Genomic DNA, 112,285 nt, shown 5'->3' with positions numbered 1-112,285 from the left:
ACGTGGCATCGGCGACATCCCTGCCGTCATCAAATGGACCGCAGGCATGATCGCCCAGTGGTCAACCGACGAACAGCTCCGCAAGGACCTCCGCCGGCTCATTCTCGACAAGATCGACGGCAAGACCTACGACATGGTCCTGGCGCACAGCCTCGGCTCGCTGATCTGCTACGACACCTTCCTGCACGACGGCGACGCGATCAAGGACGCGATCTTCGTCAGCTTCGGCTCGCAAATCGGCAACCCCGCGGTGCGCGACGTCTTTGCCGGCCGCATTCAGCCCCTAACCTGCCGAAAATGGTACCACCTCTATAACCCCGGCGATCACGTGCTGACCTATCCGCTCGACATTCGTGCGGATAATTATCAGCAGGTCATCGTGTCCTTCGACGTTCCCAACGACGCGCTCAATCACGATGCGACATGGTACCTGTCGCACACCAGCACAGTTGCGACGGTCTGGCATGAGGGCGCTCCGGCGCCTGCCTCGCGCGCGATCGTGAGCGCTGCGCGCGAGATGGCGAGCCTTGCTGTCAAACCCGGCCGCCGCGCGCTGCTGATCGGCATCAACGACTATCCGGACCCGGCCAGCAGGCTCGAAGGCTGCGTCAACGATGTGTTCCTGATGAGCTCGGTGCTCCAGGAGAGCGGTTTCGAGCCGGAAGATATCCGCATCGTTCTCAACGATCGCGCGACGACGCAAGGGATCATGGACCGGTTGCATTGGTTGCTCGACGGCGTTCGTGGCGGTGACGAGCGCATGCTGTTCTATTCGGGGCACGGCGCCCAAATTCCCCGCTACAACATCCAGGGCGAGCCTGATCACGTCGACGAATGTCTCGTTCCCTATGATTTCGACTGGTCCCCGGCCCACGCCATTCTGGACCGCCAGTTCGCCGAGCTGTATTCGCAACTGCCCTATGACAGCTATTTCGTGGCGATGTTCGATTGCTGCCACTCGGGCGGGATGACGCGCGATGGCGGTCCTCGTGTCCGGGGTTTGAGCCCGCCGGACGACATCCGCCACCGTGCGCTGAAATGGGATGCCGCCGAGCGAATGTGGGTGCCGCGCGACTTCACGCCGCTGAACAGGAGCTTGAAGGACAGAAAGAATGGAGCCGACTTCCTCGGGCAGAACGGGGCAACACAACGGCTGGGGCGAGCGATGATGCTGCGAACCAAGCCGGACAAGGATTACGACAAGACGCGCAAGGAGCTCGACCATCTCGGGCCGTACATGCCGATCCTGCTCGAGGCCTGTCAGGAGCAGCAGCTCTCCTATGAATACCGGGATGGCGTGACGTCTTATGGCATCTACACCTACTCCATGGCCAGCACTCTGCGCGAGCTGAGGGCCAAGGGCGAAAATCCCTCGTTCAAGACGCTCAACGAGCTGGTCACGGAGAAACTGAGGCGGATGCGATACAGCCAGACGCCGAATCTGGTCGGCGCCAAGGTTCGCTGTGCGGCTCCTGTGCCGTGGGGCAAATCGCAAGGCGCGGCGTCCGCCAGGCCTGCTACGAAAACACCGTCCAGGCGGCCGCGTAAGACGGGGCGCAAGCAGGCGCCGGCGACAAAGAAGGCGACGAAAAAGAAGAGATAGCAAAGCACACGCGATCAGGCTTTGGAGAAGTAATCATGGCAACAGGCATGTCGCTGCACATCGGATTGAACGCGGTCGATCCGCAGCATTACGAAGGCTGGAGCGGTCCTCTCAACGCCTGCGAAGCAGACGCCAACGACATGGCGGATCTCGTCCACACAAGCGGCTTCGCGCCGACCAGGCTCGTCACCCGCAAGGCGACACGCGCGGCCGTCCTGGGCGGCATCGCGCACGCGGCCAAGTCCCTCAAATCCGGCGACATGTTCTTCCTGACCTATTCGGGCCACGGCGGTCAGTTGCCAGACCTCAACGGCGACGAGCCTGACGGCAAGGACGAGACTTGGTGCCTCTACGACGGCGAGTTGGTCGATGACGAGCTGTATTCCTCATGGGGCGCATTTGCAGCCGGCGTGCGCATTCTGCTGCTCTCGGATAGCTGTCATAGCGGCAGCGTGAGCAAAGCCTGCACTATCAGGCTAGGGCACGCACCGTCCCCGGCACCATCTATCGTGCGATGCCGGACGAGATGGCGCTGCGCGTCTACCAGGCCAACAGGAAGACCTATGATCCGATCCTGAAGCGGCGCGATCTTTCCGAGGCCTTCTCCAACGTCAAGGCGTCGGTGCTGCTGATCTCCGGCTGCCCGGACAACCAGCTCTCGCAGGACGGCACATTCAACGGCCTGTTCACGGGAGCGCTGAAGGCGGTCTGGAACGGCGGGACATTCAAGGGATCTTACCGGCGCTTCCACACCGCCATCGGCGCCAAGATGCCCCCGGATCAGTCACCCAAACTGTCGCTGGTGGGCGCCAGCAATCCGGCCTTCATGGCCGCCCGCCCCTTCACCCTGGCCAAGACGAAGAAGGCCGTAGCGAAGAAAAAGAAATCAGCAGCGAAAAAAGGAAAGAATCCGGCGCGCAGAAATTCGAGGTAACGCCGGGACGGCGCAGCGGGCGAAACAGAAATGCGCCGGAATTGGCTGGGGAACTAGGATTCGAACCTAGACAAACAGAGTCAGAGTCTGTTGTGCTACCGTTACACCATTCCCCAACGGAATAGCCGAACAAATTCAATGGCTTATTGAATAGCCCGGCTGGGGCCGGAAGCGCATTCAGCGCAAATCACGGCTCAGGCGTGGCAGCGTTCTACCCGCTCGGCCGTGGGCTGGCAAGCGCTGCAGTGGATGGGCTGCGTGCCTCCCCCGGAGATCCCGCGGACAGCTACTCCAGCTTGATGTTCGCGGCTTCGATCACCTTCTTCCAGCGCGCCGTTTCCGCGGCGATGTAGGCCGCGAACGGTTCGGAATCCACCACAACCGCGGCTGCGCCAAGCTCGGCCATCTTCTGCACCGTCTCCGGCTGCTGCATGAAGGCGCGAATCTCGGCCGAGAGCTTTTCGACGATCGGCTTCGGCGTCGCCGCGGGGACGAAGAAGCCGTGCCAGGCCACGGCCTCGAAGCCGGGCAGGAATTCGGCGACGGCAGGCATTTCCGGATCGAAGGCGGCGCGCTTGGGCGTTGCGGTCGCAAGCATCGCGAGCTGGCCGGTCTTCACCTGCGGCAGCAGCAGCGGGACGTTATCGAAGGCGAGATCAATCTGGCCACTCAGCAGATCCGTCAGCATCTGGCTCGAGCCTTTGTAGGGCACGTGCACCATCTTGGTGCCGGTCATCTGCTGAAACAACTCGCCGGCAAGATGCTGCGAAGTGCCGACGCCGGCCGAGCCGAACGAGACCTTGTCCGGATTCGCCTTGAGATAGGCGATCAGTTCCGGCACGGTGCGCGCCTTGATCTTGTCGGGGTTGACGACGAGAACGTTGGGGACAACGCTGATCTGGGCAACCGGCGCCAGATCCTTGTCCGGTTGGTAACTGAGCTTCGGTCCGTAGAGAGTGGGGTTGATTGCGAGCGCGGACGTGCTGGCAAGCCCGAGCGTGATGCCGTCGGGCGCCGACTTCGCCAGCCGCGTCACGCCGAGGATCGAACCGGCGCCGCCGACATTCTCGACCACGAACGGCTTGCCGAACTTCATCTGAAGATGGTTCGAGACCATACGCGCGAAGATATCCGCGGTGCCGCCGGCGGCGAAGGGAACGATCACCGTCACCTGCTTGGACGGATAGCCGTCCTGGGCCTTCGCCGGCGACGTCGCCAGCAGCACGACCGAGGCAAGAACAAGCCATATCGATCTCATCGAAGTTTCCTCTGCATTTCCTGTTATTGATTGGCTGCCGCGCGCGTGCGCGGAGAGGGCTAGAACGCGACCTCGTACATGTTCAGGATCGCATCCCGGCCGAGGTCGCGCGGATTGTTGTCGAGCAGGCGGCGAATGGCGTGCGCCTCGTCAGCCATCACGCCGAGGTCGTCGCGGGGCACGCCGAGCGCGGACAGCCGCATCTCGATTCCGAGATTCCTGCAGAACCCATACGTCGCCTCGAATGCAAGCTTCGCATCACCCTGCGCCGGCAGTCCGAGTGCCGCCAGCACCGCCAACGTCTTGGCCTCGGCTGCCGGCATGTTGAACGCCAGCGTATGCGGGAAGATCACCGCGCAGGCGAGCCCGTGCGCCACATGATGGCGCGTGCCGAGCGGATAGGCCACCGCATGGCCGGCGGTCGTGTTCACCGGCCCGAGGCAATAGCCGCCGTACAGCGAGGCCAGCGCCAGACCCGCGCGCGCCTCGCGATCGCCGCCGTCGGCGACCGCGCGCTTGAGATAATGACCGACCAGCCGGGCGCCTTCGAGCGCGTAGAGGTCGATCGCCGGATGCGCCTTGCGGCTGGTATAGGCCTCGACGCAATGCGCCAGAGCATCGACGCCGGTGGCGGCAGTGACCTCCTTCGGCACGGTCATCGTCAGGTCCGGATCGACGATGGCGATATCAGCCAGCATGAAGCGGCTCTGCACCGCCTGCTTGTTCTGGCTGACGGGATCGGTGACGAGCGCGCGGGTGCCGGCCTCGCTGCCGGTGCCCGACGTGGTCGGAATCTGCATCAGCGCCACGCTGCGGCCGGCCACCTTCTCGGGACCGACGATATCGGCAAAGGCCACCTCGGAGGTACACAGCACCGCCACCAGCTTGGCGACATCCATCGCACTGCCGCCACCGAAGCCGATGACGAGATCGGGTTTGACGTCGCGCGCCATCGCCACGGCCTTGTCGAGATTTGGCAGGTCCGGCTCGGGCTTTACCTCGCCGAACACCTTCACCGCACCCGGCAGCGCCAGTGTGTCGACACGGCGCGCGTTGAACGGGTCGGAAATCACGAGCGGTCGTTTGGCGCCGATGCGCTCGGCGAAGCGCGCCGCTGCGGCGATCGTGCCGCAGCCGAACTCGAGGACGGTCGGACGAAGGATTTCGATGGGGGTGAAAGCGTTGGTCATCGTCGCGCTCGATCTCATGATTTGGATGCAGAGGCGCCAGCAGCCAGCCGTTCGGCACAGTCGATGGCCTCGATCAGGCTGTGCTCGTTGGCGATGCCTTTGCCGGCGATGTCGAAGGCGGTGCCGTGATCGACGGAGGTGCGGATGATCGGCAGGCCCAGCGTGATGTTGACGCCGGAGAGCTCCTGCCAGCGGCCGGTCGCAGGATCGACCTGGAAGCCGAGCAGTTTGACGGGGATGTGCCCCTGGTCGTGATACATCGCCACCACGGCATCGTACTGGCCGGCGCGCAGCTTGACGAAGACGGTGTCGCCGGGCACGGGACCGACGACATCGAGGCCGTCGGCGACCGCCTTTGCAATCGTCGGCGTGGACACGTCGATGTCCTGCCGGCCGAACAGGCCGCCCTCGCCGGCATGCGGATTGAGCGCGGCGATGGCGATCTTCGGCTTGGCGATGCCGAGCCTGAGCAGCGCATCGTTGGTGAGGTCGATGACCATGCGCAGGCGCTCCGGCGTCAGACGCTTCGGCACGTCCTCGAGCGCCACGTGGGTCGAGACATGGCTGACGCGCATGTTGCCGTGGGCGAGCAGCATCACCGAGCCGCGCACACCGGTGAGATGCGCCAGCATCTCGGTATGACCGGGGAAACGATAGCCAGCCTTGTTGAGCGCTTCCTTGTTGAGCGGTGCCGTGACGATGGCGGCGGTCCGTCCCGCCTGCGTCAGGCGGACGCCTCGCTCGATCGCCTTGTAGGCAAAACGGCCGCCATCGGCCGAGAGCACGCCGGGCTTGATCGGGCCGCCTTCGACGTCGGCCTGGAGGAAGCACAAGTTTGGCCAATCGCGATCGTCGGGTGTAACCTCAGGGATCGCAATGCCCACACCGAGCGCGGCTTTCGCACCATTGAGCGCCGCGCCGCTGCCGATGATCAACAGACGCAGATCGCCCGTCGCGATCCGGTCCTTCAGGCCGACGCAGGCCTTGACGATGATCTCTGGCCCGATTCCGGCCGGATCGCCCATAGTGATGGCAAGATGGCGAGAGGTCATGTCGGACTCTCCATGTTGAGCAAGTGATTGGTCCGGAGCAGATCGCGCCACAGCTCGCTGGGGCCGAACGCGCCGGATTTCGAGATCACATCGACGCCGGCCCAGCGGCCGCCCTGCACGATCGAGCGCGGCAATCCCGGCACGATACGTCCTGTCACCTGCAGCGCATGCGCGCCGAGGACAACGCATGCGGCCTTCAAAGTCTCTCCGCCGGCAACGATCAGCGTGCCCGGCCGCTCAAGCGTCGCAATCACCGCCGTCATCTCGCGCGCGATCCGTCGCGCCGCATCGGCACGGGTCAGACCGTCGGCGAGGGAGAACCTGACGAGCGCAACGCTGTCGGCCGCCAGTTTGCGCTGGACGCGCGGCGCGCCCTCGGCTTCCGCAAGCGTGATGGTTGCCTCACCGCATGCTGCAAGTTGGGAAGCGGTGGCAACCTGGTCGGAGCCGAACAGCCCCAGCACCGGCAGCTTCAACTGGTCCGACGCATCGGCGCGATGACTGCGGGCGAGTGCGCCGGCCAGCCCACCGCTTCCGCACCAGAGCACGGGCCCCGGCATGCGCCGTCCCATCTCGACCGCACGATCGAGTTCGATATCGCTCTCGGCATCGAAGACCTGAACGCCGCCTTGCGAGAGCGTATCGGCCCGGCCCTGCCGCGCTTCGATGCCCTCCACCTGCAATTGGGTCAGGAGATTCTCTCCGACGCGATGCCAGTCGCCTTGCACCGTACGCGCAAATTGCTGGCCACCCACGGTGCGGCGGCCCTGATAGTCGAAGGCAGGCGCGACAACGCACGATGCCCAATGGCCGCTGCGCAGGCAGGCCCCGAGCTCAGCGGCCCATGCGCCACGCAGCAGGCTGTCGACCTTCTTGTAGGCGATCGTCCCACCCTGAAGCCGCGGCGCCAGCCGTCCGACGATCTCGGTGCTCTCCGCCTTCGACCGCTCGCGGCTGCCGCTGTCGATCGCGAGGCTTCCGGATACCTGCGACGCAGATGCTTCCGGCCAGGTGACGTTGAACGGTCCGCACAGGCCGACAAACTCCGCGGCGGTGTCGAGCGCACCGGTGAGATCATCGGCAAGCAGACGAACGCTCGTCATCCTCGCGCGCCTCCAACATTGAAGATTTTGCCCGGGTTCATCAGGCCCTTGGGATCGAGCAATTGCTTGATATCCCGCATCAACTCGATATCGAGGGGATTGGCGACGCGGGCGAGCCGGCTGCGATTGGTGATCCCGATGCCATGTTCGGCGCTGATCGCCCCGCCCTGCGCCGCGGTCTCGTCGTCAACGATCTCGTTGATTTGCGCGACAAGCGCGGCCGTGGCGTCCGGATCCCGGCAATGCGCGCGGTCGATCAGGGCGATCACATGGATGTTGCCGTCGCCGATATGGCCGTGCATCACGACGCGCGCATGCGGCACGGCGGCGTTGATCCGGGCCTCGACATTGGTGACGAAGGCGGCCTGACGCTCCAGCGGCACCACGCTGTCGTGCGACACGACATAGCCGCTGCGCTTGTTGCCTTCGGACACGCTGTGCCTGACGGCCCAGATTGCCTTCGCCTGCGCCAGGTTGGACGCCAGGATGGCGTCCTCGGCGAGCCCCGCCTCCATCGCATCCACCAGCACCGTGCCGAGCGGCTCATCGAGGTCGACGCCCGCGAGCGTGTCGGTCAGCTCGACGATCAGATACCACGGCGTCGTCAGCTCGAACGGGATCGTGACATGCGGCACGGTCTCCGATATCGCTTCGACCTGTGATCGCGACATGATCTCGAGACTGCCGAGCCGGTCGCCGACGGCACCGCGCAGGCGCTGCATGATCTCCAGCGCCTGCTCGACGCCCTGCAATTTGAGCAGCGCCAGCGCCGAGCTGCGCGGCGGCGAAAACAATTTCAACACGGCAGCGGTGACAATGCCGAGCGTCCCCTCTGCACCGATGAAGAGCTGCTTGAGCGCGTAACCTGTGTTGTCCTTGCGAAGCGCACGCAGGCCGTTGAAGATTCTCCCGTCGGGCAGCACGACCTCCAGCCCGAGCACGAAATCGCGCGTCGGCCCATAGCGTAGCACAGCCGTGCCGCCCGCATTGGTTGAGATATTGCCGCCGATCTGGCAGGAGCCCTCGGCACCCAGGCTCAGGGGGAAATAGCGATCGACGTCCCGGGCTGCATTCTGCACCTCGGCGAGAATGCATCCGGCCTCGACCGTGATGGTGTTGGCAAGCGGGCTGACGTCGCGCACGGCCCGCATCCGGTCGAGCCGGATCACGACATTGCCCGCACGATCATCCGGGGTCGCGGCGCCGCACATCCCGGTGTTGCCACCTTGCGGTACGATCGCGAGCTGCCTTGCCGCACAGTACTCGACGACGGAGGCGACCTCCGCGGTCGAGCCGGGCTTCACCACGGCGGCGGCGTGACCGTGATAACGCCCGCGCCAGTCCACGACGTACGGCTCCTGGTCGGCCCCGGACGCGATGACGTGCTTGTCGCCGATGATGGCGGAAAGCCCGGTCAACGCATCACGGAAAGGGTCGGACATCGGATGGCCTCGTCGCGCGCCGCGCTAGGCAGCGATTGCCGTCGCGTTCGCGAGCAGCTCTTTGACCTGCTCCGGCGGCAAGGATTCCAGCGGCGGCCGCAGGCGCTGCCATCCGGCGTGGCCGGTGCGCTCGGCCACCAGCGCCTTCAGGGAAGCCATCTGCGGGAAACGCGACACCAATTCGCGCGCTTTCACGATGCGCGCCTGCGCAGCCTTGAGTGCCGCGTCGTCGTCGCTGTCGCGGAAATGCTTGTAGACATAGGCAAGATCGCGCGCGACGAGATTGGAAGTCGCGGTGATGCAACCGGCGCCACCCTTGCGCAGCAGCGGCAACAGCAGCGGATCGGCCCCGACCAGGACCGAAAAGCCCGGGAAGCGCTCGACCATCGCGGTCATGTTGGCGAAGTCACCGGAGGAATCCTTGATGCCGGTGAAGGTGGACGGATAAGCCGCGCGCAGCCGCTCGATCAGGGCATGCGAGATCGGCTGCGCCGACATCTGCGGGATGTGATAGAGCACGAGCTTGAGCCTGGCATCGCCGATGCGCTGCACGACTTCGCTGTAGGAGGCGAAGATGCCGTCGTCGGTGACGGCCTTGTAGTAGAACGGCGGCAACATCACGACGGTATCGACGCCGACCGAGAGCGCGTGGCGCGTCAGCGCAATGGTCTCACTGAGCGCGGCAACGCCCGTGCCGGGCAGCAGCCGCTGCGGTGCGATGCCGGCGGCGACAACGGCCTCAAGCAGTGCGATGCGCTCGGCGGCCGAAAAAGAGTTCGCCTCGCCTGTCGTGCCCAGCAACGCGATGCCGTCGCAGCCTTCTTCCAGAAGATGGCGGCAATGCGCGACGAAGCGCACATGATCGGGGGCGAACTCGGCGTCGAGCGGCGTCAGCGCGGCGGAGAACACCCCATGAGGGTGCAGCGATGATGTCGACAAACTTCCTCCGATCGTCAATCGATGTTGTTTCGGAATGCGAACATTTGTTATTAGCTTGACCTGTCGTAAAATCAGCTTGCCGCCACGTCAAGGGCGACATGTCATGGCGAGACATTACAGCATGGCCAAGATCGAAAAGAAGGCCACGAAGCGCGCACCGGCAACGATCCCGAAGAATCCCAAGAATTATGTCGCTTCCGTCGGCAAGGCCTTCGCTGTGCTCGAGGGCTTCACCAGCGAAGCCTTCGAGTTGACCCTGAGTGAGATTGCCGCACGCGCCGATCTCGATCGCGGGACGGCGTTCCGGCTGATCCAGACCCTGGTCGAGCTCGGCTATGTCCAGGCGGTTCCGCAAAGCCGCCGGTTCCGCCTCGGGGTTGCCTGTCTCGACCTTGGCTACACCGTGCTGTCGCACGGATCGTTGCGGCCGATCGTCGAACCGCTGCTGCGCGATCTCGTGCCTGATGTCGGCGATGCGGCCTCGCTGGGGATCCTCGACGGCGGCGACGTGGTTTATCTCGCGCGCATCGGCGCGGGCCTCGACCGCCACAAGATGGATCGCCGGCCGGGCACGCGCATTCCCGCCTACAGCGCCGCGCTCGGTCATGCCATGCTGGCGCATCTGGCGCGGGACGAGCAGATCGAGCGACTGGAAGCGCGCCCTCGCGTCAAATTGTCGGAGCGAACGCTGACCGATCTCGATGCCCTGCTCGCCCGGCTCGATCAGGTGAAGAAGAAGGGCCATGCCGTCTCCGACGGCGAGAACGCCTATGGCCTGCGCACGCTGGCAACGCCGATCTTCGATGCCCGGGGTCTCGTGATCGGGGGATTGAGCGTCACTGTCGATGCGATGCGCATGGACATGCAGACCTTCCGCGACCAGGCACTGCCAAGGCTGATGCAGGCGACGCGCGAGGTGCAGGACCTCGCGATCAAGTCGGGATTGACGAGCTGAGGGCGGCGTTCAAATCACGATGTGATCGAAGTCGGCAGCGATCCGGGTACTTGGAAAAATCCTTGTCGCTTCGGCCAGAATTTCTTCGTCCCGATAACGCCCCGACATGTGATTCAGCACGAGTTGCCCGACGTTGTTCGCTGCGGCAAATGCAGCCGCCTCGCGGGCGGTGAGGTGGCCATAGTCCCGTCCGGTCGCGGCGTCGCGATCGAGGAAGGTCGCCTCGACCACCAGCAGATCGGCGTCGCCGACATGTTTGGATAGCCCGTCGGTGGTTTCGGTGTCGCCGATTACCACGAGCTTCCTGCCGCCGCTCGCCGGCCCTAGAACGTCTTCCGGATCGATCGTACGGCCGGCGATCACGACCGGTCGTCCCGCCGCCAGTTCTCCGCGCATCGGCCCATCGGGAACACCGAGCTCGGCGAGTCGCTCCCGCTCCAGATGGCGACGTGCGGGGCTCCGGAAGGAAAAACCAAAGCTGTCGGTGTCCCGGTGGCGGACCGGAAAGCAGTCGATGGTGAAGTCACCAGCGTCGATAACCTGTCCTTCAATCAGCGGCGCGAACTCCACAGGGATCGGCGCTCTGCCTGTGCCCCACAGGCCGGCAAGCATGCGGATGACGATGTCGAGTGTCCCCTGCCCTCCATGGACGGTCATCACGTCCGATTGCTGGCGCAACCCCAGCGTCGAGAAGAGACCGGGGATGCCGAGCACGTGATCGAGATGGGCATGCGTCAGCAGAATGCGGTCAAGCCGCCGAAACCCCGCGCCGCTGCGCAGCAACTGGCGCTGCGTACCCTCGCCGCAATCGATGAGGACGCGCTTGCCCGCAGCCTCCACGAGGAGAGCCGGATGGTTGCGCTCCGTCGACGGAACGCTTGCCGAGGTCCCAAGGAATGTCAGGGCGAACATGCTCGTCAGTATCCAGGCTTCACCGCCCCCAATGCCACGCGAGCAGCAGCGCGTACAGAGCCCATCGATCCGCATCAAGCGCGGGTCCCGCAGGACGCTCGATAAAAAAACGCGAAAACAACCCCATGCACAGTGCAAATCATTGAAGAATTTCGCACCGCGTGGCGGGTATCCTGCCCGCAAAGACGGTTTGACTCGTCGGGCAAAACAGGCGCAGAATTGCATGATCCCAGATTTTGAATCCGCAAGTCGCGCCGACGCCGTTAGCGGTTCGGATGGCATGGCCGACCGCACCTTTTCCCGCCGCATGTTCGATACAAGAATCGACTCGCGGCTTGCAGCCGAACGACATCGACACGGCGAGGCGAGACAATGGAGATCGTGATGCAACGGGGACTGCCGCAGATGCCCACTGACTGGGACTACGGTTCGATCAGCACACTGCTGAGCGCCCTGCACGCGCGCAAGGTTTCTGCGTCGGAGTTGATCGAGCACACGATCGCGCGCATCGAGGCGCTGGACGGGCGGATCAATGCCGTCGTCGTTCGCGATTTCGATCGCGCAAGAGACGCCGCACGCGCCGCCGATGCCGCGCTTGGCCGCGGCGAGCGGCAACCATTGCTCGGCATCCCCGTGACGTTGAAAGAACCGTTCAACGTCGCCGGCCTGCCGACGACATGGGGCTTTCCGCATTTCAGGGATTTCCAGCCGGCGGAGGACGCCCTTGTCGTCTCGCGGTTGAAGGCGGCGGGCGCTGTCATCATCGGCAAGACCAACATCCCGATCGGTCTGCGGGATTTTCAGAGCTACAATGAGATCTACGGGACGACGAACAATCCATGGGATCTCGGCCGATCGCCCGGCGGCTCCTCAGGCGGATCGGGCGCGGCGCTGGCCGCGGGGTTCGGACCGCTCTCGATCGGCTCGGACATCGGCGGCTCGATCCGGGTACCTGCGCATTTCTGCGGTGTGTTCGGACACAAGCCGAGCCTCGGCCTGGTCCCGCTGCGCGGATACAGCCTGCCGCCGGCGCCGCCCGTGCCTGGCCAGGGCGATCTGGCCGTCGTCGGGCCGATGACGCGTACCGCCTCGGATCTTGCGCTCGCCCTCGACGTGATCGCCGGCCCCGACGAGACGCGCGACGGCATCGGCTATCGTCTTGCGTTGCCGGCCCCCCGACACGACCAGCTCAGGGATTTCAGGATTCTCGTGATCGATACGCATCCGTTGATGCCGACAGGCGATGCCGTGCGTTCCGCCATCGGACGGTTGTCGGAACGGCTCGAACGATCAGGCGCACGGGTTTCGCGGTCGAGCGCATCGCTGCCTGATCTCGCCGAGTCCGCGCGGCTCTACATGAAGCTGCTCAACGCCGCGCGCAGCCCGCGCCTGACACCGGCCGCCCTCGCGGAGGCGCAAGGCGTTGCCGCGGCACTCTCGCTCGAGGACCGCAGCCTGCAGGCCGAGCGCGCGCGCGGCTGGGCGATGGTCCATCGCGAATGGCTGGAGACCGATGCGGCGCGCTTGCGGCTGCAACAACGGTGGCAGGAGCTGTTCCGAGATTTCGACGCAGTGATTTACCCCGCCGCCGCCGTGCCGGCCTTTCCCCAGAACCAGTCCGAGCCGTTCGACGCGCGGCAACTGGATATCGATGGACAGCTCTATCCCTATGCCGATGCGTGCTTCATCTGGGCAGACCCCGCTTCGACCTGCGGACTGCCTGCGACCGCCGTTCCGATCGAGCGCACGCCATCGGGCCTGCCGATCGGCGTCCAGACCATCGGGCCTTATCTCGAGGACCGCACCACGATTGCGCTCGCCGGACTGATGGAACGCGAGTTCGGCGGCTTCGTCCCGCCGCCGTCGCTGTCTGCCAAGTAATGACGAGCTGATCGGGGGCGATTAAGTTCTGTTGGCCGACTGCGCTTCGACCGCCTGCACGGCGACACTCGCGACCTGCTGCAACGCTTCGCGGTCCGAGCCCGAAGATGCCATCACGCCCATACCGACGGATACCGCTGAGACATAGCGTGCGAGTGCCGCGGGATCGGCGCTCTCCTTGAGATCGCCTTCGGCCTTTGCGCGAATGAAGCGATCGCGGAGCTGATCTTCGTTCTCGGCGCGGCGGGCGGCGAGTTCAAAAGGGACGCTCTCTGATCCGGTGCCGCACGCAATGCCGCCCTGCACGAGCAGGCAGCCCGGCGGGTTGGCCGGATCAGTTTGCTTGTCGGCGATGCCCATCAGCATCCGCTCGGCGACGTCGCGGGCGGTAGGTGCCGCCACCACCTCGTCCATCCAGACGTTGCGCAGTTTGGTATAGCGGTCGAGTGCGGCCTTCAGCAGCCCTTCCTTGTTGCCGAAACAGGCATAGAGGCTGGGCGGATTTATCCCCATGGCCTCGGTCAACTGAGCGATCGTGGCACCCTCGTAGCCATGGCGCCAAAACACTTCCATCGCCTGGTCCAACGCCGTTTCGGCGTCGAATTCGCGGGGGCGTCCCATGCCCATGTGGCTGTTCTCCTCGAAATCGGCGTCGTCCCTGAGCCTAACGCCCGATCCTATCTCTTTGTTCTCGCTTTATTTTCTCTTCCACTTGCTAACTCTTGCGGTAAGCGGCTACAATTTTCTTAGCGGACGGTACATAAGTATCTTGCGCTGCGGTATCCAGCTCCACATCTGTAGTGAACACTACATATCTGGAGCGCGCAAATGCCCCCCTCCCAAAATACCTCTCGCCCTGGCAGTGTCCGCCGCCTTCTCGGCGGCGTCGCCATCATGGGCGCTCTCGTCGTAGCCGGCTCGATCGCGACCGGCCATTACTTTCGTGCCGCGCAGGCGACCGCGACCGCCGCGGCCGAGCAAGCCGTCCCCGTCACTGTCGCGCTGATCGAACCAAAGCAGACGGTGCTGTGGGACGATTTTTCCGGCCGGCTCGAGGCCATCCAACGCGTCGAGCTTCGCCCGCGCGTGGCCGGTGCGATCCTGTCGACCAACTTCACCGAAGGCGCGCTGGTGAAGGCAGGCGACGTCCTGTTCAAGATCGACCCAGCGCCCTACGCGGCCGAGGTCGACAAGGCCGCGGCCCAACTCGAAGCTGCGAAAGCGCGCGTCGTGTTCACGCAGAATGAGCTCGAGCGCGGCGCGCAACTGGTGGGCAACGCGGTGGTTACGCGGCGCGACTACGACCAGCGCGACAACGCCAACCGCGAGGCCATCGCCAACGTGAAGGCGGCCGAGGCGACGCTCCAGACCGCAAAACTCAATCTCGATTACACCGAGGTACGTGCGCCCGTGGACGGCCGCGTCGGCAAGATCGAAATCACCGTCGGCAATCTCGTCGCCGCCGGCACCGCCTCTCCGGTGCTGACCTCGCTGGTCTCAGTCAATCCGATCTATGCGTCATTCGATGCGGATGAAGAGCTGGTGGTGCGGGCGTTGAACTCGATTTCCGAGGACTCCGGCAAGCGCGGCAATCTCGACCAGATCCCGGTCGCGATGGCGACCTCCGGCGGTCTCTCGGCGAAGGGGCACATCCAGCTCATCGACAACCAGGTCAACGGCCAAAGCGGCACCATCCGTGTCCGCGCGGTGTTCGACAACGAGGACGGGCGTCTCATCCCCGGTCAGTTCGCCCGCGTGCGCATGGGCCAACCCAAGCAGCAATCGCTGGTCATGATCGACGAGCGCGCGATCGGCACCGATCAGAACAAGAAGTTCGTAATGGCCGTCGGCGACGATAGCCGCGCGGTCTACCGGTCGATCACGCTCGGCGGCTCGGTGGACGGGTTGCGTATCGTGACGGCGGGGCTGAAGACCGGCGACCGCATCATCGTCAACGGCCTCCAGCGCGTGCGCCCGGGTGCCCTGCTCAAGACGGAGATCGCGGCAATGGGCGCGCGCGGGCCGCAGCAGGCATCCAACCACAGCAATCAGGACGTCGTGCAGCGTTAGCGTCTCCGCCATGCCGGAGCGCGGGGGCAGCGCGAACCGGAATGTCGAAATCGTTGAACTACCTAGACATACTTCTGGATTCCGGGTTCGCGGCTTTGTCCGCGCCCCGGAATGACGGGAGAGTCATCTCTCGCGCAGGGGCAAGGCCATGAATCTCTCGAAATTCTTCATCGATCGTCCTATTTTCGCCGGCGTGCTGTCAGTCCTGATCTTTCTCGCGGGCCTGATCTCGCTGTTCGCAATGCCGATCTCGGAATATCCCGACGTCGTGCCGCCCTCGGTGGTGGTGCGCGCGACCTATCCCGGCGCCAATCCGAAGGTGATCGCGGAAACGGTGGCGACGCCGATCGAGGAGCAGATCAACGGCGTCGAGAACATGCTCTACATGTCGAGCCAGGCGACCACCGACGGCGCGATGACGCTGACGGTGACGTTCCGGCTCGGCACCGATCCTGACAAGGCGACGCAGCTGGTGCAGAACCGCGTGCAGCAGGCCGAGCCGCGCCTGCCCGCCGTGGTGCGGCAGCTCGGCATCATCACCAAGAAGTCCTCGCCCGACCTCACCATGGTCGTGCATCTGCTGTCGCCGAACAATCGCTACGACATGACGTATTTGCGCAACTACGCCGTGCTCAACGTCAAGGACCGGCTGGCGCGGATCGACGGCGTCGGCGACGTTCAACTCTATGGCGCCGGCGACTATTCGATGCGGGTGTGGGTCGATCCGCAGAAGGCAGCCGAGCACGGCCTCACCGCAAGCGACATCGTCAAGTCGATCCAGGCGCAGAACGTCGAGGCCGCCGCCGGCGTGGTCGGCTCCTCGCCGAACGTCAAGGGCATCGACCTGCAACTGTCCGTCAACGCCGAGGGACGGCTTGCGAACGAGGAGCAGTTCGGCGACATCGTAGTCAAGACCGGCACGCGTGGCGAGGTGGTGCGGCTGCGCGACGTCGCACGCATCGAGCTCGGCGCATCGCAATACGGCCTGCGTTCGCTGCTCGACAACAAGCAGGCGGTTGCGATCCCGATCTTCCAGGCGCCCGGCTCCAACGCGCTCGAGATTTCCGACCACGTTCGCGCCACCATGGCCGAGATCAAGAAGAACATGCCGGAAGGCGTGTCCTACCAGATCGTCTACGACCCGACCCAATTCGTCCGCTCGTCGATCGAGGCCGTGATCCACACGCTGCTGGAGGCGATCGCGCTGGTGGTGCTGGTGGTGATCCTGTTCCTCCAGACCTGGCGCGCCTCGATCATTCCGCTGCTGGCGGTGCCCGTGTCGATCGTCGGCACCTTCGCGGTGATGCACGTCTTCGGCTTCTCCATCAACGCGCTCAGCCTGTTCGGCCTGGTGCTTGCGATCGGCATCGTGGTCGACGACGCCATCGTGGTGGTCGAGAACGTCGAGCGCAACATCGAGGGCGGGCTATCGCCGCGCGATGCGACCTACCAGGCGATGCGCGAGGTGTCGGGGCCGATCATCGCGATCGCCATGGTTCTGATCGCCGTGTTCGTGCCGCTCGCCTTCATCTCCGGCCTCACCGGGCAATTCTACAAGCAGTTCGCGCTGACGATCGCGATTTCGACCGTGATCTCGGCCGTCAACTCGCTGACGCTGTCGCCGGCGTTGTCGGCCCTGCTGCTCAAGGGACACAACGAGCCGAAAGACCGGCTGACCATCATCATGGAAAAGGGCCTCGGCTGGTTCTTCCGCGGCTTCAACAAGGTGTTCACACGCTCGTCGGAGAATTACAGCGGCACCGTCACCAAGGTGATCTCGGGCAAGGCGGCCGTCATGGGCCTCTATGTGCTCCTGGTCGGCCTCACCGCCTTCCTGTTCCAGCAGGTCCCGAGCGGCTTCGTGCCGGGTCAGGACAAGCAGTATCTGGTAGGGTTCTCACGACTGCCTGATGGCGCAACGCTGGACCGCACCGAAGACGTCATCCGCAAGATGAGCGACATCGCGCTGACCCAGCCCGGTGTCGAGAGCTCGGTTGCATTCCCGGGCCTGTCGATCTCGGGCTTCACCAACTCCTCCAACGCCGGCATCGTGTTCTCAACGCTGAAGCCGTTCGACGAGCGCAAGGGCCCCGCGCTGAGCGGCAATGCAATCGCGGCCGACCTCAACAAGAAATACGCGGGGATTCAGGAGGCCTTCATCGCCATGTTCCCGCCGCCGCCGGTCAACGGTCTCGGCACCATCGGCGGCTTCAAGCTGCAGATCGAGGATCGCGCCGGCCTCGGCTATGAGGCGCTGAACCAGGCGACGAATGCGTTCATGGCGGCGATGCAGAAGGCACCGGAGATCGCGGGCGTGTTCTCGAGCTTCCAGGTCAACGTGCCCCAGCTCTTTGCCGACATCGACCGCACCAAGGCGCTCCAGCTCGGCGTCCCCGTGACGGAGGTGTTCAACACGCTCCAGATCTATCTCGGTTCCTACTACGTCAACGACTTCAACAAGTTTGGTCGCACCTATTCCGTTTACGTGCAGGCCGACGCGCCGTTCCGCGCGCGTGCCGACGACATCAGGCAGTTGAAGGTGCGCTCGTCCTCCGGCGACATGGTGCCGCTGTCGGCGTTGCTCACGATCCGCCAGAGCGCGGGCCCCGAGCGCGCGATCCGCTACAACGGCTTCCTGTCCTCCGACATCAACGCGGCGGCTGCGCCCGGCTTTTCCTCCGGCCAGGCACAGGAGGTAGCGACGCGGATTGCGGCGGAGACATTGCCGCCCGGCTTCGCCTTCGAATGGACCGACCTGACCTATCAGGAGTTCATCGCCGGCAATTCCGGCCTCTGGGTGTTCCCGCTGGCGATCCTGCTGGTGTTCCTGGTGCTGGCCGCACTCTATGAAAGCCTGACCTTGCCGCTCTCGATCCTCATGATCGTGCCGATGGGCCTGTTGGCTGCGATGTTCGGCGTCTGGATCTCCAAGGGCGACAACAACGTCTTCACCCAGATCGGCTTGATCGTGCTGGTGGGACTCTCGGCCAAGAACGCGATCCTGATCGTGGAATTCGCGCGCGAGCTCGAGTTCGCAGGCCGCACGCCGATCCGGGCGGCGATCGAGGCGAGCCGGCTGCGGTTGCGCCCGATCCTGATGACGTCGATGGCATTCATCATGGGCGTCTTGCCGCTGGTGTTGTCCACCGGCGCAGGCTCGGAGATGCGGCGCGCCATGGGCGTCGCCGTGTTCTCCGGCATGATCGGCGTCACCGTGTTCGGCCTGTTCCTGACGCCGGTGTTTTATGTGCTGCTGCGGACCGTCACCGGCATGAAGCCGCTGACGCATCACGGCAGCGATACCAGCGCAGCGCCGGTGCAACCCGTCGGGCACTAGATCAGGGAAATCCCCGACAGCAACAACAGAACGAGCACGGTCTTGCGAAAGACCGTCTCGTTGACCCTGTGGAAGGCGATCACGCCGAGCGCGGAGCCTGCGAACAGCGCCGGCAGGCTGACCGCGAGATCGACGAAGACTTTTGACGACAGGTCCTGATGTCCGACCAGCAGCGCGATCGCGAACAGCTGCATCGCGGCGATGAACGGCTGCACCAGGCCGCGCTGCTCGCTCTTGGGCATGCCGCGCATGTCGCACCAGATCGTCGGGATCGCGCCGGGCATCGCGGTCAGCCCGCCGACCAGCCCTCCCCCGAACCCGATCAAGGCAACCCAATGCCGCCCGACCGCCTCGCCGGCCGTCACCAACGTTGGCCGCAGCAACATGTAGGCGGCATAGAGTGCAACGATGATGCCGAAGCCGCGCCGGAGCAGATGCGTATCGGTGCTCTGGAGCAGCGATACCGCGATGGGAACTCCGATCAAGCCACCGACGATCAGCAGCAGGCTGCCTTCCCAGCGGATATTGCGTCGAAGCGCCCACAGATTGGTGGCCTGCACGCCAATGCTGCACGCCATCATCAACGGCACGGCTTCGAGCGGCTGAAACACCCGGAGCAAGATGGCGCCCGCGACCGCCGAGAAGGCAAATCCCGAGAGCCCGGAGACGAAGGCACCGGCGAACACGGCAACGCTGAGCAGCATCAGAGTCGTGACATCAGGCACAATCCGCCCTCCGGTCAATCGTAGGTAATTTGCGAGACAGGGACCTCGGCGCTCTCCGTGCAAGCGGCCGGCTCGAGTGGAGCCGACGGATGCATCGCGTAAGCGTGAGATCGCTCCACCATCGCGAGGCCGACCAGTTGGAGCGTGACGAGCGCCGCGGTCAGCGCGATCGCGACGAAGTTGACGTTACGCACGTTCGAATTTGGGGTGTTCGGCGGCGCGCTCGCACCCATCAGATCCGTGGGCATTTTCTGCAATATCCTCTTCGTTGCTGACCGGAATGATTTCATTCAAACGCAATGTTTCGTGCGGCTGCTCCAGCAGATGGCGATAGCGTTGCAACACGCGCTGCGCGTCGATTTCCCGCTGCGCGCGGAGTACCGCGCCTATGCGGGCGACGATATCGCGGAACCTGCCTGTCAGAACTGGTGACGCCGTTCGCATGACAATCTCCTCTCAACCTGCTCGAGAGGTTGACGGGATCCACTTCCGTCTGCAGTGAATTGCTTCACACAAATGCCCGATACGTCGAACAACAGACCGTGTGATGTTCAGTAGAATAGAGCGCGGAAAATCGCGTCATTCGATCGAACGACGCGCGATAACTTTCTAATGATATTTCTGATTGAACCTATTGCGAGCTGCAGCGACTCGCCTGCGTTTTTGAACGCGTCTCAGTGCACGAGCGGATTGGAGAATCCAGCTGCCAGCTTGACGAGATCGGCTTGACGAGAAACGCCGGTCTTGGCGAACACCCGATGCAGATGCGTCTTCACCGTCGTCTCCGCGATGCCGAGCGCAACCGCGGTCTCCGGCACGCCGCCGACATCGACGATCGACTGTAAGACCCTCAGTTCCGCAGGCGTGAGTTCGAAGGTGCGATCAATGAGACCGGCACACGAGCGGCCGTCGAGTTCCGCTTTCCAGATGAACAAGGCTCCTACGGCCGAACTGCGCTCGGCCGTCCCCTCGCGCAGCAATGATGGCAGCGCGATGATTTGCGCGACGTAGTAGGAACCGTCACGCGACGTCAGCGGAATTTTCCGACCCGAAGATGCCGCCAACGCAACTTCGCTAGTGTCGCGGAAAATAACGCGCAACGCCGAATTTACAGTGGAAGAGCTTGCCACCAACCGGCCCGAGACAGACCGCAGGACGTCATCGACGGCCAGGATTGTCTCCGCGGCCGGATTGCTGTGGACGATATGACAGGCCGAATCGAGCAGGATGACACCCGCATTCAACTGGTCCACGACGTCGGCGAGCGCGATCGCGCGCTGCTGCTTCCGTTCGATCGCCCGGTTGATCAGCAACGCCCGGCTCGCATGCGGAACCAGGAACTGCATCCGCGCCCGTTGCTCGGCGTCGAGCATCCCCCTGCCCGGAATCACCGTCATCAGAATCGGACAGGGCGACTTCGACTGCTCCAGCACCACATTGGCGACGTCGACGCAGCCCTGGGGGCGCAGCCATTCCTGGTAGAAGCGGCCGCGGCGATATTCGTCGAAATCCACGAGATCGGGAATGTTGCGCACCTCGCCATAGCGCGGAAGCCGAGCAAGTGGGTCATACCGGGAGTAGGTCTCCGCATAGAGCTGAATGTAGTGCGGATCGACCCCGCAGTAATAATGCGTCGCGCCCGATTTGCTGACCGGGTCCTTCGAAATCAGACCACAGGCCTGGCTGCCGATGAAGGCATTGAGTTTGACAACGACCTCGCTCCACAACTCCGGGTGGAGACCCGCGTCATAGATGGTCTCGATCAACTCGGACGGCTTTGGAGGTCGGGGCATTGGAAGAGCCAATACTGACACATGGAGATGGCGACATGTTCTTCATGCCTGGCGGCTTCCGTGAGTCTTTCGCGGGAGCGAAAGGTTCAATCGTGATGGCAAAATCAACGGTCTAGTTGACGAGCGGATTGGAGAATCCTGCAGCAAGCTTGACAAGATCAGCCTGACGCGAAACGCCCGTCTTGGCGAACACGCGATGCAGATGCGTCTTCGCCGTCGTTTCCGCGATACCGAGCGCGACCGCCGTCTCCGGAACGCCGCCAACCTCGACGATCGACAGGAACACGCGCAGCTCGGCCGGTGTAAGGTCGAATGTCCGCGCGATCAATTCGCCGTAGGACTGTCCGCCGGGCGATACCTTGCGCAGCAGCAGCGCACCGACGGCATCGATCACCCGCTCGCTGCGGTCCCGCAGGACGGACGACAGCGGCAGGATGTGCGCGACGTAGCGCTCGCCGGAAGGCGAAAGCAGCGAAAACGCATGCCCCTGTATGGCAAGCAGGGTAATTTCATTGCGGGTCGCGAACGCTTCCCGCAGCGTCTGATTGGCCTCCGCACTGCTGGTCACCAATTGCCCGGCAACGGACCGAACCAGATCGTCGGCCGCAAGCAAATCGTGCCCCGCAGAATTCGCGTGCACCACCCGGCAGAAACCATCGAGCAGGAAGATGCCACAGGCAAGATTGTCCAGGACCTCCGCCAACGCCGTCGCCAGCGACAGTTGCGAGGTCATGGCGCGGTTGATCAGCAACGCGCGGCTGGCGTGCGGGACGACCAGCGAGAGGCGGTGCTTCATCACGGGATCCACCATCCGGCGGCCCGACAGCACCGTCATCATCACCGGGCAGTTCGGATTCGAATTCTCGAGCACGACGTTGGCCGCATCGCTGCAACCCTGCGGCCGCATCCATTCCTGGTAAAAGCGTCCTCGCCGATATTCATCGAAATTGACGAGATCGGGGATGCTGACGATCTGGCCATGCGGCGGCAGGACCGTCAGCGGATCGAACTTCGAATGCGTCTCGGAATAGAGCCGGATGTAGTGCGGGTCCGCCCCGCAATAATAGTGCGTCACGCCGAATTTGCTGATCGAGTCCTTGGAAAACAGCCCGCAGGCCTGGCCGCCGACGAAGTCGCGGATGCCGGTGACGACGTTATTCCACAGCGAGGGATCGAGCCCGGCATCGTAGATGGCCTCGACCAATTCGGGCAGTTTCCGTGGTCCGTGCATGGCTATAAATGGCCTGGGTGATCGACATCACCAAGCATACCACAACCTCAGCATGCGGCATCCTCCGATCGGATGAGGCGCCGGCCGGGCGGATGGAGCCCGGGCCGGAACGAACGGATATCCGTTTCGGGCGCTACTGATGCGGAGTTGCGATACCGCACCGGGACGCTCACGCCTCGTCCCAGCCGACCTTCTCCACATTCTCCGACCAGACCGCGGCGCGATAGATCTCGCGCCCGTCGGTGTCTCTAACCCGGATGCAGGCATCGCGGCCGCGCAAATCGTCGCGCCAGACGAACAGGTGGCTTGCCATCTCGTTGGCCACCACGAATGTCGCTTCGGGGCATTCGAACACCATGCCACCCGGATCGATCTTCACGATATTGCCGAGCATAAGATCAAAGAAAAAACGGCGCATGCAACACAACACTCCAGCTGCGGGCGGCGCACGCCCGTGCCGTCTCCAATAGGCATTTGACCTGACATTCAATCGCGCGCGGTCACGACATCTCGCGGCTCCTGACGTCACTGGGCGTGGCGCCATAAGTCCGCCGGAAGCAGCGGTTGAAATAGGAGAGATCGCCGAAACCGACATCGTAGGCGATCGAGCTGACCGTCCGCTCGGCGTATCCGGGTTCGCGCAACATGCGATGCGCACGCTTGACGCGTTGTTCGATCAGGAAGGACGAGAACGTCTTGCCGTCGGCCTCGAACAGACGCTGGAGATAACGCGGCGTCACGCCGAGTTCCTGGGCAACCGTGGCAACGGAGAGATCCTGCCGCCAGCAATTGTTGGCGATGGAGACTTTGGCCTTCTGCAGCCGTGCCGCCTTGACGCCGCGCCGCCCGGCCAGCTCCCGCGGCTCGTTGGTAGCACCGAGGACGATTGCCAGAAGATCGTGCAGATGCCCGACCCCGAGCTTGCGCAAATTGGGCATCGCGAACGCATTCTCCCGCACCAGCGTCACTGCGTAATCGACCAGCAACCGAAGTCCCGTCGAGCTCTCCGGCATCACCCGCATCACGGCGTCATCGACATCCACGATCATCGGCGCCAGCACGCGTCTCGGCACACGGAGCGAGAAACAGCTACCCAAGGACAATCGCTCGAACGTCGTTACGTCCTCCGCGCTGGTCAGGACGGCCTCTCCCGCACGAAGGCTCAGATCGTGTCCCCGCTCGGATATCCCAAGCACGCCAGATCGATTCACGATCAGGGCCAGACTGTCGTCGCCGTCGGCAACCAGGTGCTTGGTACGAATGACCCGCGCTCCGCACAATCCTCCCATCAGCAATTGGGCTTCCGGCAAGACGTGGGAGGTGAAGCTCGCCGCGAACGGCTTTCCTTCCCTCACCTCGACCTCCGCCTTCAACACCCCGCGGCAGTAGAAATCGCGAAGCAGCGGGATACGCTCGTTTTCGGGAATTTCGTTCGTTGAAACATTGATAACGGAAAAATCAAATTGGCTCACTGCAATCCTCCAACCGACGAGCAGGTCCGGCCGTGCGCTGTCGTTTCCTCACACTCGCGTTTGACGCCGTCGTGGCATCTCTTCGCGGCGCTTGCTGCTCTTCACTTTTCTGGATCGCGATATACGAAAGTATCAAATGACTCGCGTCCTGCATTCGGAGGACACGGGAGCTAGGCTCATCACAATGGATTGAGATTGCGGCACATAACGGCGAACCATGTGAAATGGATCACACGGCCTCGCCACTGCCGTTCGTTCGACGCGCGAATGGAACGGCAAAACCGGTGGCGATCTTGACCAGGTCGGCCTGCCTGCCGGCGCCGGTCTTCTCGAACAGGCGGCCGAGATGCGTCTTCACCGTCGTTTCGGCGATGCCGAGCTTCGCAGCGATGTCGGGAACGCCGCCAATCTCGATAATGGCCATCAATACGCGCAGTTCGGACGGTGTCAGCCTGAAGGCCGCAGCGATCGCATCGGCGGCGAGCCATGTCGCTGCCGAGGCCTTCTGCACGAAGAGCACCGTGGCTGCGGCATCTCGTGATGGAGTGCGATCGCGCTTCAGGGGAAAAGCGTGGAGCAGATAGTGCTGCCCATCAACCGACGTCGCAAGCTCGATCTGGCGGCGGGCAGCGGAACGAGTTTCGCTGCCTGAATCGATTTCGCACAGGCCGCGGAATATTTTGTCGGTCTGGGTGTTGCGGGCCACGATCCGGTCGCCGACCATTGCGAGCAGGCTGGCATCGGCGAACAGCCCGCGGCATGCTGCGTTGGCATGCACGACCCGGCCATCTGCGTCGAGCAGGCAGATCGCCGTGCTCAGCCCATCCAAGACATCGGCAAGGTCGTCCACGGTATGCGAGCGTGCCCTGATCTGCCGGCCCATGATCCTGGAGCGCTGGAGGTGCGGAGCAAGCAGCCGCATGCGCTCTCGCATCGGCTCGTCAACGACTCCGCGCGACCGGTGGCGCAACACCTGCAGGATCGTGGTGCGCGTCTCCGACTTCTCGAGGGCAACGGTTGCAAGGTCTATCGCTCCTTGCGGTTCCACCCACTCGCGATAGAAGCTTGTTGCCAGGAAATCCGCCTGAGACATGATGTCGGCGACGCCAATCGTCTGTTCCGCCGCGAACGTGAGATGACGATCGAGCAGAGGGTCGAGCTCCACATATCGGTCGCGATAAAGCTGGCGGAAGCGGGGTTCGCTGCCAAAATGCTCATGGATCTCGATCGAGAGCCTGGCTCTGTCCCTGGACAGGATGGTCACGGCACATCCGCCGACGAAATGCGAAACCTGTTCCAGCACCCCGTTGCGCAGCGCGGGATCGACCGCCGCGTCGTAGATCTCGCCGACGAGGGACGAGAATCGATTTGCGTGGAGGATTGTCATCGGCCGGACGACGCAATCCGCGTATGGCTCGCACGCGCGAGAGAGATCGCGATCCGGAGACTGGCGGAGGAGACGGGCCAGTCAATCGCCTCATTCCAAGCCGAGAAAACGTTGCAACGAAATGCTGGAATATCGAACATCGTCCTTGCGTAACGTCAACCGCAGGATGCGGCTTGGACGTTTTCGCCAAAGACTAGGATTAAAGCGAACAGCGCGCGGACTGTGTGCGATGAGTCACGCGTGCGATGCGTCAGGCGCCGTTCGTGCTGCAGAACCCTGTCGCCACCGATCCCGCCGGCCTCGCATCCGGCTCCGGCAATCTACTTACGATTCTCCTCGCAAAACTTCAGCGCTGCCAGCGCTTCACCGGCACGCGGCACCTGCATCTCGATGCTGTCGTCGTCATCGTCCTCGAAATCGAGCGAGAGACGCTTGGCCCTGGACAGCCGGTCCATCATGGACTGATCGTATTCGAAGATACCGCGAACGGTGGTCTTGTCCATGACCTCCCACTTCGCCTTCTTCATGATATCGGCGTCGTCGGTCCCGACGTCGGCCCGGAGGATCTCGCCGACCTTGTCCCACTCCCAGCCGTCATAGATCATGACGATGACGATAGCCTTCTCGGAATAAGTGATGACGATGACGTAGTCCCGGTTCTCGTCTTCCTTGTCCTTGTAGCCGCGGCTCGCATTGCAATGTGCGTCTTGCGTACGCTTTTCGATGGACCAGTCGCCGACCTTGGATTGTTGCGCCAGCACCGGTCTTGCGGTCAAAGCGACGGCGCTCAAGGCGCCGGCCAGCAGCCCGGCGGCGAGAAGAGATCGTTTCATGTCAGCCTCCAGCGTGTTCCCCGGACCGAGATGACCACCTCTGCCGGTGACCCGCAAGGGCTTCAGGGGGGTGCGTAGGGCGCCGACCCTGCCCTACTCCCGCCGCGGCACGATCGCGATCGGGGTGAAGGTGTAAACCTCCTCGCCGTTCTGATTGAACATCGTCCATTTCACCAATGCGACGCCCTGGGGCTTCGACTTCGACGGCGTCAGGCTCATGACCTCCCCGACCAGATGCAGACGGTCATCGGGCCGTACCGGGATGGTCCAGCGCAGCCCGTCGACGCCAGCGCCGATCAGCGGATGCGGGCCGAAGGGGCGGGTCTGGATCGCGAGGCTCATGGCAATCGCGGCGGTGTGCCATTCCGAGGCAGCGAGACCCCCGAACAGGGTCTGCTTGGCGGCTTCGTGGTCGAGATGCATCGGCTGCGGATCGAACTCGGACGCGAACCGCTTGATGTCGGCCGCGGTGACGTGAACTTCGGGGGATTTGAACTGCATTCCAATGGTGAGATCGTCGAACCACTCGACTTGCGCCATGATTTCGCCTCGCCATGTGATGCGCCGCCTCGCGGCTAATGGGATTGAGCAAGAGCGGGATGTAGCGGCTCCGCAGCGCACAAACCAGCCCGGGGTTCCCCAAGAAACCCGTTTCCAGATGCGACGAAACACGCCTGAAACAGATGGTCGGTTATCTGGTTGTCAAAATCATACAGGGACGGCCACCATGCAATTCTTCCTCGACCTGATCTGGGATTATTCCTGCTGTCAGCACCTCGTCGCCCTGCCGCCGCAGGAGGGTGAGCTATGATCGAGCTAATCTCGGCCTTCCTCGCGCTTTGCAGCGTCGGCGTTTTTGCAGCGCACGCGGTGGATGCCTATCGCACCACACATTACTGATAGCCTTGCACTGATAGCCTTGCTCTAGGCTGATAGCCTTGCCCTAGAACGGCCGCCGGTAGAAGTGCTCCGAATGTGTTGCCGGCGGAAACCTGTTGGCGAGCGCGAGAGCTCCCCTCTCGTCGGTTTCGAGCGCGATCTTCTGTGCGAGCATGACGTCGCCGGGGACGAGAAAGCCTGACGGGACGAAGCACCACCCCATCGTCGCATTTCCGGCCGCATCGATCTCATGGACATTGGCGGCGGTGCCATAATGGATGCGATAGGTCTTGCCGGTATCGCAGCCGACGACATCGAAATGCCGGTACTGCTCAAATTGGACGCGCTGCGCCGGCGACAGCCATTCGGCCAGGAGCCGGCGGCCGCGGGCATCCGGCGTGTTCTCGCCGAAGAAGCGCCGATAGAGTTCGCGTAGCGCATGCAGACGCGCACGCGCCGGCGCGCGGAGCCAGACCGCCGCGATCATGAGCAGCTCAGATCAACCGCCGACTAGGCGGGGATAGAACAGCGTTTCCTGCGCGGTCGGGTCGAACGATCGGATCCGGGTGACCTCGCCAGGTCCGGTTCGCAGCGCGGCGGTGAAGCCCGCTCCGGTCAGCTCCCGAAAGCGCCGTTCGGCCCGCGCCAGCGCTTCGGCATTGCCAGGATCAAACTCGTGGCGCGTGTCGCCAGTCTGGTCCATCACGATCTGGGTTGCCATGTTGAGTCTCCTCATGCCCAGCCCTGTTCGATCAAAGCAAACCTCGTGCCGTCGGTTCCTGATGGCAACAACTTTCTCTTGTCGGCGCATCACGCCTTGCTGAGCAGGAGCGTGTTCAAGCGAAGTGGATGCCGGTTCGCACAAAGAAAACGCGCCAAGAACAAGAAGCTAGAACCCCCTTCGAAAACGGGGCTCCGGTCAGCGCGAGGCGGCCGTTCCTCCGCCCTCGTCGATCTGCCGTCCCATCAGGGCGATCGCCTTCTGATAAACGCCGGCGGCATTCCAGGCTTCGATGGCGACGAAATTCGGTTCACCCGGCTGGTAACCGGCTCCTGCACGCCAGCCATGGGCCTTGAGGAAATTCGCCGTCGAGTTCAGCGCATTGGCGGCAACCTCGAGATTGCCGGTGCCATAGGCCAGGATGTTCTTGGGCATGAACTGGGTCTGGCCGACTTCGCCGTGCATCGAGCCGCGGGTTGCCCCCGACAGCGTGCCGCGATCGATCAGCTTCAGCGCCGCATAGAGCTGCTCGGTGAAGAATTCGGGACGGCGGCAGTCATAGGCGAGCGTCGCGATCGAGGAGAGCATGTTCTGGTTCCCGCGCTGGCTGCCGAATCCGGTTTCCATGCCCCAGATCGCAATCAACGGGCCCGGCGGAACGCCATAGCGCTGCTGGATCGAGGCGAACAAGGCAGCCTGCGACTGCTTGAGCTGGCGGCCCTTGGCCACAATGGTTGTGGCGCCGCGCTTGGCGAGGAACTGGTCGAGCGTTAGCGAGAAGCTGCGCTGGCCACGGTCGGCCGCGATGGTGGCACTGGCGTAATTGGTCTGCACCAGGGCCGCGAGCGCGGTCTGGCCAACGCCCTTGCCCTGCGCCTCCGCGCTGAACTCGCGCTTCCAGGCCTCGAAGCCGGCCGACGAGCTGCCGCATTGCGCGGCGTGGGCGGCGGGCGCCAGGCAGCTGAGCAGCGTCATCGCCCCAAAAACCGCCGCAGCTACAGTTCTGCCCCTGATCATGTCCGATGTCCTCTCTCTGGCGCAATCCGATGCCCGAGCTTACCCGGACGAAGGCGCCGACTCCATGGCATGATCATACGACAGTTCCAGTCCAACCAAATTGCCCTCCTTGCGCCACTTGTCGAGCAGCCGCAGGAATGCCACCGGCCCACGCCAATACTGGCTGTTTCTCGCCGCGATCGGATCGAACACGCCTTCATTGTTGTAGTAGCCGGGCGTGCATTCGGCGAGATAGGTCTGGCGGCCGAGCGCGGCTTTGACCACCTCCTCGACCCAGGCGTTTTCGGCCGCCAGCGTCGGCTCGAGGGTTCGCGCCTTGCGCTTGCGCGCTTCGGCGATCACGTAGGCAATGTGCTGCGACTGCTCGTCGATGATGTGCGGGAAGTTGGCGCTCTGGCCGGCCTGCACCATGACGATCAGGAAGCAGTTCGGAAAGCCGCGGCTGTAGAAGCCATGCATCGTCTTGACGCCGTCGCGCCAGCGCTCGGACAGGCTGACGCCGTCACGGCCGTAGACCTCAAAGCCCATGCGACGGGCGTAATCGGTACCGACTTCGAAACCGCTGGCATAGATCAGGCAGTCAAGTTCGTAGGCGTGGCCGTCGACCACGACGGCATTCTCGGTGATGCGATCGACGCCCTGTCCCCTGGTGTCGACGAGATGCACGTTGGGGCGATTAAAGGTGTCGAGATATTCGTCGTGGAAACACGGCCGTTTGCAGAAGGCCTTGTACCAGGGCTTTAACGCCGAAGCCGTCGCCTCGTCCTTGACGATCGCATCGACGCGCGCTCGGATCTCCTCCATCTTGCGATAATCGGCCTGCTCGATGACCTTGAGCGCCTCCTCGATCGAGGTCACCGGCTGGGACTGGCGGCGCGGTGCCAGCAGTATCTCGCCGAGCAGGCCGGTCCAGCCGTCCTGCACCAGATCCTGTTCGAATGGTTCGCCCGAGATCACGGCGGTGAAATTGTCCATGCGTTCGCGCTGCCAGCCGGACCTGAGCCGCTGCGCCCAGCTCTGATCCGTCGGGCGGTCGTCCCGCACGCCGATCGCCGACGGCGTACGTTGGAAAACGTAGAGCTCCTTGGCCGAGCGGCCGAGATGCGGCACGCATTGCACGGCGGTGGCGCCGGTGCCGATGATCCCGACGCGTTTGTCGCCAAGACCACTAAGATCACCTTCGGCCGTGCCCCCGGTGTAGGCGTAATCCCAGCGGCTGGTGTGGAAGCTGTGTCCCTTGAAGCTTTCGATACCGGGAATGCCGGGCAGCTTCGGACGGCTCAGCGGGCCTCCAGCAAGGATGACGAAGCGCGCGCGGATGCAATCACCGCGATCGGTCTCGACCAGCCAAATTGCCTCCTGCTCTTGCCATTCCATGCGCGTGATGACGGTCTGAAACAGCGCGCGCTCATAGAGATCGAAGTGACGGCCGATGCGGCGCGAATGCTCGTAGATCTCGGGTGCTCGTGCATATTTGCGCACGGGCATGTAGCCGGTCTCTTCCAGCAACGGCAGGTAGATGTAGCTCTCGGTATCGCAGGCCGCGCCAGGGTAGCGATTCCAGTACCAGGTGCCACCGAAATCGGCGGCCTTTTCCACGACGCGGAAATCATCGATGCCGGCTTCGCGCAGTCGTGCGCCGCACAGAAGGCCGCCGAAGCCGCCGCCGACGATGAGCACCTCGGTCTGTTCGCTGACAGCCTCACGCGCGAATCCGGAATTGGCCCAGGGATCGTCGAGATAGCGCCCGAACTCGCCGGTCACCTCGACATATTGCGCCTTGCCCTCGGTGCGCAGGCGCCGATCGCGCTCGTCGCGATAGCGCGCACGGAGTGCGTCAATGTCGAGTGTAGATTCGCGGGCTGCGCCGGTCTTGTGTCTTTGCGCTGACATCCGTTTCCTCCCCGGCGGATACTGCTTCGCCGGCAGCTCGCATCACTTAGCCCTGAAAAAGTGACGCATGCAATCACGTCCCTCGCTTTTTGGCGTGAACGTCGCCTGGCGTTCCGCTAACCTCAAACGCACATCACAAGCGTACGTCATGCAACGACATGGCGGTCCGGAGGAGACGATGCAGGGATTTATGATGGACATGCCGCTCCTGATCAGCGGCCTGATCCAGTATGCCGCCGATTATCACGGCGAGGCCGAGGTCGTCGCCCGCGAGATCGAAGGCGACATCCATCGCTACACCTATGCCGACGCCCATCCGCGCATCAAGCGCATGGCGTTGGCGCTCAAGAGGCTCGGCATGATGCCCGGTGACCGCGTCGGCACGCTGGCCTGGAATACACACCGGCATTTCGAGATGTTCTACGCCGCGCCGGGCATGGGCTATGTGCTGCACACCATCAACCCGCGGCTGTTCCCCGAGCAGCTCGTCTACATCGTCAATCACGCCGACGACCGGCTGCTGTTCATCGACCGTGCCACGCTGCCGATCGTGGAGGCGATCGCGCCGCAGCTCACATCGATCGAAGCCTATGTCGTGATGTGCTCGCGCGAGCGGATGCCGCAGACCAAGCTTGCCAACGTGCATTGCTACGAGGAGCTGCTGGAGAACGAGAACGACGCCGGCTTCGCCTGGCCGGAGTTCGACGAAAAATCGGCATCCACCATCTGCTACACCTCCGGCACGACGGGCAATCCGAAGGGCGTGATCTATTCGCACCGCGCCGCGATCCTGCAGACCATGGTCTCCTGCAATTTCGACTTCCTGCCCGGACACCTGGAAGGCGTGCGCGAGGTGATGATGCCGATGGCGCCGCTGTTCCACGGCAACGGCTGGAACATGCCGTTCACCGCGCCCTATACCGGCTCGAAGCTGGTGCTGCCCGGCCGCAATTACGAGCCCGACAAGCTCTACGAGCTGCTCGAAGGCGAGAAGGTGACGCTGTCCGCGGGCGTGCCGAGCTTCTGGCTGATCCTGCTCGACTGGCTCGGACGCACCGGCAACAGGTTTTCGACGCTTCGTGCAACATTGTCGTCAGGCTCGGCGCCGCCGCGCGCGATGGTCGAGAAGCTCAAGCGCGAGTATGCTATTGACTACGTCCAGGCCTGGGGCATGACCGAGGCGCTCGGCTGCTCGATGCCTGGCCTGCGGCCGGGCTCCGAGCATCTCGACGACAAGGAGAAGTTCGACCGCCGCCAGGTGTCCGGCCGCGCCTGTTTCGGCACCGCCTTGCGGATCGTCGACGACGGCGGCAACGAGCTGCCGCGCGACGGCAAGAGCGTCGGCCATCTGCGCGCGCGGGGACCGTGGGTTGCGTCCGGCTACATGAAACTCGAAGAAGGCCTGGACCGCGACGGCTGGCTGATCACCGGCGACATGGCCGTGATCGACCCCCAGGGCCACGTCACGCTGACCGACCGCTCCAAGGACGTCATCAAGTCCGGCGGCGAATGGATCTCCTCGATCCAGCTCGAGGACGTCGCCTTGTCTCACCCCGATGTGCTGCAAGCCGCCGTGGTCGCGATCAATCATGAGAAATGGCAGGAGCGACCTCTGCTCCTCGTCGTCCGCAAGAAGGGCGCGACCGTCGACGGCAAGACGCTGCTCGAGCACATGCGCCCGAAGATCGCGAGCTGGTGGATGCCCGACGCCGTCGAGTTCATGGACGAGTTCCCGATGACCGGCACCGGCAAGGTGCTCAAATCAGCGTTGCGCGAGAAATTCAAAGGGTATCGCGTCGCCTGAGCCGATTGCGCCCGGCCTGTCCATCGATCAAGGAGACAAAGATGCTCTACCCGATGTCGCCTAAAGTCGTCGAGCTCAAGCGCAAGCTCGAAAGTTTCATGGACAGGCACATCTATCCGAACGAGGAACGCTTTTATCGCGAGGCGGAGGAGCTGGGTCCCTGGAAAGTCTATCCGGTCGTCGAGGAGCTGAAGCCGCTGGCGCGCGCCGAAGGCCTCTGGAATCTGTTCCTGCCGGACTCCGGCCACGGTGCAGGCCTGACCAATCTTGAGTATGCCCCGCTCTGCGAGGTCATGGGCCGCTCGCATCTCGCACCCGAAGTCTTCAACTGTTCGGCGCCCGACACCGGCAACATGGAGGTGTTGGAGCGCTATGGCACGGAGAAGGACAAGGAGCGCTGGCTGAAGCCGCTGCTCGCGGGCGAAATCCGCTCCTGCTTCGCCATGACCGAGCCTGCCGTCGCCTCGTCCGATGCGACCAACATCGAAAGCTCGATCGTTCCCGAGGGCGACCATTACGTCATCAACGGCCGCAAATGGTACACCACCAACGCGACCGACCCGCGCTGCAAGATCTGCATCTTCATGGGCAAGACCGATCCCGACAATGCGGACCGCCACAAGCAGCAATCCATGATCCTGGTGCCGATGGACACAGCAGGCGTCGAAGTCAAGCGTGCCCTGCCCGTGTTCGGCTTCTACGGTGTGCCCGACCGTGCCTCCGAGGTCGTCTTCACCGATGTGCGCGTGCCCAAGGAGAACATGCTGCTCGGCGAGGGTCGCGGCTTCGAGATCGCGCAGGGACGCCTCGGCCCGGGGCGTATCCACCACTGCATGCGGCTGATCGGGCTCTCCGAACGCACGCTGGAGAAGATGTGCCGGAGGGTGCGCAGCCGCGTCGCCTTCGGCAAGCCGGTCTCCGAGCAGACGGTGACGCAGGAACGCATCGCAGAAGCCCGCATCATGATCGAGCAGGCCCGGCTGCTGACGCTCAACGCCGCCTACGCGATGGACATCGTCGGCAACAAGGTGGCGAAAGCCGAGATTGCGATGATCAAGGTCGCCGTGCCCAACATGGCCTGCCAGATCATCGACTGGGCGATCCAGGCCCACGGCGGCGGCGGCACGTCCAACGATTTCGGATTGACCCAGGCCTACGCGACCGCGCGTTTGCTACGTCTCGCCGACGGCCCGGACGAGGTCCACAGGAACCAGATCGCGCGGTTCGAGCTGAAGAAATATTCGAACGCTTGAATCGGGCGATGGCAATCGCATCTACTTCAACACCTCGACCGTCGCCGAGCGTCCCGCGACCAGCGACATATTCTCAGGCACCGGATCCAGCGCGATGCGCACCGGCACGCGCTGAGCGAGGCGTACCCAGCTGAAGGTCGGGTTGACGTTGGCGAGCAGGCTCGCGCCCTCGGCTCGGTCGCGGTCCTCGATGCCGGCAGCGATGCTCTCGACATGGCCTAAAAGCGTGACCTTCTCGCCCATCAGGCGGACTTGGACTTTGTCACCGATTCGGATCCGCGCGAGTTTCGTCTCTTCGAAATAGCCTTCGACATGCAGCGTGTCGATGTCGACGAGTGCCATCACGCCCTTCCCGGCCGTCACGTAAGCGCCGGGACGCAGATCCATGTTGGTGATCACGCCGTTCACAGAGGCATGCACCTCGCTGCGATCGAGATTGAGCTGGGCGACCGCGCGGTCGGCAACGGCCTGGTCAAAGGCAGCCCTGGCCTGGAGCTGGGTGGCCAGAACCTGCTCCTGCTTCTGCTGTGACACCGCATCCGTCGTCAGCGCGCTGTAGCGCTTCAAATCGGCATTGGCCTGATCGAGCGTGGCCTGATGACCGGCCACCGACGCATCGGCTTGCCGCAGCGCCAGCGCAAAACGCTCGCGATCGATCTTGAACAGGACGTCACCGCGATGGACCTTCTGATTGTCCTTCACCAGCACTTCGGTCACGAAGCCCGACACATCGGGCGCGACCTGCACCACGTCGGCACGCACGCGGCCGTCGCGCGTCCAGGGCTGCTCCATGTAATAGACCCAGAGTTCGCGGCCGACAGCGAGCGCCGCGACGACGACGATCGCAGTCAGCAGGAGGCGACCGAGCCAGGCGAAATTCCCCTTCATGCGAGATACTCCGAGAGATAGACGACGACGCCGAGAAGGCAGACGAAGATCGCGAAATCGAACAGCGCGCGGTGCCAGACCAGCCGATAGAGATCGAAGCGCTGCATGAAGCGGCGCAGCAGAGCACTCAGGGCAAAGGCGATGATGATCCACAACAGCAGCGCCGGCACGAGCACACCGTAGATATCGATCACGTATCTCATGCCGCAACACTCTCGCCTGCACGCGGCCGATAGGCCGGCGCATCCGGAAACAGGCCGCGCCTGATGCCGACGAGGCCCACCAGGGCGTCCTCGCGCGCCGTTTCGTTGGGATCCTTCACCGCCCGGGCCAGTGCCCGATCGACGCTCGTCAGAAGCTCGGCGGGCATCCCATCGCCCGCATATTTGCGGCAGGCGATAGCGAGCTGATCGAGCATGTCGTCGATGACGGCAATGGTGGACGCCGCAAGTCCATAGCGGGCACGGCGCAGATCGATCACGTTAATTCCGATACGGAGCTGGACCAGGCTGTCGGTATCGCGCCGGTCGCTCTCCGAGAGAAAGGCGATGCGCTGTACGAGCAATCCGAGCCGGTGCAGCATGAGGCCTGCGAATTCAGCGCGATCGCCCTTGCCGCGCCGCTCGGCGGCAACAGCCAGCGTCTCCCAGTTCGACAGCACCAGGCGATTTGCGATCCACTCCGCCCCCACCCCACGCGCGATCCGTGTCACAAGCTCGGCGATCGCGACGCCGACGAAGAAGGCAACGGCGGAGTTGGCGTAGGCCGCGAAGTCCGCGCTGTAGGTCGATTGCAGCGCCAGCAGCGTTGCGGTGTTGGCCGCGAGCGCCATGCCGGTACCCGCCGTCGCCGGCCGCGCGATCAGGAAGCCGTAGAGCAAGAAGGTCGGCGCCAGCGCGGCGACCAGAAGCTCGAGATGGGAGATCGCGGGCACCAGCGCGAACAGGTAGATCGCGACGACGACAATGGCGACCAGCGACCACAGGCCGAAGCTGCGGATGAAGCGTGCAGGCTCGTCCTGCGCGGCAAAGAACGAGCACGCGACGGCCGCCATCATCGGCGCCGAGGCGCCGTCAGGCCAGCCGGTGCCGATCCAGAAAGCGCAACAGATCAGGATCGCCGACGCCGCGCCGGCGGCCGACCACAGGGCAAGGCCGCGATCCCTGTGGCGCACCGGCGCGGCACCGGCTTCGGAATGGAAGTCCAGATCGAGGGACGAGACGTTCCGGTTCTCCGCAATCGCTTCCGTCAGGGCGCGGCAATCGCGCGAGAGGTCGACCAGCTCGCGCAGCCGCCACAACAGGCTGGTGACGATGATCCGCTCCCAGGAGGCGCTGTCGTCGAGGATCGCCTGCTGCCCTGCGATCATGGCACGAATCCGCTCGGCGGGCCGCCGAGCGTTGACGTCGCTCGTGATCCATCCCGCGAGATCTTCCAAGAGCCGCTTCAGCTCGGGCTGCCGCCGCAATGCCTCCTCCCCCAGCGCGGCCAGCCGGTCCTCGAGCGAAGCGATCACGGGCAAAAGCATCAGCATGCGGAGCCGGATTTCGCCTAACCCGACGACGGTATTGCGGTCGGTCAGCCGGTCATAGGCAAGATGGGCCGAAAGCGTGTCGATCTCGACGATGTCGGTCGCAAGCTTGATGCGCTTGCCGCGCCGCGTTTCGTTGGTCCCGTGACGCAGCAGGACAACTTGACTCAGGCGCTGCGCGTCCGCCAGCCAGTTGTCGATGCGATTGGCAACAGCCGGCGCGACGCTACGCGGGAATACGATGGTCGAAACCAGGCTGGCGCAGATGATGCCGAGCGAGATTTCCTCGAGCCTTGCCACCGCGGTGTCGAAGATGGCGCCCGGCTCGGACACCGAAGGAAAGCCGATCAGCGCCACCGTATACCCGGCCAGCATGAAGACATAGCTGCGCGGTGTGCCGTCGAGCAGCGAAAGGTAAAGACAGAGCCCGACCCAGAGCGCGATTGCCAGGCACAGCAGCTCGGGTGCATCGATCAGGTTCGGAACGAGCGCCACCGTCATGACCGCGCCGACCAACGTGCCCATCACGCGGAAGAAAGCCTTCGAGCTGGTTGCGCCCGCCAGCGGCTGCGAAGTGATGTAGACGGTCGCCATCGCCCAATAGGGCCGCGGCAGATCCATTGCCAGCGCGATGACGAGCGCCAGGATTGACGCGGCGAACGTCTTCAAAGCGAAAATGAGGTCCGCGTGGCGGACCAGGAAGGGCTCATCTGCGCGCATGGCTATTTCGCTTCGGCGTCGGTCTTCATGGCTTGCATGCGGCTTACCCGCGGTCCTATGCGCTGGAGAGTCGCGAAGGTGACCGCAAGTTCCTCGGAGCGGGCAAGAGCAAGCTGGCCCGCACCCGGCAGGGCCCGAGGGCGGCGCGGGTTCCCGACGGCCTGCTGACATCTCGGCGGGCCGCTTGCGCGCGCTCCCTCTGGCGGCGACAGCCCTCGCCTCAGTTCGCTACGTAGACATCCGGATCGAAGCTGGAGCTCGGCTTCTTGAAGGCGTTGCGCAAGGCGCTCGACATCGGGACGTTGTAGTTGAGGCCGTTTGGTGGCGTCGGCGATTCCAGCCACTTCCTGTAGAGGACCTCGATCTCCTGGCTCGCGTACAGCTCTGCAGTCGCGCGGTCGGCGAGCGCCTTGAACGGAGCGTCCTCTCGCCGCAGCATGATCCCGTAAGGCTCGGGCTTCGAGAACGTCTCCTCGCTGATCATGAAGAGCTGTGGTTCCTTCGAGCGCGCGATCGCCACCGCGAGCTGCACGTCGTCGAGCGCGTAGGCCTGGGCGCGGTCGGTTTCCAGCAACAGGAAGGCTTCGGCCTGGTCCTTGGCCGGCATCACATTGATGCCGAGATTGCGCTCGGTGTTGACCTTGGCGAGCTGCGTCAGGTTGACCGAGCCGGCCACTGCCGTCACCGCTTTGCCCTTGAGATCGTCGATGGTGTTGATCTTTGCGGCTTTCTTGGCCGCAAATCGCGTTGCACTGAGGAAGTGCGTGTTGGTGAAGGCGACCTGCTTCTGGCGATCGGCATTGTTGGTGGTCGCCGAGCAATGCAGGTCGAGCGTCCCGTTGACCATCAGCGGAATCCGGTTCGACGACGTCACCGCGAGGGTGTCGACGGCGATGTCGGGCATGTCGAGCTGCTTCTTCACCGCATCCACGATTCTAAGGCAGATATCCATGGCAAAGCCAACCGGCTTCTGGTTGCCGTCGAGATAGCTGAACGGGACCGACGCCTCCTGATAGCCCAGCGTGATCTTCTTCGTCTCCTTCACCTTCTGAAGCGTACCCGACAGGTCTTCGGCGGAAGCGCCACCCGCAAGACATGTGATGGCCAGGAGAACGGTGGGAAGACGCATCGGGAACTCCTCGAGGAGGCTCGCGCCTCCGTGCCGGGCGCAGCAATCGCACCGTTGATAGCGCAGGCGCGCGGCAGCCGCCAGACGAGCTTGCGTCTATCAGCTATCGCGGCTTGCGATATGGTGACCGGCCTTTTGTCCCCCTGGAGTCGGGGCGCCTCAAGCGCCAGGATGGCTGTTACGCGTCGATGCCGCGCTGGACCAGGATCCGCTCGGCGCTGTCGTTCCAGACGTCCATCTTGGTGATCTGGCCATTCCGCACCACGAAGCGGTCGACGTAGCGGTTGCCCTCGAACGCGGTCCCATCCATCCATTCGCCGTAGAGCGTGCCGACGCTATAGACCACAGTCTCACCGTCGCCGGGGCAGACGTCGAACCGATCCATCTTCTTCTTGACCCAGCGGTAGCGCTTGGCGTTGAACCCGGTCGGGCCCCGCGGATGATCGAACTCGCGCCCGCCGGTAAAGGTGATCACCGTGCCCGGCGCCATATAGGCCGCCGCGGCGTCCGGATCGGGGATCATCGACGCCGTGAGATAGGCTTCAACGATCTCGGCGTCGGACGACGGACCGGCTTCGGCTTTTGCGGCAGCGGACATGGCTCAATCTCCCGGGCTTGCGGAATACTAACGCCACTCTCGGGGAATACGTGCATATATTTTGAACATTTCCGTCGCTACACTGCCGACAATCTGGAGCCGCCAAACGCGGCCGAATGCACTAAATTCCTTCCGCAAGAGCCATGACCGCGCAACCCGCCTTCGACCTCATCTTTCGCAACGCCCTGTTGCGCGGTGCCGCCGCCCCAATGGACATCGGCGTCACGCGCGGCCGGATCACCGCCATCGAACCGACGCTCGCCTGCGAGGCTGTCGAAGTCGATGTCGGCGGGCGCCTCGCCCTGCCCGGCTTCGTCGACAGCCACATCCATCTCGACAAGGCCTGCCTGCTCGGCCGCTGCGGGCATGATCACGGCAGCGTCTCCGAAGCGATCCGCGCCGTCGCCGGGATGAAGAAGGATTTCACGGTCGAGGACGTCTATGCGCGCGGTGCCCGGGTGCTCGAACGTGCCATCGTCCACGGCACCACGCGCATGCGAACCCATGTCGAGATCGATCCGCGCATCGGCTTGCGCGGCTTCGAGGCGGTGAAGGCGCTGAAGCGTGACTATGCCTGGGCGATCGACCTGTCGCTCTGTGTCTTTCCGCAGGAAGGCCTCACCAACGATCCCGGCAGCGAGGAGCTTCTGGTCCAGGCGCTGCGCGACGGTGGCGAGGTGATCGGCGGCTGTCCTTACACGGACACCGATCCAAACGCCCATCTCGCACGCATCTTCGACCTCGCCGAGCTGTTCGACGTGGACATCGATCTCCATCTCGATTTCGATCTCGATCCCTCCTGGTGGCACCTCGACGAGGTCTGCCGGCAGACCGAGCGGCGCAACTACGGAGGACGCGTGGCAATCGGCCATGCGACGAAACTCTCCGCACTGCCACCGGAGCGGCTGAAGGCCGCCACCGCGCAACTGGCGAAGGCCGGCGTAGCCGTCACCGTGCTGCCGGCGACCGATCTCTATCTGATGGGGCGCGAGGCGACCCACAACGCGCCGCGCGGGCTGACGCTGGCCCACAAGCTCGCCGGCGAAGGCGTGCTGTGCTCGGTCGCGACCAACAACGTGCTCAATCCCTTCACGCCGTTCGGCGATGCCTCACTGCTGCGAATGGCGAATTTCTACGCCAACGTCGCGCATGCCTCGGTCAACGACTTCGATACCTGCCTTGATCTCGTGACCGAGCTGCCGGCGCGGCTGATGAACCTTCTGGATTACGGCATCGAGATTGGGAATCCAGCCGATCTCGTCGTGCTCGACACACAAGACAGCCGCTTCGCCATCGCCGAGCTGCCGGATATCGTGATGGGCTTCAAGAGCGGCCGGCAGACTTTTGCGCGTCAACGGCCCACTCTGTTCAGTCCCGGCTGATCCGCTCTCGATGCATATCTGCATTGAAGGGCGGCCTATTTCCGAGCAGCTTCCGTTCGATGTTACCGCTGATCGTTCCGCAATTCCGAATCCGGTAGATTCCCGGATAGTAGATTCTTGCTGATTCTCGATAGCTGCGCGCATTGCAAGTCCCGCAGTGCCGGTCATAGTAGGACCGGCACTGATGTCTGCATTCAACGGGGAAGCATCGACATGTTCAGCGCATTCAGCGGCATCGACACTCACTCCATTCGAGCGAGAACGCCCAACGAGGCCGCCCTGAAGCGGCTCGACGGCATCGGGCACGTCCTGTCGGACCTCGATCTGGCGGGCGTCCGGACACAGGATGACCTGACGCGCATGCTCCTGACGCTCGATACCGCCGACAAGTGTATTCGATCGATCCGCGCAGAATTCCGGACAGAAGTCGCGAACGATCGGCTGGCCCACAAGGCCGAAGACCTGATGGCGTCGATCGAACGCACCCGCGACGAGCTCACCGGCTGTCGCACGCCAAAGTCCTGAGCAGGAGCCACCCTATTTCTCGCGATTGATCTTCGCCAGGATTAGATCCGCCTCGGTGCGCCAATCAGCGCTGCGGGCGAACTCCTTGGTGCCTTTCGTTCCGAACAGGCCCTCATCGGCAAGGTCCGCCACCCAGGCCTGCCGCTCGGCGGTGCCCTGCGCGGACCACGGCGTCAGCCCCGCTTCACGCACGGTCTCGGCGACCTCCCGGACTTCCTCGGCGCGGCGGCGGCCATGCTCGATCACGCGCTGGAAGCAATAAGCGCCCTGCTTCTCCCAATCGATCGTGGGAAAGGTTTCCGCCAGCGAAGCCAGTACCGCATCCTCGACGCCATAGGCGCGCGCGGTGGTGAAGCTTTCGATGACCATGGCCTCCAGGCCCTTGATCATGATGCTGCGACACATCTTCACCGCCGATGAAACACCGAGCTTGTCGCTCGCAACCTTTCCCGCAAAACCGATCGCGTTCAAGAGCGGCTCGAGCTCCCTGGCGTCGGGACCACCGAGCAGCAACGGCACCTTGATGCGATAAGGCGGCACCGACGTCATAACCGCGCCCTCGACATAACGTCCGGCGGCACCATCGATCAGCGCGGCGGCGCGCTGCTTGGCGCCGGGAGACGCCGAATTGAAATCCAGGAACCAGGTGCCCTGATTGATCGCGGCCGCACAGGCCTTTGCCACCGGCACGGCCTGGCTCGCCGTGACCGCGGAGATGATGAAATCGGATTTGGCGATCAGCTCGGCGTGAGACGCCGCCAGCGCCACACCGAATTTCGCCGCATGCTCCACCAGCGGTGCGCCCTGCTCGCCACCGAGCTTGATGTCAAAGGCTGAGACCTTGATGTCCTGCTGGCGCAAATCCTCAGCCAGGATCCTGCCGACCTCGCCGTAACCGACCAGTCCGATCTGCCATCGCTTGGGATCGCCCGCCATCAGTTCAGTCCTCGCATTGTCTCGTCGAACAGATCCTCGACGGCATAGCGGCGCGGGATCAGCGCCTGCTGGAAGGCGTAGTCGACGATCAGCTCCAGCGGCTTCCTGTTGGCGTCGATCCCGAACGGCACAAGATCGGGCGTTGCCGCCGATCCCGCCTGCGCCTTGCTTTGCTTGAGGAGATCATAAATGCCCGATACCACGTCAGGACGCGATTTCGCCAACTGTTCGGTCACGACCACGAGATGGTTGACGGGCACGACGCCGCGACGGGCGTACCATTTGGCGGCTTCCGCGGCCGGATCGGGGAACAGCGTCTTCAGCTTGGGATCGGTCGAGGTCTCGCCGAGGACGGCGTCGAGCTCGCCGTCGATCAGCATCTGCAAGATCTTCTTGCCGTTCGGCGCGCGCTCAGTGGTGTCGACATATTCGGCGACGTGCGGATCCTCGAACGTGACCCAGCGGATGTTGTCGAGATTGACGCCGTAGTCGTTGGCGAGGATGCCTCTGATCCAGGCCCCGGTGGTGGTCGTGAAGGAGCGGATGCCGACGCGCTTGCCTTCGAGATCCGACGGTCCGAGCATTCCATGCGCAGGATTATAGAGCGCGTAGGAATGCTGGAAGCGACCGAGCATGGTGGCAGGCAGTAGCAAGAGCGGCTTACCGTGTGCCTTTGCCATCAGATAGGTGACGATCGCCATCTCGCAGACATCGAAGGCCTGCTCGCGCACCATCGGCTTGAACGCGGTGTTGGTCGGCGTGTACGCGATGAAATCGAGATCGAAGGGGTCGGAGCGGAGCTCACCGCTCCTCACCGCCTGGACATGGGGGTGACTGCCGAGCACGGCCTTCAGCTTGAGACGATCCATCGGCCCGCTCCACTTCTCTTCAGACATCCTCGGGATTGTCGACATAGACGAGCCCGGCCTTCGCCAAGGCCTCACGCATGCCGTACATGTCGAGGCCCAGTTCGCCCGAAGCCAGCCGCGTGCGTTTGCCGGCTTCGTCCGCGTTGCGCTTCTTCGCCTTCTCGGCGACTTCGGCCGCATGGCGCCTCGGCACCACTACGACGCCGTCGTCATCGGCCACGATGATGTCGCCGGGATCGACATTGACGCCGGCGCAGACCACGGGGACATTGACCGCGCCGAGCGTCGCCTTCACCGTCCCCTTGGCCGAGACCGCGCGCGACCACACCGGAAACTCCATCTCGTGCAGCGCCCTGACGTCGCGGCAGCCGGCATCGATGATCAGCCCCTGCACGCCGCGCGCCTGCAGCGAGGTCGCGAGCAACTCGCCGAACATGCCGTCGGTGTTGTCGGTGGTACAGCCGACGACGAGAACGTCGCCCTTTTTGCACTGCTCGACTGCGACATGGATCATCCAGTTGTCGCCCGGCTGCGCCAGCACGGTCACGGCGGGACCGGCGATCGCCGCGACCGGCCAGACCGGCCGCAGATACGGCTTCATCAGGCCGATGCGGCCATAGGCCTCGTGCACGGTCGAGACGCCGTACTCCGCCATCCCGGCGGGATCGGCACGCTTGATGTTGCGAACGACGACCGGCTTCATGCCAGCTCCTCCGCAACCGTCGGGAACAGGCGCTGATAAGCCTCGCCATACGTCATCGGCACGCCGGTGTTGCGGCTGCCTTGGATGCCGCGATTGAGCGCGACGCGCTCGTAATAGCCCCACAGATGCTTCTGGGCGGCGAGGATCTGGAATGCATCGTACTTCTCCTTCCAGACCTCGTCGATCTTGAGCAGCAGGTCCGGCTTGTAATTGCACTGCTCGGGCTGGTGTGGCTCGAACAGGAACACCGGAGGCGCCGAATATTTGTACTGCGCACCCGGCTTGTGGCCCATGGCCTGCGCGACCACGCGCGTTTCCTGCGCGAAGTGCGCGGCGTTCGGGTGGTCGAAATTATAGGGATCCTCCAGCGCATGCGTCAGCACGAAGCTTGGATTGAGCTCGCGGTAAATGTCGACCATGCGGTCGAAATGCGCTTCCGTCAGCTTCAGCGGATAGTCGCCGCAATCGAAGAACTCGATCTCGGCGCCGAGCAGTTTTGCAGCGCGCTCCGCCTCATCCTTGCGGCCGGCCTTGACCGACTCCAGCGTCGCACCTTTCTCCTTCCAGGCGAACTGGCTCTCGCCGCGCTCGCCGTAGGACAAGCAGACGATCTTCATGCGATAGCCCTTCTTCGCATGCAGCGCGATGGCGCCGCCGGCGCGCCAGACGAAATCGCCCGGATGGGCCGTGATCACGAGACCTGTTTTCATGGGACAAACTCCCTCTTTCGTTCGTCAACGTCATCGGTTCATCGAGCCGCGACAGCGGATTCCTCGCCGTCGAGCACGCGCTTCAGGCGGTCGGCATCAAGCGCGCCTTCCCATTTGGCAATCGCGATCGTCGCGACCGCGTTCCCGATCAGATTGGTTGGCGTCAGCCCCTGCGACATCAGGCGGTGGATGCCGAGCACGAGCGCCACGCTCGTCACCGGAATGCTGCCGGTGGCGGACAGCGTTGCCGCCAGCACGACGAAGGCGGCGCCCGCGATGCCCGCCGCGCCCTTGGAGGTCACGATCAGGATCAAGAGCAGCTCGATCTGCTCGGCGAGACCGAACGGCGTGTTGGTCGCCTGCGCCAGGAACACCGAGGCGGCGGCAAGGTAGAGGCAGGTGCCGTCGAGATTGAAGGAATAGCCGGTCGGGATCACCAGCCCAACGACGCTGCGCTCGCAGCCGACCTGCTCCAGCTTGGTCAGCATGCGCGGCAGCACCGTCTCGGACGATGTCGTGGCAATGCAGATTAGGAGCTCTTCCCAGATGTAGCGGATCAGCTTGAGCAGCGAGAAGCCGCACAGCCGCGCGACCGGGCCGAGCGCCACGATGATAAAGATCACGCAGGTGAGATAGAAGCCGCCCAGCAGCTTGCCGAGCGAGGCCAGCGAGCCGACGCCGAACTTGCCGACCGTGAAGGCGATGGCGCCGAACGCGCCGATCGGCGCGGCCCACATCACCAATCCGACGACGGTGAATACCATCTTGGCGGCGATGTCGATGAGATGGACCAACGGCGCGGCGCGCTCGCCGAGCTGCACCAGCGCAAATCCGCACAGTACGGCGATGAAGAGCACCTGGAGGATGTTGCCCTCGGCAAAGGCGCCGACGAACGTCGCGGGCACGATGTTCATCACGAACGGCACGAAGCCGATCACGCCGGTCTGCTTGACATAAGGCTCGATCGCGCTGGCGTTGATGCCGGCGGGATCGATGTTCATGCCGACGCCCGGCTTGAGCAGATTGACCGCGACGAGGCCGATGATCAGCGCGATCGTAGTCATGATCTCGAAATAGACGATCGCCTTGACGGCGACGCGCCCCACCCGCGCCATGTCGGCCATATGCGCGATGCCATGGACGACCGTGCAGAAGATGATCGGCGCGATCAGCATCCGGATCGCCTTGATGAAGGCGTCGCCAAGCGGCTGCATCCTGGCGCCAACCTCGGGATTGACGATCCCAAGCGCGATGCCTGCCGCCATGGCGACGAGCACCTGGATCCAGAGCTCCTTCCACCAGGCGCGACCGCGCGGCTTGTCGATCGCAAGCGCCGTCATTGCTCGAACTCGAACAAGCGCGCCGGGTTATCGACGAGGATCTTCTGCTGATACTCCGGCTCCGGCGCGAACAGCGGGATCAGGTCGACGAGATCGCCGTCGTTCGGCATCGCCTTGACGTTGGGATGTGGCCAATCGGTGCCCCAGATGACTCGGTCGGGCGCGGTTTCGACGATCTTTCGCGCGAACGGCACGGCGTCGGTGAACGGCGGACCGCTGGAGGACACCCGCTCCGAGCCGCATATCTTGACCCAACATTTCTCGTCGCGCTGCATCAACTCGATCAGGATCTTGAACGGAAGCTGGTCAAGTCCGTCGGACGCCTTCACCCGTCCCATATGGTCGATGGTGTAGCTCAGCGGCAGCCTTGTCAGCGTGTCGGCATATTCGGGCAGGTCGATCGCGTCGAAATGCAGGTCGATGTGCCAGCCGAGCGGTGCGACCATCGCGACGATGCGGTCGAACACCCGCTTGTCGGGAACGCCGCCGAGATGGCGAACGAAATTGAAGCGGCAGCCGCGGAAGCCGCCCTCATGCAGCACGCGGAGCCCGCGCTCCGTGATGGTCTCGTCGATATTGGCAACCGCGCGATAGGCGCCGTTGCTCTGCGCGATGGCATCGAGCGCCACCGTATTATCGGTGCCGTGCACACTGGCATTGACGATGACGGCTTGCCCGACTCCGAGCTTGGCATGTAGCGTGCGGAAATCGGCGAGCGGCGCATCCGGCGGCGTGTAAGAACGGTCCGGCGCGTAAGGGTATTTCGCGCCGGGCCCGAAGATGTGGCAATGCGCATCGCATGACAGCTTCGGCAGCTTGAACTTCGGCGTGCGCGTGTTCGGGTTGGGCGGCGGAATGGTCGGCGTGTACATCATTGCCATCAGATAAACCGCCGAACCAGATCGTGTCTTCAAGTCTTGCTGCTGACGACCGGCCGTCGCCGTGCTGGCGCCTGATCCAGCGCCGGCGCCTGGAACGCGGCCACGGTGGCTTGCACCAATTGCTCGATGGCACTTGCGGCATCGCTACCGTCGGCCTCGCCGCGCGACAGGCGCGAGACGCGATCCGGCGTCACCAGCGAATAATAGAGTGCGCCAAGCAGGAAGTGGCTGCGCCAGACGATATCGGTGCGCGGAACGTGCGGCAGGCTTTCGTGAACAGCATCGATGAAGGCGTGGCTGGTGTCGTCAAAAGTCTGTGCGATGATCTTTCGCGCGACTTCATTGCCCTCCGCGGACATCACCGCGCGCAGCCGCGTGAACCGCGCCCCGCCCCCGGCAAGATCACTGCCCGAGGTGAAGGCCGGCACGACATAGGCCCGCACCACCGCTTCGAGCCGGTCCTGGAGATCGCGCACGCGCTTGGCGGCCGCGAGCAGCTCGGAACGGCGCAAATTCATTGGCCCGCAATGGCGCCGGTAGATCTCCAGCAGCAGGCCGTCCTTGGTCTTGAAATGATAGGTGACGCTGCCGGGATTGGCGCCGGCGGCCTGTGCAATATCGCGCACCGACACGGCGTTGAAGCCGTTGGTGGCGAACAGCTCCTCGGCCGCGGCGAGAATTGCCTCGCGCATGTTCGGCTTGCGGGCCGTTTCCTTGCTGGCGGGGTTGCGCGTCATGTGATTTGTACTATCGTACAAAAGATCAGGTCTCGTCAACAAGAACCATGGGCGGCGTCCGACGGTTCGAAAGACCGACGGTCCACACGCAATGCTCGCAAGGAGTGCTGGAAAATGCTGGGTTTGAACAAGAAGATCGGCGGCTTGATGCTGGGTGCCGGTCTGCTGCTGGGAGGCGGCGCCGCGCAGGCCGCCGACAGCTATCCGAGCAAACCGGTTCACATCCTGGTGCCCTACGCTGCCGGCGGCGCGGTCGACGTGCTCGCGCGCACGCTCGGACAGGCATTGGCGAAAACCTGGGGCCAGCAGCCGGTGATCGACAACCGCCCCGGCGCCGGCGGCATCGTCGCCTCGCAGGCACTCACGCAAGCCGCCCCCGACGGCTACACGCTGATCCTGGTCGCGAGCGGTCATCCCCTCAACCAGTTCATCTATCCGAGCGTGCCTTACGACACCTTCAAGGACTTTACCGCGATCACCGAAGTCGCCTCCTCGCCGCTGGCGATCGTCGTCGCCAAGGACAGCCCCTACAAGACGCTCGGCGATCTCCTCGCTGCGGCGAAGAAGGACCCTGACAAGCTCTCTTACGGTATGTCCGGCAACGGCACCTCGGCGCATCTCGCCGGTGAGCTGTTGAAATACATGTCCGGCACCAAGATCGTCGCGATCCCCTACAAGGGCGGCGCCCCCGCGCTGACCGCTGTGATCGCCGGCGACATCCCGCTCAGCATCAATCCACTTGCGGAAGCCATCAGCCAGATCGAAGGCGGTCCGGTGCGCGCGCTCGCGGTGACCTCGGCCGAACGCTCGAAGGCGCTACCCAATGTTCCGACCGTCGCCGAGTCGGGCGTGCCTGGTTACGACGTCTCCGTCTGGTGGGGCGTGCTTGGCCCGGCAAAAATGCCGCCGGAGATCGTGGCGAAGCTCGAAACCGATCTGAAGGCGGCGCTGCAGGACCCGAACGTGCTGTCGACGCTCGGCAAGATCGGCGCAGCCGCGGTCGGTTCGTCGTCGAGGGAATTCGACGCCTACATGCATTCCGAGGCGACCAAATGGGAGCCGGTGCTGAAGGCCGCCGACATCCGAGCGCAATGAGGTGCTTCGCATGAGGACCGGCGCGCTGGACACGATCCAGCGCCAGACCGGCTTGCGCGGCGCCACGAAGGCGACGTAGGTCAATTGCGTGCGCTCGCCCGCATCTTCTCCGGCGGCGCGGCACGCCGCACGAAATCGGCGTCATCGTCGCCTCCTCCCGACGGGATCAGGATCGCGCGCTCGCGCGGCAGCGCTTCCGGCATCTCGTCGCGGATGAAGGCGATGAGCTTCTCTCTCATCTCGCAGCGCAGGTCCCAGGACTGCGGCGCGTTCCTGGCGCTGACGAGGGCGCGAAGCTCGATGGTGCGAGCATCCGCGTCGATTACCTGGAGATTGACCACCTCGCCGTCCCAGAGCTTGGACTCCTTCACTGCTTCTTCCAGCCAACGCCGGATCCGCGGCACGTCGGCACGATAATCGACATGGAACGCAATCACGCCGATCAGGGACGCGGTGTCGCGGGTCCAGTTCTGGAATGGCTTTTCGATGAAATAGGACAGCGGCACCACCATGCGGCGCCAGTCCCACAGCCGGATCACCACATAGGTCGCGGCGATGTCCTCCACCCACCCCCATTCGTTCTCGATGATGACGGCATCCTCGATGCGGATCGGCTGGGTGATCGCGATCTGCATGCCCGCGATCAGATTGCTCAGCAGCGGCCGGGCAGCAAGACCAACGACGATACCCGCGGCACCGGCGGAGGCGAACAGGCTGACGCCATATTGCCTGACCGAGTCGAACGTCATCAGCGCGGTCGACACCGTGATGATGACGATGATGATATCGGTGACGCGCTTGAAGACGCGGACCTGGGTGACGTGCTTGCGCGCGACAAAATTCTCGGTGACGTCGCGAAAGTTCAGGAGATACCGTGCCGCACTCATATCCACGATCCGGATCGAGATCCAGCCGATCAGCGCGATGAAGGCGACGACGAACAGGCGCGTCAGCGGCGTGCGGAAAGCGTCGTCCAGCGGCGCGAGCGGCAGCACCAATGCTACGGCGGCAAGGCTGAGGGCCAGCTGAGCAGGGCCAGCCGTGCGCGCGATGAACACGCTCATGAGCGGGAGGCGGGTTCCGAAGGCGCGGTTGAACAGCCAAACCGAGAGATGATACATCGACAGGGCAATCAGGATCGCGCCAGCGACCAGGCAGAGGCCGACGAACCACGACGGTATCCACCCGAACATCCTGTCGATGTCGGCCAAAAGGGTCTGTCGATTCATTAAAGTCCCCGCATTTGCTTCGCGCTTGCCGTTCAACGCATTGCAGCGTGGTTCGCTCCCCTGATCGGTGCAATGCAGCATCCCCTCTGGTGCAATCATCGCCGAACTGCGCTATTTATGGTCGATCATGACTCGACGGACCGGCAGCGCCGACCTTCCCCTTCACACCGGCCGGGTTCCACCCTGGCTGGCGACCCGCATGTCTTCGCTCGGCGCGATCGTCACGCAGGCGATCGTGCATCACTACGGACGCGATGCATTCCTGCAGCGGCTCTCGCACCCGTTCTGGTTCCAGTCGTTCGGCGCCGTGATGGGGATGGACTGGCACTCCTCCGGCATCACGACCTCGGTGATAGGCGCGTTGAAGCGGGGGTTAGGCCCGCTCCAGGATGAGCTCGGAATCTACGTCTGCGGCGGGCGTGGCCAGCATTCGCGCAAGACCCCGGACGAGTTGATGCAGCTCGGCGACCGCGTCGGCTTCGACGGCGCAAAGCTCACGCGTGCGAGTCGCCTCGTTGCGAAGGTTGACAGCGCCGCGGTCCAGGACGGCTTTGACCTTTACCTCCACGGCTTCTTTGTCACCGCCGACGCCAAATGGACCGTGGTGCAGCAGGGCATGAACGGCGACAAGCGGCAGGCCCGCCGCTATCACTGGCATTCCGAGGCGCTTAAGAGTTTTGTCGATACGCCGCACAGCGCGATCGACGGGCCGCTGCAAGGCGAGATCGTCAATCTCACCGACCATCGCGCCGATATCTCCCGCACCGCGCAGCTTGAGCTTCTGAGCGATCTCGGCCCGGATCGCATCGTCTGCGAATTCGAGCGACTCACCGGGACTGCGTCCGCGCCAGCGCAGGCGATGCTGCCGCACCTGATCATGCCGGCACATCACGACGTGCGGCCCAAGGACGTGTTTGCGCGCCGCCTGCACGGCACACTCGCGGCGGCGGCCGAACTCGGCCCGGTCGACTTTCCGGAGTTGCTGCTGACGCCCGGCGTCGGCGCGCGTACCGTGCGTTCGCTGGCGATGGTCGCCGAAGTCGTGCACGGCGCGCCCTACCGCTTCAACGATCCCGCCCGCTTCTCGCTCGCCCACGGCGGCAAGGACCGGCATCCCTACCCCGTTCCGATCAAGGTCTATGACGAAACCATTCGCGTGCTGAAGGGGGCGATTCAGAACGCAAAGCTCGGGCGCGAGGAAGAGATGCAGGCCCTCAAGCGTCTCGACGACCAGGCGCGGCGGCTGGAGCGCACTGCGCGTGGGCCGTCTGTCGATGCGTTCATCGCCGGGGAGCGTGCGGCCTCGCCTGATCTCGACGGCCGCTCAGTGTTTGGCTGGGAACGCGACCTGGCATCGACAAAAAAGCGGACCGGCTGAACACCGGTCCGCGAGTTGGTCGGGAGGAACGCCTCTCTCAGGTCTCGTCGGTGCCCGGCTCCTCGTCGAGCCGGTTGGCCGAGTGGTCCTGATACTGGTCGGTCTGGATCGCCTTGCCGTCCATGCCGCGAATGTCCGAGTGCTGCGCCTTGTCGCGGTTGGACAGGACCATGTTGTCGCCGATCTTGTCCTTGGGCACGTCCGTCATGGCGCCGGTGCCGTCGCCCTTGCCGTGCATGCCCGATCTGAAATGCGTCTTGCTGCCATGACCACCTGGCATCTTTTTCTCCTCTTGCTTTGATCGCCCGTGAAGCTCAGTGCTTCTGCTGTGCCGGCGTCGGTTTCGGGGGCTTGTGACCGCTTTGGCCGGGATCGTTGTGCTTGTTGTGGTCGCTTTCCTGGTTGAGGCCGCCCCGGCTCACCGGAAATTCACTCTGCCGCGCCTCAGGTCGCGCGCGGTGGACGGCCGTGTCCTCCGGATTGTGGCCGATCGCTTGGTCAAGCTCTCGCGCGTCTGGAACATCCGGCTTGCGCTCGAGGATGCGAACCTGTTGCTCGTGGGTCTTCTTGCCTTGCATGCTCGTCCTCCGGAGCTATCGGTCTCGTCGGCGCGCGCCGCTGCGCGCGACGTCCTTGTCGATGCCGCCAGCGGCGTTTACGTCGTTCTCGACATCGCCTTCGATCGTGTTCTCGCCCAGGGCGTCCTCGAGGTCGTCAGGCGAGATACCAGCCATCGTTGCGCCCTTCGATCCGCCAATCATGGGATTTTCGTGCAGATCCTTTTCGGTCGGTGCGTAGAGTTTGGGTTTCTTATTGGTCATGCCTCACCTGCCTCCGCCTTTTCCGGCCTCGTCATGCCTGTGGTGTGAATCGTGCTCGCCACCCCCGCCAGAGACGCGGCTGTGGTTGCGCTGCGGGTCGTCCGCCGGTGGCTTCTTCACTTCGAGCGGTGCCTTCGCATTCTCATGCGATGCGCCAGGTCCGCCCTGACGGATGCTGTTGGGTGTCTTGGTGGATGTCGACATGTCACCTCCTCAGCGATCTTGCTGATAGCCTTGGTTGGTGGTGTTCTGCTTGATGTTGCCCTGCTGCCCTTGCTGGTCCGGATTTTGCGCACGCTGCTGGCCGTGCGGGGCAGTCGAGGACACTTGCTTGCTGTCGCCGGTTCCCTTCGGATTTTGGTTCTCGGCGGGAACAGGTGGCATCTTGCCGGTCATGATGCTGTCTCCTGTTGTTGGTCTGCGACATCGACCGAGGAACTCATCGCGGCCTCCGATGTCCGAAAAACAACGAGAGAAACGACATGCCGTTCCTACCGACGAGTGCAGAGAAAATTATCCGCAAGGTGTAAGTCTCAGCAGGCCGCTGGCTGGGAACGAACCATCATCGATCCAGCTGCTCCGTGGCCGTCGGGCACGACGGGGAGATTCGCGATCGCACGCATGCCCGGTCGCTTGCGCCAGTGGATCTGAGACACGTCCACAGCAAAGCCAAGTTTCGGCCATCGCACAAACAGCGCTTCCAAGGCACACGCTGCCTCGATCCGGGCAAGTTGATGGCCGAGGCAGAAATGGATTCCCGTTCCGAAGGACATGTGACGGTTCGGCTTGCGCGCGAGATCGAGGCTGTCGGGACGCTCATGCATAGCCGGGTCCATGTTCGCGGCGGCGAGCATCACCATGACGCGATCGCCCTTCTTGAGACGCACGCCCGCGAGCTCGATATCCCGCCTCACATAGCGCGGCTTGGAGAACTGTACCGGCGACACGAAGCGCAGGAATTCCTCCACCGCAAGCCCGATGCGGCTCCAGTCCTGTGCCAGCCAGTCGCGGACGCCGGGATTTCTGAGGAGCTCGTAGACGGAACCGCTGATGAGATGCGTGGTGGTCTCGGAGCCCGCCGCGAGCAGCAGGAACACCATCGACACCATTTCGTCCGGCGTGATCTGGCCGCCCTCGCGCTCGACCTGGACCAGCTCCGCGATCAAGCCGTCGCCGCCCCGCACGCGCGCAATCTGCAACTGCCGTTCGAGGTAGGCTCGCATCTTTCGGAACGCGAACAGCAGGCGGAAGAAGCTGGCGACATTCGTGAGCGAGGACATTGTATTGGCCCACGCCATAAAGCGAGGGCGATCGGCCAACGGCAACCCAAGCAACTCGGAGATCACCGCGAGCGGCAGGATGCGGGCATAGCGCTGGACGAGATCGGCCGGGCTTCCTGCCGAGAATAGCTCGTCGGCGAGACCGTCAGCGATGGCGCGGATACGCGGCTCCATCGCGACGATCGCGCGGCGGCGGAAGGCCTCGTCCACGATGCTGCGCAGCCTTGTGTGGTCCGGCTCGTCCATCGTCAGCATGTTGTTAGCGATGGTTCTGACGTAGTTCGGCATCCACCAGCGCAGACCTGCGACGTCGCCATCCTCCTCGCGCAGCGTGAAATTGCTGCCGTCCTTCAGGACTTGCGCCGTGGCCTCGTGGGTCGTGGTGATCCAGACATCGCCGACGAGAGGAAATCGCGTCGCGACCACAGGACCGGACATGCGCAACGTTGCGATCGCCTTGGGCGGATCGCGAAAGAAGGCCTCGCTGGTGAAATCGAGGCGTGGTGCCATGTGTTCACCGCAGCGGTTGACGAGGTCTTACCGAGATGGTGCACGCCGCCACCCGCGGAAGGGGTGCGGAACCTCCGCCTCGTCATCGGTTCAGGTGTGAGAGTCGAGTCTACCCCCTCCCGGGCGAACGCGGGCCGATCTTGCGCTGCTGCTGATTGGTGTAGGCGTCCCAATTGCTCCAGCTGCCGTTGCTGAGGCTTCGCAGGTCGGTGGTGAGCGGACGGCGCGTGCGCTTGTCGTGATCGGCGATCACGCGCTCGGATTGCACGATCTTGCGCTTGAGTTCCCCGACCGCCTTCTGGGTCTGGCCGTTCCGCTTCGAAGACGCGATCTCGCCCATCGTGAAGCGCGCGGTCTCGAGCGCCTTCAACTCGGCGCGGTTCTTCTTCAACTGAACCCGGTGCCAGGCGATGTTGCTGTCGCTGTCCGCAACCATGTGGGAACTCCGCTGATTCGTTCCCACAGTGTATCGCGTGCCGAATCGGGGCCGCAACGGGCGCGCGGCGGCGAAAATACGGTCTTATTGCGCGGGAGTTCCGGGCCTAGCGCTCGGCGAAGGCCTTTTCGACCACGAATTGGGCCGGCTCGCCGTGATTACCCTCGACAAGCCCCCGCTCGCCGAGGAGCACGCGGGTGTCCGCCACCAGAGCCGGGCTGCCGCAGATCATGACGCGATCGTGGGCGGCTTCCAGTACCGGCAGGCCGATGTCGGAAAACAGCTTGCCCGAGGTGATGAGGTCGGTGATGCGGCCGCGATTGCGGAAGGGATCACGCGTCACGGTCGGATAGTAGATCAACTGGTTGCGGATGTACTCGCCGATCAGCTCGTCCTTTGGCAGAGTTTCGGTGATCATCTCGCCATAGGCGAGCTCCTTGACGTGCCGGCAACCGTGCAGCAGCACGACCTTCTCGAACCGCTCATAGGTTTCGGGGTCCTTGATTACGCTCAGGAACGGCGCAAGGCCCGTACCTGTGCCGATGAGGTAGAGGTTGCGGCCGTCCTCCAGATTGTCGATCACCAGCGTGCCGGTGGCTTTGCGGCTGACGATGATCTCGTCGCCTTCCTTCAGATGCTGGAGCCGCGAGGTGAGTGGGCCGTCCGGCACCTTGATCGAGAAGAACTCCAGCGTGTCCTCGTAATTGGCGCTGGCGACGCTGTAGGCCCGCAACAGCGGCTTCTCGCCGACCTTGAGCCCGATCATGGTGAATTCGCCGTTGCGGAAGCGGAAGGTCGGGCTGCGGGTGGTCTTGAAGGAGAACAGCGTGTCGGTCCAGTGGTGGACGCTCAAAACGGCTTCCTGATTGAAATTGCTCATCTCACCCTTCCGTGGCGCGTCGTGGCGGTTTTCAAGGCGGCAGCTATGCGTCGTTTGTACACGATCATTTGTATACTAATGAATAATCCGGCTTGATCCCGCGGTCAAGGCTGCCCAAGATCGGAAGCGTTGCAGTTAAGGACAAGGACCCATTCCATGGCGCATGACGCACCCCAGGCCACCGGACCCTCGAAGCTCGTGATCCGCAATATCGGCCTGATCCTGTCCGGCGCGCTGGAAAAGCCGATCCTAGACGGCGACACCATCGTCGCCGAGAACGGCAAGATCACCGCGATCGGCCGCTTCAAGGACCTCGACACCGAAGGTGCGACCACCATCGTCGAGGCCAACGGCACCACGGTGGCGCCCGGCCTGATCGACAGCCATGTCCACCCTGTTGCGGGCGACTGGACGCCGCGCCAGAACCAGATCGGCTGGATCGACAGCAATTTGCATGGCGGCGTCACCACGATGATTTCCGCAGGCGAGGTGCATATGCCCGGCCGCCCGCGCGATGTCGTCGGGTTGAAGGCGATGGCCATCTTCGCACAGCGCGCATTCTGGAATCTGCGGCCTGGCGGCGTGAAGGTTCACGCCGGCGCGCCTGTGATCGAATGCGAGATGGTCGAGGAGGACTTCAAGGAGCTGGCCGCAGCCGGTGTCAAGCTGCTCGGCGAAGTGGGCCTGGGCGGCGTCAAGGATGGCCCGACCGCGCGAAAAATGGTCGGCTGGGCCCGCAAATACGGCATCCAGAGCACGATCCACACCGGCGGGCCCTCGATCCCCGGCTCCGGCCTGATCGACAAGGACGTGGTGCTGGAGGCCGACACCGACGTGGTTGGCCACATCAATGGTGGCCACACCGCGCTTCCCGACGACCAGATCCGCTGCATCTGCGAGGGCTGCAAGCGAGGCCTCGAGCTGGTGCACAACGGCAATGAGCGCTCGGCGCTGTTCACGTTGCGCATCGCGCGCGAGATGGGCGATCTGCACCGCGTCATCCTCGGCACCGACGCGCCGGCCGGCTCCGGCGTGCAGCCGCTCGGCATTCTCCGCATGGTGTCGATGCTGTCCTCGCTTGGCGACCTGCCGGCAGAGGTCGCGTTTTGCCTGGCCACCGGCAACACGGCGCGGATGCGCGAATTGGATTGCGGCCTGATCGAAGTCGGCCGTTCCGCCGACTTCGTCATCATGGACAAGGCGCAGCATTCGGCCGGCAAGAACATTTTGGACAGCGTCCAACTCGGTGACCTCCCCGGCATCGGCATGACCATCATCGACGGTATCGTACGCACCCAGCGCAGCCGCAACACCCCGCCGGCCGGCAGGGTGCCGGAGGTGGTGGCGAAGTGACGCAGCCGGAGCGGCTCGCGCTCCGCGCGGACCCTCGGGAAAAGCTGATCACCCAATCAGTGGCGCTTAGCGATCTCACAACGCACATAGGTCTGGCGCTTGCCTTGCCCGACCGGGCTGTTGTCCATCACCAGCTTGCCATCCGCGGCAATGGAAACCCGGGGACTGGAGCGATACTTCTCGCCCTCGCCTTCGCAGGCGAGCTTCATTTTCCAGCTGAGCTTTCCGTCGGCGGTGATCTCGCTGGCGCGGCAACGGGTCTCATACCAATAGAGACGGTTGCCGCCCTCGATGCTCATGCGGTTGGCGCTGTCCTGGTCGCGGCAATCCTTTTTGGTTGACGCCCAGAACCCCTCATAGGCTTGCGCCGCGAGGGCGGGAGCACACTGGCCCGCCAGCACCGCACTCAGACTCAGAGCCATCGCAAAACGGGTCGCCGCTCTCATACCGAAAGACCTCGATAAGACCTTCATCGAGGTTAGTCGCGCCTCACCGCAGCTTGTTCAACAGCGCCATCAGCATCTCGCGCTCCTTTGCCTCGAGCGGCGCCAGCGTCTCCCGGGTGATCGCGAGCGCATTCGGCGCGACCTTTTCCGCCAGCTGCTGGCCCGCGCGCGTCAGGCTGACCAGAAGCCGTCGTCCGTCCTCGGGATCCTGGCTGGTCTCGGTGAGGCCGCGCGCCGTCAAACGATCGATCACGCCCTTGATGGTCGCCACATCCATCGCCGTCAGGCGCCCGAGCTGGTTCTGCGAGCATGGCCCGGCCTCAGCGAGCTTCGACAGCGCCGCCCATTGCGTCGGCGTAATGTTGGTGCCGATCTCGCGAGAGAAGATCGCGCTGTGGCGCTGCCAGACCTGGCGAAGGATGAACCCAACCTGCTCGTCGAGCACGTAAGGCGGCTTTGCCGGTTTGACGCTTTTCTTCGCCGCGACGCTTCTCGCCATCCGCTCGATACCCTTGCCCTTTGCCTTCACAACGACAGATGCGCGTCGCGGATATCCGGACGCGCGTCGAGCTCGGCCATGGTGCCGCCGAAACAGATGCGGCCGCGCTCGATGATATAGGCGCGATCGGAGATCAGCCGCGCAAAATGCAGATTCTGCTCGGAGACGACGATGCTGACGCCCTCCTTCTTCATGGTCAGGATGGCATCGACCATCTGCTCCACGATCTTCGGCGACAGGCCTTCCGAGGGCTCGTCCAGCAGCACCAGCGACGGATTGCCCATAAGCGTGCGGGCGATGGTGAGCATCTGCTGCTCGCCGCCGCTCATGCGGCCGCCCGGGCGATTTTTCATCTCGCCGAGGTTAGGGAACAGCGAAAACAGCTTGTCGCGGGTCCAGTGCGGCGCGTTCGGGCGCTTCGGCTGGCGGCCGACCTCGAGATTTTCTTCCACCGTCAGGTCGGTGAAGATACGCCGCTCCTCCGGCACGTAACCAAGCCCATCCCGCACGATCTCATGTGTCGGACGCGCCGAGACATCCTTGCCTTCGAACATGATCCGTCCCGAGCGCTGCGCGACGAGCCCGACGATCGAGCGGAACGTCGTCGACTTGCCGGCGCCGTTGCGGCCGAGCAACGCCACGACTTCCCCCTCGCCGACCTCGAAGCCGATGTCGAACAGGATATGCGCCGGGCCGTAATGACTATTGAGATCTTGCACCGTGAGCTTCATACCGATGCTCCCTCGCGATGCCCGGCCTCGTAAAGGAGGCCCTCGCCGAGGTAGACCGCCTGCACCTGCGGATTGCCGCGCACCTCCGCCGGCGAGCCCTCGGCAATCAACGTGCCGCGGTTGAGCACGATGATGCGATCGGCGTGCTCGAACACCACGTCCATGTCGTGCTCGGTGAAGAGAACGCCAATCGATTTTTCCCGGGCGATCTGCGCGGTCAGCCGCATCAAATCGACGCGCTCGCGCGGCGCCATGCCGGCGGTCGGCTCGTCCATCAGCAGCAGCTTTGGCTGGTTGGCGAGCGCGACGGCGAGCTCGAGCCGCTTGAGATCGCCATAGGCAAGCTCGCCACAGGGGCGATCCGCGTAACCGCCCATACCGACCAGCTCGAGCAGTCGCCCGGCTTCGCCGCGGTCGAAGTTCGGCGCCGAGCCCCAAAGATTGTACAATTGCTTGCCGTGCGAGATCAGCGCGACCTGCACATTCTCGCGCACGGTCATGGTCGCGAAGGTCGCGGTGATCTGGAAGGTGCGGCCCACGCCCATCCGCCAGATCTCGCGCGGCTTCCTGCCGGTTGTGTCTTCGCCGAGCAGGCGGACGTGGCCGCTATCAGGCTTGTTCTGGCCGTTGAGCATGTCGAAACAGGTGCTCTTGCCCGCGCCGTTCGGTCCGATCAACGCCAGGATCTCGCCTGATCGCAGCGAGAACGAGACGCCGCGCACGGCGTGAACGCCGCCATAGGATTTGGTCAGGCTTTCGACCGCGAGAAGTGGGGGGGCGACGCTCATTCGGCGGACTCGATCGGCTTTGCAAGCAAGGGGGAGCCCGGCGGCGATGCCTTCCTGCGGCGCTGCGCCAGCATCTCCAGCATGCCGACGATGCCCTTGGGGAAGACGACGACGATCAGAACGATGAAGCCGCCGAGCACGAGCTTTGACAGGTCGGTCTGGCTGACCAGCCAGATGTTCAAGGCCTTGTAGACGATGGCGCCGATCACCGCGCCCGACACCGTCTCGACGCCGCCGAGCAGCACCATCACAAGCGCATCGACCGAGAGCGAGATGCCGAGATTGTCCGGGAAGACGCTGCCCTTGAGGTAGGCGAACAGCGCGCCGCCGATGCCCGCGGTCGTGCCCGCGATCACGAAGGCGGTCCACTGGATGCGCTTGGCGTTGATGCCGACCGCTTCGCTGCGCAGCAGCGAGTCGCGCGTCGCCCTCAGCGCATAACCGAACGGCGAGAACACCATGGCCCGCAACGCGATCGTCACGAGCGCCGCAACGCCGAGCGACAACCAATAGAAATGCGATGGGCTCGCCGCCCAGCTCGCGGGCCAGACGCCCAGGATGCCGTTGTCGCCGCCGGTGACGCTCACCCACTGGAACGCGATCGACCAGACGATCTGCGCGAAGGCGAGCGTCAGCATTGCAAAATAGACGCCGGAGAGCTGCACCGCGAAGAAGCCGAACACGGCAGCGCCCATGCAGCCGAGCAGTGGCCCGAGCAACAGGCAGACGATCATCGGCAGTCCCGCCATCTTGGCGAGGAAAGCCACGCCGTAAGCGCCGAGGCCGAAATAGGCGGCGTGACCAAAGGAGGCGAGCCCGCCGACCGACATCAGGAAGTGCAGGCTGACGGCGAAGATTACGGAGATCGCGATCTCCGACCCGACGGTCAGTGCATAGTTGCCGGCGAACAGCGGCAGCGTCGCTGCGATGACGAGCGCTGCAAGCGCGGCCAGCCGCTCGTTCGACGTCAGCGGTCGCCAGGGATTGACCGTGAGACCCGGCGTCTTGCGCGCGGGGGCCTCGGGCCTGCCGAACAGGCCCCAAGGCCGCACGATCAGCACTGCCGCCATCACCAGGAAGACCAGGATGATGGAGATTTTTGGAAAGATCAGGATGCCGAAGGCGTTGAGCTCGGAGACCAGCACCGCCGCGACGAAAGCGCCGATGATGCTGCCGAGGCCTCCGATCACGACGACAACGAAGACCTCGACGATGATACGTAAATCCATCGCATGATGCACGGCATCGCGCGGAATTTGGAGCGCACCGCCGAGAGCGGCGAGGAAAACACCGACCGCAAACACGCTCGTGAACAGCCATTTCTGGTTGACGCCGAGCGCTGCGACCATGTCGCGGTCCTGGGTCGCTGCGCGCACCAGAACGCCCCAACGCGTGCGTTGGAACAAAAGCCAGAGAATGCCGAGCACGACCGGGCTGAGCACGATCAGGAACAAATCATAGCTCGGAATGTTTTGGCCGAAAAAGTCGATCGCCCCCTTGAAGCCGGGTGCACGGCGCCCGACGAGATCGTCTGGGCCCCAGATCAGGACGACCAGGTCCTCGACCATCAAGGTCAGGCCGAAGGTCGCAAGCAGCTGGAACAGCTCGGGCGCGTGATAGATGCGCCGGAGCAGCACCATCTCGACAATGACGCCGATCGCTGCCACGGCAAGCGCTGCGATGACGATCCCGCCCCAGAAGCCGAACGTCCCCGATAGGCGCTCGGTGAGCGTGAAGGCGATATAGGCACCGATCATGTAGAAGGCGCCGTGCGCGAAATTCACGATCCGCGTCACGCCAAAGATGATCGACAGGCCCGACGCCACCAGGAACAGCGACGCTGCACTGGCGAGACCGGTCAGAAACTGTACGACGTAAAAGGCCATCAGCGGTCCGGGTTGGTGTTGCATCACCTCTCCCCGCTTGCGGGGAGAGAGAGCTTCGTAGGGTGGGTTAGCGCAGCGCAACCCACCTGTTCTGGTTCTGCGGGTAAAGACCGTGGTGGGTTACGCCTGCGGCTAACCCACCCTACGGCAGCGGAGATCAATCCTTCGGACGCAGCTTCTCGACTTCGGCATCACTTGGCAGATAGTCCGCGCCCTTCTTGTAAGACGAGTCCACCATCACGCCCTTGCCGTCCTTCAGCGCGGTCTTGCCGACATAGGCACCGAGCGTCGACTGGTGATCGATCTTGCGGAAGGTGATCTCGCCGAGCGGCGACGGCATCGACAGTCCTTCCGCCGCGCTGATCAGCTTCTCCGGATCGGTCGAATTGGCCTTCGCCAGGATCGCCGCCGCCGACTTGATGGTCTGATAGCCGACGATCGAGCCGAGGCGCGGATAGTCGTTGTACTTGGCCTGATAGGCCTTCAGGAACGCGTCGTGCTCGGGCGTCTTGATCGAGTACCAGGGATAGCCCGTGACGATCCAGCCCTCGGGCGTTTCCTCCTTGAGCGGGTCGAGATATTCGGGCTCGCCGGTGAGGAACGAGACGACCTCGCGTCCCTTGAACAGACCGCGGGTGTTGCCTTCACGCACGAGCTTGACGAGATCCGCGCCGAAGGTGACGTTGAGGATCGCTTCGGGATTGGCCGCGGCAACCGCCTGCACCACCGGACCGGCGTCGATCTTGCCCTGCGGCGGCCACTGCTCGTCGACCCACTGGATGTCCGGCCGCTTCTCCGACATCAGCTTCTTGAACACTGCGACTGCGGACTGGCCGTATTCATAGTTCGGCGCGATCGTCGCCCAGCGCTTTGCCGGCAGCTTGCTGGCTGCTTCCACCAGCATCGCCGCCTGCATGTAATTGGAGGGGCGCAGGCGGAAGGTGTACTTGTTACCCTTGGACCAGGTGATGGCGTCCGTCAGCGGCTCGGCCGCCAGGAAGAACACCTTCTTCTGGTTGGCGAAGTCGCTGACCGCAAGACCGATGTTCGACAGGAACGTACCCGTCAGCATCGCCACGCCCTCGCTCGACACCAGCTCGTTGGCCGCGGTCTGTGCATCCGCCGGCTTGCCGCCATCGTCCTTGGAGACCACGACAAGCTTCTTGCCGTTGATGCCGCCGGCCGCGTTGATCTCTTCGACCGCGAGCTGCCAGCCCTTGCGATAGGGCTCGGTAAACGCCGGCAGCAACGAATAACTGTTGATCTCGCCGATCTTGATGTCCTGCGCCAGAGCCGAATGAGCCATGCCGCTCGCCAACAGCGCAAATGCCGCGCCGGCGAAATAGTTCTTTGCTCGCATCCCAACCTCCACTTTTCTGAAAAGATTAACGCAGTCCGTCTTCGCCCTTGATCTCCGCAGCCGTCAGCCCGCCGACGCGCGGCAAAGGACGGCCGCTGTCGGTGACGGCGACCGCGACCATGATCTCGTTGGCGCGCGGCGCGTCGTTGATCTGCACTTCCATGCCGTCGAAATGACTGCGCACGAAGGCTGCATCCTTGTGGCCCAGCGGAATATCCAGCGTCGTGCCGGGTCCACTGCGCTTCTTCGACGACGGGATCAACGCAGCGCCCTTGCTCAGCACTTTACGCACCGGCGCGCCCATTTTCGGGTGAAGGATGGCAGCTGCATGCTCCAGCTCGCCGTTCTCGCCGACGGCCGCGGCCTTGCCATAGCTCTGAGCCTTGGATCCTTCGATGCCGAGCGCCGCCACCGCGCGCTTCGAGAGCAGCTCGCCGAGCTCCTCGCCAATCGCGATCAGGGGCGAGAGATCCTCGACATACTTTCCGGCAAACGGATTCTCGATCACGGCGATTGCCGCCGCACGCCGCGTCGGCGGCGAGACCTGGCGGCCCATCTCCATATGCGTCTCTTCGACGACGGTGACGATCTTGCGGATGATCGCGCTCATGATTGTTTCCTCAAGCCGCTTCCCTGTTCAGGCATGAACCGCGTTCTCTTGTACAAGCGGACGCGATCGTTGCCGTTCAATATCCTTGGTCCCGATGACAAGCATATCACCACAAAGCTGCAACACGGCACCCTCGATCAATCCGCGATTGAACAATTGCCGTGCACATTCCGCGCCAGATTCGAGCGCGGTGGTGATCTCGTTCTGCGACAATCCACCAACGTTGCGGGTCACGAGCCGCGCGCCCAGATCGCTGTCGGGCTGAAGTTCGTTCGCTGGCTTTCGGATGATGGCGGGATGCCCCGGCAGATCGACGGCATTCGCAATGATCGTCGCGGCGGCATCGGCTTGCGAGGCCGTTCCGGCCAACACGGTCACCGCATCGGCAATCCCGAGCGAAAAGCTGCGGCCGTGCCTTCCGCTGGTAGCGATGCCGCGCACAGGGTCATCCGAATCGATTCTCATCGTACGCATCATGCCGTCGCGGTCAGGGCGATCCATCAGGCCGACGGAGAGGTGCTCGTCCTCGCCGAGGTGAAGCGCAATGTCGCCGCCATTGTTGACATAGGCCCGATCGAGCGCCGCAGCGTCCAGCATTGCGCCCAACACCTCCTCCGCCACGCTGCCGGCCACAGCGGCCATCGGCGTGATGAAGCCATCACCGGCATAGGGCGCCACCGCGGCGTGCATGCGACGCGCCACAACGCCTCTCAACGAGGTCCGCTCCTCGACAGCGGTCCGCAGTTCTGGCAGTTCCGCGCAGAGCTCGTCGAGAAGTCCGGTGAACCGTTCGGCCGCAGCCTCATAGGCCGCGCGCACTGCGTCGGCAGCCCCCCTCGCCTCGACGACCAAATCAATCGGTCCATCCTGCAAATGCAGCCGCCGGCCATCAGGCAGCAACGCGATTTGCGGGAGCCTTGTCATGCCCGAGGTCCCGGGATCGGGTTTTGCCAGGGCAATTGGCGGACATCGTCGCCGCCCTGCACCTCGGACAGCGGTTTCACATAATCCATGTGCCCGCCGAGCGCCGCATAGTCCGACAGCTTCATCGTGAATTCGATCGGCGCGACCAGCGCGGGCGTCGGCACGTAGCCGAACGCGCCCGCCGGCATCTGCGTCACGTCGACCATGTAGGTAATGCCGCCGCCCGGCCAAACGTAAACAGGTGCGCCGCCACTGGTGACGCGCGTCAGCGCGTCCTTGACCGAGCGCGTCAGCCGCACCGGATTGTCGGTCACGCCCGCCCGCAAGGAACCGCCCGCGCCCGCCATGAACAGCACCGTACACAGCGCCGGCTCGCAATTCTCCTGAATGCGCTCGACCGAAAACTTGAGGTCATCCGGCATCTCCGTCTCGACCGGCTTCAAGGCTTCGTCGAGCACGTAATAGGACGAATGTTCGCCGGTCGTGGAGACCATCAGCATGGAGAGGCCGGCCCTGGCTTCCTTGGCGTCGAACGGTCCCAGGATTGCGAGCGGATCGGAGATATTGGTGCCGCCCCAACCCGTGCCGGGATCGGCGACCTGGAAATAGCGGCCGGGCGTCGAGCGGCGCCCCTTCATCTTGATGCCGGTGTCGGCGATGTCGAGCAGCTTGCCGGCCTGGTGTTCCGAGAGCACGCCGGTGATATGGTCGTCGACCACGACGACCTCGTCGACCTTGCCGTGCCATTGCTTGGCGAACATGCCGATCGTCGCCGAGCCGCAGCCGACGCGCATGCGCTCTTCTTTCATGCCGTTGACGATCGGCGTCTGGCCGGCCTGCACCACCACGCTCGCGCCGCCGTCGATGGTGAGTTCGACCGCCTTGCAGTTTGCGAGGTCCATCAGCGTGTCGCAGGTGACGCGGCCTTCCTTCTTGGAGCCGCCGGTCAGATGATGCACGCCGCCGAGCGACAGCATCTGCGAACCGTATTCGCTGGTGGTGACGTGACCGACCGCCTCGCCTTGTGCGCGGACGGTCGCGGTCTCCGGCCCGAGATAGCGGTCGGTGTCGATCTTCACCTTGATGCCGCAATAGGAGAAGATGCCCTCGGTGACGACAGTCACCATGTCGACGCCGTCGACCTCCGCCGAGACGATGAACGGCGCCGGCTTGTAGTCGGGATAGGTCGTCCCCGCGCCGATCGCCGTTACAAAGGTGGAAGGCTCGTGGACGATCTTGCCGTCCCAATCTTCGGTCCGGCTGAACGGAACGAGCTTGCCGCCATGCGACACGGTGCGCTCCAGGATCACATGCGGATCGACGCGGACGAGCTTGCCCTCGTGATTGGCATAGCGGTCGCAGGCGCCCGCCGCGCCCGGCTTGATGTAGCACATCACCGGACACGCATCGCAGCGGATCTTGTCGATGGCGGCGCTCGTAGGTTCAGTCACCATGTCAAAGCCAGCCGACAGTGCAGTTATCATTTGTACACGAACGATGTTGCGCGCCCTCCCGATGGCTGTCAAGCGGCGGTGCGGCGCAAAACATACGCCTGCCGCATAAAACCTCATTTGCCTATCCGCTCTGTCCACAAAGAAGGCATTCGCGCTGCACTGCGGCATGCACGGCTTGCACGTTTGTGTACAAACGGTATTGTCGCAACGTAGATTTTGAGCGGACTTGGAATTTTCGCGAAGCTTTGGCCGCGGCGCTCAACGAGTCGACTTGGGAACGAGATGACGCAGACACCGATCCGCATCACCGTGAACGGCAGGATCCACGAGATCACTGCGGCGCGCGATACGCCGCTGCTCTACGTGCTGCGCAACGATCTCGCGCTCAACGGTCCGAAATACGGTTGCGGCCTCGGTGAATGCGGCACCTGCACTGTCCTGATCGATGGCGCGGCGGCGCGCTCCTGCGTCATTCCGATCAGCGGCTGCGGCGGCCGCGACATCGTGACGCTCGAGGGGCTCGGCACCCGCGACAAACCGGATGTGGTGCAGCAGGCTTTCATCGACGAGCAGGCCGCGCAATGCGGCTACTGCCTCAACGGCATGATCATGACCACCAAGGCGCTGCTTGCGATCAACCCGCGGCCCACCGAACAGGAGGCGCTGGCGGCGCTGCGCTACAATCTCTGTCGCTGCGGCACGCATATCGAAATCCTTCGCGCCGTAATGCGTGCGTCTGGCCAGCTCGCCGAGGCCGGTGATTGATGGCGTCCCCGCATCCGAACGGAGCTGAGCTGCAATCCGGCTCGCTCGTCGTCGTCCGCACTGTGGACGAGTGCACATCCGAGACCTTCGTCCGCATCACCGCGAGCGGCTCGGTCACAGCCTACAACGGACATGTCGATCTCGGCACCGGCATCCGCACGGCGCTGGGCCAGATCGTGGCCGAGGAGTTGGATGTGTCCTTTGCCCGCGTCGTCGTCGTGCTCGGCAACACTGCAATGGTGCCGAACCAGGGCGCGACGATCGCGAGCGAGACCATCCAGATCACCGCCGTTCCCCTGCGCAAAGCCGCCGCGCAGGCGCGTCACTTCCTGATCGCACGTGCGGCCGAGCGCCTGGAACTGCCGGTAGCCGATCTCAGGATCGAAGACGGCCTCGTGCGCGGCCACGACAATCGCAGCGTCAGCTATGGCGAGTTGATCGGCGGAGAGACCATTCGTCTCGAGCTTGCCGACGGCGTCGCCGTCAAGCCGGTCGGCGATTACGCCATTGTCGGCCAATCGATGCCCCGCGTCGACCTGCCGGCCAAGGCCACGGGTGAGCTGACCTTCGTGCACGACATCCGTATGCCCGGCATGCTGCACGGCCGCGTGGTGCGACCGCCCTATGCTGGCGTCGACGCCGGCCCGTTTGTCGGCACCAGCCTGATTTCGGTCGATGAATCCTCGGTGCGCGGCATTCCCGGCATCATAGCCGTCGTGCGCATCGGCGATTTCGTCGGAATCGTCGCGGAGCGCGAGGAGAACGCGATCCGCGCGGCGGAGCAGCTTGCGGTGAGCTGGCGACCGACGCCTGAACTGACCGATCTCGCCGACGTCGAGAACGCGCTGCGCGCCAATCCATCGACGCCGCGCACGCTGATCGACAAGGGCGACGTCGATGCTGCCATTGCCCGCGCGGCCAAGCCGATGCAGCGCACTTACGTCTGGCCGTATCAGATGCATGCCTCGATCGGCCCGTCCTGCGCGGTCGCCGACTTCCAGGACGGCAACATCCGCGTCTGGTCGGGCACGCAAAATCCGCACCTGCTGCGCGCAGACCTGTCGCTGCTGATTGAACGTCCCGAGAGCGACATCGAGATCATCAGGTTGGAGGCGGCCGGCTGCTACGGCCGCAACTGCGCCGACGATGTCACGGCGGACGCGCTGTTGCTCTCGCGCGCGGTCGGCCGGCCCGTGCGCGTGCAGCTGACGCGCGAGCAGGAGCACGCCTGGGAGCCCAAGGGTGCCGCGCAGCTCATCGACGTCAATGGCGGCCTGAACGCGGAGGGCGGCGTCGCTGCTTACGATCTTGCCACGCGGTATCCGTCGAATGCCGCGCCGACATTGGCGCTGTTGCTGACGGGGCGGATATGGCCGAAGGCGGACGTCCTCCAGATGGGCGACCGGACCGCGATCCCGCCTTACGATTACGACCACATGCGCGTCGTCGCACACGACATGGCGCCGATCGTGCGCGCGTCCTGGTTTCGCGGCGTCTCGGCCCTGCCGAACACATTTGCGCATGAATCCTATATCGACGAGGCCGCGACCGAGGCCGGCGTTGACCCGATCGAATATCGCTTGCGTTACCTTAGGGATCAGCGCGCCGTCGATCTCGTCCATGCGGTCGCCGAGCGCGCGGGGTGGACGCCGCGACCGGTGCGCGAAGAGAAAGACGGCGAGATCGTGCATGGGCGCGGCTTTGCCTATGCACTCTACGTCCACAGCAAATTTCCCGGTTATGGCGCGGCGTGGTCGGCCTGGGTCACCGACGTTGCCGTGAACAAGTCGACCGGCGACGTCAGCGTGACGCGCGTGGTCGCCGGGCAGGACTCCGGATTGATGATCAACCCGGACGGCGTGCGCCACCAGATCCATGGCAACGTCATCCAGTCCACCAGCCGCGCGCTGATGGAGGAGGTCTCGTTCGAGCGCGGCGCAGTCGCGGCGCGGGAATGGGGCGCCTATCCGATCATCCCGTTCCCTGACGTGCCCAAGATCGACGTGTTGTTGCTGCCGCGACCGGACCAGCCGCCGCTCGGCGTCGGCGAATCCGCCTCGGTCCCGAGCGCGGCTGCGATTGCGAACGCGATTTTCGACGCCACCGGCGTGCGCTTTCGCGAGCCGCCGTTCACGCCCGAGCGCGTCCTGAAAGGATTGCACGGCGGCGCGCCGGCCACGCCGCAGGCGCTGCCCGCTCCCGCTACCCCACAGCCATCCCGCATCTGGGAAAATCCCTTCGCCAAACGCGCCGGCATCTTCGCGACGATCGCGGCCGTCTGCACCGCGGCAATCGGCATCGGTGCGGCGCTTTTGCCTGGCCGCGCCATCGCGCCGATCGCCCGACCCGATGCATCTGTCTATTCCGCCGCGACGATCGCGCGCGGGCAGCAGCTGGCCGCACTCGGCAATTGCGCGGAGTGCCACACCATGATCGGCGGTGCGCTCAACGCCGGTGGCCGCGCCCTGGAGACGCCGTTCGGCACGATCTACGCGACCAACATCACGCCCGACGTCGAGACCGGCATCGGCGCCTGGTCCTATCCCGCCTTCGAGCGCGCGATGCGCGACGGGCTGCATCGCGACGGACGGCAACTCTATCCCGCCTTCCCCTACACGCACTTTTCGAAGACTGGCGATGCCGACATGCAGGCGCTTTATGCTTACCTGATGGCGCAGCCGCCGGTGCGCGCACCGGCAGCGGCGAATGCGCTCGCCTTCCCGTTCAATCTCCGCCCGCTACTTGCCGGATGGAATGCGCTGTTCCACCAGACGCGCGAGTTCAAGCCCGATCCTGCCAAATCCGACGTCTGGAATCGCGGCGCTTATCTGGTCGAAGGTCTCGGCCATTGCAGCGCCTGCCATTCGCCGCGCAACGCGCTCGGCGCCGAGCAGCGTGGCGCCTATCTCGCCGGCGGTTTTGCCGAGGGCTGGGAGGCGCCGCCGCTGACCTCACTCTCCCACGCGCCGATCCCATGGAGCGAGGACGAGCTGTTCGCCTATTTGCGCACCGGCCACTCGCGATATCATGGCGTCGCCGCCGGACCGATGGCGCCAATCGTCAGGGACCTCAAAGCCCTGCCCGACCAGGACATCCGCGCCATGGCGGTCTATCTGAACTCATTCAACGACACCACAACCGAAGCACCGGACGCGCTTGCGGCACGTCTCGAAAGCGCGACGCAAGTTAAAACTGCGTCCTCCACCGGCGCACGGCTCTATCAGGGCGCCTGCGCCGTCTGCCACGAGGTCGGCGGCCTGCCGCTGTTCGGCAGCCGGCCTTCGCTGGCACTCAACAGCAATCTGCACAGCGTCACATCAGACAATCTCGTTCAAATCATCCTGCACGGCATCGCCGAGCCGGCGTCGAGCGATCTCGGCTACATGCCGGCCTTCAAGAACAGCATGAGCGATGCGCAGGTCGAGGAACTCGTCACCTTCCTGCGCAAGCAGTTCGCCCCGGACAGGCCGGCATGGACCGGCGTGCGCGAGACAGTCACGCGCCTCCGGACCTCAGCACATTAAGCGTGCTTCTTCACGTCCACCGGCGGCGTGCCGTGCGTATGGAACGACTCGATCGTCTTCAGGCCCCACGCCTGCCCCTTCTTGCGCTCCTCTTCGGTCCACACGATCGGCTTCCAGTCGGGCGCGAGGATGAGGCGCGCGCCCGCATTGGCGACTTCGACGCGGTTGCCGCCGGGCTCGTAGACGTAGAGGAAGAAGGTCTGCTGGATCGCGTGCTTGTGCGGGCCGGTCTCGATGTGGATGCCGTTCTCCAGGAAGATGTCGGCGGCGCGCAAGATCTCTTCGCGGCTGTCGAGCGCGTAGGTGACGTGGTGGAAGCGGCCGGGCGTGCCGGAATGGTCGAGCGAATAGGCGAAATCGTAGCTCTTGTTGGACACCGTCAGCCACATCGCCGCTTCGCGGCCGTCGTTGAGCACGATCTGCTCGGTGAGCCGGCAGCCGAGATAGTTCTCGAAGAACTCGCGGTTCGCCTTGATGTCGACGGCGAGGCAATTGAGATGGTCGATGCGGCGGACATTGACGCCGCGCGCGGGAAAGCGCTGCGCCTGGTTCTTCAGTGCGGGTTTCAGCTCGGGCGGCGCCTGATACCATTCGGTCTCGTAATAGAGCTCGACGATGTGTCCATCGGGATCGCGACAGCGGAAGGTCGGCCCCTGCCCCATATCGCCGTCGATCCAGCCGATGTCGAAGCCGGACCCCTTCAGCGCCGCGACGCGGCGCTCCAGCGCCTGCTGGCTGCGCGCGCGCAACGCCATGTGCTCCATGCCCGATGTCTTCGACGCCGTCAGTTTGAGCGAATAGCGCTCGTAATCGTCCCAGCCGCGCAAATAGACCGACTCGCCCTTTTGTCCGCTGACGGTCATGCCCATAACGTCGACGAAGAATTTCAGGCTCTCGTCCGGCTTCGGTGTCAACAGCTCCATGTGGCCGAGATGAGCGAGATCGAGGATCGGTTCGGGTTGCATGGTGTCCTCCAAGACGTGGCTTGCGATCCGCTGGACCGGATCCCGCGATCTGGCGCAGGCGGCAATCCGCTCACGCGCCGGTGGGCGGCACTAGGCCGACGGTTCATTTGTACCAATGTACAAATGATTAGGTCCCGTCAACAAATCAAGCAAGACCGCCGAGGGTGGATGACGAACCGTCTAGGATGACCAACCCGTCCCGGAACCGCGGACCGACTGCCCGAATGGTAAAGTCTCTCTTAAGCGCACTCAGGCCCGTCGGCCGGGAAAAAGCAGCATTTTCCGGGCGCTTCTGCCAGGGAATATGCATTGGGAACAAACTTCGCACCCGAATTGTCGCGGATTTAACGAAGCGCCGGCGCCTGCCGTTTAACCGTTTGTCCAGCGACGGCCGTGCATAGTCCGGGCAACCCGTTGCTCTTGCCAGGTTCATTCATTGTGACATCCTTTGGACGCGTGATTTCGGTTCGCGGATCGCTCGCCCGGGTCGGGCTGCTGCCTGAAAGCCGGATGCCGGTCTCGGAAGTGCGGGCAACCGTCGGCCGCTTCGTCAGTATCCGCTGCGCCAGCTCGGTCATCGTCGCCATGATCACCGAGGTGTCCTGCGAGAACCTCTCGAGCAACGACGATTTGATCGCCATCGCCTCGGTCGACCTGCTCGGGGAAATTCTCAACGCCACCGGCAAGGCCAAATTCCAGCGCGGCGTCACCAACTATCCGACCATCGGCGATTCCGTCGACCTGATCACGAGCCAGGAGCTGCGCACGATCTACGCGCCCACCGGCTCCGACCAGATCAATGTCGGCTTCCTTCAGCAGGACAGCTCCGTCGTCGCCTATGTCGACATCGAGGAAATGCTCTCCAAACACTTTGCGGTGCTGGGATCGACCGGCGTCGGCAAATCGACCGGTGTGTCGCTGCTGCTCAACGAGATCCTCAAGGCACGCCCGAACCTGCGCATCTTCCTGCTCGATGTGCACAACGAATATGGCCGCTGCTTCGGCGACCGAGCGCTGGTGCTCAACCCGCGCAATTTGAAACTGCCATTCTGGCTGTTCAATTTCGAGGAAATCGTCGACGTGCTGTTCGGCGGCCGCGCCGGCGTGCCGGAGGAGCTCGACGTCCTCGCCGAGGTCATTCCCCTCGCCAAGGGCGTCTACACCCAGTACCAGAACGCCGACCGCATTGGCCTCAAGCGCATCGATCCCAAGCAGATCGGCTACACCGTCGATACGCCGGTGCCCTATCGTCTGGTCGATCTGATGTCGCTGATCGACGAGCGCATGGGCAAGCTCGAGAACCGCTCCTCGCGCATCATCTATCACAAGCTGATCTCCCGCATCGAGGCGGTCCGCAACGACCCGCGCTACGCCTTCATGTTCGACAACGCCAATGTCGGCGGTGACACCATGGCCGAGGTGATCAGCCATCTGTTCCGCCTGCCGGCCAACGGCAAGCCGATGACGGTGATGCAGCTCGCCGGCTTCCCGGCCGAAGTCATCGATTCCGTCGTCTCGGTGCTCTGCCGCATGGCCTTCGACTTCGGCCTGTGGAGCGACGGCGTTTCGCCGATGCTGTTCGTCTGCGAAGAGGCTCACCGCTACGCCTCCGCCGATCGCAATGTGGGCTTCGGGCCGACCCGCAAGGCGGTGTCGCGCATCGCCAAGGAAGGCCGCAAATACGGCGTCTATCTTGGCCTCATCACCCAGCGTCCGGCGGAGCTCGACGCGACCATCATCTCCCAGTGCAACACGCTGTTCACGATGCGTCTTGCCAACGAGCGTGACCAGGCGCTGCTGCGCGCCGCGGTGTCGGATGCGGCCGCGAATCTGCTCTCGTTCGTGCCCTCGCTCGGCACCCGCGAAGTGCTGGCATTTGGCGAAGGTGTCGCGCTGCCGACGCGGCTGCGCTTCAAGGAGGTGCCGCCGCATCAATTGCCGCGCGGCGAAGCCACCATCAGCAGCGTGCCGTCCGTCACCTCCGGTCACGACATGCATTTCGTCGGCGCCGTGCTCGAGCGCTGGCGCGGCGCCACCTCGCAGCGCGACGTGCCGAACGATCCGGTATTCTCGGCGCCGCCCGCGAAGACGCTCTCCAACGTCGAAGCCCCGATGCTGCAACCGTCGATGGGGCTGGATCCGGACCGCTTCTCGCTGCTGAAGAAGCCGCTGCGGTAAAGCAACGCTCGTTTTCCAGCTCCGGCATTGCGAGCCTGGCGTCACGTTGAGCATGGCGCCGGCATCGACTATGGTTGCCGGCCCCAAGCCGGAATCCATGCCCATGACAAAGCCTGCGCAACGCTTCGCCGCTCCCGCCCTCGATGCGCTCCCTGACGACATCCGCACACGTCTTCTCGCCGTCCAGGAGAAGAGCGGCTTCGTGCCGAACGTGTTCTTGACGCTGGCCTACCGCCCGGACGAGTTCCGCGCCTTCTTCGCCTACCACGACGCACTGATGGAGAAGGACGGCGGCCTCACCAAGGCCGAGCGCGAGATGATCGTGGTCGCGACCTCGGCAGCCAATCAGTGTCAGTATTGCGTGATTGCGCATGGCGCGATCCTGCGCATCCGCGCCAAGAACCCGCTGATCGCCGACCAGATCGCCACGAACTACCGCAAGGCCGACATCACGCCGCGGCAAAAGGCGATGCTCGACTTCGCGATGAAGGTCTCGGCCGATGCGCAGCGGATTTCCGAGGACGATTTCATCGCGCTTGCGCCGCATGGCTTCAGCGACGACGACATCTGGGACATCGCCGCAATCTCCGCCTTCTTCGCACTGTCAAACCGGCTGGCGAATTTCACCGGTATGCGGCCGAATGACGAATTCTATCTGATGGGACGGCTGCCAAAGAAATGACCGACTGCCGCGAACGCGGAAGGAACGCATAGCCGACAAACGCAGTGGATGAGTTCCCGTTTGACGGGAACTCTGCGTTTTCGCAATCGAACACGTTTTATTAAGAATCTCACCCTCAACTAGCACAAACGCTTTGGCACAACTTGCGCAGTTTCCCTCACCGGAGATGCTGATGAGTCGTGCCTGTCGAGGGGCTTCTCATGAACGTGCGGGCATTTGTTATCGCGACCTGTATCGGCACGGCATTCTTCGCGGCCGGATACGCGTGGAACTATCAGCCCGAGATCATCAACGCAAACGAGATATGGAGCATGTTCGAATCGGAGCATGGCAAGGCGCGGGCTGCCGTGTTGCGCGTCCTCGTTGCGCCGAATTCAGCTCACTTCAACGGCCTGCGAACGATCGATACGGACCAGGCAAAATACGTATGCGGCTCCGTAAAGGCGATGGACAAGGAGAGGCAGTATGTCGAGGCCGCATTCGTTTACACCGTCGCGATCGATTTTGCCCGTATCGACGACGACGGCCGGATGACGTCGCAGCGGTCTCCTTACAAGCCCTGCCCAGACGCGGCCGATAACAAAATTGCCGACCAGAACACGCTGATATCCCCTAGCGCGCTGTCAATGATCAAGACCGTCGAAAAAATCATCCCCAAGTCCAGCGGCGGAACGATGGAACAACAGCTTGGCCAGCTCGCCGGACAGACAGCGGCGGTCGCGCCAGGTTCGGCGGTCCCGCGGAGATCGGCCGGCTCATCGGGTTCGGCAGCCTCAGCGGGGGCAGGATGGGCGCCAGCCGCGCAGCATTCAGGTTCGGGCGTGGAGGCGCGACAAGCAGATGAACTGACGTGGCGTGTCGACCAGCCGCCGGCCGCATGGCCGAATTTCCCCTCGGACCATCCGCTGGCGAAATCGGCGCAGAAGCGGACGAGCGCCGAGGCCCTGGCTTTTGCAAGAGATGTCGAGGCTCGCTGGGAAGACGCCAAATCGTCCGGAGTTCCGGCCAAGCGTCCTCCGCCTGAGGAGATCAAGGAAGCATGCCGCGCGCTACTTACGATCGATCCCACGGACAAGGATTATCCGCGGGCCTGGGCCGCCTTTGTGCGGCTGCGCAAAATCGATCGCGACGCTGCTGGTTGAACTGGCGGGGATCTGTCCTAGCGCTTCGCCATCAGCTCGAGCGCCGGGGCAAAGCGCTCGGAAAACGTCAACGTCTTGGCATGGTGTACTGCGGCAAACGATGCCGATATCCCGGCTGAAGCGACCACGAGCAGGGCAACGGCGAAAACCAGACGGCGCATTTCGGCCTCCTGTGTGAGCTCGACAATCCCACAGATGGCACGGCTTTGTTTCAGCACCGCTTCGTGCGGACGGAAGATGGTTTCGCTCAAGAGGCTGTGATCAGATCCGGTTTGCGGAGCCGCATGCCGTACTGACGTGAGCGTTGCGCCTAATCATCGTCAGCCGGACCGCACCAGCCAGGCAGATAGATCGCATCCTTGCTCTTGGCTGAGGACATCGCCTTTTCGAGCGCCTTGTCAAAATTGGCGTCCACAGCCTTGCGCGACAGCTTTCGGCGCAGATAATCGGCCCACAGGAATTCGGAGAACGGCGTGGTGTCCTTGGCGAAGCCGCCCATGCGGCGCAGCTCGCCGGCAAGGCTCCGGAAGGGATCGTCCTTGAGGGCGACGACGGATTTCGGCAAATCGCGGAACGGGCGCCGTTCGCCCTTGGCGTCGTAAGGGTAAACCCAGCGCTTGTTGTCCATCACGCCCCAGAACGCTTCGCGCTCCACCATCCTGAGGTCGCCGACGATGGTGACCAGCACCTCCTTGACGCCCTCGTCGTGCAGAGCGCGACCGAGATGATGATGGTCAATCACGTAATAGCGCTCGTCGGGGCCATGCACGACGGGGATCATATGCTTGCCGAGCAGATCGGCCTGCTTTTTCTTGTCGTGCTCGCGCCAGCGCTTGCGCTTCTCCTTGACCTCGCGCATCCCGACCGTCATCTGCGTCGGCCGCAGCGACAGGATCGACACCGGATGCACTCTCGGTTCGCGCGTATTGGTCATGGTTGGAGAGCCCTTCACATGGTTGCAGCTGCGTGATCAGGTTCCCTGGACTATGCCATGGGCATTGCGCCGGCAATGCATTCGGCTGGGCGGAGATTATTGCATTGCACCCTCTGCAGGCCCGGAACGACCACGGTCCCGCGGTCCTTCGTTCGCAACCCTGCTAGATAGTGCGAACGCGCAATGCACGTGCGCGTTGAGAAGATTTTCTGCAACGTGTTCACCACGTATGCTATCTAAAAATCGCTGCTTCGGAGTGATCCCTGCACCATGACAACCCAGCGGCCCATAAGCTCGGATGACGAGCACCGGGTGCTCCAGTTCAGGCCGCGCACCTCGCCTTCCCCGACGGGCTACCGCGGCAACGCTAGCGTGCAGCAGTTGCGCGTCGCGCCCGAGCCGCTCGACCTGTCGCGCTACGAGCAGCCCCGCACTGAACCGGACGATTTCCGCCATCGCATGCTCGCGAATATCGCGGCGCTGGCCTTCACCATCGCACTGACCGCGATCGGGATCTGGCTCGCGGTGAGCATCGCCGACCTGCGCCGGACCCAGGATTGCGTGCTGATGGGCCGCCGCGACTGCGTCAAGATCACGACGCCGCACATCTAAGGCAAGACGTCTGGCGAGGCCCGCCGACGGTCCTTCGGCCGAAGCGGCTCAGCCGAGGCCTCCCCAGCCCTGTCCCCACACCCGCCGGCTCCATTGAACTCAGGGCGGCGCTCCGATATACGGGCTTTCGACCCGGCCAGAGGGGGGTTGAGGGCGTCATCGGGGCGCGATGCCCACCCACCGTTCCACTCTGGAAAATCTGACAAACATCTGCAATATATCAAAGGCTTAGTGATGTCCTCCACATTCGATCAGGTCGCTACGATCATCGCTGAAACCTGCGACATCCCGCGCGACACGATCACGCCGGATAGCCATGCCATCGATGACCTCGGCATCGACAGCCTCGATTTCCTGGACATCGCGTTCGCGATCGACAAGCAGTTCGGTATCAAGCTGCCGCTGGAAAAGTGGACCCAAGAGGTCAACGACGGCAAAGCCACCACCGAGCAGTATTTCGTGCTGAAAAACCTGTGCGCCCGCATCGACGAACTGGTTGCGGCCAAGGGCGCGAGCGCCTAAGCGCGCGGTCATGCAACTCGAATACTTCCACATGATAGATCGCGTCGTCGACCTCAACGTCGACGCGAAGACGATTGTCGTCGAGGCTCAGGTCCCGATGGAGAGCACCATTTTCGAGGGGCACTTCCCGGGCTATCCCCTGATGCCCGGCGTGCTCCTGATCGAATCGATGGCGCAGGCCTCTGGCTGGCTTCAGCTTGGCGTGCTCAAATTCGAGCGCATGCCGATCCTGGCTGCCGTCAAGGAGGCCAAGGTCCGCGGCTCGGTCTTCCCCGGCGATCTCATGAGCATCGAGGCGAGCCTGGCCCATCAGGGCTCGGGCTACGCCGTGACCGAAGCCAAGATCAAGGTCGGCGGCAAGCTGCGCGCGAATTCGACGCTGACCTTCACGCAGATTCCCTTTCCCCATGCGGATATGCGCGCCCACATGGACGCGGTCGCCAAACGCGTCGGCTTTCCGCAACAGGCCGTATCGCCATGACCGAGACTGCTTCGAAGCCCGCCCAGACGGAAGTCTGGATCACCGGCATTGGCCTGGCCACCTCGCTCGGCGAGGGCCTGGACGCCAACTGGGCCGCGCTTCAGGAGAAGCGCATCAATGTCGACGAGAAGGGCTTTGCGCCCTACATCGTGCACCCCCTGATGCCGGTTACCTTCGACAGCCAAATCCCGAAGAAGGGCGACCAGCGCCAGATGGAAGCCTGGCAGCGCATCGGCACCTATGCGGCCGGGCTTGCGCTCGACTCCGCCGGGATCAAGGGCAACAAGGATATCCTGTCGAAGATCGACATGGTCGTCGCCGCGGGCGGCGGAGAGCGCGATCTCAACGTCGACACCGGCGTGCTCACGGCCGAGGCCAAGGGTGCCAACGCGCCCGGCTTCCTCAACGAGCGGCTGATGAGCGATCTCAGGCCGACGCTGTTCCTGGCCCAGCTCTCCAACCTGCTCGCCGGCAACATCGCCATCGTGCATGGCATTGGCGGCACCTCGCGCACCTTCATGGGTGAAGAGGTTGCCGGCGCCGATGCCACCCGCATTGCATTGTCGCGCATCGCCTCCGGCGAGAGCGACATCGCCCTGATCGGCGGCTCGCACAATGGCGAGCGCAAGGACCTGATGGTCCTATACGAATTCGGCGACTTCAATCTCAAGGACAAGTTCGCACCCGTGTGGGCGCGCGAGGACAACGCCGGCTTCGCGCTCGGCTCGGCTGGCGCGTTTCTGGTGCTGGAGTCCAAGGCGCATGCGGAGGCGCGCGGTGCCAAGCCGTTCGCGAAGCTGTCGAGCGTCGTTGCCGACCTCGCCCGGCGCAAGACCCCCGGCGACATGGCCGCGACGCTGGAGAAGCTTTGGGCAAAGTTGCCGAAGCGCGACGGCAAGGGCGCGATCATATCCGGTGCGACCGGCGCTGAGCCGGCGACATCAGAAGAGCGCGGCTTCCTGAAGGGCCACGCCGAGTTCCCGGTGCGCTCGACCGGCACGATGTTCGGCCACACCATGGAGACGCAATTCCCGCTCGGTATCGCGCTCGCCGCGCTGTCGATCTCTCGCGGCGCGCTGTTTCCGCCGAACGATTCCACGGGCACCGAGATTGAAATGCAGGGAGCGCCCACCCAGATTGTGGTGGTGGGGGCCGGACACTGGCGCGGCGAAGGCATGGCGCTGGTCGAGGCAGTAAGCTAGAGCGCGTTGCGCTTTGGCAGGTTATTGTTTGGGCATGATCTTCTCGGAAAATCGCGTCACGCTTTTTCGGATCATGCTCCAGCTCAAGCGGGGATCGACATGACTGCACCACGCGACAAACTCGGGCGTCCCGTCGTCGTCGTCACCGGCATGGGCATCATGACCTCGCTCGGCAACGGCAAGACCGACAATTGGGCGAAGCTCGTCGCCGGCGAATCCGGCATCCGCACCATCACGCGCTTTCCAGTCGACGGCCTGAAAACCACGATGGCCGGCACGGTGGATTTCGTCAGCGTCGATCCGTTCTCCTCCACCGGCCTGTCCGAGCGGATGGCCGAACTGGTGACGCAGGAAGCGCTGGACCAGGCCGGCATCGGCGCCAAGGCGGATTTCCCGGGTCCTCTCTTCCTTGCGGTCGCACCTGTCGAAGTCGAATGGCCGCAGCGCCGCGAGCTCGGGCGCGCCGTCGGTAAGCTCGACTTCAATTACGACGATCTGCTGCGCATCTCCGGTGGCGGCAAGTACAGCGCCTATCACCACCGCTTCATGTTCGGTTCGGTCGCGGCCTACCTCGCCGAGACCTTCGGCACCAAGGGCTCGCCGATCTCGTTGTCGACGGCCTGCGCCTCGGGCGCGACCTCGATCCAGCTCGGCGTCGAGGCGATCCGCCGCGGCGAAACCGATGCCGCGCTGTGCGTGGCGACCGACGGCACCGTGAATCCGGAGGCGCTGGTGCGCTTCTCGCTGCTCTCGGCGCTGTCGACCCAGAACGATCCGCCGCAGGCGGCCTCCCGTCCCTTCTCCAAGAACCGCGACGGTTTTGTCATGGCCGAAGGCGCAGGTGCGCTGGTGCTCGAAAGCTATGAAGCCGCCACCGCGCGCGGCGCAAAAATCCTCGGCGTGATCGCCGGCTGCGGCGAGCTCACCGATTCCTTTCATCGCACCCGCTCCTCACCCGACGGCAAGCCGATCATCGGCTGCATGAACAAGACGCTGGCCGATGCCGGCATGACGCCGGACCAGATCGACCACATCAACGCGCACGGCACCGCGACGCCCGAGAACGACAAGATGGAGTACAATACGACATCGGCCGTGTTCGGCGACCTCGTCTCGAAGATTCCGGTCACCTCCAACAAGTCGATGGTCGGCCACACCATCTCGGCCGCCGGCGCGGTCGAGGCAATCTTCTCGCTGCTCACGCTCGAACATCAGCGCATCCCGCCGACGATCAACTACGACAATCCGGATCCCACGATCCTGTTCGACGTCGTCGGCAACAAGGCACGCGATGCCCGCGTCACCGCGGTGATGTCGAACTCGTTCGGCTTCGGCGGCCAGAACGCCTCGCTGATCCTGACCCGCGAACCGGCCTGACCGGACGCATGGCGCTGCTTCCTGCGAGGACGAAAGCCCGCGCGCGGGCGACGGCCAAATCGATCGGTGGAGGGCTGATCGGCGCCGCCACCGTCGGCATGTTGCGCACCACGCGTTATTTCGATCCGGCCAAGACCTCGGACTTTTTCGCGCGCGTCACCAAGACGATCGGTCCGCGCCTGCGCGAGCACCGCATCGGCCGCGCCAACCTCAGCGCGGCCTTTCCGGAGAAATCGCCCGAAGAGATCGAAAGCATCCTGATGGGCGTGTGGGACAATCTCGGTCGCGTCGGCGCCGAATTCGCCCATATGGACCACGTCTGGGACTACGACCGCGATCATCCGGAAAACAGCCGGATCGAACTGCCAAGGCGCAGCATCGAGCTGTTCGATCAGATCCGCGACGACGGCAAACCCGCGCTGATCTTCGCCGCGCATCTCGCCAACTGGGAATTGCCGGCGCTCGCCGCGGTCGCGCATGGGCTGGATACGGCGATCCTCTACCGCCGCCCCAATATCGCCTCCGCCGACCGCATCATCCAGGAGATGCGCCAGGTCAACATGGGCACGCTGATCCCGGCGGGGCGCGACGCGCCGCTGCGGCTCGCGCAGGCGCTCAAGGACGGCAAGCACGTCGCGATGCTGATCGACCAGTATCTGTCCGGCGGCGTCGAGGTCACCTTCTTCGGCCGCAAGACCCGCGCCAATCCGATGCTGGCACGCCTGTTGCGCCAGGTCGAATGCCCGATCCACGGCGTCCGCGTCATCCGCCTGCCCGGCGGCCGCTTCACCGCCGAGATCACCGAAGAGGTCCAGCCGGTGCGCGACGCCGACGGCAAGATCGACATCCAGGGCACCACCCAGGCGATCACGAGCGTGGTGGAAGGCTGGGTCCGCGAGCATCCCGAGCAGTGGCTGTGGCTGCACCGCAGGTGGCGGTAATCTTGTTCCGTCATTGCGAGCGACTTGTCCGCCGTAGCTCGAAGAGCGAAGGTGGAAGCGAGCAATCCAGAATCCTCCCGCGGAAAGATTCTGATTGGTTCGTCGCTTCGCTCCTCGCAAAGATGGGCGCGATTACCTTCCCGTCTTCACCCTGGTCCACAGCCGATTGATGACCCGCTGGGTCGCCGGCTCACGCGCCGTGATGACGAACAGCTTTGCGAGCATCGCCTCGTCCGGATAGATGTTCTTGTCGTTCAGAATTTTCGGGTCGACCAGCTTCTGGCTGGCGAGGTTGCCGTTGGCGTAGGACAGGAAGTCCGTATTCTTGGCGGCCACGTCCGGACGGTAGAGATAGTTGATCAGCTCGTAGGCTTCCTTGACGTTCCTGGCATCCGCAGGGATTGCGAGATTGTCGAAGAACATCTGCGCGCCCTCCTTCGGGATGGCGTAGCCGATCTCGATGCCGCTTTTGACTTCGGCAGCGCGGGCGCGGGCCTGCATGATGTCGCCGGACCAGCCGACCACGAAACAGATCTCGCCGGTGGCGAGCGCGCTTAGATATTCGGACGAATGAAACTTGCGCACGGCAGGCCGCACCTTGGCCACGACATCGGCGGCCTTGTCGAGGTCGGCCTGCTCGGTCGAGTTCGGATCGAGCCCGAGATAGTTCAACGCCGCCGGGAAGATGTCGTCGGCGGAATCCAGCATGTGGACGCCGCAGTCTTTGAATTTCGCGAGATTCTCCGGCTTGAACACGATGTCCCAGCTGTCGATCTTCGCATCCGCTCCGAGAATCTGCTTCAGCTTGGCGACGTTGTAGCCGATGCCCGTCGTGCCCCACATGTAATTGACGGCGTAGACATTGCCGGGGTCGTAGATCGCGAGACGTTCGGTCACCACCGGCCAGGCATTGGCCAGGTTCGGCAGCTTCGACTTGTCGAGCTTCTGGAAGATGTTGGCCTTGATCTGGCGCTGAAGGAAATAGGCCGTCGGCACCACGACGTCATAGCCGGACTTGCCGGCCATCAGGCGCGTCTCCAGCGTCTCGTTGGCGTCAAACGTGTCGTAGACCACCTTGATACCGGTCTCCCTGGTGAAGGCCTCGAGGACGTCGGGCGCCACGTAGTTCGACCAATTGTAGAAGTTGACGACCCGCTCCTCGGCCCCGGCGGGAGCGGAGAGCAACGTCAGCGCGGCGGCGATCGCGAGGCCAAAACCAAAGCGGCTGACGATCGTCATCTGCTACCTCTTGCGCCCGCGCACCGCGTCCGACAGCCGCTCCAGCGCGGTGTCGAGCGTCTCGTCCTTCTTGGCAAAGCAGAAGCGCACCACCGAGGTCACAGGGTCCTGCTCGTAGAAGGCCGATACCGGGATTGCCGCGACCTTGTAGTCCTTCACGATCCGCCAGCAGAACTCGGTGTCGCTCTCGTTCAGCCCGAGCGGGGACAGGTCGACGGTGAGGAAGTAGGTTCCCTGCGACTTCAGCACCGGGAAGCCGAGGCTCTCCAGTCCCTTGGCAAGGCGGTCCCTGCTCCGCGCCAGGTCCTTTCGCATCGACAGGAAATACTCGTCCGGCTTGCCGAGCCCGTAAGCGACGGCGGCCTGGAGGTTCGGCGCGGTGGTGAAGGTCAGGAACTGGTGCACCTTGGCGGCAACGCGCAGCAGCGGCGGCGCCGCGCAGACGAAGCCGATCTTCCAGCCCGTCAGCGAGAAGATCTTGCCGGCCGAGCCGACCTTGATGGTGCGGTCGCGCATGCCGGGAATGGTGATCAGCGGGATGTGCTTGTGCTCGTCGAAGGTGACGTGCTCCCAGACCTCGTCGCAGATCGCGATGACGTCGAACTCCTGGCAGTAGCGCGCCAAAAGCTCGAGGTCCTCGCGCGGAAACACCACCGCGGACGGATTCAGGGGATTGTTGAAGAGCACCGCCTTGGTCTTTGAATTGAAGACGCTTTTCAGCATGTCCTCATTCAGCCGCCAATGCGGCGGCTCGAGCCGGACCAGGCGCGGAATGCCGCCGGCCTGACGGATGATCGGCAGATAGGAATCGTACACCGGCTGGAAGCACACCACCTCGTCACCGGGCTGGACGACGGCGAGGATCGCCGAGGTCAGCGCCTCGGTGCCGCCGGAGGTCACCATCACCTCGCTCATCGGATCGAGCTCGAGGCCGTGCCAGTGGCCGTAATGGCTCGCGATCGCCTGGCGCAGCTCTGGCAGGCCCATCATCGACGGGTACTGGTTGTAGCCGTTCAGCGAGGCCTCGGCCGCGGCGCGGCGGATGTCTTCGGGGCCGGGATCGTCGGGAAAGCCCTGGCCAAGATTGATGGCGGCATTGTCGCGCGCGGCCTGCGACATCGCCTCGAAGATGGTGACGGGAAGGTCCGCGAAGACCTTGTTGAGGGACGAGCTCTTGGACATCGGCGGGGTCAGCCGCCGACCTTGCTGGGAAGACCCGCCGCCTTCCAGCCCAGCATGCCGCCGGCCAGATGCTTGTCGTAAGGCAGGCCTGCGGCCTGCGCTGCCAGCGAGGCCGTCACCGAACGCTTGCCCGAGCGGCAGGCGAACACGACCTCTTTGCCCGCGGGATCGGGGATCGCCTTGGGATCGAAGGTCGAGAGCGGCACGACCACGCCGTAGGGATAAGCCTCGGCCTCGACCTCGTTCGGCTCGCGCACGTCGACAAGGAGATAGCGCCCTTCCGCGACACCCTTGGAGACCTCGTCCGGGGTCAGATCCTGTACTTGATTTGCCACATCATCCTCCAACGTCGCGGGCCGCTGCCGGGCGATCCCGGCGGCCGGCAACCTCGCCTCTCGGCCGGTGAAAATCAAGCGCTACAAAGGCTTGAGCTGCCTTGCGCAAGTTAAAGCTAAATCGCAGCGACTTGAAGCGCGACCTTCCAACGGAGGATCAGATCGTCACTTTAGATGGTGACCTGGGTGCCGACCTCGACGACGCGGCCGGAGGGGATCTGGAAATAGTCGGTGGCGTCGTTGGCGGAACGGCTGAGCGAGATGAACAGCCGGTCCTGCCAGCGCGGCATGCCGGAATGGGCGGCCGGTTTGAGCGCCCTCCGCGACAGGAAGAACGAGGTCGACATGATGTCGAACTGCCAGCCGAGCTTGCGGGCGATCGCCAGCGCCTTCGGCACGTTGGGTGATTCCATGAAGCCGAACTTCAGCGTCACCTTGGAGAAGGTCGGCGAGATTTGTTCCAGCTTCACCCGCTCGGCCGGATCGATGCGCGGGGTCTGTGCGGTCTCGATCGTGAGAATGACGTTCTTCTCGTGCAGCACCTTGTAGTGCTTCAGACTATGCATCAGCGCGGTCGGCGCGCTGACGGGATCGCTGGTCAGGAACACCGCGGTGCCGGGCACGCGCTGCGGCGGCCGCTTCTCCAGCATCGCCACGAGGTCGGCGAGCGGGAATTCGAGCTTGCGCGACTTCTCGAACAGCAGCCGGCTGCCGCGCCGCCACGTGTACATCAGCATCATCATGACTGCGCCGAGCGCCAGGGGCACCCAGCCGCCCTCAAACACCTTCAGCAGATTGGCGGCGAGAAAAGTCAGATCGAGGAACAGGAACGGCGCGATCAGGGCGGCGGCCGTGAACGGCGACCATTTCCAGACCTTCCAGATCACCACAAAACCCATCATCGCCGTGACCACCATGGTTCCGGTGACGGAGATGCCGTAGGCCGAGGCTAGCGCGGTGGAAGAGCGGAACAGCAGCACCAGCAGGACCACCGCCATCAGCAGGAGCTGGTTGATGCGCGGGATGAAGATCTGGCCCGAATGGGCTTCAGAGGTATGGCGAATTTCAAAACGCGGCAACAGACCGAGCTGGATCGCCTGACGCGTCAGCGAATACGCACCGGTGATGACCGCCTGGCTCGCGATGACTGTTGCGGCGGTCGCCAGCACGACCATGCAGCCGCGGAAAAAACCTTGCGGGAAGAGCTGAAAGAACGGGCTGACGATCGCGCCGGGATCGCCGAGCACGAGGGCGCCCTGCCCCAGATAGTTCAATGCCAGCGACGGCACCACGATGAACAGCCAGGCGGTCTGGATCGGCCGCTTGCCGAAATGGCCGAGGTCGGCATAGAGCGCCTCGGCACCGGTGACCGCCAGAAACACCGCGCCGAGCGTCACGAACCCGATGATGCCATGGTGGATCATGAAGGACACGGCGTAGAGCGGGTTCAGCGCCAACAGCACCTGTGGCTGCTGGATGATCGGGTGGATCGCCGCGATCGCGATCACGGCGAACCAGACGCACATGATCGGGCCGAAGAAGGCGGCGACGCGAGCGGTGCCACGGGACTGCACGGCAAACAGACCGACCAGGATGATCACGGTCAGCGGTACGATGTAGGGCTCGAAGTGCAGGGTGACGTCCTTCATGCCTTCGATCGCCGACAGCACCGAGAGCGCCGGCGTGATCACGGCGTCGCCGTAGAACAGGGCGCCGGAAATGATGCCGAGCAGGACGATGGTTGTTCCGCGGGTGCCGACTGCGCGCTGGGCCAGGGCCATCAGCGCCAGCGTGCCGCCCTCGCCGTTGTTGTCGGCGCGAAGCAGGATCACGACGTATTTGAGCGTCACCACGATGATGAGCGCCCACAGGATCAGGGAGAGCACGCCGAGCACGGCCGCCGGCGTCGGCAGCCCCTCCGCGCCAGAAGCCGCCATGACCGCCTCGCGGAACGCGTAGAGCGGGCTGGTGCCGATGTCGCCGTAGACGACGCCGATGCTGCCGAGTGTCAGCGCACCGAAACCGGCGGTGGTGTGGGCATCGCCATGCCCATTGGCCGCCGCCGCTTCCGGGGCGGAAATCGCTACATCACTTGTCATGGGAGAGCCTGATGGCCTCTGAAATGCTTCACTGCACAACGGCAGAAGGGCGCGCGGCTTATAGGCCTGCGCTACCGGCATAGCCTAGCCCGATTTTGGGGCCTAGACATGCAGTTTTGCATGCCTTCGCCAGTCGCTGCTTAGATGGTGACCTGGGTTCCGACTTCAACCACCCGCCCGGTGGGAATCTGGAAATAGTCGGTGGCGTCGTTGGCGGACCGGCTCAGCGCTATGAACAAATGATCCTGCCAAAGCGGCATGCCGGACTGCGCCGACGCCTTCAGCGAGCGCCGCGACACAAAGAACGAGGTCGACATGATGTCGAACTGCCAGCCCTGCTTGCGCGCGATCGCGAGCGCCTTGGGCACGTTGGGCTGCTCCATGTAACCGAAGCGCAGGCGGACCTTGAAGAACTTGTCGCTGATCTTCTCCATCCGGAAACGCTCCGACAGATCGACCCGCGGCGTATGCGCGGTCTCGATGGTCAGGACCACGTTGTGCTCGTGCAGCACCTTGTTGTGCTTGAGATTGTGCAGCAGCGCGGTCGGCACGAAGGAGGGATCGCTGGTCAGGAACACCGCGGTGCCCTTGACGATGTGCGGCGGCCGCTTCTCCAGGCTCCGGATCAGATCGTCCAGCGGCACCTCGATGCGGCGCGTTTTCTGGATCAGGATCCCCGACCCTCGCCGCCAGGTCCAGATTGTCCCGGCCATGATCACGCCGAACAGCAGCGGCACCCAGGCGCCTTCGAGCAGCTTCAGGAGGTTCGCGCTGAAGAAGCTGATGTCGACCACGACGAAAGGCAGGATCACCGCTGCGGCCGTGGCCGCGCGCCAGTTCCACAATTTCCAGATCACGATGAAGCCCATGATGCCGTCAGCAACCATGGTGGTGGAGACCGCAATACCGTAGGCCGAAGCCAGATTGGTGGGGGTGTGGAACAACAGCACCAGCAGCATCACACCGATCAGCAGCAGCCGGTTTACACGCGGCAGATAGATCTGGCCGGCATGAGTTTCCGAGGTGAAGCGCACCTCGAAGCGCGGCAGGAGGCCGAGCTGCACTGCCTGATAGACCAGCGAATAGGCCCCTGTGATCACCGCCTGGCTCGCGATCACGGTCGCCGCGGTCGCAAGTCCGACCAGCGGCAGCACGAAATGCTCGGGCACCATGCGATAGAAGGAGTGTTCGATCGCGCTGGGATCCGACAGCACCAGTGCGCCCTGCCCGAAATAGTTGATCAGGAGCGCAGGCAGCACGAAGAACATCCAAGCCGACTGGATCGGCTTGCGGCCGAAATGGCCGAGGTCCGCGTAAAGCGCCTCGCCGCCGGTCACCGCGAGGAACACCGCGCCCAGTGTCACCAAGCCGATCGTGCCGTGCGACAGCAGGAATTGCAGCGCGTAATAGGGATTGATTGCTGCCAGCACCGACGGGTCGTCGGCGATGTGAACGGCGCCCAACACGGCAAGGACGGTGAACCAGACGACCATCACCGGCCCGAAAGCCGAGGCGACCAGCGCCGTACCCTTGCTCTGGACCGCGAACAGCAGCGCCAGGATGAGAACGGTCAGGGGAACGACGTAGTGCTCGAAGGCAGGTGTTGCGAGCTTCAGACCCTCGACCGCCGACAGCACCGAGATCGCCGGCGTGATCATGGAATCGCCGATGAACATGGAGGCGCCTACCACGCCAAGCGCCGTCAGGAACCAGCTCCGCCGCCCGAGCGCGCGCTGACCGAGCGCCATGAGGGAAAGCGTGCCGCCCTCCCCGTTGTTGTCGGCGCGCAGCAGCAGCAGAACGTATTTGGCGGTGACGACGATCAGCAGCGCCCAGAGGATCAACGAGAGCACGCCGAGCACCATGACCCGCGAGACCGGCTGACCGTGGGCCGCGCCCCTGACCGCCTCGTGGAATGCGTAGAGCGGCGAGGTGCCGATGTCGCCGAAGACGACGCCGATGCTCCCGAGCGTCAGGCCCCAGAAACCCGAGCTGACCGGTCCGTCCGGAGCTTCGGTCGATGTGATGCTCGCCGTCATATGAAACTGGAACGCTTTTGCCCTAGAATTGATCCGGCGCCTTTTGACGGTTCCGGCGCCCCTGTCAATCGGCACATCACCATAGCAGGCGCCGGGGCAGATGCTGTGACGGCGCAGCAACGGTCGTCGCCCACGCGACGACATGCCTCAGGTAAGACGGTGGCACAAGAGCCCTGAGCCTTTCCGTCCCCGATCGAAGGGGAATTGGCTCTACATCCTTGTTTTGTCGCGCTTTCTTCGCGCGAAACAGGGTCCGCTTCGCTCGAATGCGCCCTACGGCTTCAGATTCGGTGGCAGCGGCGGATCTTCGCGCATCAGGGTGATGGTCACCCGCCGGTTGGCTGCGAGCGAGGGATCGTCCGGAAACAGCGGCTGGGTATCCGCCTTGCCGGCGACGGCGAAGACATGGGCGGCCGGCAGGCCCTCGCGTTCGAGGATCTGACGCACGGCATTGGCGCGGTCGGCCGACAGGTCGAAGGCGCCGTAGTCGCTGCGGGTCGGCACGAAACCAGCCGCGGTGTGGCCGGCGATGGAGACGCGCAGCGGCGTCGCCTTGAGCGGGACAGCGAGCTTTTCGATCAGGCGACGGGTGCGGTCATAGGGCACCTTGGAGCCGTCGGCGAACATCGAGCGGCCGTCCTGGTCCACGATCTCGAGGTTGAGGCCCTGCTTGGTCTCCTCGAACATGATGTGCTTGGACATCTCGGTCAGTTCCGGCATGTCCTGCAACGCCTGGCGCAGCGAGGCCGCCGCCAGCGCAAAATTGCGGTCGACCTTGATCTTGGCGCCCGACGTGCGGTCCCGATCCTCCTGGTCCGGCGTGGGCGTGTTGGAGGAGTCCTCGGGCTGAATGTGATCGACGTTCTTCAGCCGAGGGCGGGTCGGCAGGCCGTCGGACTCGACGATACCGGAATAGCGCGCTTCGGTCTGGACACCGAAGGCGTCGCGCATGGAGCCTGCGACGACCTTGAGCTTGTTGGCATCCTGCGTCGAGAACGCGACGAGCATCACGAAGAAGCTCATCATCAGGCCCATCAGGTCGGCGAAGGTCACGAACCAGCCGTGACCGCCTCCGTGTGAATCGCCGCGCTTCTTCTTGGCCATGTCTCAAATCCCGACGCGCGGCCTCAGGCCGGCACCGGCTCGCCTTCGGCGTGGCGGTGCTTCTCGGGCAGGTAGGCCAGCAGCATTTCGCGGACCAGCGTCGGGCTCTTGGAGTCGCGGATCATCAGGATGCCGTCGATGATCAACGTGCGGTTGGTCTCTTCATCCAGGAGCTTGCCATGCAGCTTGTCGGCGATCGGGGTACAGAACAGGTTAGCGACCAGCGCGCCGTAGAGAGTCGCGAGCAACGCGGTCGCCATGAACGGGCCGAGCTTTGAAGGGTCGGTCATGTTGGCGAACATCTGCACCATGCCGATCAGCGTGCCGACCATGCCGAAGGCCGGGGCGCAGTCGCCGATGGCGCGGTAGATCTTGCTGCCTTCGTCCAGATGCATCAAAAAATTATCGCGGTCGCGCTCGAGATTGTCGCGAATGAAATCAAGGTCATAGCCGTCGGCGACGTAGCGGATACCCTTGGCGAGGAACGGCTCGTCGGTCTCGACTTTTTCCAGCCCCACCGGGCCCTGCTTGCGGGCGATCTCGGCGATACGGGCGAGCTCGTCGACCAGATCGTGCGCCGACAGACGGCTCATCGTGAAGGCAAACTTGGCGCCGAGCGGCAGGCCGTGGATCAGCGTCGAGAGCGGAAAGCGGATCATGGTCGCAGCCGTCGAGCCGCCGAAGATGATGATCATCGCATGCTCGGAAACGAACATGTGGAGATCGCCGCCCAGCAGCATCATCGTCGCGATGACGACAATACCCGCCACGAGCCCGATGCTCGTCATGATATCCATGGGAGACTCCAACGCGAACGCAACAACGGCCGTCCTGGCCGATGGCGCGGCCCAACCCCGAACCGCATCGGAAACCCTAGTGAGCCGCGATTAAAGACGCGTAAAGGTTAAGTTGAGCCGTCGCGCCTGGCGGCCGCAGCGCGCTGAAAGGCGCCGACTTTTGCCGAGTGCCGACAGGGATTTCAACATTTCGCTAACCATAGGGCGTTGCGCGCACCCCATCACCCAAGGCCGTGCGCGCGCGATCCCTTCGGCTGCGGCCCTGCGCCACATCGGGGCGACCCGATCAGTTGGTATTCTGGAGCGGGCCGGCTCCTCAGGGCGGAAGGCATCGCAATGGTGACGCTGTTCAGTCTTCTCACCGCGCTTCCCGCAGTGCTGGCGCTCCACATGCTCGAACCCGGGCTCGTGCTGCCGGCCTTCAGCGTGCTGCTCTTTGTCGAGGCGGCCCTGGCCGTGATCGCAGCACGCCTGATCCACATGCCGGACAATGCGGAAGATATCACCCTGTGGGATTTTGCCGGCGGCTTCACCTTGATCGGATGCGCTGCCGCGGTGCTCGGCGAGCCGGATCAGGCCGCCTTGTTCCTCACGGAACAGGGCAGCCTGCGAGCGGCTTCGCAACCGTAGATCATTGCGGTCCCGCCGTTAGTGGATCTCCGCTGAGCGCTTCAGCGCGGCCTTGAGCTTTTCCAGCGAGAAGTCGGGGCTGCGGGCGATCTCGAGGATCGGCGTCTCGCGACGGCCGCAGAGCTCGGCAGCCTCGGGCAGCTTTGCGGCGATATCGTGCGGGATCACGATGGCGCCGTGCTGGTCGGCATGGATCAAATCATCCGACTTGACGGTCATGCCGGCGACGCGCACTTCGCCGCCAAAGCTCTCGGCGTGCACCCATGCATGCGACGGGCCGATCGAGCCGGCCAGTGCCTGGAAGCCCGGCGCCCATTGCGGAATGTCGCGGATCGAACCGTCGGTGATGACGCCGAGGCAGCCGAGCGCCTTGTGCACGTTGCTCTGCACCTCGCCCCAGAACGCACCGTAGCCGACGTCGGGACCGTCGATGTCCTGGATCACCGAGATGCGCGGACCGTGGCCAGTCCCGACATATTCGTAATAGTCGATGCGGCGCTTGGACTGCTCTTCCGGCGGTAGCGAATTTTTCAGCACCGAGCGGATCGCGACCGTGCGGGCATAGCCGACGATCGGGGGCAGATCGGGAAATGGGCAGACCAGTGGCTTGGTGGTGTAGCCGATTAGCCGGCGCTCGGGCGCCACGATCTCCATGGCATTGCAGATCGTCGGCGTGTCATAGCGGCCCAGCGCTTCGAGGACGGAAGCGGGCAGCGGCCCGGTCGCAGTATTCGTCACGGCGTTCTCTCCCAGATTGGCGGCCGCTGTTGGCGCGGTGCCGCCGGCACCGGGCGATATAGCCGAGATCGGGCCTCAACCCAACTCAGGGCGCCTCATGGCAGATATCCAAGTCTCGCTGTTCAGCGCCTTGCTGCTTGGCCGTTCAGTGCAGCCGGTCGGGCCGGTCGTCTTCGCGCGGCGGCTCCGACAGGTTTGCCAGCGTCGGCGCCGACGGCGGCGAAGAGACCTCACCTCCAGCCGGCGCGGTGGCTTCCATCGCGCGCGCCTGGTCGCGATAGGATTTGTAGCCGAGCGGCAAAGCGAGGAGATACAGCACCGTTCCGATGGACAGCACGTGCCAGGGATAGGCGATCAGGATCGCGATGAACACGACCACCGCGACGAACGCCGGCAGCACCAGTTCGGGCGGCACGCGCATGCGCTTGGTCTTGCCGGAGAACACCGGCAGGCGCGACACCATCAGGAAGGCGATCAGCAGCGTATACGCAGCCGTCACCGCCGCAGGCAGCCGGCCGAGATCGAGGAAAGCGACATAGATCGGCAGCAGCACCGTGATCGCGCCGGCCGGCGCCGGCACGCCGGTGAAGAAATTCGCGGCAAAGGCCGGCTTGTTGGGATCGTCCATGGTGGCATTGAAGCGCGCCAGGCGGAGGCCACCGGAGATCGCGAACACCATGGCGGCGATCCAGCCGGCATTGCCGAGCTCGTGCAGCTGCCAGAAATACAGCATCAGGCCGGGCGCCACGCCGAAATTGACGAAGTCGGCGAGGCTGTCGAGCTCGGCGCCGAACTTGGACTGCCCCTTGATCATGCGCGCGATGCGGCCGTCGATGCCGTCGAGTGCCGCCGCGAACACGATGGCGTAGACCGCGAGCGACATCCGCCCCTCGATCGAGAGCCGGATCGAGGTCAGGCCGGCGCAGATCGCCAGCAGCGTGATGACGTTGGGCACCAGCATGCGCACCGGGATCGGGCGGAACCGCCGGCGGCGCACATCAGGATCTCTAGAGTCATAGGGCGTCATGGCTCGTCCTCACCTTGGGGCGAGATATAGCAAGCCGCGTTCCCCTCCGCCATTGCGGCGGAAGGCCCCTCAGGACCGACTTATTGGTTAATTGGCACGGTAGGCGCGACTCGGGTCGTCTCCGGCGAGATCGGCCAGAATCGTCTCGCCGGCGATCGCGGTCTGGCCTTCCGAGACCAGCGCCTTGGTGCCCAGCGGCAGATAGACGTCGAGCCGCGATCCGAAGCGGATCAGGCCGAAACGCTCTCCGGCGCCGATCGCCTGCCCCTCCTTGACGAAGCAGACGATGCGCTTGGCGACCAGACCCGCGATCTGGATCACGCCGATCCGCGCCGTCGGCGTCGTGATCACCAGCGAGTTGCGCTCATTGTCCTCGCTCGCCTTGTCCAGCTCGGCATTGATGAACAGGCCGGGACGGTAGGCGATACGGTCCACCCGGCCCGCGATCGGGCTGCGGTTCACATGGCAGTTGAATACGCTCATGAACACTGAGACGCGCGGCAGCGGCCGATCGCCGAGCCCGAGCTCGGCCGGTGGCAGCGCCATAGTGATCATGGAGACGCGGCCGTCGGCGGGCGACACCACGAGCCCCTCGCGCACTGGGGTCACGCGCACTGGGTCGCGGAAGAACAGCGCGCACCACACGGTCAGGATGGTGCCGATCCACCCCAAAGGCGACCACAGCCAGAACAGGAGGAGGCTTGCCAGCGCAAAGCCGCCGATGAAGGGATATCCCTCCTTGTGGATCGGCGGGATCTGACGCTGGATCGAATCGAGAATGGACATCGCTATCTGCCGCTCAGGGTTGATGGCGCAGGTCGTCCCGCGCGGTGGTGTTGTTTAGGCCAGAGTTGGGACCGGAGACAAGGTCACTCCGCCGCCGCAGGCGTCGTCAGGACATCGGCGACCGGCGGTGGCTCCCGGTTGGGCGCCTCGTCAGGGTCGGCCATCCTGGCCAGTTTCTCGCGCGCCGCCTCGGCCTCGCGCTGCCTGTTCCACATGCTGGCGTAAAGCCCCCCCTCCGCGAGCAGTTTTGCGTGGGTGCCACGCTCGGCGATGCGGCCCTGATCCAGCACAATGATCTCGTCGGCGCCGACGATGGTCGAGAGCCGATGGGCGATCACCAGCGAAGTGCGGTTCTTCGCCACGCGCTCGAGCGCGCCCTGGATTTCGTGCTCGGTGTGGGTGTCAAGCGCGGAGGTCGCCTCGTCCAGCACCAGGATCGGCGGCGCCTTCAACACGGTGCGCGCGATCGCGACGCGCTGTTTCTCGCCGCCGGACAGTTTCAGGCCGCGCTCGCCGACCTGGGTCTCGTAGCCTTTCGGTGCCATGCGGATGAAATGATCGATCTGCGCCAGCTGCGCTGCCTGCTCGACCTCGGTATCGCTGGCGTCCCAGCGACCGTAGCGGATGTTGTAGCGGATGGTGTCGTTGAACAGCACGGTGTCCTGCGGCACCATGCCGATGGACGCGCGCAAGCTCGCCTGCGTGACCTCGCGAATATCCTGGCCATCGATCAGGATGCGGCCGCCGGAGATGTCGTAGAGACGGAACAGCAGCCGCGAGATGGTCGATTTGCCGGCGCCGGACGGGCCGACGATCGCCACCGTCTTGCCGGCTGGCACCTCGAAGCTGATGCCCTTCAGGATCGGGCGCGCAGGCTCATAGGCGAAGCGCACGTCCTCGAAACGCACATTGCCCGCGGAGACCACCAGCGGCTTTGCGTCCGGCGCGTCCTTGATCTCGGCCTCGCGCCCCAGCACGTTGAACATCTTCTCGATGTCGATGATCGCCTGCTTGATCTCGCGATAGACCATGCCCATGAAGTTCAAGGGCTGGTAGAGCTGGATCATCATGGCGTTGACCAGCACGAAATCGCCGACCGTGTTGGTGCCGTTGCGCACGCCGATCGCGCACATCAGCATGGTCGCGGTCAGCCCCAGCGTGAAGATCACGGCCTGCCCGGTGTTGAGGACTGCAAGCGAGGTGTAAGCCTGCACGCTCGACTCCTCGTAACGCGCGACCGATCGGTCGTAGCGCTGCGCCTCACGGGTCTCGGCGCTGAAATATTTGACGGTCTCGTAGTTGAGCAGCGAGTCGATCGCCTTGGTGTTCGCCTCGGTGTCGGCATCGTTCATCTTGCGGCGGATACCGATCCGCCACTCGGTGGCGATGTAGGTGTAGTACATGTAGACGGCGACAGTGACGAGGGTCGCGAGCACGTAGCGCCAATCGAACTGCCACAGCAGCACGGCCATCAGCAGCGAGACCTCGACGATGGTCGGGATCAACTGCAGGATCACCATGCGCACGATGACCTCGATGCCCTCGCGGCCGCGCTCGAGCACACGCGTCAGGCCGCCGGTCTTGCGCTCCAGGTGAAAGCGCAGCGACAGCTCGTGCATGTGGATGAAGGTGATGGTGGCAAGCTTGCGCACCGCATGCATGGCGACGCGCGCGAAAATGCCGTCGCGCCATTGCGTCAGCACCGCCATCACGATGCGCATCACGCCGTAGCTGGCGGTCAGCAGCAGCGGCGAGGCAATCACCCAGAGGTGCCAATTGTCGGCCTGAACCGGCGCGGTGTTGGCGCCGGTCAGCGCGTCGGTCGCCCATTTGAAACTGAAAGGAACCGTCAGCGTGATCAGCTTGGCCGCGAGCAGCAGCACCATGGACCAGACCACGCGCATCTTCAGGTCGAAACGGTCGCCCGGCCAGATATAGGGCCACAGATGCGCCAGCGTGCCCATCAGCGTGGCCCGCTCCAGCGGCCCTCCGGCGGGATCAGGAACGTTGGGGCCGGCGGGCGATTGAGCTTGGTCCATCAAGAAGCCTGAAAAGCCCGTCGGATGCGGGCTGCGTTGCCATTAAGGATTTTCGTTTGTCATATAGAGCCTTACCGATGCCCATGCACCCCGCCAGATGGCGAATCTTCGATTGTTCGCCGTTGTTTACCGGTAGATTTCCGGAAGTCCCGAATCACCGATTGGGCTTGACGCCTCTCCGCTGCAATGCATCATGGCACCAATGAGCACGATCAAAACCGTCTGTGTCTATTGCGGCTCCGGCCCAGGAACCAATCCCCGTTTCACCGAAGGCGCCAAGGCGTTCGGCAAGGCGCTCGCCGAGAACAACATCCGCCTCGTTTACGGCGGCGGCTCGCTCGGCCTGATGGGCTCGGTGGCAACCTCCGTGCTCGATCACGGCGGCACCGTCACCGGCATCATCCCCGATTTCCTGCGGATGCGCGAAAACGCGCTGACGCGCGTGCAGGAGATGATCGTCACCCCCGACATGCACGAGCGCAAGCGCTTGATGTTCGAACGCTCCGACGCCTTCGTGGCGCTGCCGGGCGGCGTCGGCACGCTGGAAGAGCTGGTCGAGCAATTGACCTGGAAGCAGCTCGGACGTCATGCCAAGCCGGTGCTGCTGGCCAACATCGATAATTTCTGGGAGCCGCTCTTCTCGCTGCTGTCGCACATGCGTCAGACCGAGTTCATCCGCGCCGGGCTTTCGGTCGACATCCTCAAGGCCGATCGGATCGAAGAGATTTTGCCGAAGCTGAAATCGGCTGCAGCGCAGATCGAAGATGCGGAAAAGCAGCTCGCCCCGGAAATGGCGCGCAAGCTTTAGTCCGCAGGAAACGTCACCGCCTCGATCCGGTTGCCATCGGGGTCGACGACAAAGGCTGCGTAATAGCGCACGCGATCGTGCGGGCGGATACCGGGCGCGCCGTCGGACGCGCCGCCGGCGGACAGCGCTGCGGCGTGAAATGCATCGACCTCGGCGGTCGTCCTGGCCCGCAGGCAGATATGCACGCCGCTCTCCGACGTGACGTGCGGCATGCCCTCGCGCAGATTGATCCAGAATTCGGGATAGGCCTTGCCGAAGCCGATCGTCCGCGGTCGCGTGACGACGCGCGCGAGTCCGAGGGCCCTGAGCGCCGCTTCGTAAAATGTCGCCGAGCGCTGCAGGTCGCTGACGCCGACGGAGATGTGGTCGATCATGGGTCGCGCTCCCCTCTCTCCTCGTCATTGCGTTCTTGGCGCCATGTCCCCTATGCCGGCGCGCCCGACTTCACCAGCTTGTAGATCACCGAATCCATCAGCGCCTGGAACGAGGCGTCGATGATGTTGGGGGACACGCCGACCGTAGTCCAGCTGTCGCCGTTCTCGTCCTCGCTCTCGATCAGGACGCGCGTAACCGCGCCGGTGCCGCCGTTGAGGATACGGACGCGATAGTCGATCAGCGTCAGGCCTTCGATATATTTCTGGTACTTGCCGAGATCCTTGCGCAGCGCGACGTCGAGTGCGTTGACGGGACCGTTGCCTTCGGCCGCCGAGATCAGATGCTCGCCGGCGACGTCGACCTTGACCACCGCCAGCGCCACGGTGACGCGCTCGCCGTGCGAATTGTACCGCTGCTCGACATTGACGTCGAACTGCTCGACCTCGAAATAATGCGGCACCTTGCCGAGCGTGCGCCGCGCCAGCAGCTCGAACGAGGCGTTGGCGGATTCATAGGCATAGCCTTGCGCCTCGCGCTCCTTCAACTCCTCGACCAGCCGCGACAGCTTCGGATCGCTCTTCTCATAGGCGATACCGGCGCGGTCGAGCTCGGCGATGACATTGGAGCGGCCGGCCTGATCGGACACCAGCACCTTGCGATGATTGCCGACCAGCTCCGGCAAGACATGCTCGTAGGTCTGCGGGTCCTTCAGCACGGCGGAGGCATGGATGCCGGTCTTGGTGACGAAGGCGCTCTCGCCGACATAGGCCGCATGCCGGTTCGGCACGCGATTGAGCATGTCGTCGAGCGTGCGCGACACCTTGACCAGGGTTGCGAGCTTTTCCGCCGTGACGCCGATCTCGAAGGCGTCGGCAAACTCGGCCTTCAGCTTCAAGGTCGGGATCAGCGAGCAGAGATTGGCGTTGCCGCAGCGCTCGCCGAGGCCGTTCAGCGTGCCCTGGATCTGGCGCGCGCCGGCGCGCACCGCCGCGAGCGAATTCGCCACCGCCTGTTCGGTGTCGTTATGGGCGTGGATGCCGAGATGATCGCCGGGGATGTGCTTCGCCACCTCGGCAACGATCGCCTCGACCTCGTTGGGCATGGTGCCGCCGTTGGTGTCGCACAGCACCACCCAGCGCGCGCCGGCTTCATAAGCAGCTTTCGCGCAGGCGAGCGCGAAACCGGAATCCTCCTTGTAACCGTCGAAGAAATGCTCGCAATCGAGCATCACCTCGCGGCCGGCGGCCTTCGCCGCCGCGACGCTGTCGCGGATCGAGGCGAGATTCTCCTCCTTCGTCGTCTCCAGCGCAACGCGCACCTGGTAGGCCGACGCTTTCGCCACGAAGCAGATCACGTCGGCCTTGGCCTCCAGCAGCCCGGCCACACCGGGATCGTTGGAGACCGAGCGCCCCGCCCGCCGCGTCATGCCGAAGGCGGTGAAGCGCGCATGCGAAAACTTCGGCTTGGTGCCGAAGAACTCGGTGTCGGTCGGATTGGCGCCGGGATAGCCGCCCTCGACATAGTCGATGCCGAGTTCATCGAGCATCTGGGCGATGATTTGCTTGTCGGTCAGCGTGAAATCGACGCCATTGGTCTGCGCGCCGTCGCGCAGCGTAGTGTCGAACAGATAGAGGCGCTCCTTGCTCATTGCAGCGCTCCCGTCGCGGGTCCGCTGCCGAGCGTCTTCTGCATGGTGGTGTTGGCCAGCCACTCGTCATTGACGGTGATGCTGTTGCGCTGCATGGCGACATAGCCGCGCTTGGCGAAAAAGCCCTGCGCGTTGTCGCTGGCGTCGACCGTCAGCTTGTCGGCGCCGCGGCCGCCCGCAAGCTTTTCCAGCGCATCGACGAGCATCGTCGCCAGGCCCTGCCCGGCCACGGCTGGATGCACATAGAGCATGCGGACATGATCCTTGCCGCGCAGCGAGGCAAAGCCCACCGGTGATCCCTCCAGCGTTGCGATCAGCGTCAGGTCCGAGGCGAGCCGCTTGCCGAATTCTTCGTCCTCGGCTGCGGCCATCCAGGCCTGCTGCTGCGCTTCGCTATAGTCGTCGCCGGTCAGCTCTTCGATGCTGGCGGTGAAGATCGCGGCAAGAACCGGCACGTCCTCCGGCAGGAAAGGCCGCAAACCAGGCTTTGGGAGTGCTTGTGCCATCGTCTTCACCACATCCCATAGAGTTTCAGCGCCAGCGCCACGGCAGCGCCGAGCAGCAGGATTTTCAGCGCGATGTAATAGAACCAGTGCCGCGGAAACGGTGTGTCGGGCCGCTTCATCGCGCGACCTCCCACGTCGTGCCTTCCTTGGAGTCCTTGATCGCAACGCCCATCGCGGCAAGCAGATCGCGGATACGATCGGACTCCGCAAAATCCCTACGCCCACGCGCCGCCGTCCGCTCCGAGAGCAGGCGCTCGACTTCCTTGGCATCGACGCCGCTCGCCTGCTGCTTGCGCCCTTCCCACTGCGCGGCACTCTCGGAGAGAAAGCCGAGCAGCCGCAACGAACCCGCGAGGGCACCAACGTCGCTGCCGCGCAGGCCATGCAGCGCCGCGATCGCCAGCGGTGTATTGAGGTCGTCGAGCAGCGGATCGACCACTGAGGGGGCCGGCTTGCCGGGCGCGACGTCGGCCGCGACCCGATACCAATCGTCGAGCGTCCTGGCGCTCTCCTCCAGCGACTTCATCGTCCAGTCGATCGGCGAGCGGTAATGCGTCTTGAGCATATTCAGGCGCAGCACTTCGCCCGGCCAGTCCGCGAGCAGCTCGTGAATCGTGACGAAGTTGCCGAGCGACTTCGACATCTTCTCGCTCTCGACCTGCAGGAAGCCGTTGTGCATCCAGTAGTTCGCCATGCGCTCCCGGTGGAAGGCGCAGCAGGTCTGCGCGACCTCATTCTCGTGATGCGGAAACACGAGATCGATGCCGCCGCCATGGATGTCGAAGTGCTCGCCGAGATGCTTCCAGGCCATGGCCGAGCACTCGACATGCCAGCCGGGGCGCCCCTGCGCGGCGATACCGGCCGGTGACGGCCATGACGGCTCGCCGAGCTTGGACGGCTTCCACAGCACGAAGTCGGTGTTGCCCTTCTTGTAGGGCGCGACATCGACGCGGGCGCCGGCAACCATCTCGTCCAGCGAACGATTGGACAGGGCGCCATAGCGCGGCAGCCCGGAATCGGCCGCGTTCATCGCCTGCGGTGAGAACAGCACATGATCCTCGGCAGCATAGGCAAAACCGCCGGCGACCAGCCGTTCGATGATCTCGCGCATCTCGCCGATATGCTCGGTCGCACGCGGCTCGACGCTCGGCCGCAGCGCGCCGAGTGCGTCAACGTCGGCGTGAAACTGCTTGCCGGTCTGCTCGGTGACTTTCCGGATCGCCTCGTTCAGCGGCAGGCCGGGGAAATCACGCGCGGCGCGGTCGTTGATCTTGTCGTCGACGTCGGTGATGTTGCGGACATATTTGACGTGGGCCGCGCCATAGAGATGGCGCAGCAGCCGAAACAGCACGTCGAACACGATCACCGGCCGGGCATTGCCGATATGGGCGAAGTCATAGACGGTCGGTCCGCAGACATACATGCGGACGTTCTTGGCATCGAGCGGCACGAAGGTGCGCTTTTCCCGGCTCAGCGTATCGTAAAGGCGCAATTCCATAAGGATACCCGTCGGCTGTTGGCCGGGCGTCCAGTGCTCTCAATGGTTTTGAGAAAAGACGGCTCCAGCCAGCGAATCGCTAGCTCGTAATCTCGCGGCAAATGGCGCAAATGACGAGGAGACCGTTCATGACGGAACATATGGGCTATGAGGCGGCCCCGCGTCAAGAGAGCCGCGAAAATGCCGCTTTATCTCCGCAATGCGCAGCCGCCGCGCATAGATGGTTCATATCCTTAACCATTTGAGCCCATTCTGGAACTGGCAGTTTCTATTTTTTTGCCCCCGGTGTTTTCATGCGATCATTGCTCGCGCTCATTTCCTGCGCCTCCATCCTCGTCGTTTCCAGCGCTCTCGCCGAGACCCGCGTCTTCATCATCCCCAACCAGGCAGATGGCTACGGCGTCGATCAGTGCCTGGCCAAAAGCGACAAATGCGGCGCGCAGGTCGCCCGCACCTACTGCCAGTCACGCGATTTTGCCCAAGCTTCGGCCTATCGCCGGGTCGATCCCGACGAAATTACCGGCTCTGTCCCCAAATCCGGCGCAAACTGCTCCCATGGCCATTGCGATGAATATGTCGCAATCACCTGCCAGCGCTGAATTCGCTCGGAACTGGCGTACCTTAGGTCCAATCCCTGGCCTCTGAAACGACGTGACGATGCCGCAGGAAGCGGCTATGGGAGGGCGCGCTTCGGCCCCCCACATCACGCGTGGCCGTGACCTCGCTAGAATGGCGGATATGCCTGAATTTTTGTCTCTCTCCCGTGCTCGCTCGATTCTTGCCTGCGCCGTGCTCTTGAGCACGGTCGCGCTCGCCAATAACGCGTCCGCACAGGCCGGCCCGCCGGGACCGCCGCCTCAGCCCGGCCAGAACGGGCTCGGACCCAACCCGATGTGCGCGCGCCTGGAAGGCCAGCTCGCCGGGCTCGATCGTGGCGGCGGCGGTGATCCCGCACGCGAAGACCAGATCCGCCGCTATCAGGAGTCCCAGACCAAGCAGCAGGCCGAGCTCGACCGCGTCACCATGCAGGCCAAGCGCATGGGCTGCGATTCCTCCGGCTTCTTCTCGCTGTTCAGCGGCCAGTCGGCGCAATGCGGTCCGGTCAACACTCAGATCCAGCAGATGCGCGCTAATCTGGACCAGATCACCGGCAATCTCGAACGCCTGCGCGGCGGCGCCGGCGGCTTCAGTCCCGAGCGTGACAACCAGCGCCGCTCGGTGCTGGCAGCGCTGGCGCAGAACAATTGCGGCCCGCAATATGCCAACGCCGCGCAGTCGCAAGGCGGCGGCAACTTCCTGAGCAATCTATTCGGCGGCAACAACCCCAACAATCCGCAAGGCGTGCCGCCGTCCGATCTCGGCCCGCAATCAGGCACCTATCGCACCGTGTGCGTGCGCACCTGCGACGGTGCTTATTTCCCGGTCTCGTTTGCGACCGTGCCGGCGCGCTTTCCGGACGACGAGAAGACCTGCAAGGCGCTGTGCCCGGCCGCCGAGGCTGTGCTCTACACCCATCGCAATCCCGGCGAGGACATGAACTCCGCGATCTCCACCAGCGGCCAGCCCTACACGGCGCTGCCGACCGCGTTCAAATTCCGTAGCGAGTTCAACCCGTCCTGCTCCTGCAAGGCCGCGGGCCAGACCTGGGCGGACGCGCTCAAATCGGCAGACGACAAGGCATCGGCCGAGCAGCAGGGTGACATCATCGTCACCGAGGAGAGCGCCAAGAAAATGCAGCAGCGGCAGCTCAACAAGGGCACGCCGGCCGCCAGTGGCAAAAAGGGTGCGACGCCGACCACGGCGACTGCACCTGTCACGACTCCGCCTGCCGATACCGGCGCCGCGACGACCTCGTCCGAGAACAAGCCGATCCGTTCGGTCGGGCCAAGCTTCCTGCCGCAACAGCAGAAGTAGGCGGCACAACTGTCATGCCCCGCGAAGGCGGGGCATCCAGTACTCCGTGTCATCACTTGGGTTTCGACAACGTCCGCCGCGGCGTACTGGATCATCCGCCTTCGCGGATGATGACAGCGTCGTACGTGACGAACCGTCCATCCCACGACCTTCGGCCAGCCTCACCCCTCGAATGCGTCGATCGAGGCTTTGCTCCCACGCGACACCAGCGTCTCGTCCGGGGCGGCGAGCTGCTCGCCTTTATCGCGAAAGCGGTTGGTGATGGGATAGCGGCGGTCGCGGCCGAAATTCCTGGCCGTCACCTTGACGCCGGGCGCGGCCTGGCGCCGCTTGTATTCGGCGACGTTAAGGAGATGGTCGATGCGGGTCACCGTCTCGCGGTCGAAGCCGGCGGCGATGATCGTGTCGAGCGGCTCCTCGCGCTCGATCAGACGCTCCAGGATGGCATCGAGCACGTCGTAAGCCGGCAACGAATCCTGGTCGGTCTGGTTCTCGCGCAGCTCCGCGGTCGGTGGACGCGTGATGATGTCGGGCGGGATCACCTCGCCTTCCGGCCCCAGCGCCCCCTCGGGCTTCCACGAATTGCGCAAGCTTGCCAGCCGAAACACCTGCGTCTTGTAGATGTCCTTGATCGGGTTGAAGCCGCCGTTCATGTCGCCATAGAGCGTGGCGTAGCCGACCGACATCTCCGACTTGTTGCCTGTCGTCACCACCATCAGGCCGGTCTTGTTGGAGATCGCCATCAGCAGCGTGCCGCGAGTCCGGGCCTGGAGATTTTCCTCGGTGACATCGGGCGGCAGATTCTTGAAGACGCCGGACAGGATGGTCTCGAACCCGTTCACCGCTTCCGCGATCGGCAGCACCTCGTAGCGGATGCCCAGATGGCCGGCGAGCTCGCCGGCGTCGGCAATCGAGCTTGCCGCAGTGTAGCGATAAGGCAGCATCACGCCATGCACCTGATCCGCACCCAGCGCGTCGACCGCGATCGCGGCGCACAGCGCGGAGTCGATGCCGCCGGAAATCCCGAGCAGCACACCAGGAAAGCCATTCTTGGCGACGTAGTCGCGCAGACCCAGCACGCAGGCCGCGTAGTCGGCGTGGTCGCCCTCGGGCGGCGCGGCGATCGGACCGGTGCAGCGCCAATCGTCGCCGCTTCGTGTGAACCGCAGTGTGGTGACGCTCTCCGCGAACGCCGGCAATTGCGCTGCGAGCGAAAGGTCGCCGTTGAGCGCGAAGGAAGCTCCGTCGAACACAAGTTCGTCCTGCCCGCAAACCTGGTTGAGATAGACCAGCGGCAGGCCGCTCTCGGTGACGCGCGCGACCGCGACCGACAAACGCACGTCGGCCTTGTTGCGGGCATAAGGAGATCCGTTCGGCACAAGGATGATCTCGGCGCCGGTCTCGGCCAGCGTCTCGACCACGTTCTCGTAATCCTCGGACTCCTCCAGCCAGATGTCCTCGCAGATCGGCACACCGATGCGCACGCCGCGCACGGTGACGGGGCCGGCCGCGGGGCCACGCGAAAACAGCCGCTTCTCGTCGAACACGCCGTAATTCGGCAGATTGCATTTGAAGCGTAGGCCAGCGATACGGCCGCCATCGAGCAGCGCGCAGGCATTGTAGAGCCTGCCCTCCTCGACCCAGGGCGTGCCGACCAGCATGGCCGGCCCGCCATCGGCGGTCTCGCGCGCCAGCGCTTCGATCGCAGCGCGGCAAGCTGCCTGAAAGGAAGGCTTCTGCACCAGATCTTCCGGCGGATAGCCGGCGATGAACAATTCCGGAAACAGCACGAGATCGGCGCCGTCGGCGGCTGCCTGCATGCGCGCCGCGCGCGCTTTCGCGGCATTTCCGTCGATGTCGCCCATGGTCGGATTGAGCTGGGCGAGCGTGACCGCGAATGCGTTGAGACGTTCGGTCATGGCGCTCCGATCAGAGCATGATCCGGAAAAATGTGAAGCGCTTTTCCGAAAAGATCATGCTCAAAACAACAACCTAAAGCGCGATTAGCACTCTAGAGAAATCCCAATCGCTCGATGATGGCGATGATCCAGAATGCGCCGGCCATCAGGAGCGCAACACCGACCGCGGCCGAGCCCATGTCCTTGACCCGTCCGATCTGCTTGTCGTGATCCATGGTCAGCCGGTCGGCAAGCTTCTCGATCGCCGTATTGAGCAGTTCGACCACCAGCACGAACGCGACCGCGCAGATCAGCTCGACCGCGCGCATCGCGGTCGCGCCGACGAACCATGCAAGCGGCAGCGACAAGAGGAGCGCAACGATTTCCTCGCGGACGGCCTGCTCCGAGCGGAACGCAAAGGCCAGACCGTTACGGGAATTGATCGTGGCCTTCCAGATCCGCAGCAAGGTCTCAGAGCCCCGCTGCGACCGGCATCGGCCTGACCTTGCCGGCGCGTTCCTGCTTGAGCAGTTCTGCGACCAGGAAAGCCATGTCGATGGATTGCTCGGCGTTGAGCCGGGGATCACAGACCGTGTGATAGCGGTCGTTGAGATCCTCGTCGGTGATCGCGCGGGCGCCGCCGAGGCACTCGGTGACGTCCTGACCGGTCATCTCCAGATGCACGCCGCCGGCATGGGTGCCTTCCGCGGCGTGAATCGCGAAGAACGACTTCACCTCCGACAGGATGCGGTCGAAGGGCCGCGTCTTGTAACCTGACGTCGAGGTGATGGTGTTGCCGTGCATGGGGTCGCACGACCAGACCACCACTTTGCCCTCGCGCTTTACGGCGCGGATCATGTTCGGCAGGTGCTCGCCGATCTTGTCGGAACCGAAGCGGCCGATCAGCGTCAGCCGGCCCGGTTCGTTGTCGGGATTGAGCACGTCGATCAGCTTCAGCAGTTCGTCGGGCTTGAGCGACGGTCCGCATTTGAGCCCGATTGGATTCTTGATGCCGCGGAAATATTCGATATGGCCGTGGTCGAGCTGGCGGGTGCGGTCACCGATCCAGATCATGTGACCCGAGGTCGCGTACCAGTCGCCGGTGGTGGAATCGACGCGGGTCATGGCCTGCTCGTAGCCGAGCAGCAGGGCCTCGTGGCTGGTGTAGAAATCGGTGGCGCGCAGCTCCGGGTGGGCCTCGAGATCGAGGCCGCAGGCGCGCATGAAATTGAGCGCATCAGAGATGCGGTCGGCCAACTCCTTGTAGCGGCGGGACTGCGGACTATCCTTGAGGAAGCCGAGCATCCACTGATGCACGCTGCCGAGATTGGCGTAGCCGCCGGTCGCGAAGGCACGCAGCAGGTTCAGCGTCGCGGCCGACTGGCGATAGGCCATCAGCTGGCGCTGCGGATCAGGGACACGCGCTTGCTTGGTGAAGGCGATGTCATTGACGATGTCGCCGCGATAGCTCGGCAGCTCGACACCGTCGATCTTCTCCATCGGCGAGGACCGAGGTTTTGCGAACTGGCCGGCGACGCGCCCGACCTTCACCACCGGGACGGCGCCGGCATAGGTCAGCACCACCGCCATCTGGAGCAGCACGCGAAAGAAGTCGCGGATGTTGTTGGCGCCGTGCTCGGCAAAGCTCTCGGCGCAGTCGCCGCCCTGCAGCAGGAAGGCCTCACCGGCCGCGACCCGCGCCAGCGCCTTTTTCAGATTGCGCGCCTCGCCCGCGAACACCAGCGGCGGAAAGGTCGCAAGCTGCGCCTCGACGTCGGCCAGGGCCTTGGCGTCGGGATAATCGGGCACCTGTAGCACCGGCTTGCTGCGCCAGGACTCGGGCGTCCACCGCTCGGACATCGCAATCTCTCCGTGAAGCAAAAAGCACAACCTGATCTGTGGGTTGCGAGGGTCGCCTTATACACAGGCTGGCCACCGGCCGCCAGTTGTAAATCCATCTGGCACTGCAAAGCCTTGCGGGGAAAGCCAAATTCGCATTTGCTGGGAAACGGCTTGGAAACTGGCAAGATACCTTCGGCCCATGGACGTGGCACTGGACGACGTTTTCATCGACGAGATCAGCTTCCCGGCGACCGACGGGTATGCGCTGAGCGGTACGCTATTCTTGCCGCGCGGCACCAAACGTCATGCCGTGTTGGTCAATTCGGCGACGGCCGTCCCGCGAAAAATCTATCGCGGCTTTGCCTCCTATCTCGCCCATCGCGGTTGCGCGGTCCTGACCTACGACTATCGCGGCATCGGGGACTCCCGGCTGCCGGCGATGGTTGGCTACAACCAGCCGAAATCGCTGGTCGGCTTCAAGGCCTCGATGTCGGACTGGGCCGCGCTCGACGTTACCGCCGCAGTGCACTGGATGCGCGAGCGGTACAACACTCTCCCTCTCGCCTATATCGGCCACTCCTTTGGCGGCCAGGCCCTCGGGCTAATCGCGAACAACACGGAGATTTCGCGCGCCGCGTTCGTGGCCTCGCAGGCCGCGACCTGGCGGCTGATGACGTCACCGGAAAAATACCGCGTCTTTGCCTTCATGAATTTTGTCGGTGTGCCGCTCGTGCACGCGCTCGGTTACGCGCCGGGCTGGGCCGGCATCGGTGAGGATTTGCCCAAGGGCGTCTTCCTGCAATGGGCCGAGTGGGTCTCGAGCCCCCGCTATCTCTTCGATTCAAAGCTGCCTGAGCTGGAGAATTTCGCCAAGTTCAAGGGCGAGTTGCGCACACTCTGCTTTTCCGACGATCCCTGGGCGACGCGGCCCGCGGTCGAGCTGCTTGCGAGCGGATTCACCGCGATCAAGCCGGAGGTGCTCAACGTGAAGCCGTCCGACGTCGGCGCCAAGGCGATCGGCCATTTCGGCTTCTTCCGCCCCGACCACCGCGACACATTGTGGCGCGGCGTCGCGGAATGGATCCAGGGAGAGTAGACTTCGCTTACCGGAGGATCGTGGTCAGCGACGAGTAGCGCTTGTTCGGCTTGACTTCGCCCGGCGCGAATTGCGCAAACGCCTCGCTGACGCGGACGGCCGGCGGCGTATCGCCGGCGAAACGAAACTCCTTTGGCCGCGGTGCGTAGAAGCTGGCGCTGTAATAGGCGTCGTCGAAGCGTGCCTCGCCGACCCCGAACACTGCGTCGCACGCGAACAGGAGCGCATAGACTCCCGCGACCGCGACGACGACCTCCCTGAGAACTGACATGCTGATGCCCCACCCTGTTGCAGGCAGGATGCACGCCGGTTCCAAAGCCGGAGTTTAAGGCCGCACAGTTCTTGTCCGCAGGGTTTGCCGCCGCTGAGCGGAATGCAGACAATTCTATCGATCTCGAAAAAGGAGCCCGCCTGCACGTGGGGGCAGGCGGGCTCCAGGCTTGGCCGCTCGGGAGGTATCAGACGGCCAGATTCATCCAGACAGCCTTGGGCTCGGTGAAATTGTCGAGCGCGGCGGTGCCATGCTCGCGGCCGAGGCCGGAGTCGCGCTCGCCGCCCCAGGGCAGCCGCACGTCGGTATAGCCATAGGTGTTCATCCAGACCGTGCCCGCGCGCGCCCGCTTGGCGAAGCGCTGCAGCTTGCCGATGTCGCGGCTCCACACGCCGGCGGCGAGGCTGTAGGCCGTGCCGTTGGCAATCCGCAAAGCGTCGGCCTCGTCCTTGAACTTGATGACGCTGACGACGGGCCCGAAGATCTCCTCCTGCGAGATCCGCATCTCGTGCGCGACATTCGCGAACACCGCGGGGCTGATGAAGTAGCCGCGGTCGCCGACCTTCTCGCCACCCGTGACGAGGGTCGCGCCCTCCTTCCGGCCGATCTCGACATAGTCGAGGATCGACTTCATCTGCTTCTCTGAGATCACGGGACCGAGCGTCGTCTTGCGGTCGAGCGGGTCGCCGATCCTGAGCGACTTCGCGCGCGCCGCCAGTCGCTCGACGACCTCGTCATAGGCCTTCTCCTGCACGAGCACGCGGGAGCCGGCCGAGCAGACCTGGCCGGCGTTGAAGAAGATGCCGGAAGCCGCAGCTTTCGATGCGGCTTCGAGATCGGCATCGTCGAAAATGACGTTGGCCGACTTGCCTCCCAGCTCGAGCGAGATGCGCTTGAAGTTGCTTGCGGCGGCCTTCATGATTCCCCGCCCCACACCGGGAGAGCCGGTGAAGGTGACCTTGTCCACGTCAGGGTGATTGACCAGCGCGTCGCCGACGACCCGGCCGGGGCCAGTGACGACGTTGAAGACGCCCGCCGGCAGGCCGGCTTCGAGCGCGAGCTCGGCGATGCGTAGCGCCGACAACGAGGTCAGCTCGGCCGGCTTCATCACGATGGTGCAGCCGCAGGCCAGCGCCGGCGCGAGCTTCCACATCCCGATCATCAGCGGGAAATTCCAGGGCACGATCGCCGCGACCACGCCGACCGGCTCGCGCACGGTGTAAGTCAGGGCATCATCGCGCACGGGCACGACGTCGCCGCTGATCTTGTCGGCCCAACCGGCGTAGTAGATCAGCGTGTCGACGGCGGCCGGAAAATCCTGCCGCGATGTCGCGGAGATCGGCTTGCCGGCGTCGATCGACTCGAGCTCGATGATCTCCTCGGCGTGGACCTTGAGCAGGTCTGCCCAGCGCAGCAGGATCTGGCCGCGTTCGGACGCCCGCATCGTGCGCCAGGGACCTTCGAAAGCGCGGCGCGCGGCGGCGACCGCATGCTCCACGTCGGCCTCGTTGCCTTCGGCGACGACGGCGATGACCTGCCCAGTGGCCGGATTGAGCGACTTGAAGGTGCGACCGGAGCTAGCGGGGACGCGGCGGCCGTTGATCAGCAGATGCTGTGGGCGGGACATGAACTCGCTCGCAGGCGAATGCACAAAGTCATATGCAACGGACATCATATCTTCTCCAGTTCTGGTATACCAGACTAGGCGCCTAGGGACGGGAGTAAATATGATATGGATTGCAAATGGACCACCATCATATGAAGTGCAGTTCATAAGGAAGACCGATGCTTCAGATCGAGATCGAGGCCGTCTGGCGGTTTCGCCGCGAGGGGAATCCGCGCACCGCCATCATCATGCTCGGCGTCCTCAACGAGATCAGGAGAACCGGGAAGATCACCAGCGCGGCCAAGGACGCGCATCTCTCCTATCGCCATGTCTGGAATCTGATCGAGCAATGGTCGGAGTTCTTCGGCACGCCGCTGGTCGAGACCCAGCGCGGCAAAGGCTCAAAGCTCACACCGTTCGGCGAGCGGCTGGTGTGGGCGGGCGAGCGCATGCAGGCCCGGCTCGGACCTCAGCTTGAAAATTTGGCGCAGGAGTTGGCAAGCGAGATCAAGCCATTCCTCGAGCAGCGCCCGTCGGTGATCCGCGTGCATGCCAGCCACGGCTTTGCGGTCGCAAAACTGCGCGAATTCCTCGACCGCGAGCCCGGCATCGGCGTCGATCTGCGCTATGTCAGCAACCAGCATTCGCTGGTCTCGCTGGCGCAGGGCGCCTGCGATCTCTCCGGCCTGCATCTGCCGCACGGCGCGCTGCGCGCCCAGGGCATCAAGGCTGCGCGCGAATGGCTCGATCCCCGCGAGGATCGCATCATCAGCTTCGTCACACGCGAAATGGGATTGATGGTCGCGCGCGGCAATCCGCTGCGCATCGCTTCGCTTGATGATCTCACCGGACCCAAAGTCCGCTTCGTCAACCGCGATCACGATTCCGGCACGCGGCTTCTGTTCGACCAACTGCTTGCAGCAAACGGCATCGACGAGAGCCGCATCAACGGCGCGCAGCAGATCGAATTCACCCACGCCGCGGTCGCAGCCTATGTCGCGAGCGGCATGGCTGACGCGAGTTTCGGCGTCGAAGCCGCGGCCCGGCATTTCGGCCTCGATTTCATCCGGCTCCTGACCGAGGATTATTTCTTCGTCTGCAAGCGCGCGTTCCTGGACACCGAGCCGATGCAGCGCATCCTGGAGATCATCCGCAGCGCCGATTTTCGCGCGGCCGTCGCGACACTACCCGGCTATGTGCCGTCGGACACGGGCACCGTCACCGGCGTGAAGGCGTTTCTGGAGATGCACGCCGTGCGATGATGCCGAAGGATGCCGTCGCCTTGTCCGCGCCGGTCAGATCGCCGGCTCGTCCTTCAGCGCCGACAGGACCCGCTCGCCCTGCGCGGTCAGCCGGTACGTCACCAGCGGACGGCTCGACGGCGGCTTTCGCGCGAGCTCGACGATGTAGCCGCGCACCATCAGGGCTTCGAAGCTGCCGTAATAGCCGAACATGCTGATCTGGTTCTGCCTGAGCAGCTTGAACTCGCGCAAGAGACGGATCTCGTTGCCCGACAGCAGTGAGCGGCGCACGCGTTGAACGAACCGCGCGCGCTGCTCGAACCAGGCCTGGTCCGGCAGTTCGTGCAAGGCCGGTGCCGGGGCCCGTTCGCAGAGACGCGCGTCCTGCGCAATCTCAACCATCACCTGCGGCAGGCTCGGCATACTGCTGGTGACAACCGCGTCCTTCGCAACGTCGAGCAACGCGAGCGGCCAGCGCCGCTTGTTGTCCACCATAACAGGCGGTGGCACGACGCTGTCGCGCACCAGTTGCTCGAAGCGTCCGGCGGTCACGCCGACATAGGCGGCCGCGCGACGGCGATCGACCAGGCGCGTGTCCGGCGCGACCTCGCAAACAATGTTCTCGTCCACCCCGAATCCCCTGGCGCCTCGTTGCGCATGGCATGACGGTCTGGCGGAACCGGCAATCCGGCGGCGAACCTAGGTGGGAGGAGCGCGCTCGAAAAGCACAGAATTTCGCACATGTTGATGCCGTTTCAGCAACAGCTATAATCCAGCCGGGGGTCCCATGCGCTTTCACTCACCGGCCATCCAGTACTTCCACGCCGTTCGCCGCACCGGTTCGATCCGGGCCGCGGCGCGCCTGCTGAACGTTGCCTCGTCCGCCGTAAGCCGCCAGATTCTCAAGCTTGAACAAGAGGTTGGGTCACCGTTGTTCGAGCGCAATGCGCGCGGCCTGACGCTGACGACGGTCGGCGAGATGTTGGCCCGGCACGTCATGAACGTGCTCCAGGACCTCGACCGCTTCCGCTCGGACGTCGCGTCCCTGTCCGGGACGTGGCACGGCACTGTCAGCATTGCCTGCATCGAGTCGCTCACGGAGTCGGTGCTGCCGGACCTGATAGCCGCCCATCGCGGCCGCGCCCGGCGCGTCAGCTTCACCACCGAGGTGAAGGGATCGTCGGATGTGCTGGAGGCCCTGAGCCGCGGCGAGGCCGACATCGGTATCGCCATGGCGCTTCGCCATCCGCCGGATCTGCGCCAGGTCGCGTTGAAGCGGTTTCGCCTCGGCGCGGTCGTGGCGTGCGATCATCCCCTGGCGCGCGGCAAGACGGTCACGCTGACCCAATGTCTCGCCTTTCCAGTCATCCACGCGCTGCCGGAGCTATCGATCTACCATCTGCTCCAGCCGCTGATCGCGCAGCTGTCCGAGACGCCGGAGCCTGCCATCCAGGCCAACTCGATCGACCTGATGCGCGAGCTCGCCGCGCGCGGCGTCGGCGTCGCCTTCCAGACCCAGCTCGGCATCGACCGACTGTCGCGCGACAGCCGGCTCGTCTTCCTGCCGCTCGACAACGCCGGCAGTCCGGTGTGGTCAGATCTCGGCATCTACGTTCGCGCCGAGCGCACCCTGCCCGCCCACACGGAATCCTTCCTCCAGGAGCTGGTGCGCGAATTGGGCGAGCGCGAGCGGCGGGAAAACGCGGCCTATCCGCAGGTTGCGTGATGAAGCGTCGCAGTAGTCTTCCGGGATAGGGCCGATGGTCGACCATCTGATACCGTTTGTATTTTGCGGCTCATCCCTCACGCCAGGATTCCGAGATGCCGCTATGTCGGCTGAAGCCTTCGCGAATCCTCGGCATCGAGCGCTTCTCGGATTTCGCCGAGTTTCGCGCCAACGAAGTGCTCGGCCTCGGCATCAGCACGCCGCTCCGCCCGCGCGAATTCTCGCTGTCTCGCGCCATCCTGCCGCTCCAGGATGGGCTGTTCGTGCTCCAGCGCTCCTTTGCACGGCGGTTTGAGGCCGAGATCGGCACGGACAATGGTGTCGGCCTCGTTGTCCCCCTCGCGTTTCACTCCACCTCCAACGGCCGCGAGGTCGACAATTCCACGATTGCCATGATGCGCGGCAAAGCGCCCGTAGATGCGATCGAGCATCATCCCAACACTTACCTGATGCTGCGCTTCAACTCGGACATGCGTCATCGCGGCTGGACGGATTTCGACACGGGCCTCGCATATGTTCGCGCGCAGGACCATCCGATGGCGCGCCTGCGTACCGCTATCCTGGAGATGTTCTCGCTCGCCTCGGCGTGCAACGATCCCCGGCAATTCGAGGCGCTCAACCGACCCATCCAGGAGACGCTGCTCGCCTGCCTCGACGATGCGCTCGCGCCGGCAGGCGGGCTAACCGCGCGACGCGGATCGTTCGCCAAGCACCGCAAGCTGATCGCGCGCCTCGACGAAATGGTCATGTGGTCCGGCAGCAAGGCACTCTACAGTGACGACCTCGCCTCTGCGCTCGGCGTATCGGTGCGTACGCTCCAGACGGCCGCGCACGCAGTGCACGGCGTGAGCCTGCACCACTATCTGCGCCTCAAGCGGCTGTGGTCCGCCCGCATCCAGCTCATGGTCGGAGGCGGCGGCATGAGCGTCAAGGCCGCAGCGCTCGGCAACGGCTTCTGGCATCTTGGTGAGTTCTCGCGCGGCTACAGATTGGCGTTCGGCGAGACGCCTCCGAGACGCTGGCGCGGAGCCGACGTCCCTGAGCGCAGCCTTCGGTCTTTGAGCGGCCGTGTGTCACGCTCAGCCGTGGCCGGCTCCCTTGCGCTGGCCGCTATCGCCGAGGCGGTCGACCCAGGCGATGCCGATCGCGGAGATGATGAAGGTCAAGTGGATCAGCACCTGCCACATCACGCCGCTCTCGGTGAAATTACTCCGCGTCGTGCCGAGATTACCTGCCTCGATGAAGGTCCTGAGCAGAGAGATCGAGGAGATGCCGATGATCGCCATCGCAAGCTTGATCTTGAGCACGCTGGCGTTGACGTGGCTGAGCCATTCGGGCTCGTCCGGATGACCGCTGAGGTTCAGGCGCGAGACGAAGGTCTCGTAACCGCCGACGATCACCATCACCAGCAGGTTCGAGATCATCACGACGTCGATCAGCCCGAGCACGACCAGCATGATCTGCTGCTCGCTGGCGTCGAACGAGTGCACGACCAGATGCCAGAGCTCCTTCAGAAACAGCAGCACATAGACGGCCTGCGCGACGATCAGGCCGACATAAAGCGGGACCTGCAGCCAGCGCGAGCCAAAGATGAGTTGGGCAAACGCGCCGATTTGCGGCGCCGGCACGGAAACCGCCGAAGGTGCTTTGGGTTCGGACGTCATTGATAACTCCGGATGATGGACAGGCACGTTGCCTCAGAGACTCGCGATCACAGGCGCGAGCTCGAGCGACCCGCGATAGATCATCTCGAAGGCGACGTAAACGATGATGGCGAGGCCGACATAGCCGATCCAGCGCTGCTTCTGGAGCACGCGGCCGAGCAAATCGGCGGCAACGCCCATCAGCGCGACCGACAATAACAGGCCGAAGGCGAGGATGTAGGGATGCTCGCGCGCGGCGCCCGCGACCGCGAGCACGTTGTCGAGCGACATCGAGACGTCGGCGGCGACGATCTGCACGGCCGCCTGTTTGAAGGTCTTTTGGGAGGCAGGAGCAGCGCTGCTGCCGCCATGGCTGAAAGCGAGCTCGTTCGCATGCGCGGACTGTTCGCGCAGCTCCCGCCACATCTTCCAGCAGACCCAGAGCAGCAGCACGCCACCGGCGAGCAACAGCCCGATCACTTGCAGAAGCTGGGTCGCGACTCCGGCGAAGACGATGCGCAACGCAGTGGCGGCGATGATGCCGACGACGATGGCGCGCC

The 112,285-nt window shown here is 64.0% G+C and carries 112 protein-coding genes, 1 tRNA gene and 1 pseudogene (2 of these 114 only partly in view); 34 read left to right on the top strand and 80 right to left on the bottom strand.

The annotated features are described in order from the left end of the window. The 3 genes in view from IVB48_RS37920 to IVB48_RS37910 are tightly spaced (at most 35 nt apart) and all read left to right on the top strand, a layout consistent with a single transcriptional unit that may run on beyond the window. Positions 1-1,603, top strand: partial view of a caspase family protein gene (locus IVB48_RS37920; RefSeq protein ID WP_247408224.1) — the 3' portion only. It extends 260 nt beyond the left edge of the window; 1,603 of the gene's 1,863 nt are visible here — the last part of the coding sequence; its start codon lies off the left edge, out of view; it ends in the stop codon at positions 1,601-1,603. A gap of 35 nt (positions 1,604-1,638) precedes the next feature. Then, a complete protein-coding gene (locus tag IVB48_RS37915; protein ID WP_247408222.1) occupies positions 1,639-2,181 on the top strand; it encodes a caspase family protein in 543 nt (180 codons plus the stop codon). Further along, positions 2,130-2,537: a caspase family protein gene (locus IVB48_RS37910; protein ID WP_247408220.1), complete on the top strand. Its 408-nt coding sequence runs from the start codon at positions 2,130-2,132 to the stop codon at positions 2,535-2,537. The genes IVB48_RS37915 and IVB48_RS37910 overlap by 52 nt, the downstream gene beginning before the upstream one ends. 42 nt (positions 2,538-2,579) lie before the next feature. Here the strand turns inward: IVB48_RS37910 and IVB48_RS37905 are convergent. The 7 genes from IVB48_RS37905 to IVB48_RS37875 form a co-directional block, all read right to left on the bottom strand. After that, positions 2,580-2,653, bottom strand: a tRNA-Gln gene (locus IVB48_RS37905). Positions 2,654-2,823: 170 nt separating this feature from the next. After that, entirely contained in the window at positions 2,824-3,795 is a 972-nt protein-coding gene (locus tag IVB48_RS37900; RefSeq protein WP_247408218.1) for a tripartite tricarboxylate transporter substrate binding protein, read from the bottom strand. 59 nt (positions 3,796-3,854) lie between these two features. Then, entirely contained in the window at positions 3,855-4,985 is a 1,131-nt protein-coding gene (locus tag IVB48_RS37895) for an iron-containing alcohol dehydrogenase (RefSeq protein WP_247408216.1), read from the bottom strand. A gap of 14 nt (positions 4,986-4,999) precedes the next feature. Next, positions 5,000-6,037: a 4-hydroxythreonine-4-phosphate dehydrogenase PdxA gene (gene pdxA, locus IVB48_RS37890; protein ID WP_247408214.1), complete on the bottom strand. Its 1,038-nt coding sequence runs from the start codon at positions 6,035-6,037 to the stop codon at positions 5,000-5,002. Continuing rightward, positions 6,034-7,140 (bottom strand): four-carbon acid sugar kinase family protein, encoded by a 1,107-nt coding sequence (locus IVB48_RS37885; RefSeq protein WP_247408212.1) that lies wholly within the window; start codon positions 7,138-7,140, stop codon positions 6,034-6,036. Before IVB48_RS37885 ends, pdxA begins: the two co-directional genes overlap by 4 nt. Beyond that, complete coding sequence (locus IVB48_RS37880; RefSeq protein WP_247408210.1) at positions 7,137-8,582, bottom strand: FAD-binding oxidoreductase; 1,446 nt, start codon at positions 8,580-8,582, stop codon at positions 7,137-7,139. Before IVB48_RS37880 ends, IVB48_RS37885 begins: the two co-directional genes overlap by 4 nt. A gap of 24 nt (positions 8,583-8,606) precedes the next feature. Further along, a complete protein-coding gene (locus IVB48_RS37875) occupies positions 8,607-9,521 on the bottom strand; it encodes a dihydrodipicolinate synthase family protein (protein WP_247408209.1) in 915 nt (304 codons plus the stop codon). A gap of 103 nt (positions 9,522-9,624) precedes the next feature. Here IVB48_RS37875 and IVB48_RS37870 point away from each other — a divergent pair, with 103 nt between their 5' ends. After that, the gene (locus tag IVB48_RS37870; RefSeq protein WP_247408207.1) at positions 9,625-10,476 is read left to right on the top strand and encodes an IclR family transcriptional regulator C-terminal domain-containing protein; all 852 of its coding nucleotides are present in this window, start codon (positions 9,625-9,627) and stop codon (positions 10,474-10,476) included. 9 nt (positions 10,477-10,485) lie between these two features. Here the strand turns inward: IVB48_RS37870 and rnz are convergent, their stop codons facing one another. Continuing rightward, positions 10,486-11,388 carry a ribonuclease Z gene (gene rnz, locus IVB48_RS37865; RefSeq protein ID WP_247408205.1) on the bottom strand — a complete coding sequence of 301 codons (903 nt, stop codon included), beginning with the start codon at positions 11,386-11,388 and terminating at the stop codon, positions 10,486-10,488. Between rnz and IVB48_RS37860 the strand changes: the two genes are divergently transcribed. Together IVB48_RS37860 and IVB48_RS37855 are read left to right on the top strand one after the other, a co-directional pair. Then, positions 11,387-11,773, top strand: a complete 387-nt coding sequence (locus IVB48_RS37860; RefSeq protein ID WP_247408203.1) for a hypothetical protein — start codon at positions 11,387-11,389, stop codon at positions 11,771-11,773. The genes rnz and IVB48_RS37860 overlap by 2 nt on opposite strands. Continuing rightward, on the top strand, positions 11,773-13,269 hold the full coding sequence (locus tag IVB48_RS37855) for an amidase (protein WP_247408201.1): 1,497 nt from the start codon (positions 11,773-11,775) through the stop codon (positions 13,267-13,269). The genes IVB48_RS37860 and IVB48_RS37855 overlap by 1 nt, the downstream gene beginning before the upstream one ends. A 21-nt stretch (positions 13,270-13,290) precedes the next feature. Here the strand turns inward: IVB48_RS37855 and IVB48_RS37850 are convergent, their stop codons facing one another. After that, positions 13,291-13,896: a TetR/AcrR family transcriptional regulator gene (locus tag IVB48_RS37850; RefSeq protein WP_027569503.1), complete on the bottom strand. Its 606-nt coding sequence runs from the start codon at positions 13,894-13,896 to the stop codon at positions 13,291-13,293. Positions 13,897-14,097: 201 nt separating this feature from the next. Here IVB48_RS37850 and IVB48_RS37845 point away from each other — a divergent pair, with 201 nt between their 5' ends. Together IVB48_RS37845 and IVB48_RS37840 are read left to right on the top strand one after the other, a co-directional pair. After that, complete coding sequence (locus tag IVB48_RS37845) at positions 14,098-15,339, top strand: efflux RND transporter periplasmic adaptor subunit (RefSeq protein WP_247408199.1); 1,242 nt, start codon at positions 14,098-14,100, stop codon at positions 15,337-15,339. Between the two features lie 148 nt (positions 15,340-15,487). After that, positions 15,488-18,676 carry a multidrug efflux RND transporter permease subunit gene (locus tag IVB48_RS37840; protein ID WP_247408197.1) on the top strand — a complete coding sequence of 1,063 codons (3,189 nt, stop codon included), beginning with the start codon at positions 15,488-15,490 and terminating at the stop codon, positions 18,674-18,676. Here the strand turns inward: IVB48_RS37840 and IVB48_RS37835 are convergent. From IVB48_RS37835 to IVB48_RS37770, 14 genes are all read right to left on the bottom strand, one after another. Next, complete coding sequence (locus tag IVB48_RS37835; protein ID WP_007592375.1) at positions 18,673-19,401, bottom strand: sulfite exporter TauE/SafE family protein; 729 nt, start codon at positions 19,399-19,401, stop codon at positions 18,673-18,675. The genes IVB48_RS37840 and IVB48_RS37835 overlap by 4 nt on opposite strands. Positions 19,402-19,415: 14 nt before the next feature. Next, positions 19,416-19,595 carry a hypothetical protein gene (locus IVB48_RS37830; RefSeq protein WP_247408195.1) on the bottom strand — a complete coding sequence of 60 codons (180 nt, stop codon included), beginning with the start codon at positions 19,593-19,595 and terminating at the stop codon, positions 19,416-19,418. Next, the gene (locus IVB48_RS37825) at positions 19,588-19,845 is read right to left on the bottom strand and encodes a hypothetical protein (protein WP_247408192.1); all 258 of its coding nucleotides are present in this window, start codon (positions 19,843-19,845) and stop codon (positions 19,588-19,590) included. Before IVB48_RS37825 ends, IVB48_RS37830 begins: the two co-directional genes overlap by 8 nt. Before the next feature lie 230 nt (positions 19,846-20,075). After that, positions 20,076-21,194 carry a helix-turn-helix transcriptional regulator gene (locus tag IVB48_RS37820; protein WP_247408190.1) on the bottom strand — a complete coding sequence of 373 codons (1,119 nt, stop codon included), beginning with the start codon at positions 21,192-21,194 and terminating at the stop codon, positions 20,076-20,078. Positions 21,195-21,306: 112 nt separating this feature from the next. After that, positions 21,307-22,425: a helix-turn-helix transcriptional regulator gene (locus IVB48_RS37815; RefSeq protein ID WP_247408187.1), complete on the bottom strand. Its 1,119-nt coding sequence runs from the start codon at positions 22,423-22,425 to the stop codon at positions 21,307-21,309. Positions 22,426-22,594: 169 nt separating this feature from the next. Beyond that, a complete protein-coding gene (locus IVB48_RS37810; protein WP_027569497.1) occupies positions 22,595-22,843 on the bottom strand; it encodes a hypothetical protein in 249 nt (82 codons plus the stop codon). A gap of 82 nt (positions 22,844-22,925) precedes the next feature. Next, complete coding sequence (locus tag IVB48_RS37805; protein ID WP_027569496.1) at positions 22,926-23,897, bottom strand: AraC family transcriptional regulator; 972 nt, start codon at positions 23,895-23,897, stop codon at positions 22,926-22,928. Between the two features lie 229 nt (positions 23,898-24,126). Next, positions 24,127-25,284 (bottom strand): LuxR C-terminal-related transcriptional regulator, encoded by a 1,158-nt coding sequence (locus tag IVB48_RS37800; RefSeq protein ID WP_247408185.1) that lies wholly within the window; start codon positions 25,282-25,284, stop codon positions 24,127-24,129. A 320-nt stretch (positions 25,285-25,604) separates the two neighbouring features. Then, positions 25,605-26,117, bottom strand: coding sequence for a hypothetical protein (locus IVB48_RS37795; RefSeq protein WP_247360444.1), 513 nt, complete (start codon positions 26,115-26,117; stop codon positions 25,605-25,607). Between the two features lie 93 nt (positions 26,118-26,210). Continuing rightward, a complete protein-coding gene (locus IVB48_RS37790) occupies positions 26,211-26,657 on the bottom strand; it encodes a MaoC family dehydratase (RefSeq protein WP_247408183.1) in 447 nt (148 codons plus the stop codon). A 403-nt stretch (positions 26,658-27,060) separates the two neighbouring features. After that, a complete protein-coding gene (locus IVB48_RS37785; RefSeq protein WP_247286611.1) occupies positions 27,061-27,483 on the bottom strand; it encodes a hypothetical protein in 423 nt (140 codons plus the stop codon). Positions 27,484-27,495: 12 nt separating this feature from the next. Next, positions 27,496-27,717, bottom strand: a complete 222-nt coding sequence (locus IVB48_RS37780) for a hypothetical protein (RefSeq protein WP_007592399.1) — start codon at positions 27,715-27,717, stop codon at positions 27,496-27,498. 198 nt (positions 27,718-27,915) lie between these two features. Beyond that, entirely contained in the window at positions 27,916-28,734 is an 819-nt protein-coding gene (locus tag IVB48_RS37775) for a lytic murein transglycosylase (protein ID WP_247360439.1), read from the bottom strand. 39 nt (positions 28,735-28,773) lie between these two features. Beyond that, positions 28,774-30,627, bottom strand: coding sequence for an NAD(P)/FAD-dependent oxidoreductase (locus IVB48_RS37770; protein ID WP_247408181.1), 1,854 nt, complete (start codon positions 30,625-30,627; stop codon positions 28,774-28,776). Between the two features lie 178 nt (positions 30,628-30,805). Between IVB48_RS37770 and IVB48_RS37765 the strand changes: the two genes are divergently transcribed. After that, positions 30,806-32,431, top strand: coding sequence for a long-chain fatty acid--CoA ligase (locus IVB48_RS37765; RefSeq protein WP_247408179.1), 1,626 nt, complete (start codon positions 30,806-30,808; stop codon positions 32,429-32,431). A gap of 41 nt (positions 32,432-32,472) precedes the next feature. Beyond that, entirely contained in the window at positions 32,473-33,684 is a 1,212-nt protein-coding gene (locus tag IVB48_RS37760; protein WP_247408177.1) for an acyl-CoA dehydrogenase family protein, read from the top strand. Between the two features lie 21 nt (positions 33,685-33,705). Here IVB48_RS37760 and IVB48_RS37755 read toward each other — a convergent pair whose 3' ends face one another. The 5 genes from IVB48_RS37755 to IVB48_RS37735 form a co-directional block, all read right to left on the bottom strand. Continuing rightward, positions 33,706-34,572, bottom strand: a complete 867-nt coding sequence (locus IVB48_RS37755; RefSeq protein ID WP_027569487.1) for an HlyD family secretion protein — start codon at positions 34,570-34,572, stop codon at positions 33,706-33,708. Then, positions 34,569-34,775 carry a DUF1656 domain-containing protein gene (locus IVB48_RS37750; protein WP_027569486.1) on the bottom strand — a complete coding sequence of 69 codons (207 nt, stop codon included), beginning with the start codon at positions 34,773-34,775 and terminating at the stop codon, positions 34,569-34,571. The genes IVB48_RS37755 and IVB48_RS37750 overlap by 4 nt, the downstream gene beginning before the upstream one ends. Continuing rightward, entirely contained in the window at positions 34,772-36,823 is a 2,052-nt protein-coding gene (locus IVB48_RS37745; protein WP_247408175.1) for an FUSC family protein, read from the bottom strand. The genes IVB48_RS37750 and IVB48_RS37745 overlap by 4 nt, the downstream gene beginning before the upstream one ends. A gap of 220 nt (positions 36,824-37,043) precedes the next feature. After that, complete coding sequence (locus tag IVB48_RS37740) at positions 37,044-37,952, bottom strand: amino acid ABC transporter substrate-binding protein (RefSeq protein WP_247408173.1); 909 nt, start codon at positions 37,950-37,952, stop codon at positions 37,044-37,046. Between the two features lie 178 nt (positions 37,953-38,130). Continuing rightward, positions 38,131-38,550: a nuclear transport factor 2 family protein gene (locus IVB48_RS37735; protein WP_247360432.1), complete on the bottom strand. Its 420-nt coding sequence runs from the start codon at positions 38,548-38,550 to the stop codon at positions 38,131-38,133. Between the two features lie 143 nt (positions 38,551-38,693). Between IVB48_RS37735 and IVB48_RS37730 the strand changes: the two genes are divergently transcribed. Beyond that, complete coding sequence (locus tag IVB48_RS37730) at positions 38,694-39,932, top strand: amidohydrolase family protein (protein WP_247408172.1); 1,239 nt, start codon at positions 38,694-38,696, stop codon at positions 39,930-39,932. A gap of 213 nt (positions 39,933-40,145) precedes the next feature. Beyond that, entirely contained in the window at positions 40,146-40,457 is a 312-nt protein-coding gene (locus IVB48_RS37725; RefSeq protein WP_247408170.1) for a hypothetical protein, read from the top strand. 12 nt (positions 40,458-40,469) lie between these two features. Here IVB48_RS37725 and IVB48_RS37720 read toward each other — a convergent pair whose 3' ends face one another. From IVB48_RS37720 to IVB48_RS37690, 7 genes are read right to left on the bottom strand one after another with little or no spacing between them, the layout of a single operon-like run. Next, a complete protein-coding gene (locus IVB48_RS37720; protein ID WP_247408169.1) occupies positions 40,470-41,393 on the bottom strand; it encodes an NAD(P)-dependent oxidoreductase in 924 nt (307 codons plus the stop codon). Beyond that, the gene (locus tag IVB48_RS37715; protein WP_247408167.1) at positions 41,393-42,262 is read right to left on the bottom strand and encodes a hypothetical protein; all 870 of its coding nucleotides are present in this window, start codon (positions 42,260-42,262) and stop codon (positions 41,393-41,395) included. Before IVB48_RS37715 ends, IVB48_RS37720 begins: the two co-directional genes overlap by 1 nt. A gap of 19 nt (positions 42,263-42,281) precedes the next feature. Continuing rightward, positions 42,282-42,965 (bottom strand): 4-carboxy-4-hydroxy-2-oxoadipate aldolase/oxaloacetate decarboxylase, encoded by a 684-nt coding sequence (locus IVB48_RS37710; protein ID WP_247408165.1) that lies wholly within the window; start codon positions 42,963-42,965, stop codon positions 42,282-42,284. Continuing rightward, on the bottom strand, positions 42,962-43,675 hold the full coding sequence (locus IVB48_RS37705) for a PIG-L deacetylase family protein (protein ID WP_247408163.1): 714 nt from the start codon (positions 43,673-43,675) through the stop codon (positions 42,962-42,964). The genes IVB48_RS37710 and IVB48_RS37705 overlap by 4 nt, the downstream gene beginning before the upstream one ends. 38 nt (positions 43,676-43,713) lie before the next feature. Then, on the bottom strand, positions 43,714-45,015 hold the full coding sequence (gene dctA, locus IVB48_RS37700; RefSeq protein ID WP_247408161.1) for a C4-dicarboxylate transporter DctA: 1,302 nt from the start codon (positions 45,013-45,015) through the stop codon (positions 43,714-43,716). Further along, a complete protein-coding gene (locus IVB48_RS37695) occupies positions 45,012-45,896 on the bottom strand; it encodes an amidohydrolase family protein (protein WP_247408819.1) in 885 nt (294 codons plus the stop codon). Before IVB48_RS37695 ends, dctA begins: the two co-directional genes overlap by 4 nt. A 29-nt stretch (positions 45,897-45,925) precedes the next feature. Continuing rightward, on the bottom strand, positions 45,926-46,633 hold the full coding sequence (locus IVB48_RS37690) for a TetR family transcriptional regulator (protein ID WP_247286633.1): 708 nt from the start codon (positions 46,631-46,633) through the stop codon (positions 45,926-45,928). A gap of 114 nt (positions 46,634-46,747) precedes the next feature. Here IVB48_RS37690 and IVB48_RS37685 point away from each other — a divergent pair, with 114 nt between their 5' ends. Continuing rightward, positions 46,748-47,728, top strand: a complete 981-nt coding sequence (locus IVB48_RS37685) for a tripartite tricarboxylate transporter substrate binding protein (protein WP_247408159.1) — start codon at positions 46,748-46,750, stop codon at positions 47,726-47,728. 80 nt (positions 47,729-47,808) lie between these two features. Here the strand turns inward: IVB48_RS37685 and IVB48_RS37680 are convergent, their stop codons facing one another. Continuing rightward, positions 47,809-48,957 carry a mechanosensitive ion channel domain-containing protein gene (locus tag IVB48_RS37680; protein ID WP_247408157.1) on the bottom strand — a complete coding sequence of 383 codons (1,149 nt, stop codon included), beginning with the start codon at positions 48,955-48,957 and terminating at the stop codon, positions 47,809-47,811. Between the two features lie 127 nt (positions 48,958-49,084). On the opposite strand from IVB48_RS37680, the gene IVB48_RS37675 reads away from it, so the two are divergent. Next, positions 49,085-50,335: a DUF763 domain-containing protein gene (locus IVB48_RS37675; RefSeq protein WP_247408155.1), complete on the top strand. Its 1,251-nt coding sequence runs from the start codon at positions 49,085-49,087 to the stop codon at positions 50,333-50,335. 37 nt (positions 50,336-50,372) lie between these two features. On the opposite strand, the gene IVB48_RS37670 is transcribed toward IVB48_RS37675, so the two are convergent. The 8 genes from IVB48_RS37670 to IVB48_RS37635 form a co-directional block, all read right to left on the bottom strand. Next, positions 50,373-50,615, bottom strand: coding sequence for a hypothetical protein (locus IVB48_RS37670; protein WP_027569471.1), 243 nt, complete (start codon positions 50,613-50,615; stop codon positions 50,373-50,375). Positions 50,616-50,649: 34 nt separating this feature from the next. Further along, positions 50,650-50,913, bottom strand: coding sequence for a hypothetical protein (locus tag IVB48_RS37665; RefSeq protein WP_247286637.1), 264 nt, complete (start codon positions 50,911-50,913; stop codon positions 50,650-50,652). Positions 50,914-50,928: 15 nt separating this feature from the next. Beyond that, on the bottom strand, positions 50,929-51,156 hold the full coding sequence (locus IVB48_RS37660) for a hypothetical protein (protein WP_247408153.1): 228 nt from the start codon (positions 51,154-51,156) through the stop codon (positions 50,929-50,931). A gap of 3 nt (positions 51,157-51,159) precedes the next feature. Next, positions 51,160-51,360 carry a hypothetical protein gene (locus IVB48_RS37655; RefSeq protein WP_007592432.1) on the bottom strand — a complete coding sequence of 67 codons (201 nt, stop codon included), beginning with the start codon at positions 51,358-51,360 and terminating at the stop codon, positions 51,160-51,162. Positions 51,361-51,369: 9 nt separating this feature from the next. Beyond that, positions 51,370-51,552, bottom strand: coding sequence for a hypothetical protein (locus IVB48_RS37650; protein ID WP_247408152.1), 183 nt, complete (start codon positions 51,550-51,552; stop codon positions 51,370-51,372). A 137-nt stretch (positions 51,553-51,689) separates the two neighbouring features. Continuing rightward, entirely contained in the window at positions 51,690-52,946 is a 1,257-nt protein-coding gene (locus tag IVB48_RS37645; protein ID WP_247408150.1) for a cytochrome P450, read from the bottom strand. A 109-nt stretch (positions 52,947-53,055) separates the two neighbouring features. Next, the gene (locus IVB48_RS37640) at positions 53,056-53,382 is read right to left on the bottom strand and encodes a hypothetical protein (RefSeq protein ID WP_027517320.1); all 327 of its coding nucleotides are present in this window, start codon (positions 53,380-53,382) and stop codon (positions 53,056-53,058) included. Positions 53,383-53,488: 106 nt separating this feature from the next. After that, entirely contained in the window at positions 53,489-54,262 is a 774-nt protein-coding gene (locus tag IVB48_RS37635) for a ferredoxin--NADP reductase (RefSeq protein WP_247286639.1), read from the bottom strand. Positions 54,263-54,418: 156 nt separating this feature from the next. Between IVB48_RS37635 and IVB48_RS37630 the strand changes: the two genes are divergently transcribed. After that, positions 54,419-55,615 carry an amidohydrolase family protein gene (locus IVB48_RS37630; RefSeq protein WP_027569467.1) on the top strand — a complete coding sequence of 399 codons (1,197 nt, stop codon included), beginning with the start codon at positions 54,419-54,421 and terminating at the stop codon, positions 55,613-55,615. Positions 55,616-55,671: 56 nt separating this feature from the next. Here the strand turns inward: IVB48_RS37630 and IVB48_RS37625 are convergent, their stop codons facing one another. The 9 genes from IVB48_RS37625 to IVB48_RS37585 form a co-directional block, all read right to left on the bottom strand. Continuing rightward, a complete protein-coding gene (locus IVB48_RS37625) occupies positions 55,672-56,061 on the bottom strand; it encodes a hypothetical protein (RefSeq protein ID WP_247408148.1) in 390 nt (129 codons plus the stop codon). A gap of 43 nt (positions 56,062-56,104) precedes the next feature. Next, entirely contained in the window at positions 56,105-56,560 is a 456-nt protein-coding gene (locus IVB48_RS37620) for a MarR family transcriptional regulator (protein WP_007592445.1), read from the bottom strand. Between the two features lie 26 nt (positions 56,561-56,586). Next, entirely contained in the window at positions 56,587-57,291 is a 705-nt protein-coding gene (locus tag IVB48_RS37615) for an ABC transporter ATP-binding protein (RefSeq protein WP_027569464.1), read from the bottom strand. Continuing rightward, positions 57,288-58,079: an ABC transporter ATP-binding protein gene (locus IVB48_RS37610; RefSeq protein ID WP_027569463.1), complete on the bottom strand. Its 792-nt coding sequence runs from the start codon at positions 58,077-58,079 to the stop codon at positions 57,288-57,290. The genes IVB48_RS37615 and IVB48_RS37610 overlap by 4 nt, the downstream gene beginning before the upstream one ends. After that, positions 58,076-59,965 (bottom strand): ABC transporter permease, encoded by a 1,890-nt coding sequence (locus tag IVB48_RS37605; RefSeq protein WP_247408817.1) that lies wholly within the window; start codon positions 59,963-59,965, stop codon positions 58,076-58,078. Before IVB48_RS37605 ends, IVB48_RS37610 begins: the two co-directional genes overlap by 4 nt. A gap of 157 nt (positions 59,966-60,122) precedes the next feature. Next, positions 60,123-61,325: an ABC transporter substrate-binding protein gene (locus IVB48_RS37600; protein WP_247360417.1), complete on the bottom strand. Its 1,203-nt coding sequence runs from the start codon at positions 61,323-61,325 to the stop codon at positions 60,123-60,125. A gap of 25 nt (positions 61,326-61,350) precedes the next feature. Then, positions 61,351-61,935, bottom strand: a complete 585-nt coding sequence (locus IVB48_RS37595; protein ID WP_247286650.1) for an amino acid synthesis family protein — start codon at positions 61,933-61,935, stop codon at positions 61,351-61,353. 27 nt (positions 61,936-61,962) lie between these two features. Further along, complete coding sequence (locus tag IVB48_RS37590) at positions 61,963-62,859, bottom strand: UPF0280 family protein (RefSeq protein WP_247408147.1); 897 nt, start codon at positions 62,857-62,859, stop codon at positions 61,963-61,965. Continuing rightward, the gene (locus IVB48_RS37585; RefSeq protein ID WP_247408145.1) at positions 62,856-64,313 is read right to left on the bottom strand and encodes a 6-hydroxynicotinate reductase; all 1,458 of its coding nucleotides are present in this window, start codon (positions 64,311-64,313) and stop codon (positions 62,856-62,858) included. Before IVB48_RS37585 ends, IVB48_RS37590 begins: the two co-directional genes overlap by 4 nt. A 282-nt stretch (positions 64,314-64,595) precedes the next feature. On the opposite strand from IVB48_RS37585, the gene IVB48_RS37580 reads away from it, so the two are divergent. Next, complete coding sequence (locus tag IVB48_RS37580) at positions 64,596-65,078, top strand: (2Fe-2S)-binding protein (protein ID WP_027569457.1); 483 nt, start codon at positions 64,596-64,598, stop codon at positions 65,076-65,078. After that, positions 65,078-68,602 carry a molybdopterin cofactor-binding domain-containing protein gene (locus tag IVB48_RS37575; RefSeq protein ID WP_247408143.1) on the top strand — a complete coding sequence of 1,175 codons (3,525 nt, stop codon included), beginning with the start codon at positions 65,078-65,080 and terminating at the stop codon, positions 68,600-68,602. The genes IVB48_RS37580 and IVB48_RS37575 overlap by 1 nt, the downstream gene beginning before the upstream one ends. Here IVB48_RS37575 and IVB48_RS37570 read toward each other — a convergent pair. Then, positions 68,599-69,567, bottom strand: a complete 969-nt coding sequence (locus IVB48_RS37570) for a catechol 2,3-dioxygenase (protein WP_247408141.1) — start codon at positions 69,565-69,567, stop codon at positions 68,599-68,601. The two genes, IVB48_RS37575 and IVB48_RS37570, sit on opposite strands and share 4 nt — an antisense overlap. A 438-nt stretch (positions 69,568-70,005) precedes the next feature. Here IVB48_RS37570 and IVB48_RS37565 point away from each other — a divergent pair, with 438 nt between their 5' ends. The 3 genes from IVB48_RS37565 to IVB48_RS37555 all read left to right on the top strand — a co-directional run bounded on the left by IVB48_RS37565 (position 70,006) and on the right by IVB48_RS37555 (position 73,569). Then, entirely contained in the window at positions 70,006-71,745 is a 1,740-nt protein-coding gene (locus tag IVB48_RS37565) for an ATP-binding protein (RefSeq protein ID WP_247286654.1), read from the top strand. A 103-nt stretch (positions 71,746-71,848) separates the two neighbouring features. After that, a complete protein-coding gene (locus IVB48_RS37560; protein WP_247408131.1) occupies positions 71,849-72,427 on the top strand; it encodes a peroxidase-related enzyme in 579 nt (192 codons plus the stop codon). Between the two features lie 200 nt (positions 72,428-72,627). Further along, positions 72,628-73,569 carry a hypothetical protein gene (locus IVB48_RS37555; RefSeq protein ID WP_247408129.1) on the top strand — a complete coding sequence of 314 codons (942 nt, stop codon included), beginning with the start codon at positions 72,628-72,630 and terminating at the stop codon, positions 73,567-73,569. 17 nt (positions 73,570-73,586) lie between these two features. Here the strand turns inward: IVB48_RS37555 and IVB48_RS37550 are convergent, their stop codons facing one another. Both IVB48_RS37550 and IVB48_RS37545 read right to left on the bottom strand, forming a co-directional pair. Beyond that, positions 73,587-73,820 (bottom strand): hypothetical protein, encoded by a 234-nt coding sequence (locus IVB48_RS37550; RefSeq protein ID WP_247408127.1) that lies wholly within the window; start codon positions 73,818-73,820, stop codon positions 73,587-73,589. 59 nt (positions 73,821-73,879) lie between these two features. Further along, positions 73,880-74,503: a ParB-like protein gene (locus IVB48_RS37545; RefSeq protein ID WP_027569451.1), complete on the bottom strand. Its 624-nt coding sequence runs from the start codon at positions 74,501-74,503 to the stop codon at positions 73,880-73,882. 270 nt (positions 74,504-74,773) lie between these two features. Here IVB48_RS37545 and IVB48_RS37540 point away from each other — a divergent pair, with 270 nt between their 5' ends. From IVB48_RS37540 to IVB48_RS37515, 6 genes are all read left to right on the top strand, one after another. Further along, entirely contained in the window at positions 74,774-75,115 is a 342-nt protein-coding gene (locus IVB48_RS37540) for a hypothetical protein (protein ID WP_247360403.1), read from the top strand. Positions 75,116-75,349: 234 nt separating this feature from the next. Then, the gene (locus tag IVB48_RS37535) at positions 75,350-75,637 is read left to right on the top strand and encodes an acyl carrier protein (protein ID WP_007592476.1); all 288 of its coding nucleotides are present in this window, start codon (positions 75,350-75,352) and stop codon (positions 75,635-75,637) included. A 10-nt stretch (positions 75,638-75,647) separates the two neighbouring features. Next, complete coding sequence (locus IVB48_RS37530) at positions 75,648-76,118, top strand: 3-hydroxyacyl-ACP dehydratase FabZ family protein (protein ID WP_007608856.1); 471 nt, start codon at positions 75,648-75,650, stop codon at positions 76,116-76,118. Then, positions 76,115-77,320 carry a beta-ketoacyl-ACP synthase gene (locus IVB48_RS37525; RefSeq protein WP_247408125.1) on the top strand — a complete coding sequence of 402 codons (1,206 nt, stop codon included), beginning with the start codon at positions 76,115-76,117 and terminating at the stop codon, positions 77,318-77,320. The genes IVB48_RS37530 and IVB48_RS37525 overlap by 4 nt, the downstream gene beginning before the upstream one ends. Before the next feature lie 99 nt (positions 77,321-77,419). Then, entirely contained in the window at positions 77,420-78,697 is a 1,278-nt protein-coding gene (locus IVB48_RS37520) for a beta-ketoacyl-ACP synthase (protein ID WP_027569448.1), read from the top strand. Between the two features lie 8 nt (positions 78,698-78,705). Then, complete coding sequence (locus IVB48_RS37515; RefSeq protein ID WP_247408123.1) at positions 78,706-79,638, top strand: lipid A biosynthesis lauroyl acyltransferase; 933 nt, start codon at positions 78,706-78,708, stop codon at positions 79,636-79,638. Between the two features lie 132 nt (positions 79,639-79,770). On the opposite strand, the gene IVB48_RS37510 is transcribed toward IVB48_RS37515, so the two are convergent. The 7 genes from IVB48_RS37510 to IVB48_RS37480 form a co-directional block, all read right to left on the bottom strand. Next, on the bottom strand, positions 79,771-80,877 hold the full coding sequence (locus IVB48_RS37510) for a polyamine ABC transporter substrate-binding protein (protein WP_247408122.1): 1,107 nt from the start codon (positions 80,875-80,877) through the stop codon (positions 79,771-79,773). Positions 80,878-80,880: 3 nt separating this feature from the next. Further along, positions 80,881-82,059, bottom strand: a complete 1,179-nt coding sequence (locus IVB48_RS37505) for an aminotransferase (protein ID WP_027569445.1) — start codon at positions 82,057-82,059, stop codon at positions 80,881-80,883. Positions 82,060-82,067: 8 nt separating this feature from the next. Next, positions 82,068-82,394 carry a rhodanese-like domain-containing protein gene (locus IVB48_RS37500; RefSeq protein WP_015686918.1) on the bottom strand — a complete coding sequence of 109 codons (327 nt, stop codon included), beginning with the start codon at positions 82,392-82,394 and terminating at the stop codon, positions 82,068-82,070. 170 nt (positions 82,395-82,564) lie between these two features. After that, complete coding sequence (locus IVB48_RS37495) at positions 82,565-84,493, bottom strand: potassium transporter Kup (RefSeq protein ID WP_247408120.1); 1,929 nt, start codon at positions 84,491-84,493, stop codon at positions 82,565-82,567. Between the two features lie 140 nt (positions 84,494-84,633). Continuing rightward, positions 84,634-86,532 carry a potassium transporter Kup gene (locus tag IVB48_RS37490; protein ID WP_247408118.1) on the bottom strand — a complete coding sequence of 633 codons (1,899 nt, stop codon included), beginning with the start codon at positions 86,530-86,532 and terminating at the stop codon, positions 84,634-84,636. 273 nt (positions 86,533-86,805) lie between these two features. Continuing rightward, a complete protein-coding gene (locus tag IVB48_RS37485) occupies positions 86,806-87,636 on the bottom strand; it encodes a flagellar motor protein MotB (protein ID WP_007592497.1) in 831 nt (276 codons plus the stop codon). A gap of 23 nt (positions 87,637-87,659) precedes the next feature. After that, on the bottom strand, positions 87,660-88,433 hold the full coding sequence (locus IVB48_RS37480) for a MotA/TolQ/ExbB proton channel family protein (protein ID WP_018459340.1): 774 nt from the start codon (positions 88,431-88,433) through the stop codon (positions 87,660-87,662). Between the two features lie 336 nt (positions 88,434-88,769). Between IVB48_RS37480 and IVB48_RS37475 the strand changes: the two genes are divergently transcribed. Then, positions 88,770-89,063, top strand: coding sequence for a hypothetical protein (locus IVB48_RS37475; RefSeq protein ID WP_027569442.1), 294 nt, complete (start codon positions 88,770-88,772; stop codon positions 89,061-89,063). Positions 89,064-89,081: 18 nt separating this feature from the next. Here IVB48_RS37475 and IVB48_RS37470 read toward each other — a convergent pair whose 3' ends face one another. The 4 genes from IVB48_RS37470 to IVB48_RS37455 all read right to left on the bottom strand — a co-directional run bounded on the left by IVB48_RS37470 (position 89,082) and on the right by IVB48_RS37455 (position 93,653). Beyond that, positions 89,082-89,801 carry an RraA family protein gene (locus IVB48_RS37470; protein ID WP_027569441.1) on the bottom strand — a complete coding sequence of 240 codons (720 nt, stop codon included), beginning with the start codon at positions 89,799-89,801 and terminating at the stop codon, positions 89,082-89,084. Positions 89,802-89,946: 145 nt separating this feature from the next. Continuing rightward, positions 89,947-90,828: a phosphatidylcholine/phosphatidylserine synthase gene (locus IVB48_RS37465; RefSeq protein ID WP_247408117.1), complete on the bottom strand. Its 882-nt coding sequence runs from the start codon at positions 90,826-90,828 to the stop codon at positions 89,947-89,949. An 87-nt stretch (positions 90,829-90,915) separates the two neighbouring features. Beyond that, positions 90,916-91,620: a phosphatidylserine decarboxylase gene (locus IVB48_RS37460; protein WP_256374445.1), complete on the bottom strand. Its 705-nt coding sequence runs from the start codon at positions 91,618-91,620 to the stop codon at positions 90,916-90,918. 77 nt (positions 91,621-91,697) lie between these two features. Next, positions 91,698-93,653, bottom strand: coding sequence for an ABC transporter ATP-binding protein/permease (locus IVB48_RS37455; RefSeq protein WP_027569439.1), 1,956 nt, complete (start codon positions 93,651-93,653; stop codon positions 91,698-91,700). A gap of 202 nt (positions 93,654-93,855) precedes the next feature. Here IVB48_RS37455 and IVB48_RS37450 point away from each other — a divergent pair, with 202 nt between their 5' ends. Next, entirely contained in the window at positions 93,856-94,461 is a 606-nt protein-coding gene (locus tag IVB48_RS37450; RefSeq protein ID WP_018459347.1) for a TIGR00730 family Rossman fold protein, read from the top strand. Here IVB48_RS37450 and IVB48_RS37445 read toward each other — a convergent pair. The 4 genes from IVB48_RS37445 to cysS form a co-directional block, all read right to left on the bottom strand. Next, positions 94,458-94,835: a VOC family protein gene (locus IVB48_RS37445; RefSeq protein WP_247408116.1), complete on the bottom strand. Its 378-nt coding sequence runs from the start codon at positions 94,833-94,835 to the stop codon at positions 94,458-94,460. The two genes, IVB48_RS37450 and IVB48_RS37445, sit on opposite strands and share 4 nt — an antisense overlap. A gap of 50 nt (positions 94,836-94,885) precedes the next feature. After that, positions 94,886-96,484, bottom strand: a complete 1,599-nt coding sequence (cimA, locus tag IVB48_RS37440) for a citramalate synthase (RefSeq protein WP_247408115.1) — start codon at positions 96,482-96,484, stop codon at positions 94,886-94,888. Beyond that, positions 96,481-96,990: a GNAT family N-acetyltransferase gene (locus IVB48_RS37435; RefSeq protein WP_247408114.1), complete on the bottom strand. Its 510-nt coding sequence runs from the start codon at positions 96,988-96,990 to the stop codon at positions 96,481-96,483. The genes cimA and IVB48_RS37435 overlap by 4 nt, the downstream gene beginning before the upstream one ends. A 115-nt stretch (positions 96,991-97,105) precedes the next feature. Further along, on the bottom strand, positions 97,106-98,488 hold the full coding sequence (gene cysS / locus IVB48_RS37430) for a cysteine--tRNA ligase (protein WP_247408112.1): 1,383 nt from the start codon (positions 98,486-98,488) through the stop codon (positions 97,106-97,108). A gap of 293 nt (positions 98,489-98,781) precedes the next feature. Between cysS and IVB48_RS37425 the strand changes: the two genes are divergently transcribed. Continuing rightward, the gene (locus tag IVB48_RS37425) at positions 98,782-99,087 is read left to right on the top strand and encodes a hypothetical protein (protein WP_007592521.1); all 306 of its coding nucleotides are present in this window, start codon (positions 98,782-98,784) and stop codon (positions 99,085-99,087) included. A 130-nt stretch (positions 99,088-99,217) separates the two neighbouring features. Beyond that, a complete protein-coding gene (locus IVB48_RS37420) occupies positions 99,218-100,402 on the top strand; it encodes a DUF2865 domain-containing protein (protein ID WP_247408110.1) in 1,185 nt (394 codons plus the stop codon). 161 nt (positions 100,403-100,563) lie between these two features. On the opposite strand, the gene IVB48_RS37415 is transcribed toward IVB48_RS37420, so the two are convergent. The 3 genes from IVB48_RS37415 to IVB48_RS37405 form a co-directional block, all read right to left on the bottom strand. Next, positions 100,564-102,321 carry an NAD+ synthase gene (locus tag IVB48_RS37415; RefSeq protein ID WP_247408108.1) on the bottom strand — a complete coding sequence of 586 codons (1,758 nt, stop codon included), beginning with the start codon at positions 102,319-102,321 and terminating at the stop codon, positions 100,564-100,566. A gap of 92 nt (positions 102,322-102,413) precedes the next feature. Further along, positions 102,414-102,767: a diacylglycerol kinase gene (locus tag IVB48_RS37410; RefSeq protein WP_018459355.1), complete on the bottom strand. Its 354-nt coding sequence runs from the start codon at positions 102,765-102,767 to the stop codon at positions 102,414-102,416. 4 nt (positions 102,768-102,771) lie between these two features. Next, entirely contained in the window at positions 102,772-104,160 is a 1,389-nt protein-coding gene (locus IVB48_RS37405) for a 3-deoxy-7-phosphoheptulonate synthase class II (RefSeq protein ID WP_085395858.1), read from the bottom strand. 181 nt (positions 104,161-104,341) lie between these two features. Between IVB48_RS37405 and IVB48_RS37400 the strand changes: the two genes are divergently transcribed. Continuing rightward, positions 104,342-105,238: an alpha/beta fold hydrolase gene (locus IVB48_RS37400; protein WP_247408106.1), complete on the top strand. Its 897-nt coding sequence runs from the start codon at positions 104,342-104,344 to the stop codon at positions 105,236-105,238. Positions 105,239-105,245: 7 nt separating this feature from the next. Here IVB48_RS37400 and IVB48_RS37395 read toward each other — a convergent pair whose 3' ends face one another. Together IVB48_RS37395 and IVB48_RS37390 are read right to left on the bottom strand one after the other, a co-directional pair. Beyond that, positions 105,246-105,509, bottom strand: coding sequence for a hypothetical protein (locus IVB48_RS37395; RefSeq protein ID WP_247408103.1), 264 nt, complete (start codon positions 105,507-105,509; stop codon positions 105,246-105,248). A gap of 187 nt (positions 105,510-105,696) precedes the next feature. Then, positions 105,697-107,181: an aldehyde dehydrogenase family protein gene (locus IVB48_RS37390; protein WP_247408814.1), complete on the bottom strand. Its 1,485-nt coding sequence runs from the start codon at positions 107,179-107,181 to the stop codon at positions 105,697-105,699. Between the two features lie 113 nt (positions 107,182-107,294). On the opposite strand from IVB48_RS37390, the gene IVB48_RS37385 reads away from it, so the two are divergent. After that, positions 107,295-108,377, top strand: coding sequence for a substrate-binding domain-containing protein (locus IVB48_RS37385; protein ID WP_027569428.1), 1,083 nt, complete (start codon positions 107,295-107,297; stop codon positions 108,375-108,377). Between the two features lie 33 nt (positions 108,378-108,410). On the opposite strand, the gene IVB48_RS37380 is transcribed toward IVB48_RS37385, so the two are convergent. Next, positions 108,411-108,986, bottom strand: a complete 576-nt coding sequence (locus IVB48_RS37380) for a hypothetical protein (RefSeq protein ID WP_247286690.1) — start codon at positions 108,984-108,986, stop codon at positions 108,411-108,413. A 157-nt stretch (positions 108,987-109,143) separates the two neighbouring features. Here IVB48_RS37380 and IVB48_RS37375 point away from each other — a divergent pair, with 157 nt between their 5' ends. Then, a complete protein-coding gene (locus tag IVB48_RS37375; protein WP_027569426.1) occupies positions 109,144-110,082 on the top strand; it encodes a LysR family transcriptional regulator in 939 nt (312 codons plus the stop codon). A gap of 101 nt (positions 110,083-110,183) precedes the next feature. Here IVB48_RS37375 and IVB48_RS37370 read toward each other — a convergent pair whose 3' ends face one another. Continuing rightward, a complete protein-coding gene (locus tag IVB48_RS37370; RefSeq protein WP_247408100.1) occupies positions 110,184-110,615 on the bottom strand; it encodes a hypothetical protein in 432 nt (143 codons plus the stop codon). Between IVB48_RS37370 and IVB48_RS41500 the strand changes: the two are divergent. Beyond that, positions 110,532-111,032 (top strand): annotated as a pseudogene (locus IVB48_RS41500) (AraC family transcriptional regulator); the annotation flags it as partial. The gene IVB48_RS37370 and the pseudogene IVB48_RS41500 overlap by 84 nt on opposite strands. Positions 111,033-111,161: 129 nt before the next feature. Here IVB48_RS41500 and IVB48_RS37360 read toward each other — a convergent pair. Beyond that, positions 111,162-111,746, bottom strand: coding sequence for a TIGR00645 family protein (locus IVB48_RS37360; protein ID WP_027517271.1), 585 nt, complete (start codon positions 111,744-111,746; stop codon positions 111,162-111,164). Between the two features lie 33 nt (positions 111,747-111,779). Then, positions 111,780-112,285, bottom strand: partial view of a TerC family protein gene (locus tag IVB48_RS37355; RefSeq protein WP_247408099.1) — the 3' portion only. The gene runs 130 nt beyond the window's last position; only the last 506 of its 636 coding nucleotides appear in the window; the start codon falls outside the window, past its right edge — the gene reads right to left on this strand; it ends in the stop codon at positions 111,780-111,782.

Origin of the sequence: Bradyrhizobium sp. 76, assembly GCF_023073025.1 — a bacterium.
Classification (GTDB): Bacteria; Pseudomonadota; Alphaproteobacteria; order Rhizobiales; family Xanthobacteraceae; genus Bradyrhizobium.
The sequence above is the reverse complement of the archived record's forward strand: the minus strand, read 5'-3'. Positions and strand labels throughout refer to the sequence as shown.

Bases quoted from the DNA above. Each gene is read 5' to 3' on its own strand.
- IVB48_RS37915 (WP_247408222.1), top strand. From the start codon at position 1,639: ATGGCAACAGGCATGTCGCTGCACATCGGATTGAACGCGGTCGATCCG.
- IVB48_RS37910 (WP_247408220.1), top strand. From the start codon at position 2,130: ATGGCGCTGCGCGTCTACCAGGCCAACAGGAAGACCTATGATCCGATC.
- IVB48_RS37900 (WP_247408218.1), bottom strand. From the start codon at position 3,795: ATGAGATCGATATGGCTTGTTCTTGCCTCGGTCGTGCTGCTGGCGACG.
- IVB48_RS37895 (WP_247408216.1), bottom strand. From the start codon at position 4,985: ATGACCAACGCTTTCACCCCCATCGAAATCCTTCGTCCGACCGTCCTC.
- pdxA (WP_247408214.1), bottom strand. From the start codon at position 6,037: ATGACCTCTCGCCATCTTGCCATCACTATGGGCGATCCGGCCGGAATC.
- IVB48_RS37885 (WP_247408212.1), bottom strand. From the start codon at position 7,140: ATGACGAGCGTTCGTCTGCTTGCCGATGATCTCACCGGTGCGCTCGAC.
- IVB48_RS37880 (WP_247408210.1), bottom strand. From the start codon at position 8,582: ATGTCCGACCCTTTCCGTGATGCGTTGACCGGGCTTTCCGCCATCATC.
- IVB48_RS37870 (WP_247408207.1), top strand. From the start codon at position 9,625: ATGGCGAGACATTACAGCATGGCCAAGATCGAAAAGAAGGCCACGAAG.
- IVB48_RS37860 (WP_247408203.1), top strand. From the start codon at position 11,387: ATGCTCGTCAGTATCCAGGCTTCACCGCCCCCAATGCCACGCGAGCAG.
- rnz (WP_247408205.1), bottom strand. From the start codon at position 11,388: ATGTTCGCCCTGACATTCCTTGGGACCTCGGCAAGCGTTCCGTCGACG.
- IVB48_RS37855 (WP_247408201.1), top strand. From the start codon at position 11,773: ATGCAACGGGGACTGCCGCAGATGCCCACTGACTGGGACTACGGTTCG.
- IVB48_RS37850 (WP_027569503.1), bottom strand. From the start codon at position 13,896: ATGGGCATGGGACGCCCCCGCGAATTCGACGCCGAAACGGCGTTGGAC.
- IVB48_RS37845 (WP_247408199.1), top strand. From the start codon at position 14,098: ATGCCCCCCTCCCAAAATACCTCTCGCCCTGGCAGTGTCCGCCGCCTT.
- IVB48_RS37840 (WP_247408197.1), top strand. From the start codon at position 15,488: ATGAATCTCTCGAAATTCTTCATCGATCGTCCTATTTTCGCCGGCGTG.
- IVB48_RS37825 (WP_247408192.1), bottom strand. From the start codon at position 19,845: ATGCGAACGGCGTCACCAGTTCTGACAGGCAGGTTCCGCGATATCGTC.
- IVB48_RS37820 (WP_247408190.1), bottom strand. From the start codon at position 21,194: ATGCCCCGACCTCCAAAGCCGTCCGAGTTGATCGAGACCATCTATGAC.
- IVB48_RS37815 (WP_247408187.1), bottom strand. From the start codon at position 22,425: ATGCACGGACCACGGAAACTGCCCGAATTGGTCGAGGCCATCTACGAT.
- IVB48_RS37810 (WP_027569497.1), bottom strand. From the start codon at position 22,843: ATGCGCCGTTTTTTCTTTGATCTTATGCTCGGCAATATCGTGAAGATC.
- IVB48_RS37800 (WP_247408185.1), bottom strand. From the start codon at position 25,284: ATGACAATCCTCCACGCAAATCGATTCTCGTCCCTCGTCGGCGAGATC.
- IVB48_RS37795 (WP_247360444.1), bottom strand. From the start codon at position 26,117: ATGAAACGATCTCTTCTCGCCGCCGGGCTGCTGGCCGGCGCCTTGAGC.
- IVB48_RS37790 (WP_247408183.1), bottom strand. From the start codon at position 26,657: ATGGCGCAAGTCGAGTGGTTCGACGATCTCACCATTGGAATGCAGTTC.
- IVB48_RS37785 (WP_247286611.1), bottom strand. From the start codon at position 27,483: ATGATCGCGGCGGTCTGGCTCCGCGCGCCGGCGCGTGCGCGTCTGCAT.
- IVB48_RS37780 (WP_007592399.1), bottom strand. From the start codon at position 27,717: ATGGCAACCCAGATCGTGATGGACCAGACTGGCGACACGCGCCACGAG.
- IVB48_RS37775 (WP_247360439.1), bottom strand. From the start codon at position 28,734: ATGATCAGGGGCAGAACTGTAGCTGCGGCGGTTTTTGGGGCGATGACG.
- IVB48_RS37770 (WP_247408181.1), bottom strand. From the start codon at position 30,627: ATGTCAGCGCAAAGACACAAGACCGGCGCAGCCCGCGAATCTACACTC.
- IVB48_RS37765 (WP_247408179.1), top strand. From the start codon at position 30,806: ATGCAGGGATTTATGATGGACATGCCGCTCCTGATCAGCGGCCTGATC.
- IVB48_RS37760 (WP_247408177.1), top strand. From the start codon at position 32,473: ATGCTCTACCCGATGTCGCCTAAAGTCGTCGAGCTCAAGCGCAAGCTC.
- IVB48_RS37755 (WP_027569487.1), bottom strand. From the start codon at position 34,572: ATGAAGGGGAATTTCGCCTGGCTCGGTCGCCTCCTGCTGACTGCGATC.
- IVB48_RS37750 (WP_027569486.1), bottom strand. From the start codon at position 34,775: ATGAGATACGTGATCGATATCTACGGTGTGCTCGTGCCGGCGCTGCTG.
- IVB48_RS37745 (WP_247408175.1), bottom strand. From the start codon at position 36,823: ATGCGCGCAGATGAGCCCTTCCTGGTCCGCCACGCGGACCTCATTTTC.
- IVB48_RS37740 (WP_247408173.1), bottom strand. From the start codon at position 37,952: ATGCGTCTTCCCACCGTTCTCCTGGCCATCACATGTCTTGCGGGTGGC.
- IVB48_RS37735 (WP_247360432.1), bottom strand. From the start codon at position 38,550: ATGTCCGCTGCCGCAAAAGCCGAAGCCGGTCCGTCGTCCGACGCCGAG.
- IVB48_RS37730 (WP_247408172.1), top strand. From the start codon at position 38,694: ATGACCGCGCAACCCGCCTTCGACCTCATCTTTCGCAACGCCCTGTTG.
- IVB48_RS37725 (WP_247408170.1), top strand. From the start codon at position 40,146: ATGTTCAGCGCATTCAGCGGCATCGACACTCACTCCATTCGAGCGAGA.
- IVB48_RS37720 (WP_247408169.1), bottom strand. From the start codon at position 41,393: ATGGCGGGCGATCCCAAGCGATGGCAGATCGGACTGGTCGGTTACGGC.
- IVB48_RS37715 (WP_247408167.1), bottom strand. From the start codon at position 42,262: ATGGATCGTCTCAAGCTGAAGGCCGTGCTCGGCAGTCACCCCCATGTC.
- IVB48_RS37710 (WP_247408165.1), bottom strand. From the start codon at position 42,965: ATGAAGCCGGTCGTCGTTCGCAACATCAAGCGTGCCGATCCCGCCGGG.
- IVB48_RS37705 (WP_247408163.1), bottom strand. From the start codon at position 43,675: ATGAAAACAGGTCTCGTGATCACGGCCCATCCGGGCGATTTCGTCTGG.
- dctA (WP_247408161.1), bottom strand. From the start codon at position 45,015: ATGACGGCGCTTGCGATCGACAAGCCGCGCGGTCGCGCCTGGTGGAAG.
- IVB48_RS37695 (WP_247408819.1), bottom strand. From the start codon at position 45,896: ATGGCAATGATGTACACGCCGACCATTCCGCCGCCCAACCCGAACACG.
- IVB48_RS37690 (WP_247286633.1), bottom strand. From the start codon at position 46,633: ATGACGCGCAACCCCGCCAGCAAGGAAACGGCCCGCAAGCCGAACATG.
- IVB48_RS37685 (WP_247408159.1), top strand. From the start codon at position 46,748: ATGCTGGGTTTGAACAAGAAGATCGGCGGCTTGATGCTGGGTGCCGGT.
- IVB48_RS37680 (WP_247408157.1), bottom strand. From the start codon at position 48,957: ATGAATCGACAGACCCTTTTGGCCGACATCGACAGGATGTTCGGGTGG.
- IVB48_RS37675 (WP_247408155.1), top strand. From the start codon at position 49,085: ATGACTCGACGGACCGGCAGCGCCGACCTTCCCCTTCACACCGGCCGG.
- IVB48_RS37670 (WP_027569471.1), bottom strand. From the start codon at position 50,615: ATGCCAGGTGGTCATGGCAGCAAGACGCATTTCAGATCGGGCATGCAC.
- IVB48_RS37665 (WP_247286637.1), bottom strand. From the start codon at position 50,913: ATGCAAGGCAAGAAGACCCACGAGCAACAGGTTCGCATCCTCGAGCGC.
- IVB48_RS37660 (WP_247408153.1), bottom strand. From the start codon at position 51,156: ATGACCAATAAGAAACCCAAACTCTACGCACCGACCGAAAAGGATCTG.
- IVB48_RS37655 (WP_007592432.1), bottom strand. From the start codon at position 51,360: ATGTCGACATCCACCAAGACACCCAACAGCATCCGTCAGGGCGGACCT.
- IVB48_RS37650 (WP_247408152.1), bottom strand. From the start codon at position 51,552: ATGACCGGCAAGATGCCACCTGTTCCCGCCGAGAACCAAAATCCGAAG.
- IVB48_RS37645 (WP_247408150.1), bottom strand. From the start codon at position 52,946: ATGGCACCACGCCTCGATTTCACCAGCGAGGCCTTCTTTCGCGATCCG.
- IVB48_RS37640 (WP_027517320.1), bottom strand. From the start codon at position 53,382: ATGGTTGCGGACAGCGACAGCAACATCGCCTGGCACCGGGTTCAGTTG.
- IVB48_RS37635 (WP_247286639.1), bottom strand. From the start codon at position 54,262: ATGAGCAATTTCAATCAGGAAGCCGTTTTGAGCGTCCACCACTGGACC.
- IVB48_RS37630 (WP_027569467.1), top strand. From the start codon at position 54,419: ATGGCGCATGACGCACCCCAGGCCACCGGACCCTCGAAGCTCGTGATC.
- IVB48_RS37625 (WP_247408148.1), bottom strand. From the start codon at position 56,061: ATGAGAGCGGCGACCCGTTTTGCGATGGCTCTGAGTCTGAGTGCGGTG.
- IVB48_RS37620 (WP_007592445.1), bottom strand. From the start codon at position 56,560: ATGGCGAGAAGCGTCGCGGCGAAGAAAAGCGTCAAACCGGCAAAGCCG.
- IVB48_RS37615 (WP_027569464.1), bottom strand. From the start codon at position 57,291: ATGAAGCTCACGGTGCAAGATCTCAATAGTCATTACGGCCCGGCGCAT.
- IVB48_RS37610 (WP_027569463.1), bottom strand. From the start codon at position 58,079: ATGAGCGTCGCCCCCCCACTTCTCGCGGTCGAAAGCCTGACCAAATCC.
- IVB48_RS37605 (WP_247408817.1), bottom strand. From the start codon at position 59,965: ATGGCCTTTTACGTCGTACAGTTTCTGACCGGTCTCGCCAGTGCAGCG.
- IVB48_RS37600 (WP_247360417.1), bottom strand. From the start codon at position 61,325: ATGCGAGCAAAGAACTATTTCGCCGGCGCGGCATTTGCGCTGTTGGCG.
- IVB48_RS37595 (WP_247286650.1), bottom strand. From the start codon at position 61,935: ATGAGCGCGATCATCCGCAAGATCGTCACCGTCGTCGAAGAGACGCAT.
- IVB48_RS37590 (WP_247408147.1), bottom strand. From the start codon at position 62,859: ATGACAAGGCTCCCGCAAATCGCGTTGCTGCCTGATGGCCGGCGGCTG.
- IVB48_RS37585 (WP_247408145.1), bottom strand. From the start codon at position 64,313: ATGGTGACTGAACCTACGAGCGCCGCCATCGACAAGATCCGCTGCGAT.
- IVB48_RS37580 (WP_027569457.1), top strand. From the start codon at position 64,596: ATGACGCAGACACCGATCCGCATCACCGTGAACGGCAGGATCCACGAG.
- IVB48_RS37575 (WP_247408143.1), top strand. From the start codon at position 65,078: ATGGCGTCCCCGCATCCGAACGGAGCTGAGCTGCAATCCGGCTCGCTC.
- IVB48_RS37570 (WP_247408141.1), bottom strand. From the start codon at position 69,567: ATGCAACCCGAACCGATCCTCGATCTCGCTCATCTCGGCCACATGGAG.
- IVB48_RS37560 (WP_247408131.1), top strand. From the start codon at position 71,849: ATGACAAAGCCTGCGCAACGCTTCGCCGCTCCCGCCCTCGATGCGCTC.
- IVB48_RS37555 (WP_247408129.1), top strand. From the start codon at position 72,628: ATGAACGTGCGGGCATTTGTTATCGCGACCTGTATCGGCACGGCATTC.
- IVB48_RS37545 (WP_027569451.1), bottom strand. From the start codon at position 74,503: ATGACCAATACGCGCGAACCGAGAGTGCATCCGGTGTCGATCCTGTCG.
- IVB48_RS37540 (WP_247360403.1), top strand. From the start codon at position 74,774: ATGACAACCCAGCGGCCCATAAGCTCGGATGACGAGCACCGGGTGCTC.
- IVB48_RS37535 (WP_007592476.1), top strand. From the start codon at position 75,350: ATGTCCTCCACATTCGATCAGGTCGCTACGATCATCGCTGAAACCTGC.
- IVB48_RS37530 (WP_007608856.1), top strand. From the start codon at position 75,648: ATGCAACTCGAATACTTCCACATGATAGATCGCGTCGTCGACCTCAAC.
- IVB48_RS37525 (WP_247408125.1), top strand. From the start codon at position 76,115: ATGACCGAGACTGCTTCGAAGCCCGCCCAGACGGAAGTCTGGATCACC.
- IVB48_RS37520 (WP_027569448.1), top strand. From the start codon at position 77,420: ATGACTGCACCACGCGACAAACTCGGGCGTCCCGTCGTCGTCGTCACC.
- IVB48_RS37515 (WP_247408123.1), top strand. From the start codon at position 78,706: ATGGCGCTGCTTCCTGCGAGGACGAAAGCCCGCGCGCGGGCGACGGCC.
- IVB48_RS37510 (WP_247408122.1), bottom strand. From the start codon at position 80,877: ATGACGATCGTCAGCCGCTTTGGTTTTGGCCTCGCGATCGCCGCCGCG.
- IVB48_RS37505 (WP_027569445.1), bottom strand. From the start codon at position 82,059: ATGTCCAAGAGCTCGTCCCTCAACAAGGTCTTCGCGGACCTTCCCGTC.
- IVB48_RS37495 (WP_247408120.1), bottom strand. From the start codon at position 84,493: ATGACAAGTGATGTAGCGATTTCCGCCCCGGAAGCGGCGGCGGCCAAT.
- IVB48_RS37490 (WP_247408118.1), bottom strand. From the start codon at position 86,532: ATGACGGCGAGCATCACATCGACCGAAGCTCCGGACGGACCGGTCAGC.
- IVB48_RS37485 (WP_007592497.1), bottom strand. From the start codon at position 87,636: ATGGCCAAGAAGAAGCGCGGCGATTCACACGGAGGCGGTCACGGCTGG.
- IVB48_RS37480 (WP_018459340.1), bottom strand. From the start codon at position 88,433: ATGGATATCATGACGAGCATCGGGCTCGTGGCGGGTATTGTCGTCATC.
- IVB48_RS37475 (WP_027569442.1), top strand. From the start codon at position 88,770: ATGGTGACGCTGTTCAGTCTTCTCACCGCGCTTCCCGCAGTGCTGGCG.
- IVB48_RS37465 (WP_247408117.1), bottom strand. From the start codon at position 90,828: ATGACGCCCTATGACTCTAGAGATCCTGATGTGCGCCGCCGGCGGTTC.
- IVB48_RS37455 (WP_027569439.1), bottom strand. From the start codon at position 93,653: ATGGACCAAGCTCAATCGCCCGCCGGCCCCAACGTTCCTGATCCCGCC.
- IVB48_RS37450 (WP_018459347.1), top strand. From the start codon at position 93,856: ATGAGCACGATCAAAACCGTCTGTGTCTATTGCGGCTCCGGCCCAGGA.
- IVB48_RS37445 (WP_247408116.1), bottom strand. From the start codon at position 94,835: ATGATCGACCACATCTCCGTCGGCGTCAGCGACCTGCAGCGCTCGGCG.
- cimA (WP_247408115.1), bottom strand. From the start codon at position 96,484: ATGAGCAAGGAGCGCCTCTATCTGTTCGACACTACGCTGCGCGACGGC.
- IVB48_RS37435 (WP_247408114.1), bottom strand. From the start codon at position 96,990: ATGGCACAAGCACTCCCAAAGCCTGGTTTGCGGCCTTTCCTGCCGGAG.
- cysS (WP_247408112.1), bottom strand. From the start codon at position 98,488: ATGGAATTGCGCCTTTACGATACGCTGAGCCGGGAAAAGCGCACCTTC.
- IVB48_RS37425 (WP_007592521.1), top strand. From the start codon at position 98,782: ATGCGATCATTGCTCGCGCTCATTTCCTGCGCCTCCATCCTCGTCGTT.
- IVB48_RS37420 (WP_247408110.1), top strand. From the start codon at position 99,218: ATGGCGGATATGCCTGAATTTTTGTCTCTCTCCCGTGCTCGCTCGATT.
- IVB48_RS37415 (WP_247408108.1), bottom strand. From the start codon at position 102,321: ATGACCGAACGTCTCAACGCATTCGCGGTCACGCTCGCCCAGCTCAAT.
- IVB48_RS37405 (WP_085395858.1), bottom strand. From the start codon at position 104,160: ATGTCCGAGCGGTGGACGCCCGAGTCCTGGCGCAGCAAGCCGGTGCTA.
- IVB48_RS37400 (WP_247408106.1), top strand. From the start codon at position 104,342: ATGGACGTGGCACTGGACGACGTTTTCATCGACGAGATCAGCTTCCCG.
- IVB48_RS37395 (WP_247408103.1), bottom strand. From the start codon at position 105,509: ATGTCAGTTCTCAGGGAGGTCGTCGTCGCGGTCGCGGGAGTCTATGCG.
- IVB48_RS37390 (WP_247408814.1), bottom strand. From the start codon at position 107,181: ATGTCCGTTGCATATGACTTTGTGCATTCGCCTGCGAGCGAGTTCATG.
- IVB48_RS37385 (WP_027569428.1), top strand. From the start codon at position 107,295: ATGCTTCAGATCGAGATCGAGGCCGTCTGGCGGTTTCGCCGCGAGGGG.
- IVB48_RS37375 (WP_027569426.1), top strand. From the start codon at position 109,144: ATGCGCTTTCACTCACCGGCCATCCAGTACTTCCACGCCGTTCGCCGC.
- IVB48_RS37370 (WP_247408100.1), bottom strand. From the start codon at position 110,615: ATGGTCCTGCGCGCGAACATATGCGAGGCCCGTGTCGAAATCCGTCCA.
- IVB48_RS37360 (WP_027517271.1), bottom strand. From the start codon at position 111,746: ATGACGTCCGAACCCAAAGCACCTTCGGCGGTTTCCGTGCCGGCGCCG.